Raw genomic sequence first — 113,654 nt, forward strand, 5'->3', positions numbered from 1 at the left:
CACCGCGGTCGAGCAGACCGTCGCCCGGTTCGGCGCGCTCCACCACGCGGTCAACAATGCCGGCGTCGCCAGCGAGAACGCCGATTTGCCCGACCTGCCGATCAGCCTCTGGACAGACACCATCGCCGTCAACCTGACGTCGCTGTTTCTCGCCATGCGGGTCGAGATCCCGGCGATCGTCGCCGCCGGCGGTGGCTCGGTCGTCAACGTGAGCAGTGTCTTCGCCGATCGAGGTCTGCCGATGCGCGCTGCTTACTCGGCCAGCAAGCACGGAGTCCGGGGATTGACCCGGTCGGCGGCACGCGACTGGGCGCACCGCGGTGTGCGCATCAACGAACTGCAGCCGGGAGTCATCGCGACCCCGATGCTCGACGCCGGAGCCGGTGGCGGCGAAGCCGCCGGGATCGCCGAGAGCATCCCCGCCGGTCGCATCGGAGACCCCCGGGAAATCGCGACGGCCGTCGCGTTCCTGCTCTCCGACGAGGCCTCCTACATCACCGGCGCCCACCTCGCGGTGGACGGCGGATTCCTCGCCTGACCTCGGAAAGGACATGACCATGACCAAGAAGACATGGCTGATCACCGGCTCGTCGCGTGGACTCGGGCGCAGCATCGCGGACGCCGTCCTGGCGCAGGGCGACTACGTGGTCGCCACCGCTCGCCGAACCGCCGACCTCGAGGATCTGGTCGGCACGCATGGCGACCGGGTGTTGCCGGTGCCGCTCGACGTGACCGATCCGACCGCCGCAGCCGCTGCCGTGCAGTCCGCCGTCGACCGGTTCGGACGGCTCGACGTTGTGGTGAACAACGCTGGGTACGGCACGCTGGGCTCCATCGAAGAGACCCCGGTGGACGTTTTCCGGGCGCAGATCGAGACGAACCTGTTCGGGGTCGTCAACGTCACGCGAGCGGCTCTTCCGGTCCTCCGGAAGCAGCGATCGGGACATTTCCTGCAGATCTCGACGATCGGCGGCCGGCGAGCCCCCGGATACGGGTTGGCGGCGTACGGCACGGCGAAGTTCGGGGTCGAAGGCTTCTCGGAGGCCTTGGCGGCCGAGGTGAAGCCTTTCGGGGTGAAGGTCACCATCATCGAACCCGGTGGTTTCCGGACCGACTGGGCCGGCTCCTCGATGGCGGTGATCGAACCGGGTGAGGACTATCGGGCCACCGTCGGCTACATGATCGGCCATCTGAAGGATGGCGACCTGAATGGTGACCCCGAGAAGGCCGGCCAGGTCATCGCCGGCGTGCCGTACCTCGATGAGCCACCCCTGCGGCTCCCGCTCGGCTCGGACGCGGTCAGCTTGATTCGGGCGGCCGACGAAGCCAAGATCGCCGAAATCGACGCCTGGCAGGAGCTGAGCCGGTCCACGGATGCCGACGATGCACGGCCGCGTGATCTGAGTGGCCTCAACAACTAACTTGAGTTTGGAGTGGTTGAGGGCTTCTGTCTGGTTGTGCTGCTGGGCCGATCGGTCCTGGTGACGCGGCGTTCCCAGGGCCGGCGCAGATCGGCAACCAGTGTCCGGGCCAGGCGTAGCTGAGTGTAGGCGGCCCACGACTTTCACCGGCAGATCCCGCCAGTAATGCCAGCCGGGGTCCGTCATGAGATCAAGCGTCGCACGACATCACGCAGCTGATCGGCGGTCACCGTCGCGGCGTCGTCACCAGGTTGCAGCCGGTGGACGTCCAGCGGTGCGGTCCACGAATGCCGTCCCGTTTCGAGGGCGGCCACCACCGAATACGGCCAGCCAGAGACACCGATGTGGGTGTCCCTGGCTCGGCCCGTAGGTGTGACACACCCGATCCGGACTGGTGTGGGCTTCCGGGCGCAACCAGCACGTCACGTCCACCGCGAGTACGACCCGGCCGTCGGCGGCTCGCGGTACCGGCGCTGCGGCCAGCGCGGTGCGTAGCCGGTCAATATCGATCCGGCCTTAAAACTCAAGCTAACGCGTGTTTCGTAGGTCCCGCCGAGGTCTTGAAGTCACGGCGCGGCTGTGGTCGACAACTGAAGAGGTCTCCGGTATCTGGTTCTGCGACCCAGCCGGAAGTTCATACCGGAGACCTCGTGGCCACCTTGCGGTGACGAGGCGGCATGACGTGACGACAGGCAGTGGGCGGTCCTGATCCCGCTGCCGCCTTATGAAAACGCCTTAGGCGGCCCGACTCCGCACCGAGCGGGCCAGGTCGTCGCGGAGGCGGTCGAAGTCGACGTGCTTCTCGCTCAGGATCAGCATGGCCAGGCCCTCGCCCTCGCGGATCAGGCCGAGCGCGATGTGCTCGGGGGCGATGAATTTCTGGTTGAGCCGGATCGCCTCGCGCAGCGAGAGCTCCAGCACCTTCTTGTTGCGCTTGGTGAACGGGATGTGACCGCTGGAGAAGCGGCCGAACAGCCCGCGCTTCTTCGGCTCGGGGCGGGGAAGCTGCAGGGCGCCGGCTCCGAAGTTCTGCTCGATGGCCGCCCGTACGGCGTCGAGGTCGATGCCGATCGCTTTCAGGGCCGCCCTGTCCTCGGCGTCGGAGTCGACCGGCGAGAGGGGCGGGGTGCGCTCGACTTTTCGGCGCGCCTCGTCGCGTACGTAATCGGCAGTGACGCCGTTGTCCTTGAGAGCCGTGGCGACGGGGCCGTCCGGATCGGCGACCAGCGCGATCAGCACGTGTTCGGTGCCGATGTGGCCGTGGCCGAGCGCGCGGGCCTCCGTCTGGGCCCGGGTGACGACCTCGCGGGCCGGGGTGGTGAATCGCTCGAACATGTCAGTCCTCCGGCATCGTGCGCGCGTGCTTCTTGTGTACGCCCTGGCGGGTCACCTCGAGCGCGTCGGCGATCTCCTGCCAGGACCAGCCCTTACGGCGGGCGTTGGCCACCTGGAGGTGCTCGAGCCCCTCGAGCAGGCGGCGCAGGGCCACAACGGCGCGGAGTCCGACCCGGGGGTCGGCACTGCTCGCCGCCGCGGCGAGATCGGTTGCTTCGGTCATGCTGTCAACTTACGTTGACAGCCGCCGTCGTGTCAACTTCGGTTGACGTCTTCGACACGAAAAAGCCGGCCCTGTTCACACAGGGCCGGCCCTCGAGTGGATCTACCGGCCGCGGCCGGTCTTCTCCTGCAGTTCGTCGATCTTCTCCGACGCCTCGGCCTTGGTCAGGCCGTCCGGCACCTCTTCCCGCGCCTCGGTGGCGAGAGTGTGCAGGTAAGACTCCTGGGCGCCGGTCGCCGGCTCGTCACCGGTGGTCCAGTCCGACGGGTCCTTCTCGGCGTTCGTCGTCGTCATCAGCTCTCCTCCTTCGAACGCCTGTTCTCTTACCCGCCGTACGTCAACTCCATGCCGATGATGTCGTTGTAGGCGACGTCGAGCCGCACCTCACGGGCGACCGGCGAGGTCACCGCGAACGAGCCGCCGAACGGGTCGACGATCTCGGCGTAGCAGCCCAGGCCCAGCTCGGCCGGCCCGGTGAGCACGCGGCCGCCCAGCCCGGCCACCCGGTCGATGGCGTCCGAGCAGTCGGCGACCTGGAACGACGGCTGCCAGCGGGCCCCGTAGCGGCCGGTGATCAGGCCGGCCACCGAGTCGTGGGCCTCGGTCAGCCACTCGCCGCTGCCGAACTCGTGGGTCAGGGTCCAGCCGAAGACCCGCGCGTAGAACGACGTCGCCGTGGCCACGTCGTCGGTGAGCAGGTCGGCCCAGGCCATCGTGCCCGGCACGCCGCGTTCCTGCATACCGGCGAAGCCCGCCGCCTGCCACAGGCCGAAGACCGCGCCGGCCCCGTCGGCCACGATCGCGCTGCGGGCGCCGTCGCGCTCCTCGGGCCAGGTCAAGGCCCTTCCGTACGCCTGCGCGACGCGCTCGGCCGTGCCCTCGAGATCGGGGGCGGCCAGGTAGGTCAGCCAGCCCTCGGGCCGATCCGACCGGCTCCGGCTGAGTCCGGCCACCGCACGGCCGTCGAGCGTGAATCGATCACCGTCGAGCCGCCAGCCGAAGAGCCCGCCGTAGAAACCGGCGGCTTCCTCCGGGTTCGACGTGGTGAGCTCCACCCAGCAGGGGGTCGACGGCGCAAAGCCTCTGATCCGCATATACCGCTCCAACGTGGACGTCCCCGATTTGCGAATGACTCTACGGCAATGAATACGCGCCGTCACTACCCCGGGGTTCAATGTCCGCTTTAGAGCGGCTTTCCGCTACTGAAGGTAACCGTCCGTACGTCACATGTAACGTGATCGTTAATCTGCTGACAAGTCGCCGGCCGTGGGAGCGCTCCTGCCCGGCACGAGCATCTCGAACCACACAGTGGACCCCCGCACCGACGGGTCGGTGCCCCACGAATCGCTCAACTCCTCAATCAGACCGAGACCACGGCCGCGACTGCTCATCGTGTCGGTGTGCGCGCGGATGACCGTGCCGCGGGTGCCCGTGTCGGCCACCGAGACCAGCAGCCGCTCGGCGTTCAGGTCGATGTGCACCTGGGCCGGCGTGCCGGCGTGCAACAGGGCGTTCGTCGTCAGCTCGCTCGTGCAGAGAATGGCGGCGCCGATCACCGACTCGGGCAGGCTCCACTCGCGCAGGCGGGTGGTCATCCACTGGCGTACCCGGGAAGGCCCGGTCGGCTCGGCCGGCACCAGCATGGTCGCCGACCGGCTCATCGCCACCGCGTGCTCCACCGCCAGCACGGCCACGTCGTCGTCGGTCGACCCCGGCACCGCCGTCGTCGCCAGCGCACACAAGTTCCGCGGATCGCCACTGGGGGCGGCCGCCGTCACCGCGACCAGCGCGTCGAGGCCGTCGTTGAGCGCGCGGCCGCGGCGCTCCACCACACCATCGCTGAACAGCAGGATCGAGTCGCCCGGCTCCAGTCGCACCTGACCGGTCTGCCAGCGGCCGCCCAGCCCGAGCGGCGCGCCCGGCGGCACCTTGACCAGCTCGGCGGTGGGCGCCTCGCCGGCCACCCCGGCCCGCCGCAGCACCGGCGGCGGATGACCCGCGCTCGACATGGTGATCGTGCCGTCGGCCGGGTCGAGCACCCCGTACACGACGGTCACGAAGATCTCCTCGTTACGCGACTCGGCACCGAGCGAGCCGACCAGCCGGTCGAGTCCGGCCAGGACACTCGGCGGGGCGGGGTCGGTCAGCGCCATCGCCCGCAGGGCGGCCCGCACCTGCCCCATCACGGCCGCGGCCCGCACGTCGTGGCCCGCGACGTCACCGAGCACCATGGCCAGCCGGCCGTCGAGCAGGGTGAACGCGTCATAGAAGTCGCCGCCGGCGGCGTTGCCGTCCACACCGACGTCGTAGCGGGCCGCTATGCGGAAGGTGTCCAACTCGGGCAGATGCTCCGGCAGCATGCTTCGCTGCAGCAGCTGGGCCGTGCCGTGCTGCGCCTCGAACCGGCGGGCCCGCTCGGCCGCCTGCCCGACCAGCTGGGCGGCCGCGTTGAGCAGGGCCCGCTCGGCCGGCAGCCAGGTGTGGGCGTGGCGGTAGCCGATGGTGAGCGCGCCGGTCAGCGAGGCGGTCCGCAGGGGCAGCGAGGCCAGCGAGCGGACCCGCTGCTCGTGGCGGTCGGTGGCGACCGCGCGCAACGGCTCACCGTCGGTCACGAACGACGGCTGCCCGCTGGTCGCGGCGGCCACCAGCGGGGCCCGCGGATCGTTCGGCGCCCGTTTCCACACCGGGGGCAGGCGCTCGTCGGCCTCGTCGAGCATCTCGCCGCGGATACGGCGCACATACCGGTAGGCCCCGCCGTCGTCGACGGCGAAGACGCAGTGGTCGACGTCGAAGGAGGTCGACGCGTAGCCGAGAACCACCCGGGCCACGTCGTCGACGGTGAGCGCGCCGGCCAGCCGGGCGGTCAGATCGCCGAGGCTCTGCAGCCGGCGGGTGACCTGGGTCGTCTCGGCGGCCACGGTGAGCACACCGGTGATCTCGCCGCGCCGGTCCCGGACCACCGAGTGGCCGCGGGTGAAGAAGGCCTGCTCGGGTCGGCCGCCCGGGCCACGCACCACGGTCAGCTGGGTCTCGGCCTCGAGGAACGGCCGGCCGCTGCGGTACGCCTCCTGGATGGCGCCGCCCAGGCCGGGCGCGCGCCACAGGTCACCGAAAGCCTCGGCGGCCGGGCGCCCCAGCGCGGCCGGATGCAGGGAGCCGATCAGGTCCGCGTACGCGTCGTTGTAGATCAGCAGGAATTCGTCGCCGTGGCTGTAGGCCATCGGCATCGGCGAGCCGAGCACCAGCTCTATAGTGGCGGCGACAGCCGGATCCCAGCCGTCGCGGGCGCCGAGCGCCGTCGCGGACCAGTCGGCCTCATGCACGAGACGGGTCGCCGAGGGCCGCGCGGGCATAACTGAAGGGCTCACCCCACCCGTGCTGCCGGCCATGCTCGAAAGCGTATCCCGACTCCGCCATTCGGACGATGCCGCACCGGCCAACCGTCCGATTCTTGACGGTACGACCAGTCCGCACTATCCGGAGCGTCCCCAGCCCACCCCGCGCGAAGTCACTGAGGGTAGCTGATTGCTGCTTCGGAGAGCGTCGCCGTCCTTAACTCGCTCACTTATAGTCGCGGCCGTGACCGAGGACCGCCGCCCCCGCCATGGCGCACCGGACTACCGCGCCGACGTGCGGCAGACCCCGCCCGCCTCCTTCTCCGCCTTCGAGCCCGCTCCCCCGTCGGACGCGGAGACGACGCGGTTCGAGGCGCCCCGGCCCTCGTTCGACCCGTCGTGGCCGCCGCGCCGCGACACCTCATGGCCAGAGCCGGTTCCCGGTACGCCCGAGCAGGCACCCGACCGCTGGCCGGCCGACATCCCCCACCAGCGATCCGGCGACGAGTGGCCCGGCGCGGAGGAGACTTGGCCCGAGCCGAACGGCTACGCGTACGCGCCCGAGGGCCACGCCTACAGCCGGACCGATTCGGCCGAATATAACGGATATGCCCAGAGCGGCGCGCCTTCGGAGGGGCCCAACGGCACCCACGACGCCTTCGCCGGCCACGACGCCTTCGCCGGGAACGACGCTTCCACCGGCGTCAGCATCTCCACCGGCTACGACGCTTTCCACGGCCGTGACGTCTCCACCGGCCAAGGCACCTTCGACGGTCACGACGCCTCCACTGGTCACGACACCTTCAACGGTCAGGGCGCCCTCGCGGGCCGCGATGCCTCCGCGGCGAACGGCACCTTTGCGGGGCCCGACGCCTTCAACGAGAACGGCACCTTCGCGGGGCACGACGCCTTTGTCGGGAGCCACGCCGACTCTGAGGGGCGGAGCGACGACGACGGCTACGATCAGAAACAGTCAGACGGATATAACGGATATGTCCGGGATGGGATTCACGCCGACGAGGCCGACTTCGAGGGGCGGAGCGACAACGACGGCTACTACCAGAACCAGCCAGACGGATATAACAGATATGTCCGGGATGGGGTCCGTGCCGAAGAGGCCGACTTCGGCGATCGGAACGAGGGCTACCCCGCCTACACCGACGGGCCGGGTGGCGAGGGGCACGAACGGGACGTCGATCCGTACGGGCAAGGCGTTTATGGGCCGGAAGCCGAGGCCTATCCGCGGGACGGCGCCGGGCTGGGGACAAGCGCCGAATCGCACGGGCACGAGGGTTCCGCTTCCGGGCCGGGCGGCGCTTTCGAGGCCGATCCGTACGGCCGCGAGGGCTTCGCCCCGCCCGAGGACATGTACAGCCGCGAAGGCTCGGGGCGCGATGACGCGTACGGCCGTGGGGGGAACGCGGCCGGGGTGGGCGTCGAGGCGTACCACCAAGAAGCCGGCGGCATGACGCCGGAGATCGACCCCCGTGTGGGACGGCCGGCTGAGGCCGAGACCACGATGTTCGCCGAGCCGTGGAGTGAGAGCGGGGCGGTGGCGGGTGAGACCGCCATGATCGACCTGTCGGCGCCGCGGGCCGAGCCTCGTAGTCACCGGGAAGGGAACCGGCGGCGGGCGGGGATCGTGGCTCTGGCGGCGGCCGGCGTGTTCCTGGCCGGGGGTGCCGGATACATCGTGCTGCGGCCGAGTTCGGAGCCGGGGCCGACCACCGCGGCCGTGGCCACCACGGCGCCGGTGGAGACGGCCGATCCGACGGTGGACGCGCCCACTCCACAGGCGACCGCGGCCGCGACCTCGGCCTCGCCGACCCGGACCAGCGCGTCGCCGACCAGCGCCGCGCCGACCACCGAACCGGCCGCCACCACCAAGCCGGCCGCGCCCGTCGCGCCGGTCACGACCCGGCCGGCCACGACCGCGCCGACGGCCCGGCCGACCACCGCCGCTCCGGCACCGACCAAGACGCTCGTGCCAGTGCCGACCAAGCCGGCCGCCGCGCCGCTGACCGCCGTCTACGGGTTCGACGAGAACGGTGACGTGGGTACGGTCACCGTGAACAACCCCGGTTCGGCGGCCGTCACGGACTGGCAGGTCAGGTTGACCATCCCCAGCGGCGCCACGATCACCGTCCTCAGTGGCGGCGTCTCGGCCTCGACGAGCGGCACCCGGGTCACCTTCGGCGGGGCGGCCATCGGCGCGCGGAACTCGGCGACATTCACCTTCGAGATGCAGTCCGACGGCGACGGCGCGCCCAGCGGCTGCACGATCAACGGAAACGCCTGCTCCTGAACGTCCCCGTGCCGACTCGGTCGTTGCGTCCTATGGTCGCGATAGGAACGAGGAGGCGCGATGGAAGACGTCTGGCACCCGGTGCTGCGGTCGGTTCCCACGGCGCTGGCGTTCGCCGCCGTCGTCCTGATCGGATGGCTGGTGGCCCGCCTGCTCCGCACCGCCGTCACCAAGGGCCTGGCCCGGGCCGGCCTCGACCGGGCGACCCCGTTCCGGGTCGTACCGAGTGTTCTGTGCGGAAAGATCGTCTTCTACGGGGTTCTGCTGTTCGCCCTGCAACTGGCCTTCGGCCTGTGGGGCCCGAACCCGGTCAGTGACCTGCTCACCGCCATCATCGCCTGGCTGCCCCGCGCGTTCGTCGCCATCGTCATCGTCGTCGTGGCGCTGGCGATCGGCCGGGCGGCGGCCGACCTGATCGTGAATGCTTTGGGCGCTTTGCCGTACGCCCGAGCCCTGGCCCGAGCCGTCTCCATCATCATCGCGACGCTCGGCGTCATAGCCGCCCTGGACGAGGTAGGCATCGCCACATCGGTGACCAGGCCCGTACTGATAGCCATCCTGGCCACCATCGCCGGCGTCATCATCGTCGGCGTGGGCGGTGGCCTGATCCGCCCCATGCAGGCCCGCTGGGAGTACTGGCTCACCCGCGCCGCCGCCGAGTCCACCACCATCCGCGACCAGGCCCGCGCCTACGCCGCCGAGCGCCAGGCAGCCCCCACCACCGAGCCGGCACCCGCACCCGCACCCGCCACCGAGCCGGCCGCCGCCCCCGCCGCGCAGCCGGCCGCACCCGCCGCGCAGCCGGCCGCACCCGCCGCGCAGCCGGCCGCCGCCCCCGCCGCCAGTTCCGCGGACGAGACGCAGGTGATCCCGCCGCCCCGCTCAGCGCCCGCGCCGTCCGAGCCGGCCCCCGACGGCGAGACCACCAGCGTGATCACCTCGCGGACCGACGACACCACGGTCGTCAATCCGGGCCGGGACGACACGGTCGTCATCGGCGCCGACGAAACCCAGATGATCCCGCCGCCCGACACCACCACGACCCGCCCGCTGCCCACCGACCCGGACAAGCGGTAGCGCCCAGCCCGAACGGAGATCCGAACCGCCCGGGCCGGCGCGCCACGGTGACGGAATTGGCTTTCGACGGGGCCGGGATCCGGCGCCTACCGTGTTGATCATGCGGATCAGGGTCATCGACGCGTTCACCGACCGGGCGTTCGCCGGCAATCCCGCGGGCGTCTGCCTGCTGGACGGCGCCGGCTGGGCGGACGAGGGCTGGATGCGGCGGGTAGCGGCCGAGCTGAACCTTTCGGAGACCGCCTTCGCCCACCGTCTCGGCGGCGACCGGTGGGCGCTGCGCTGGTTCACTCCCACCGTCGAGGTCAAGCTCTGCGGGCACGCCACTCTGGCCACGGCCCATGCGCTCGCCGCCGACGCCGGCGCGCCGGGTACGTATCGGTTCGACACGCTCAGTGGTGAGCTCACCGCTCGCGTCGCCGCCGATGGGCTGATCACGCTGGACTTTCCGGCGGCCCCTCCGGTCGAGGCGGCCGCGCCCGCCGGGTTCGTCGCCGCCTTCGGAGTGGAGCCGCTCCTCGTTCTCCGGGCGGATCGGCTCGGCGACCTGCTGGCGGTTCTGCCCGACGAGGACGCGGTCCGGGCCCTTCGGCCCGATCTTCCGGCTCTGGCGGGCTTGCGCGCGACGACCGGTTTGCGCGGCTTCATCGCTACGGCGCCGGCCGCACCGGGAAAGCACTACGACTTCGTGTCGCGCTTCTTCGCGCCGGCCGACGGCATTCCCGAGGATCCCGTGACCGGCGGAGCGCACACCGTTCTGGCCCCGTACTGGTCGGCGCGCCTGGGCCGCCCCGAGCTGACCGGCCTTCAGGCCTCGGCCCGCACCGGCATCGTCCGTACGGCTCTGCGAGGCGACCGGGTCGAGCTGAGCGGCCGCGCGGTCACCGTCCTCGACGGAAGCCTGCTATCAAGGGCTCATGATGCTGCTGGTGCCTCGTGACGTTGTGAATCCGCGCCGGGTCGATGAGCACTTTGCTGAGGAGGCGGCCGCGGCGCGGGCCGCTGGGCACACGGTGGCGATGGTTGACCACGACGCGGTGGCTGCGGGGCGGGCCGTGCGTGTCGACGGGGATGAGCCGGTCGTCTACCGCGGGTGGATGCTCGGCAGCGCCGCCTACGCCGGGCTGGCCGACGCCTGTGGTGGGCGGCTTCGGACCAGCGCCGCGCAGTACCGCCGGGGGCACGAGCTTCCCGGCTGGTACGAGGCGCTCGCGCCCTTCACTCCCGAGTCGGCCTGGGGTGATTTCGAGGAGGCTCGGGCCGGGTTGGGCAACCGGGGGGCCGCGGTTCTGCGGGACTACACCAAATCGATGAAGCATTACTGGTACGAGGCCGCGTACATTCCCGATCTGGCCGACGCCGGCAAGGCGTGGGCCGTCGCCCGGCGATTCCGGGAGTTGCGGGGGGACGACTTCACGGGTGGGTACGTGCTGCGGCGGTTCGAGGATTTCACCGGGGCCGAGGCGCGGACATGGTGGGTGGATGGCGAATGCCGGCTGGTCACGGCGCATCCGGACACGGCCGGCCAGCTTCCGCCCGACATCGACGTGTCGTTCCTGCGCGACGCGGTCAAGGGGCTGCCCTTCGTCACCGTCGACCTCGCCTTGCGGAGCGACGGGCAGTGGCGGGTGGTCGAGCTCGGTGACGGGCAGGTCAGTGACCGTCCGACGTCGACGCCGGCGGCGGAGCTGATCGCGGCGATCCTGTGACCGACAAGCAGCGGCGGGTGTGGGACCGGTCGGCGGCGCGCTACGACGGGCAGATCGCGTTCCTGGAACGCCACTGGTTCGCCGGTGGGCGTGAGTGGCTGGGGGCGCGGGCGAGTGGGCGGGTCCTCGAGGTCGCCGTGGGCACCGGTCGGCAGCTGCCCTACTACCGGGCCGGTGTCACGGTGACGGGGGTCGACCTGAGCAGCGGGATGCTGGCGGTCGCGCCGCGAGCCGGGCTGACCAAGGCGATCGGCGACGCCGAGCACCTGCCCTTCGCCGACGGCGCCTTCGACACCGTGGTGTGCGCGCTCGGGCTGTGCACGATTCCCGACCCGGTCGCGGCGATCGCCGAGATGCGGCGCGTGCTCGCCTCCGGGGGCCGGCTGCTGCTGCTCGACCACGTGGTCAGCAGTTCGGTTCCGGTGCGGGCGGCGCAGTGGTTGCTGGAACGAGTCACGATTCCCACGGCCGGCGAGCATTTCACCCGGCGGCCGCTCACCGCCGTACAGCAAGCGGGTTTTGAGATCGTCGAATCCCAGCGCCTCAAGGCGGGGACGGTCGAGCGGGTGCACGGAAGGAAACCATGAAGCAGGTGAGCAGTCGCGTCGTCTACCGCAACCCGTGGATGACCGTGCGGGAGGACCGGGTCCAGCGGCCGGACGGCAGTCCCGGCATCTACGGCGTGGTGGAGAAACCCGACTTCGCGCTCGTGCTGCCGCGCTGGTCGCGGGGGTTCTGGATGGTCGAGCAGTTCCGCTATCCGGTTGGGCGGCGCGCCTGGGAGTTCCCGCAGGGCAGCTGGGGCGCCGGCCATGAGGGGGACCAGACGGCGCTGGCCCGGCGGGAGCTGGCCGAGGAGACCGGGTTACGGGCCGGGACGCTGACGCATCTGGGGCATCTGTACGAGGCGTACGGCTACTCGACACAGGGATTCGACGTCTATCTCGCGACCGACCTGGCCGAGGGCGAACCGGATCGGGAGGTGACCGAGCTCGACATGGTCCATCGGGCGTTCACCGACGACGAGATCGTGGCCATGCTGCGGAGCGGTGGGATCGTGGACGCGCCCTCGCTGGCCGCCCTGACGTTGTTTCGGTTGTCCTAAGCTCGGGCGCATGAGCGTGGTCGAGCGGTTCGCGGATCTGGTGGTCCGGGTGGGTGTCAACGTGCAGCCCGGGCAGGGTGTGGTGATCAGGAGCGACACGGCGCATCGGGAGATCGCGCGGGCGGTGGTCGCGGCGGCCTACCGGGCCGGGGCGGGCTGGGCCGAGGTCGAGTGGGAGGACGGGCCGATCCGGCGGCTGGCCGTGGACCATCAGTCGCTGGAGCGGCTGACCGCGAGCCGGCCCTGGGCTCTCGAGCGCACCGAGTGGTACCACAAGGAAGGCGTCGCTTTCATCAGGCTTCTCGGTGACGCCGACCCTCATCTGCTCGACGGGGCCGATCCGGCCCGGGCCGCGGCCGTGCCGGTGGAGGAGTCGCAGGCCATGCGGCGGGCGCTGTTCGACGGTGTCCGGTGGACCGCTGTGGGTGCGCCCAATCCGGGGTGGGCGCGGCAGATCTTCGGCGAGCCCGACACCGACCGGCTGTGGGAGGCCGTGGGCACGGCCATGCGGCTCGACGCGGACGATCCGGTCGCGGCGTGGCGGGAGCGGTCGGCGACGCTCGGTGAGCGGGCGCGGCGGCTCGACGAGCTGGAGCTGACCGAGGTCCGGTACGTGGGTGAGGGCACCGACCTGACCGTGGGGCTGCTGCCGGGGACGCGCTGGACCGGTGGTGGGCTGGTCGACCCGGCCGGTGTGCCGTACATGCCGAACATCCCGACCGAGGAGGTCTTCACCAGCCCGGACAAGACGCGCGCGGACGGCGTCATCCGGCTGACGAAGCCCCTGGTGCTGGGCGGGGTTCTGGTCACCGGGCTGCGGGTCACCTTCGTGGGCGGGCGGATCACCGACGTCGCGGCGGATTCCGGGGCCGAGGTCGTACGGGCTCAGCTCGACTCCGACGCGGGGGCGCGCTCCCTGGGTGAGGTGTCGCTGGTCGACCGGGACAGCCGCATCGCCCGGGCCGGCATCGTCTTCCACAACACGCTGTTCGACGAGAACGCCGGCTGCCACGTCGCCTGGGGGCAGAGCTTCCCGTTCGCCGTCGAGGGCGGCACGGCGCTGACCGAGGGGCAGCGCGCCGAGGCCGGCCTGAACATGTCGAGCGTGCACACCGACGTCGTCATCGGCGGCGACGGCATCACCGTCACCGGCCGCGGGCCGCGGGGTGTGGTAGAGATCATCAAGGACGACGCATGGGTGCTTGACTAGGCCATGAACAGCATGGCTCCGACACCGAGCAGAACGATCAGGAGAACCGCGATGAGCAGGCCTTTCTCGGCCGCCTGGGCGGCGTCGGCCGGGGCGGCGGTGGTGGTGGTCAGCGGCTCGCTGCTCATGATTGGTCCCTCCGGTCGGGGTGCGCCTGGTGGCGTGCGGGCTTAGGTTGGTTGTCGTGCCGTTGCCTGACTGGTTTCTCAGTGCGCGGGAGCGCGACAACCCGGACTCCTCCATACCCACGTGGGTCACCGGAAACGCGGCTGAACCGCTAATTCACGGTAAAGCCTATTTTGACCGTCTGGTGACGGAGGTTGAAAGCCTCCAAGAGGGTGACCACCTGTTCTTCACCGACTGGCGGGGTGACCCGGACGAGCGGATGCGCGACGACGGGCCGACGATCGCCGAGCTCTTCAGCGCGGCGGCCAAGCGGGGCGTGGTGGTCAAGGGGCTGCTCTGGCGCTCCCACGTGGACAAGCTCGCCTACAGCGAAGAGGAGAACCGCAACCTCGGCGACGAGATCGAGGCCGCGGGCGGGGAGGTGCTGCTCGACCAGCGGGTCCGGCGCGGCGGCTCCCACCACCAGAAACTGGTGATCCTGCGCCACCCCGGCGACCCGTCGCGTGACATCGCCTTCGCCGGTGGCATCGACCTGTGCCACAGCCGGCGGGACGACGAGAACCACCTGGGTGACCCGCAGGCGGTCGCGATGGCGAAGGCGTACGGGAAGACCCCGCCCTGGCACGACGTGCAGCTCGCGCTGCGCGGACCGGTGGTGGGCGCGCTCGACCTGACGTTCCGCGAGCGGTGGAACGATCCGACGCCGCTCGACCAGAACGGCCCCATCTCCACCGTCACCGACAAGCTCAAGGGCGCCGACCTGCGGGCCGACCGCCTGCCCGAGCAGCCGCCGGACCCGCCCGAGTGCGGGCCGCTCGCCATCCAGGTCCTGCGGACGTACCCGGCCATGCGGCCGCCGTACAAGTTCGCGTCGAACGGCGAGCAGACCATCGCGCGCGGCTACACCAAGGCGATCAAGCGGGCCCGGAAGCTGATCTACATCGAGGACCAGTACCTGTGGTCGGCCGAGGTGGCCCAGCTGTTCGCCGACGCGCTGAACGCCAACCCGGAACTGCACCTGATCGCCGTCGTCCCCCGGCACCCGGACGTGGACGGGCGGTTCGCGCTGCCGCCCAACGAGGTCGGCCGCGAGCAGGCGATCCAGCTGTGCCGGATGGCCGCGCCCGACCGGGTGCACGTGTTCGACCTGGAGAACCGGGAGAGCACCCCGATCTACGTGCACGCCAAGGTGTGCGTGGTCGACGACGTGTGGTGCAGCGTGGGCAGCGACAACTTCAACCGGCGCTCGTGGACGCACGACAGCGAGCTCTCCAACGCCATCTTCGACGACACGCTCGACGAGCGGGAACCGCGCGACCCGGCCGGCCTCGGTGACGGCGCCCGCCGCTTCCCCCGCGATCTGCGGCTCGCGCTGACCCGCGAGCATGTCGACCGGGAGTCCGACGAGGACCTGGTGGATCCGGTTTCGGTGGTACGGGTGATGAACAGCACCGCCGAGCGCCTGAAGAAGTGGCACGACGAGGGCGAGAAGGGCCCGCGGCCGCCGGGGCAGATCATGCCGCACGAGACGTCGAAGCTGCCGTGGTACCAGCGGATCTGGGCGGTGCCGGCCTACCGGCTCATGTACGACCCGGACGGCCGCTCGATCAGCGACCGCCGGGCGGGCCGATGGTGAGCGTGCGCCGGCAGTCGGCCATCACGGCGGGCGACGCCAGGGGCGCCCATGATCCGAAGACCGACCGGAAGTAGTCGCCGGCCTTGGCCGCGATCTCCGGCGACCGCTCGTAGACGTCCAGCTCGTTGACGATGCTCAGGTCGGCGAAGGCGCGCAGCCGCTCCGGGGTCGGCGACTCGGCGTGCCCGGTGAAGCGGCTCCACACCGTGCACGTCGACGGCAGCGCCCGCCAGGTGCGCCCGCGGTCGCATCCGCCGTACCGGTAGACCATCGCCTCGGCCTCCCGCCCGATCAGCGCCCGCAACTGCTGCCGCTCGGCCACGTCGAGCAGGACGACCGGAAAACCGTCGGTCCCGTACGCGGCGTGGGTGAGCCCGGCCAGCTGCTCGTCCTCGCCGAGGCCGTGCCCTTCGAGGCGTTCCCGCACCCGGTGGAGATGTTCGTAGAGGGAACCGCCGGCGTGCGGGATCGCCTCGGCGCCCCGGTCACGCAGCCAGGCCCGGACCACGTCAGTACGGCTCATCGCTGCTCCCCCGCGTGAGTTTCCAGGTGGACGGGATCAGGATCGGCGCGGCCGGGTCGCCGGCCGGGGCCAGCCCGACCCGCCAGGCGCGCATCGGAGGCCGACCGGCGCCGGCCCAGCGGTCGCGCAGGGCGGCGGCCTCGGCGGCCCAGGCGGCGGCCTCCGGCCCACCGGCGAGCACGCTGCCGTCGGGCAGGACGACGGCGCCGCCGGTGCGCGGCCGGTCGAGGATGATCAGGGCGTTCTGCTCGCGGCCGGGAACGGCGGTCAGGGTGGCGCGGCGGTTCCAGACGCCGGCCGCGTACCACAGGTCGCGGTACGCGAGCGGTTCCAGGGGCGGGTCGAAGGCCGGCCCCTCGTGGCCGGCGAACTCGGTCAGCGTGCCCGGGGCGGCCGGGGCGGGGAACGGGTGGGCGGCGGTGAGCGGGCCGGCCGCGGTCATGAAACCGGCCGGGGTGACCACCGCACCCACCTGGTCCTGCACGGCCAGGACGGGATGGGTGCCGGCGTGTTCGACCGGGGCGACCACGATCTCGGCTCGCCACCGCGGTGACAGGCCGGAGACGCCGACGGTCACGATGACCCGGTCGAAGCGGCCGCCCGTCGATCCGGCGTAGCCGTCGCCGTGCTCCACCCGTACACCAGCGATGTCCGCCGCTTTCAAAGCCGCCCGGGCCTTGAGCGCGACGTCGGGCTGGACGTCGACGCTGACCACCTCGGCACCGAGCGAAGCGAGAAGGGCGGCGTTGTAGCCGGTGCCGGCCCCGATCTCGAGAACGCGGTGACCCGGGCGAACGTCCAGGGCCTCGATCATCATGGCCATCAGCGACGGCTGGCTGGACGAGCTGACCGGCACCCGCCCGTCGACCTTGGTGACCAGCACGTCGTCGCTGTAGATCAGCTCGAGGAAGTCGGCGTCGGACGGCATGGCCCAGGTGCCGTCGCGGCGCTGAAATCCGTCCGGCACGAACGCCTCACGGGGCACGGCGGCGAAGGCGGCGGCCAGCTCCGGGCTCAGGGACACGCCGCCCTGCCGGATCTGCTCGAGGAACCCGCGCCGGCTCACTCCCCCACGATAGAGGCGGCAGCGGCGAGCGCGGCCGGAACGTCTTCCGCGTGATAGGGAAATTCAGACGGTTCGATGTTGTCGAGGAAGCCGGCGTAGACGACGGCACTGCGCAGAGGAGCCAGCGGCCGCAGCAGCTCGATGGCCCGCTCCGGGTCGGCGCCACCACCCCGCCAGCGCCGGCACCAGGCGCGGATGACGGCGGGGTCGTCGGTCAGCCGCAGAATGTCGAAGCCGGGATGCCCGAAGAAGCAGTCACCCCAGTCCATGATGGTCAGCCGCCCGGCGTCGTCGGTGCGCACGTTGCCCGGGTGCAGATCCCCATGCACGAGCGTGTCGGGCAGCCCGCACTCCTCGATGGCCGCGATGCGCTCAGGAAGCCCTTCGATCAACTTCCCAAGGCCGGAGACGCTTGCGAGGTACGGTGCGGCCACGCGCTCGAACGGCCCAGGCGCCAGCCGCGCATCCGGCACACCGCTCAGAAGCGCCGGATTTTTCGCGAAGTGCTCCTGAAGGGGATGAAAAGCGGCGGCGATGTCAGCGCAGAGCTCAGGCCCGGCGCCGTAGCGGTCCTCCCCCGGCGCGTGCGCGAGAAGCATCCGCCCGTGCTCGCCCGCCGCGATCAGTTCGGGCGCGAGCCCCGGAGCGACCTCCCCGAGAAGCCGGATGACATGCGCTTCATGACCGAAGAAACGGGGCACCTGCTTGAGCCAGGCCACGGCCCGCCCGGCACCGTCATCGAGCCGCCAGATAGCCGAAAGATTCCAGGTCCGCTGCTGCCGAGCCGTGGCCCCGGGCAGTATTCCACCGGCCCAGGCCAGAGTCTCAGCGGGCCCGTTGACCTCCGCGTAGGCGGCCCGCTTGGCATGCGAGGCAACACCGAAGCCCCCCTCACCCACCGCACCACCCACGCCCACCGCGCCGCCAACGCCCGCCGCGCCGCCAGCGCCGCCCACGCCCGCCGCGCCACCCACGTCGGCCACGCTGCCCGCGCCTGCCGCGCCTGCCGCGCCTGCCGCGCCACCAGCGTCGGCCCCGCCACCAGCGCCCGCCGCGCCACCCACGTCGGCCCCGCCACCAGCGCCCGCCGCGCCACCCACCTCGGCCGCGCCGCCCACGCCCGCCGCGCCACCACCGGCCGCCGCGCCACCACCGGCCGCCGCACCTCCAACGCCCGCAGCGCCACTCACGCTCGCTGCGCCACCCGCCGCTCCGTCAGCGCCCGTGGCGCCAAGATCGTGGGGCTGCCCGATTTTTCGGATATTTGTGGGCTTGTCGGCGACTTGGACGAGATAAGTGACGTGGCCGCCCGGTGGGGTGGGGCGGTCGCCGTGCAGGAGGCGCAGCACCTGGGCGTCGGGGGTCAGGCCGGCCAAGGTGGTGAAGTCGCCTACCTCCTGCCACCACGGTACTGGGGTCTCGAACGGCGGCAACTCGCCCAGCAGCGCGCCATCCGCATTGATCAGGAGCAGTGTCACGGTTCGGGTCACAACTGAGAACCGTACGATGCATCGATGTTCGGACGTCGCGCGCGCCCCCTTCCCGATCTCTGCACCGAGCTGGCCGAAGCCGTGATCCGGCTTGACGAGCGGGCCTCGACCAAGAGTTTCCGTGCCGTCGTCGAGCGGGCACAGCAGTCCTCCACCGAGGATCTGAGCGCCGGGCTGGTCCGGCTCACGCCGGCCCTCGAGCAGGTCGCGCTCGGCAACGGGGGTCAGCTGGCCTCGCTCACCGCGGCCCTGATCGAGATCGGGGCCGATCCGGTGCCGGTTCTCGGTGTGCTGGCCGACCGGGTGGCCGGTGGCCTCGAATTGGCCGCGCAGTTCGGGGCGGTCGCCGGCGAGCTCGGTGAGGTTGCCGCGCCGTCCGGCGCGGCCGAGTACCGGGAGCTGCGTGAACGGGTCGCCCGGGTGTCGGGGCTGGCCGTCGAGGAGGCCGGGGAGATCACGCAGGCGTGGTTCACCGTGAACGCGTGGATTCCCGCCCTGCTGCTGCCGCTGCAGCAGAAGAACGCACGGCTGTCGCTGCCGCACCGGGATCGGCTGACCGCCGCCACCACCGCCATCGGCGGCCGGGTCGAGGACGCGCCCTGGCTGCATGGTCTGCTGCTGGTTCTCGACGACGAGCCGTTGCTGGTGCTGCATCGGGAGACCGGCCGGGCGTACGACCTGAAGATCAGCGGCATCGGCGACAACTTCCAGCTGCACACTCTGCTGGCCGCCACGCTGATCGGGCCGGAACGGCTGCCCGGCACCGCGCCCCAGCCGGCCTGGGTGGCCGCCGCCACGAACGGCGAGATGATGCCCGAGGGCGGCATTCGGGGCCAGTTCAACCTGGCCGACGCCACCGGCGCCTGGATCTGGAACGAGGGCCGCCCGGCCGACATCCCGCTGCTGGGCGATCACCGTGTGGTGGTGCTCGATCCTCCGCCGTACGCCCGAAGCTGGAACCTGGGCCGCGCCTACCCGCTCATGCCCCCGGAGATGGTCGTGACCCGCACCCTGCCCACCGACGAGGCCGCCGAGTGGGCCCGCCGCGTCGCCCCACCCGCCCACTTCGGCGGCAGCAACCCGGCCTGAACCGCACACCGCACCCGCTCACTCCGGCGACAGCGACAGCGAACCGGCGACAGCGACAGCGAACCGGCGATTAGCGCGCCGTTCGCTCACTTGGGCGGGAGCGCTCCCGCGTAATCGCGCGCCTCGGCCAGCCAAGCGTCGAGTTCCGGGTCGTCGAGGTGGTCGCCGGCGACCAGGATCCAGCCCTTCATCGAGCGCCCGCCCACCTCGAACGGCCGCACGCCGGGGCGGGTCAAAGCGGCCGCGATGCCGTCCGGGCCGAGGCGCACGATCAGCTCGTCGGCGTGCACGCCGACCGTCATGTTGCCGTTCGTGAAGAAGGCCAGCCCGCCGAACATCTTGCGCTCGGTCAGGGCGGGATCGGTGAGGCGGGTGCGGAGGCGCTGGGCCAGGGTTTCGTCGTACGCCATCAGCGGGACCTCTCGAAGTTGTCCTCGAGATGGCCGGGTGTGGGGCGTCCGTGCAGGCGCAGGCGGGCCATGCCGCCGTCGGGGTAGATGTCGAGCCGTACGTGGGTGACCGCCGGCGACGGCTCGACGCGGAAGCGATGCGGGGTGTCCGGCGTCAAGGCGACCCTCGGCAGGATCTCCCGCCACTCCGACTCGCCCGACCGGCCGTGCACGGCGGCCCAGCCGGGCGAGTTGCCCTTGAAGTGGGTGGTGTCCAGGTCGGCGAACGAGATCGTCGCCGGTGCGGCCAGGCGGATCTCCACCCAGTCGTTGCCGTCGTCGCGGCGCCGCGATGTCTCCCAGCCGTCGCCCATGTGCAGGGCCGGGCCGGGCATGAGCATCTTCTCGGGGTGGCCGTAGAACGTGTTGCTGCAGTCAGTCACCGCCGCCCCGTAGGCGATCGCGGCCACGTCGAATTCCGGTGGCAGCAGCGACGGGTCGGGAACGGGCGTGCCGTGCACTCGGAGCCGCGCCACTCCCCCGTCCGGATGGATGGTCAGCCGTACGTGGGTGAAGCGCCGTTCGTCCGCCACCGCGAACAGGTTTCGGCTGTCCCCGGTCAGCGGTGATTTGGCAACCAGCGGAATCCATCCCGCTTCCGCCAGCGCGGACGGCGCCGGGTAGCCGTCGACCGCCACACCATCGATTGAGGCGTACGGCGGGAAATTGCCCGTGAAGAACGCGGTGTCCACATCGACGCCGCGAACGACGCCGGGCGCGCCCAGCCGCACGATGGCCACGTCGGACCCGGGCTGACGCCGCCGGCGGGTCTCCCACCCATCGTACACCTGGCCCTTGTGGTCGAAGGTCCGCGGGACGAAGACCGGCGGGGTGGGCAGCACCAGATGGTCGGCCGCGGCGAAGAATTCGTCGTTCGCGTAGACGACGCCCCCGCCGAACGCCCTCGACGCCAGGTCGGGAAGCGCGATGAAATCGTCCATCAAGCGTCCTCTCGGCTCAGGAACATGCCGGCCGGCGCCGACCCGGTGACCGCGTGCCCGCGCAACCACGTCGTGCGGACCACACCTCGCAACGTCTTTCCGGCGTACGGCGTCACCGGGTTTTTGTGGTGCAGCCGGTGGGGCTCGACCACGAACGTCTCCTCGGCGTCGAAGGCCACCAGATCGGCGTCCGCCCCGACCGCTATCCGCCCTTTGTTCCGCAGGCCGACGAGGTCGGCCGGCCGCCGCGCCATCCACTCGGCGACGTCACCGAGCGTGTGACCGCGGGCCTGGGCCTCGGTCCAGATCACCGGCAGCCCGAGCTGCACCGAGGCGATGCCGCCCCAGGCCGCCGCGAAGTCGCCGGTGTCGCGCCGTTTCAGCTCGGGTGTGCACGGCGAGTGGTCGCTGACCACGCAGGTGATCAGCCCGTCGGCCAGGGCCCGCCACAGCAGGCCGGCGTTCGCCGCGTCCCGGATCGGCGGGCAGCACTTGAACTCGGTGGCCCCGTCGGCGATCGCGTCCGCGTCGAGCGTCAGGTAGTGCGGGCAGGTCTCGGCCGTCACCCGTACGCCGTCGGCCTGGGCGGCCGCGATGAGCGGGAGCGCCCCGGCCGCGGAGAGATGCAGGATGTGCACCCGCCCGCCGGTCCGCCGTGCCGCCTCGATCGCCGTCGCCACCGCCGCGTGCTCGGCCTCGGCCGGCCGCGAGCGCAGGAAGTCCCGATACGAGGCGGACGGCGCGAGGGCGGTCAGATGCGCCGGGTCCTCGGCGTGCACCACGAAGAGGGCGTCCGTCGCGGTCAGGGCCTCGGCCAGTTCCTCCCCCGACACCGGCGGGAACTCCGGCACCCCCGAGTCGGCCAGGAAGGCCTTGAACCCGAACACCCCGGCCGCGTGCAGCCCGGGCAGGTCATGCGTGTTGCCGGGGATCTTGCCGCCCCAGAACCCCACGTCGACGTGGGTCTGCCCGCGGGCCGCCTCCTGCTTGACGGCCAGGGCGCCGGCGCTGACCGTCGGAGGCAGGCTGTTCAGCGGCATGTCGACGATGACGGTGACACCGCCGGCGGCCGCCGCCCGGGTGGCCGTGGCGAACCCCTCCCAGGCCGTCCGCCCCGGCTCGTTGACGTGCACGTGCGTGTCGACCAGCCCCGGCAGCAGCGCCGTCTCGCCCAGGTCGGTGTCGATCGCCGTGTCGTACACCTGGTCGTAGTCGTCGACCCCGACGATCCGGCCGCCCTCGACCGCCACCGCCGCCGGCCGCACCCCATGGCTGGTCACGGCCTGCCGGGACCGGAGCACCAGATCGACCATCCGCCGAGCCTACTGGCTCGGTGTCAGGGGATGTAGTCCTCCAGCCGGGCCGGGGTCAGGCCGGCCTTGTGGATGGCGTTGAGGACGGCCAGGTAGTCGTCGACGAAGCGCGGGCGGAAGTGCATCAGGATGATGTCGCCGGGCTGGACCGTCTTGCCCTCCTGGTAGAAGACGACGCCGTGGTCGGTGGTCTCCTTCCAGTAGAAGGCGGCCTTCATGCCGCAGTCCTTGACCACCCGCAGCGTGGTGGCGTCGTGGGTGCCGCCGGGCGGGCGGAACAGGACGGGCCGGCGGCCGTAGTACTCGGCCAGCTGGTCGGCGCCGCCGCAGATCTCGCGCTTCTGGAACGCGTACGACCTGCCCCGGAGGTTGGGGTGGCTGATCGTGTGGTCCTCGATGGTGGCGCCGGCCGCCTGCAGCGGCTTGAAGTAGCCGGGATTGTCCTTGATCGCGTTGACCTCGAGGAAGAGCGTGATCGGCACGTTCGACGCCTGGAAGAGCTTCAGGGCGAGGGGATGTTTCACCCAGCCGTCGTCGATGGTGATGAAAGCGACCTTCTGGTTCGTCGGGATCCGGCTGAACCAGCCGGCCGCGTCGCCCGGCGGCAGGGTCACCTTGGTCGCGGCGGGCGCGGGCGGGAACCGGGGGATCCGCGCGCGCAGATTCGCCGGCAGGGAGGCCAGGGCGGCTTGATGGACGTCGGGCGCGCTCTCCACCGGAGCGCTCTCGACCGGGGCGCTCTCCACCGGGGCGCTCTCCACCGGGGCGCTGGGGCTCGGGGCGCCGCCCGGCGGGGTCGCGGCCGGGCCGCTGCACCCGGCGACGACCGCCAGCATCGTGCCCACGGCGACCGCCCTGACTGCCTTGCTCATTCGCATGCGTACGTCCTAACCCGCTTCCACTGTCCCGAGCCATGATCGACCCCGCGCGCAACCCTGGAGCACCAGATGCTCGTTATTGCAGCTCATTGGCTCCTACCGCGTTGTCGCGTGCCTAGTCCGCGGCCTAGGGTCGAGGCATGTGACCGCGGGCTGGGTGGCGGTCCCCGTGCCTGGCAAGTCCTGGCGGAAGACGCGGACGAGGCGGGTGCCGGGCGGCGCGAACTCGGGGCCGGGGCGCAGGCTGTCGCCGATCAAACGTCCGGTCGCCGGCCTACCGTCGAGGTCAGGACGATGAGCGTTCTCGATGCCGTCGGCGACACGCCGGCGTGGGGGGAACGCTTGTCACGCTGACGCCGGGTTCACCAGTTTCGGGTGGGTGGCCGGCGCCGGCGCCGGGACGGCCAGCTCGGCCAGCCGGCGAGGACGCTCGTCCAGCGCCGTACGCGCCGCGCGGAGCAGACGGTCTGCCGGCTCGGGCGGGGTCGCGTCACGATACGCGGTTGCACCGTACTCCTCCGGGAATCGCGGCCCGACAGTCCCATGTGGAGACATCGATCGGCGTCCGCACCAGAGCCAACGTAGCGGATCACCGACCCGCCCCGAAGGGAAGCCTGCCCTAACCGCCCGAACGAGCAACAACGCCGTGGCGCGAGAGTCGCGCTACGGCCCCGAGCGGCAGAAGGCCGCGCCCGACAGGCGGGTTCCCGCTCGTGCGGTTGGCCCGCCTGTCGCCGCGTACCTCTAGATCGTGGCCTGGAGGGTGTAGATCTGCGTGCCCGCCACTTCCTCGCCGTTGTCGGGGGCGGCCCACATCGTGATGGTGGAGCCGGTGGCGGCGAGTTTGACGGGATTGCGGGTCAGGACATGGCCGGCGGCGGACCACTGCTGGAACGGGAACTCGTTGACGATGGCGCGGCGGTGCAGGTCGATCAGCGTGATGCCGCCGAGCTCGTAGCCGCCGGTGGCGCCGGGCGCCGCCGGGAGCCCGGTGATGCCGGCGCAGGCCAGCTTGCCGGCGGGGACGTACTGGCAGTCCTGGAAGTCGATCAGGTTGGTCGGGTTGAGCCACGTGGTCAGCTGCCGGCCCTCGCGCGTCCACTCGTAGAACTTGCGCGAGCCCCAGTTGTTGCCGACGTAGCGGCCGGTGGTGGGGTCGTAGACGATGCCTCCGATGTGGTCGCGGACCGTGAACAGGCGGGTGGCCCTCAGGGTCCGGGTGCTGACCTTGTAGATGTCGGCCGAGCTGTTCGGGCGGTACTGCGCGACCGGGACGAGGATGTCGTCGCCGGCGATGTCGATGCCGCCGGGGTGGTAGACGATGTCGTGGCCGAGGATCACATCCTTGATCAGCTTGCCGGCGCGGTCGATCACGAACAGGTGGCCGACGCCCTTGCCGGGAGTGCGGTCGTACCCGTCGACGGGCTCCGGGTACTTCACGGTGGGCTCGATGATCTCGACCGAGCTCAGGTAGAAGCGGTCCTTCGTGACGACCAGGCCCTCGGGGTGGAACGTCGGGAAGTTCAGCTTCAGCGCGGACAGCTGGGTCCACGCGGTGGAACGCGTCACGGCGGCGAGGTCCTTGGCCAGCGCGCTGTCGCCGCGGCCGGGGGTCGCCTGGGCCGAGGCGCCGGCGGAGACCAGGGCGAGGGTCGCGCCGAGAATCAGGGCGAGTTTCTTCATTCGGTCACTATGGATCGCCTCCTTGAACGAGGCTCGTCGATCACGTTAGAGAAAAGAGATCAACTCGGGTCGGGAGAAGCCGGCGTCGGTCAGGGCGCCGCAGTCGAGACCCCGCAGGAGGTACGCGGCCAGGGCGCGCGCGGTCGCGGGCTCGTCGGCGATGCCGCTGTCCTGCCGGTCGACGTAGCGGTGCAACCGGGTGACCGCGGCGTCGCGGCCGTCGCGGAAGAACGCGTACGTGGCGGCGTACCGGGTGGGCAGCTGGGCCGGATGGAGATCCCAGCCCTGGTAGAAGCCGCGTTCGAGGGAACGGCGCACCAGCCGGTGGTGCAGCTCCCAGGCGTGGTGGACCTGGTCGCGGCTGCCCACCGGCAGGACGTTCGTCGAGCCGTCGGAGAGCCGGACGCCGGTCTGCGCGGCCGCGACCTGCATGACGGCCTTGGCGTAGTCGGCCGCCGGATGGTCCATCGCCTGGTAGGCGGCGGCCACCCCGGCGGCCGCGCTGTAGTCGTACGTGCCGTAGTGCAGTCCCGTGCAGCGGCCCTCGGCGGCGGTGATCAGCTGCGCGACAGTGGCCACGCCGTCGGCCGACAGGATGGCGCTGGGCAGCTCGACCTGGATCTCGAAGCCGATCGGCGCCCCGAGCTTGTCGAGCAGTGCCACCATGGCCGCGACCTGGGCCGGGCCGCTCACCTTGGGCAGGGTGACGACGAAGTCGGTGTCCTGATAGGAGTCGAGGAACACCTCGAGCGTGCGCAGCGCCCGGTGGCGGGTCGGCGCCTCGAGCGACTTGATCCGCAGGCCGAGGAAGGGCGGCCGTGGCCCGTCCCGCAAGATCTTGACGGCCCGCCGGACCTCGGCGTCCTCCTGCTCGTCGTCGCGGACGCCGTAGCCGTCCTCGAAGTCGACGCGCAGGTCCTCGATCGGCTCCGTGCGCAGCTTGTCCTCGATCTGCTCCTCGCGCCACGGGAAGCCGAACTCGTCCATGGCCTTCAGCGCGCTCGGGCCCCAGTCGCGGAACCCGTCGAGCCGGTCGGCGGGCACGTAGACGGTGTGCACCGGCTGGCGACCGGCGCGCTCGCCCGGATAGCGGCGCGCCAGGTGGGCGTCGTGGTCTTTCAGCCGGGCGTCGAGCTCGGCGTAGTCGTCGCCGGTGAGTCGCATCTCAGTCGATCGAGTCGTAGGCGGCGGTGGTCAGGAAGTCGGCGAAGTCGTCGGCCAGCGCCACCCGCTCGAACAGCTTGCGCGCGTCGTCGAAGCGGCTCGCGGCCCACGCCTCGTCGCCGATCTTCTCGCGGATCGCCGCCAGTTCCTCGTCCTCGACACGGCCCACGAGGTCGGCGGTGATCTCGGTGCCGTCGGGCAGGCGCACGCCGTTGTGGATCCACTGCCACACCTGCGACCGGGAGATCTCGGCGGTGGCCGCGTCCTCCATCAGGTTGTTGATCGCCACCGCGCCGTTGCCGCGCAGCCACGCCTCCAGGTATTGCAGGGCGACCGAGACGTTCGAGCGCAGGCCGGTCTCGGTGACCTGACCCGGGGTGCTCGCGACGTCGAGCAGCTGCTCGGCGGTGACCTGGACGTCGGGACGCTGCTTGGCCAGCTGGTTGGGCCCGTCGCCGAGCACCCGGTCGAAGATCTCCTGGCAGACCGGCACGAGGTCGGGGTGGGCGACCCAGGAGCCGTCGAAGCCGTCGCCGGCCTCACGCTCCTTGTCCTCGCGCACCTTGGCCAGCGCCACCTCGTTGACCTCGGGATCGCGGCGGCTGGGGATGAAGGCCGCCATGCCGCCCATGGCGAAGGCGCCGCGCCGGTGGCACGTGCTGACCAGCAGCTCGGTGTAGGCCCGCATGAACGGCGCGGTCATCGTCACCGAGGCCCGGTCGGGCAGGATCATCGACGGGTCGTCGCGGAAGTACTTGATGATGCTGAACAGGTAGTCCCACCGGCCGGCGTTGAGGCCCGAGATGTGCGGGCGCAACGCGTACAGAATCTCCTCCATCTCGAACGCGGCCGGGATGGTCTCGATCAGCACGGTGGCGCGGATGGTGCCGACCGGGATGCCGAGCGTCTCCTGCGCATACGTGAAGACGTCGTTCCAGAGAGCGGCTTCGGAATGGGACTCCATCTTCGGAAGGTAGAAATACGGCCCGCTGCCGCGCTCGATCAGTTCCTTGGCGTTGTGGAAGAAGTAGAGGCCGAAGTCGACCAGCGCGCCGACCGCCGGCTCGCCGTCGACCGGCAGGTGACGCTCGTCGAGATGCCAGCCCCGGGGCCGCATGACGATCGTCGGGTAGGGGCCGCCGTTCAGCTCGTACGTCTTGGCCTCGGTCTTCAGGGTGATCGTGCGCCGGATCGCGTCGTGCAGGTTCTGCTGGCCGTCGACGACGTTCTGCCAGTGCGGGGTGTTCGCGTCCTCGAGGTCGGCCAGCCAGACCTTGGCCCCGGAGTTGAGCGCGTTGATGGTCATCTTGCGCTCGGTCGGGCCGGTGATCTCGACGCGGCGGTCGCGCAGGTCGGCCGGCGCGGGCGGGGCGCTCCACTCGGCGGCGCGGATGTCGGCCGTCTCCGGAAGAAAACCGAAGCGGCGCTTCTTACGGGCCTCGAGCAGCTCGTTACGACGGGGACGGAACCGCCGGTTCAGATCGGCGACGAACGCCACTGCTTCGTCGGACAGGATCTCGGTCATCGTCGACGGCTCCTCTCGCGGTGCTGGCTTCCTCCGTACGGTAATGGAGAAAAAGGGGCTGTGCCCGGTTGTCCACAGCCCCTTTTGTCCGCCGGTTATGTCAGAAATTGCCGTCCGTGTTGCACTTGGCCTTCTGCACGATGCAGTCCTTGACCCGGTGGCCGAGGGCCGCGTCGTCCCAGGCGAAGAACGCGTCGCCGTGCATCGAGCTGGCGTTGCCGGAGGAGAGCTTGAAGCCGGCGCTGGTGCCCGAGGTCGGGTATCCGATCACGAACGACAGCGACGGGATCGCCACCGGGAACTTGCCGCTGCACTTGCCCTGGCCGTCGGCCGGGCCGACGTGCGACTTGTGGTCGGGGCTGTCCAGGTGCACGCCGTCCCAGCAGTCCGGGAAGGTGAGCTGGAAGGTGAGCTCGGCCGTCTTGGCACAGACCGGCCAGTTGCCGTCGGCGCTGCGGCCGGTCTCGCCGCCGGCGCCGGCGCACCAGAACTGGCCCGGGGCGCCCTTGGGCGTGGCGACCTGGCGCTTCGCGTCGCCCACGATCATCCGGAAGCCCTGCGGGAACGGCACGGTCTTGGTCGGGTCGGGCAGCCGCGAGCCGTAGTAGACGGTGACGCCGTGCGGCTCGATCGCCTTGCCGTTCTCGTACAGGCTCGGGATCCAGTACGCGGACCGGTCCTGCAGCGGCTTGCAGCTGGAGCCGGCGTTCTTGAGCAGCGTGTCGGTGGTGGTGAAGGCGTCGGTCGAGTCGTTGCCCAGGAACGAGTGCATGTGCGAGCCCTTGGGCAGGCCGGGCAGCACGATCGGGTCGTCGGCCAGCGAGTGGCTGACCGTGCAGGAGGCGTTGAACTCCGACACGCGTACCGGGTTGTTGGTGATGGCCTTGGGGGTCATCGCGTTGAAGGCGGCCAGCTGAGCCTTCCACTTGGCCTGGTCCATGGTCACCCAGCCCGCCGTCTGAGCGGGCGGGGTGGTCGCGGGAGCCGTGGTGGGGGCCGTGGTCGGCGTACTCGAAGCCGGGGTGGCTCCGAGGGTGAACCAGTTGATGTTCACGAAGTCGCCGGACTGCTGGCTCTTCATGACCGCGACGAGCTTCTGCTTGCCGGCCGGCGCCTTCACCGTGGCCGTGCGCGTGGCCCACTTCTGCCAGCCGCCGGTCTTGCCGACCGGGATGGTGGTGAGCAGGGTGCCCGTGGCCGAGCCGAGCCGCAGCTCGATCGAGCCGCCGGCCGCGTTGTCGGAGGCGATGCGCGCGGTGATCGTCGAGCCGATGGTGACGTTGTCGTAGCGCAGCCAGTCGCCGTTCGCGAGCCAGCCGACGTTCTTGCCGCCGTCCTTGTCGTCGGTGTTCTGGGTCTGCGCGCCCGACTGGGCCGAGAAGGCCTCGGCCTGGAGGCGGCCGGGCACGACGGTCTCGGCCGCGTTGGCGTTGGCGATGTAGACGCCACTGGCGCCCAGGGTGGCGACGACGGCCGCGCCGAGGACGGTGCGGGTCACGCGGCGCCGGGTACGTGGATTGGGCGGTGCGACGTGCTGGGATTCAGTCCGCATTCTTCGTTCTGCCGTTCCAGGTGATCGTGGGGGGGGGACCGCTTCACCAGGGATTATGCAGATCGAAGGCGCCTATTTCAAACCATGGAGAAAGACTTCAGAATTGCTATTTCCAACGCCGCAGGTGGCCGCGATATCCATTCTCGATAACATTTTTGCCGGCGAACTTCCTTAAGTCTTTCTTAAGTCTGTACGAGGCGGCGATGCGCTCGGCGAGCCTCCCGCGCCAGGGTCTCCGCGTCACCGTGAACGAGCTCCCCGCGCTCGACGATCGGCCGGCCGCCGACCAGTGACAGCTCGACCGGGGCGGCCGGCCCGAAGACCAGGGCGGCCAGCTTGTCGTCGATGCCGTCGTGCCCGAGACCGTCCAGGCGCCACACGACCAGGTCGGCCAGCTTGCCCACCTCGATCGAGCCGAGATCGTCCTGCCGGCCCAGACACCGGGCGCCGCCCATCGTGCCCAGCCGCAGGGCCTCGCGGGCGTTCAGCGCGCCCGGCCCGCCGCGCAGGCGCGCCGTGTAGAGCGCCTGCCGCAGCTCCTCCCCCAGATGGCCCGCCTCCTGCGAGGCCGAGCCGTCGACGCCCAGGCCGACCGGAACCCGGTGATCGAGCAGTTCGCGCACGCGGGCCGCGCCGGCGCCGAGCCGCGCGTTGGAGCTCGGGCAGTGGGCCACCCCCGTACCCGTACCAGCAAGCCTGGTTATCGCCTTGTCGTCGAGATGCACCCCGTGGGCCAGCCACACGTCGTCGCCGAGCCAGCCGAGGCGTTCCGCGTACTCCACCGGGGTGCAGCCGAACCGCTCGCGGCAGAACTCCTCCTCGTCGTCGGTCTCGGCGAGATGCGTGTGCAGCCGTACGCCCTTGCGGCGGGCCAGCTGCGCCGCCTCGCTCATCAGGCGCTCGGTGACCGAGAACGGCGAGCACGGCGCCACCGCGATCCGCAGCATCGCGTCCGGGGAGGGGTCGTGCCACCGGTCGATCGCCGCCTCGGTGGCGGCCAGCGCCTCGTCGGTCTTCTCGACGACGTTGTCGGGCGGCAGCCCGCCGTCCTTCTGGCTGAGGTCCATCGAGCCGCGGGTCGGGTGGAACCGCACGCCCAGGCGCCGGGCCGCCTCGATCTCGGCCTCGAGCACGTCGCCGCCGTCGCGCGGGAAGACGTAGTGGTGGTCCATCGAGGTGGTGCAGCCGGACAGCGCCAGCCAGCCGAGCCCGGCCCCGGCGGCCGCGCCGACGATGTCGGCGTCGAGCCGGCCCCAGATCGGGTAGAGCGTCCGCAGCCAGCCGAACAGCGTCTCGTCGAGGGCCAGCCCCCGGGTCGCCCATTGGTAGAGGTGGTGATGGGTGTTCACCAGGCCCGGGGTGACCAGGCAGCCCGTGCCGTCGACCCGCGGCAGATCTCCGGCGAAACGGCCGGCGCCGACCGCGGCGATCCGCCCGTCGTCGCCGACCAGGACGTGGCCGTCGGCGTGGTACGTGTCGTGGTCGTCGACCGTGGCGACCGCGACGTTCTCGATGAGGATCACTGGTACCACGCCGTCAGCGCCTCGGGCACGTCGTCGCGCGTCACGGTTCCCTCGATCACCCCGTACGGCCGGTCGCCGGCGATGAAGACCTCGTTGTCGTTCGCCAGGCCGAACGGCGACAGGTCGACCAGGTAGTGATGCTTGTTCGGCAGCACGAGCCGGATCTCGGCGATCTCGTCACGGGTGCGCAGCACGTGACTGCCCATCGAGAAGAGCGTCTGCTGCAGTGAATGGCTGTACGTGTCGACGAAGCCCTTGATCAGCGCGTCCAGCGCGCCGTCGAACGATTTCGCCCAGTCGGCGCCGTCGGACAGATGCCGCCAGCGAGCGTCGACCGCGGTGGCGAGAATACGGTCGGTGGTCTCGGGCAGCGTGGTGTATTTGTCGCGGACGAAGCCGTGGAACTCCGACGCGGTCGAGTTGAGCAGCGTCAGCCCGGTCACCCCGGAGATCACCTCGGTCTGTTCGACGGTCACGGTCACCACGGCCGTACGGACGTGGTCGCCGCCGCGCCGGAACGAGTGGGGGCCGAGCCGCTCCCAGCCGAACGCCTCCACGTTGACCCGGGCCGCGCGCACCGCCGGCTGCGACGTGACGAAGTGGCGGGCCAGCAGCAGCGCGAACTCCTCCGGCTCGCCGACGCCGTGCTCCTTCGCGAAGGCGTACACCGTGTTCTTCATCGTGTCGGTCGGCAGCACGCCGGAGTTGTCGCCGCTCAGATGGGTCGCGGCGAGATCACCGGAGAGCGCCACGCCGACCGTGAAGTCGATCAGCGAATGCGTCCCGCCGTCACGGGAGACACGGACGAGCCGCGTCTCGGCCTTTCCGTAACGGTTTTCCCCGAGCACGATCGACACGCCCGTCAGCTCCCTCGATAGGTGGTGTAGCCGTAGCGGCTGAGCAGCAGCGGCACGTGGTAGTGCCGCTCCGGGTCACGAACGTGGAAGGCGACCGTGACCTCGGGAAAGAAGCAGTCGTCGCCCAGGTAGGGCTCGACGTAGAAGAAGAGGCGGAAGCCGCCGGCCTGCCACTGGTGCATCGGCACCCGGAACCGGAACCGGCCGTCGTCGTCGGTGCGCCCGTCGGCCAGCTGCTGCCAGCCCTCGGAGTCGCGCCGCTCCAGCCGCACGTAGACGTCGCGGGCCGGCTCGCCGCTCACCGTGTCGAGGATGTGCGTGGAGATCTTGGCGTGGAACTCCGGCTCGGTGCCGTCATGCGAGGGCATCGATCACCCGCTCCAGCCGCAGCAACGCGATCTTGCGAAGCTCGTCGGACACGATCTCCCGCTCGGTCTGCTCGTCGTTGCCGAGCCGCTCCCGGGCCGCGGCCAGGATCTCCGCCTGCGAACGCCCGCTGGCGAAGATCAAGAACACATGACCGAATTTCTCCTCGTACGCCTGGTTGACCCTCGCCAACTCGGCCCGGTCATTGCCCTCGGCGGCGGTGGACTGCTCGATCCGCGACCAGGCGGCCTCCGCCGAATCGCCGGCCGCCCGCTCACCGATGCGCGGATGGGCGGCCAGGCTCGTCAGCACACCCTCCCAGCTCAGGGCGCGCGAGGCGGCGTCGGCCTCGGCCAGGATGGCGGCGCGGTCGCGATAGGGCCGCCGCGCGACGACGGTGGCGCCCCAGGTGGGTGCCGCGCAGCAGGCTGTGAGGCTTTCACCGAGGTGTACGGCCGGCATCGAGTTGAACACCTCGACCGCGTCCATCCGGGCAACCCCTTCCTCTAGATCAGTCAAGCAGCCATCTCGTACGGGTGCAGTCCTTTCCGGTTTCAGGACACCTTGCCAGAGCGGTACGACATTCGGCGAACATGTCGTACCCCTGCGCGAGGATTGGCGGGTGCTGATCGCTGACGACGCCCTGCCCGCCCTGCCGATCCGCCCGGTCCTGCCCCGGGTGCGAGAGTCGCTGTCCGGCGCCGGCGCGGCGGTGCTGGTGTCGCCGCCCGGCACGGGCAAGACGACGCTGGTGCCGCTCGCTCTCGCCGGCGGCGACGGCCGCGTCGTGGTCGCCGAGCCCCGCCGCCTGGCCGCCCGGGCCGCCGCCCGCCGCATGGCGTCCCTGCTCGGCGAGCGCGTCGGCGACCGGGTGGGTTACACGGTCAGAGGCGACAGACAGGTTTCCCGTCGTACGGAGATAGAGGTCGTGACCACGGGAGTCCTGGTGCGCCGCCTCCAGCGCGACCCCGAGCTGGCCGGCACGGCGGCCGTGATCCTCGACGAGTGCCACGAACGCCACCTCGACACCGACCTGGCCCTGGCCTTCCTGATCGAGGTACGGGCGGCTCTCCGCCCCGACCTGGCGGTCCTGGCCACCTCGGCCACCGCCGACGCCCGGCGCCTGTCCGAGATCCTGGGCTCCGAGAGCCTGGGCGGCGCCCCGGTCGTCGAGGCCGAGTCCCCGCTCTACCCGGTCGAGGTCAGCTGGAGCCCACCGGCCACCCCGATCGCGCCCCCGCTGGGCCTGCGCGTCGACCCGCGCCTGCTCGACCACGTGGCGGCCACGGTCCGCCGCGCCCTGACCGAGGCTCCCGGCGACGTGCTCGTCTTCCTCCCCGGCGCCCGCGAGATCGACCAGGTCGCCACCAAGCTCGCCGGCGTCGAAACCGGGGTCGATGTGATCGCTCTGCACGGACGCCAGCCCGGCGCGGTGCAGGACGCCGCGCTGCGGCCTGGTCCCCGCCGCCGGATCGTCCTGTCCACGGCCGTCGCCGAGAGCAGCCTGACGGTGCCCGGCGTCCGGGTGGTGGTCGACGCCGGCCTGAGCCGGGTGCCCCGCATGGACCACGCACGCGGCCTCGGCGCCCTGGCCACCGTGCCGGTGTCCCGGGCCGCCGCCGTCCAGCGCGCCGGCCGCGCGGGCCGCGAGGCCCCCGGCCGCGTCTACCGCTGCTGGTCCGAGGCACAGCACGACCGCCTGCCACCCCAGCCCGAACCCGAGATCGCCGCCGCCGACCTGACCGGCTTCGCCCTCGACCTGGCCCTGTGGGGCCACCCCGACGGCACCGGCCTGTCCCTGCCCGACCCACCACCCGCGGGCGCCTTCCAGGCGGCCACGGCAACCCTGCGCGACCTGGGCGCCGTCGACGAGACCGGCCGCATAACGCCGCGAGGCCGCGCCCTGGCCGACGCCGGCCTCCACCCGCGCCTGGCCCGAGCCCTGCTCGACGGCGCCCCCATGGTCGGCCCCCGCCGGGCCGCCGAGATCGTCGCCCTCCTCGACGACGACCGCACCACCACCGACGACCTGGTCGCCGCCTGGCGCCGAGCCCGCAACGCCGCCGACCCCACATGGCGCAACGAGGTACGCCGTCTGACGGCCGCCCTGACCCGCACCCCCACCGACGACACGGTCCCCGACGTAACCGACGCCGCCGCCCACACCGACACCGACCTCACCTTCACCAACGCCCACACCGACGCCCACGCCACCCTCACCACCGCCGCCGACCCCGACGCCCACGCCCACGCCGACTTCAACTCCACCTTCACCGCCGCCGACGCCCACGCCGACTCCGACTTCACCGCCGCCGACCCCGACTCGGACCCCGACTCCGACGCCTCCGTCAACGCCGCCGAACCCGACTCCGACGCCGACGCCGACGCCACCTTCACCGCCGCCGACGACCCCGCCTTCGTCAACGCCCATACCGACTCCGACACGACCGACGCCGCCTTCTTCGAGCCCGGCAAGGCCGGCTCCGCTGCCCTCACCAAGCCCGAGACGACCGACGCCACCCGCCCTCATTCCCACGAAACCGACACAGCTCTTCCGCACCCCGGCGAAAGCGGCACCGGCCTTCCCCACCTCGACGGAACCGATGCCGCCGTTCCCCGATCCAGCGACACGGCACGCGGAGGCAGTTCGCCAATGGAACGCGCCTCGTGGGCGGACGGCGCCTCGCGAACGGAGGACGGCTCGCGGGCGGAAGGGGGCGCGCAGACCAAAAGCGGCCCGCGCGCGGGAAGCGGTTCGCGGGCGGGAAGCGGTTCGCGGGCGGAAAGCAGCCCGCACGCGGAAAGCAGCCCGCACGCGGAAAGCAGCCCGCACGCGGAAAGCAGCTCGCGGGCGGAAAGCGGCCCGGCGGAAGAGCGTCCCGATCGGGCCGGTGTGCCGGTGGGTGCCGAGGGTTCTCGGGAGAGGGCACATGTCGCGGAGGCGGGTAGGCCGATTTGGGTCAGCGAGCCGGAGGGGCGGGTTCGCGGCGGCCGGCGCGCGGGAGGAAGGCAGCCGGGGGCCGGCAGCAAGACCGGGGCCGGCAGCAAGACCGGGGCCGACAGCAAGACCGGGGCCGACAGCAAGGCCGAGGGCGGCGGGCGAGATGGGTGGCTGCCCGATGATCTGGCTGCGGGGCTCGTGGTGGGGCTGGCCTATCCGGAGCGGGTCGCGCGGGTTCGGGAAGCGGGTGGGCGGGCCTATCTGATGGCCGGTGGGACCGCTGCCGAGCTGAACCAGGGCACCGGGCTGGCGGGGGTCACCTGGCTGGCCGTGGCGGCGGCCGATCGGGCGCCGGGGGCTCCTACCGCGCGGATCCGGTCGGCGGCGCCGCTCGACGAGGCGACCGCGGTCGAGGCGGCCGGGACTCTTGCGGCCGAGGCCGTCGAGATCGGGTGGGTCGACGGTGATGTCGTGGCGCGGCGGGTGCGGCGGCTCGGGGCGATCACGCTCGTGGAGCGGCGGCTGGCCGATCCCGATCCGGCGCTGGTGCGGGCGGCGCTCGTGGAAGGGCTGCATCGTGCCGGTCTGGGGCTGCTGAGCTGGAGCCGGGCCGCCACTGAACTTCGGGAGAGGCTGGCTTTCGCGTACGCGGCGATGGGCGATCCCTGGCCGGACGTGTCCGATGAGGCTCTTCTCGCGCGGGCCGAGGACTGGCTCGACCTCGGGTCGGCCCGGCGCCGCGCCGATCTCGCCAAGGTCGATGTGGCCGCCGGGCTGCGCCGGCTGCTGCCCTGGTCCGTCGCGGGACGCCTCGACGAGGTGGCACCCGAGCGGCTTCCCGTTCCGAGCGGGTCGCGGGTGCGGATCGACTACTCCGATGTCGAAGCGCCGGTGCTCGCCGTCAAGGTGCAGGAGGCCTTCGGCTGGCGGGACGCTCCCCGCCTGGCCGACGGGCGCGTTCCGGTCCTGCTGCACCTGCTGTCACCGGCCGGCCGGCCGGTTGCCGTCACCCGCGACCTGGCGTCCTTCTGGCAGCAGGGCTATCCCCAGGTGCGGGCCGAGCTCCGCGGCCGCTACCCCCGGCACCCCTGGCCCGAGGACCCGACCACCGCCACGCCGACCCGGCGGGCCAACCCCCGTTCCCGCTGACCGGTTCGATCAAGGCCGGGTGGGCGCTGGTCCGGCTCGAGCGGCTGGCCGGGCACAGAAAAGGAGGTTCCGTGAGTTTCGTCGTCGAGGTGGAGCATCGCTTCCGGGCGGTGCAGGGTCTGGTCTCTCCGGTGCGGGCGCGGCACGGTCTGCCGCTTCTGCCGGCCGGAGGCGGGGTGGAGGTCGTGGTCACGGCCGGAGTGGCGTTCGATGATGAGCAACTGACCGAGCGCGGCTGGTTCTTCGACACCGATGCCGCGGCGATCACCCTCCGAGGACACTGCGCCGAGCTCGAGGCTCGACCGTGGACGGAACTCTTCGCCTTCCGGCCGACCTTCGAATTGGTCGCCCGCCATCTCCACGCCGCTTTGGCCCGGAAGCTCCCGCAGCTGTCTTTCGTGGAGATCCGCGACGTCACCTTCGGTGTGACGACGAGGTACCACCGGCCCCGCGACTGAGGGCCGGTCAGGCGAGCTGGGCGGGGATCGCCGGCGGCTGGAGGCGGTGCAGCGGGCCGGGCTGGCCGAACAGGTAGCCCTGGCCCATCGAGCAGCCCAGCGAGGCGAGGGCCGCCGCTCGGGAGTGCGTTTCGATACCCTCCGCCACCACCGCGATGTTCAGGCCGTCGCAGAGGGTCACCACCGAGCGGCACAGCGCGCCCGCCTGGTCGGGGGCTATGTCGACGTCGGTGAGGGTCGAGTCGAGCTTCACGATGTCCACCGGCAGGGAGTGGAGCTGGGCCAGGGCGTTGAAGCCGCTGCCGAAGTCGTCCAGCGCCACCCGGATGCCGTGCGACCGCAGGCGGGTCACCACCGCGGCCGCGGCCGGCAGGTCGGAGATGCGGCGGGTTTCGGTGATCTCGACGACCAGGCGGGACGCGGGAACGCCGTGCTGGGACAGGGCCGCCACCACCACGTCCTCCAGGCCGGGGGCCAGGCGGGCCGCGGAGACGTTCACGTGCAGGTCGACCGGGCGGCCGAAGACGACGGCCAGGGCGGCCGCGTCGGCGCAGGCCTGGTTCAGGACGAAGTCGTCGATCGCGGCCACCAGGCCGGTGCGTTCGGCGACCGAGACGAAGACGTCGGGGTGTACCGGGCCGACCACCGGTGAGGTCCAGCGGGCCAGGGCCTCCACCGCGACCGTGGCGCCGTCGGTGAAGCGGACGATCGGCTGGTAGAAGACTTCGAAGCCGGCGTCGCCGGGATGGTCCTCGAGGGCTTGGGCCAGCAGGTGGGGCAGGTCGGCGTGGGGGCCGCCGTCCTGGGCGCCGGCGTAGCGGGCCATGGTGCCTTTGCCTCGCCGCTTGCTCGCGTACATCGCCGCGTCGGCCCGGCGCAGCAGGGCGTCGGCCGTCAGGGGCTCGCCCGGTGTGGGCGCCACCAGGCCGATGCTGGCGCCGACGCTGATGGTGTGGCCGTCGATCACGAACGGCTCGCGCAGCGCGGCCAGGATGCGGTGGCCGGCCGCCTCGGCGCCGTCGGGGCGGTGGTCGAGCAGCACCGCGAACTCGTCGCCGCCGAGCCGGGCCACCAGCTCGTCCGGGCCGGCGCAGCGCTGCAGGCGGCCGGCGATGGCGTGCAGGACGCGGTCGCCGATGGCGTGGCCGAAGCTGTCGTTTATCAGTTTGAAGTCGTCGAGGTCGGCGAAGAGCACGGCCACCGGCCGGCCTTCGGCCCGGGCCAGGCGGTCGTGAAACAGCGCCCGGTTCGCCACCCCGGTCAGCGGGTCGTGGTAGGCCTGGTGGTGCAGCCGCTGCCGGCCCTCGGAGACCCGGTCGAGCAGCACGGTGTTGTCGACGATGGTGAACATCTGCCGGGCCACGACCAGGCCGAGGCCGAGCCAGCCGAGGTACGCCTCGAACGGCGACAGCGGCTTGCCGGTGCCGGTGTTGATCGCGATCATGACGCCGGTGGCGGTGACCGGGATGTACGGCAGCAGCAGGTGCAGCCAGTCGTGGCGGTCGGTGAACGGCGCGCGGCCGTCGGCGACCACCACCGGGCTCAGCGCCGCCATCGCCAGCAGCAGCGGGCCGGCCAGGTAGCCGGCCGACTGCAGCGGCGTCAGCCGGCCGTCGCTCAGCTCGATCAGCCGGAACGTGTCGGAGACGCCGAAGGCCAGCAGGGCCAGGGCGCCCCAGATCAGCGGCTGCCGCCCGGCCCGCGAGCCGGGCTGGGTCAGCAACAGCAGCACGGCCATGGTGAGCAGGAACAGGTCGGCCACGGGGTACGCGGCGGCGACCACGATCATCGCGGTGGTGCGGCCACCCCAGTCGAACGGCACGGCCGACCAGAGCAGGGCCAGGATGGACCCGGAGATCAGCACGCTGTCGATCAGCAGCGCGATCTGGTCACGCCGGACCGACGTCGGCACCGGCCGGGGCCGGGTGTACGGCGCGTACAGCAGCGCCACCAGCAGGCACGCGGGCAGCACGAAGAAGCCGACGTCGGAGACGCCGTCGGCCGGCCGCCCCGGAACCGTCAGCTCCTGGACCAGCCACCAGAGCCGGAACAGCGCCCATCCGGACAGCCCGATGCCGGCGAAGAGCCGCCAGCGCCGGTGCAGGCCCGCGAGGCCGCGCGCCGTCGCGAAACACACCCAGGCCGCGGCCGCTCCCGCGGCCAACTGCGCGCCGTCCTCGAAGAGCCGCCACCCCCGCGGCCCGGTGAGCTCTCCGGTCGCGACGGCACCGAGGACGAGCGCCAGCGTGACGAAGAGTCGCGCCGTCATCATCACCACCCGATACGAGCCGCGGGCCCCCTGATCCGCGACCGGAGTAAGGTACCGCAGTCGTGACGGTCAGTCGCCGGCTGTCAGATCGGCGACAATCACCGTGACGTTGTCCGGGCCGCCGCCGCGCAGGGCCAGGTCGAGCAGCCGCTCGCAGCACGACTTCGGATCCTCGGCCGCGAGCATCTCCTGCTCGATCGTGTCGTTGCTGACCACGGCGGTCAGGCCGTCGCTGCACAGCAGCCAGCGGTCGCCCGCCTCGGGCTCGACGATCACGTACGACGGGCTGACCGGCTCGCCCTGCAGGACCCGGGTCACCACCGAGCGCCGCGGGTGCCCGGCCGCCTCCTCGGGCCGGATCAGGCCCTGGTCGACCAGCATCTGGACGTACGTGTCGTCCTTGGTCAGCTGGTTGAGCCGGCTGTCGCGCAGCAGGTAGGCCCGGGAGTCGCCGACGTGGGCCATCGCGGCCCGGGAGCCGGAGAAGATGACCGCGGTGAGCGTGGTGCCCATGCCCTGCAACGAGTTGTCCGCCTCGACCTGCTCCGCGATCCGGCCGTTGGCGACCTCCAGAGCATGGTGCAGCGCGTCCATCTGCTGATCGTCGTCGATCGGGATGTCGAGCGGGCTGAGGGCTTCGATCGCGAGGCGGCTGGCGAGGTCGCCGGCGGCCATGCCGCCCATGCCGTCGGCCACGACGAGGAGCCGGTCACCGGCGTAGTAACAGTCCTCGTTGTTGCTCCGGACATGTCCTTGATCGGTGACGGCCGCCCACCGCAGGTGCAAGGTCATGGCGTGCAGCTTCCCAGATCATTGCAACCGTGTCTGCACGTGGTCGGCGGCATGTCGCCCGAAAACGCGCCTAGCTGGGATTCGTGGGGCGGCCGAGGCATCGCGGGTCGACTTCGGTGACGCGGCGTGTCGGGGCGATCCACGAGAGCACGGAGGCCGAGAGGGGCCATCCGCGCACGGCGACGCTGCTTTCCGGTGGGCGTACCGGCTCGGGGCACAGGGTCTTGGAGCGCACCTGGTCGTTGGGGATGAAGGTGACCTCGCCGGTCGTCCGCAACACCGTGGTCGACGTGTCGTCGACGCTGATCAGCTGACCGCGTACGACCTCGATCGCTCCGTTCGGAGGGCCGACCTCGACGGCGCTGTTGGGCAGAACGGGCGCGCGCAGGAAGACGATGCCGATGAGCAGCGGGGCGATCAGGGCGGCGCCGACCGCCGGCCAGTGGGTGAACAGGCGGGCCGCCGACGCCGGCACGGGTCCGGTGAGGAACGGGCCGAGCAGCGGCGGCACCCCGAGCAGGATGGCCGTCGACATCTCGCCGGTACGCAGGGCGGCCATGATGCCGGGCCAGACGAACATCAGGACAAGGGCGCCGACGAGGACCGGTACGCCCAGGGTGATCCACAGCATCAGCGGGCGCACGCCCCGGAAGCGCTGGGCCGCGGTGAGGCCGAGGATGGCCACGATCAGCATGCAGAGGGTGGGCAGCAGGCGCAGCTGCCAGGTGAAGGCGGCCAGCATCGCGGCCAGCAGTACCACCCAGTCGGGCATCCGCAGCGCGGTTACGGCCAGCATCGACCGGCCGGTGTCGTCGGGCTTGCTGACCAGCAGGATGCCGCCGAGCAGGCGCAGCACCAGGATGACCGCGGGCACGGTCCAGATCAGCGTGATGATCAGGGCGCTGATCATGCCGAGCGGGCTGATGTACTGCACCAGCAGCAGCATCGTGGGCAGGTCCTGCCGGCTCAGGTACCACAACCGCAGGACGAGCAGCACCAGCGGGAAGGCCGGCAGGACGGTCAGCAGCCAGTTGAGCTGGGCCCGGCGCCGGCGCGGGACGAAGGTGGCGGTCATCCGAAGACGTCCTCCCACGGCAGTTCGCGGATGTCGGGCCGGGTGATGCGCGGCTGCTGGGCGACGGCGATCGGGGTGGTCCCGTTGGCGTCGGTCTCGGACTGCAGGTTGCGCTTGTAGGCGTCCTCCCAGCGGTCGTCGGCGGGGTCGGTGTAGGAGCGGTACAGCGTCAGGTCGACGAGTTTTTTCAGGGCCACGCTGTCGCCGACGTTCACGCCGTACGCCTCGGTCTTCTCCAGGCCCAGATCCCAGTGCTGGAACTCGGACGGGAACCGGTCCTTGAAGCCGGCCAGGATGGCGGCGTCGGTGGAGACCGCGTCGACGTCGCCGTTGCGCAGGTCGGTGATGCACTCGCGCATCCGGTTGCGGCTGATCACGTCGATGTCGTAGCCCTGGAATGCCTTGACGCTGGTCGCTGTGGACAGCGAGCAGACCCGGTCGCCCTTGAGGTCGCGCAGCGTGGAGACCGCGCGGTGTTTGGACTTGGTCAGCGTCAGCACCGACTGCTCGGTGAACAGGTAGGGCTGCGAGAACGTCACGCCGGGCTCGGCCTCGCGTTCCGGGGTGATGCTGAAGCTGGCGATGACCATCTTGACCGGGACGCGCTTACCGGCCAGGTCGACCGCCTGCATGCGCAGCCGGTCCTCGCTCTCCATCCCGTAGAACCGCACGTCGTCGCGGCGGAAACCGAGATCTTCGGCGACCATGTACGCGACGTCGATGTCGAAGCCGCTCCAGACACCGTTCTTGTCGCGGAAGGCCACGCCCGGCTGGTCGTCCTTGACCCCGATGGGCAGGACGGTCCAGCTGTCCACGCCGGACTCGGCGCGCAGCTCGGCGACCGAGGGTGGCCCGCCCACGAAGACGCGGACGACGGCCAGGGCCAGCGCCAGCACGAGCGCGAGCCCGAGCGCGGCCAGCCGGAACATGGCCAGGTTGAAGCGCGGCGGCGGGTCGACCAGCGGCTCCGGATCGGGCGGCGGCAGCCGCCGGTCGGCCGCCTCACGTTCCGCGACGTCCTGCACCGCGATGTCCTCGGCGCTTCCGTCGGGCCCCGGCATGCGCCGGCGCAGCGGCCACGCGAACCGGCTCGAGCTCTCGGGCACAGCCACCTCCCATTCATGGCGGCCCCATCGTGCCGCACGAATGCTACGGCCAGGAATCTTGGACGGGGATTCACCCACGCCGCGCCGGGTAGTCCAGGTTCATGAGAGCCGTACGCGTCGTAGCGATCACCGCCGTGGCCGCGGCTCTGGCGGTCCGGGTGGTCAAGTCGCGGCATCAGCGCTTCCTGCACCCGAAGGGGCGCACGTTCGACGGCGAGCTGGAGATCTGGGGAGGCGGGAACACCGGGGCGGCTCTGCTCGACCGCCCGGGCCGCCACCGGATCACCGTACGGATCTCCAAGGGTCTCGGCACGGACGGCGACCGCCTCGACGTGCGCGGCATCGCGATCCGGGTGCACGGCGACGCCCCGATCGACCTGCTCGTGTCGACCTGCGGGAAAGGCCGGTTCACGCGCCATCTGCCGGTACCCCGCCGCGACTACGACACCGTGTACGGCTCGATCCTGGCCTACCGGACCGGCGGTGACCGCAAGGTCTACCTCGGAGCGAGGATGAAGCACGGCGTCATCGCGCTGTACGTCGACGAGCGGGCGGTCGGCCGGGTCACCTTGGGGGCCGAAGTGGACGACCCGCCCGCGTACAACCCGATGCGCCACACCGCCCCTGATCTGCACCCGACCGGCGCGATCCACGGCGCCCGCGGCCTGGCCTATCCGCTCAGCCAGAAATGGCGTGGCGTGAAGGTTTAGTGGTCATGGGCGCCGGGAACCCCGCGCGCCAAGGAAGCCCTGGACGACAACCGGACGCGTCCGTGCCCCCATGGATGCTGCTGTCCCGTCGACCGGTTGATCGGAGCTTCCCGCACCCGGACGGTCGCTGCTCCGCCCCGGGAGGCCGAGGTTCCGGCGCCTCGGCATCCCGGACGGTGTCGAGCACGACCGTCCGGGATGCCACTCGCGTCAGCGGAAGGCGACCACCACGGCGGTCTCGGCCGGCAGTTCGACCCGGTCGCGCTGCAGGACGACGCCGTCGGACGAGGCCAGCAGGACCTTGCGGGGTACGTCGCGCAGGCTCACCGTCTGCGGGGTGGAGGCCAGGTTGACCGCCACCGCGCAGTTGCCGCGCTTCATCACCAGGTGGTTGTCGCCGTGCCAGACCTCGACCCGGTCGAGCCGCGGGTCGGACAGGTCGGTGCGCTCGCGGCGCAGCGCGATCAGCCGGCGGTAGTAGTCGAGGATCTCGGCGTGGCCGGGCTTGCCGAGCTCGTCCCAGTCGAGTTTCGAGCGCTGGAAGGTCGCCGGATCCTGCGGATCGGGCACCTCGGCCTCGGCCCAGCCGTGGGTGGCGAACTCGCGGCGCCGGCCGTTCTGGACCGCCGCCGCCAGCTCGGGCTCGGGGTGGCTGGTGAAGAACTGCCACGGGCTGCTGGCCGCCCACTCCTCGCCCATGAACAGCATCGGCGTGAAGGGGGAGGTGAACAGCAGCGTCGCGCCGATCTTGAGCAGGCCGGGCGACAGCGTGGCCGAGATCCGGTCACCGATGGCCCGGTTACCGATCTGGTCGTGGTTCTGCAGGTACGTGACGAAGCGGTGACCAGGGATCAGCGCCCGGTTCACCGGGCGCCCGTGGTGGCGCTGACGGAAGCTCGACCACGTGTTGGCGTGAAAGAACGCCCCCTCCAGGACCGTCTGGAGACAGTCCAGTGACCCGAAGTCGGCGTAGTAGCCCTGCCGTTCTCCGGTGAGCAGAGTGTGCAGCGCGTGGTGCACGTCGTCGGCCCACTGGCCCTGCAGGCCGAAGCCGCCGGCCTCACGCGGCGTGATCAGCTTGGCGTCGTTGAGGTCGGACTCGGCGATCAGCGACAGCGGTTTGTTCAGGTGGGTGGAGAGCGACTCCACCTCGACCGCGAGCTGTTCGAGCAGGTTGACCGCGGAGTGGTCGACGAGAGCGTGCACGGCGTCGAGCCGCAGCGCGTCGACGTGGTAGTCGCGCAGCCACATCAGGGCGCTGTCGATGATGTAGCGGCGGACCTCGTCGGCGTGCGGGCCGTCCAGGTTGACCGAGTCGCCCCACGGGTTGGAGCCGGCCGCGCTGAGGTAGGGGGCGAACATCGGCGCGTACGCACCCGAGGGCCCGAAATGGTTGTAGACCACGTCGAGCACGACACCGAGGCCGCGGCGGTGGGCCGCGTCGACGAACCGCTTGAGCCCGTCGGGACCGCCGTAGACCTCGTGCGGCGCGTACCAGCAGACGCCGTCGTAGCCCCAGTTGTACTCGCCGTTGAACGAGTTCACCGGCAGCAGCTCGACCAGGTCGACGCCGAGCTCGACCAGGTGGTCAAGGCGCTCGATGGCGGCGTCGAAGGTGCCCTCGGGCGTGTACGTGCCGATGTGCAGCTCGTACAGGATCGAACCGGGCAGCTGACGGCCCGTCCAGGCCTCGTCGCTCCAGGCGAAGGCCGACTGGTCGTAGACCCGGCTCGGCCCGTGCACGCCCTCGGGCTGCCACGGCGAGCGGGGATCCGGCAGCGGCGTCTCCTGACCGGACAGGACGTACGCGTAGTCGGCGCCGGGCCCGGCCGACGGCACGTCGAGCCGCCACCACCCGTCGTCGCCGCGTTCCATCGCCAGCTCGTCCCCACCGATGCGCAGCCGGACAGTCTTCTCCGGCGCCCAAACCTCAAATGTCGTCATGTCTCTTTCACCAGCAAAGCGACGGGGTACGTACGCAGCAGTTCGGAAACTTGCAGCTTGTTCCCGCCGTAGCTCGTATTCGTGAATACTTCCAGCCAGCTGTGACCATCGAGTGACAAGGTGGTGTCACCCCAGCCGCCGTGACGTGACAAGCCCACCGGCAACCGGGTGGCCACGGCCACCGCGCCACCGCGGTCGAAGGCGAGCGCGTGCTCGCCGACCCGGCCCTCGGCGAACAGGGGACGGTAGGAGGCGAACAGCTCCGGCCGCTGCCGGCGCAGCCGCATCGTCCGGCTGGTCACCAGCAGCTTGGCCGCGCCGGTGTCGTCGACCGGCGGCAGCCAGCCGTCGTCGATGCGGGCCAGCAGCTCGCGCCGCTGGGAGAAATCGACCGGCCGGCGGTTGTCCGGGTCGACCAGCGAGTAGTCCCACAGCTCGGTGCCCTGGTAGACGTCGGGCACGCCCGGCATGGTCAGCTGCACGAGCTTCTGGCCGAGCGAGTTCGACCAGCCCGGCGGCGTGATCGACGCCGCGAAATCGGTCAGCTCCCGGTTCAGCGCCGGGTCGTCGTACATCTTGTCGACCATCGCGCGCAGCGCGGCCTCGAAGGTCTCGTCGGGGTGCTGCCAGGAGGTTCCGGTGGCGGCTTCCCGGGCGGCTTTGAGGGCGTACGCCTGCAGGCGCTCCCGTTCGATCGGCCAGGCTCCGACGGCGGCCTGCCAGACGAGGTGGGCCAGGGCGGGGTCGGGCAGCGGCGCCACCCGGACCCACCGGCGTACGACCTCGGTCCAGTCCCCCGGCACCTCGGCCAGCACGGCCAGCCGGGCCCGCACGTCCTCGCTGCGCTTGGTGTCGTGGGTCGACAGGGTGGTCATCGACGTCGGCCACTTGCGGTGCCGCTCGTCGCTGGCCTCGTGGAACTCGTCGGGGCTGACCCCGAACTTGGCCGGGTCGTTGCCGACCTCGTTGCGCGCGGTGAACCGGGTCCAGCGGTAGAACGCGGTGTCCTCCACGCCCTTGGCCATGACGGCGCCGGTGAACTGCTGGAACCGGACGGCCAGCTCGTCGGCCGGGTTGCGCAGCCGCCCGGTGAGCTGGTCGAGGACCGGGATCAGCTGGGGGCGCCGGCGGCCGGCCTCGGACCGGGCCTTGGCCAGGTGCCGGGAGCCGAACGGCAGGTAGGAGCGGTAGACCGGGAAGCAGGCGGCCAGCTCGGCCAGGGCCTGCGGCGCGGCCTCGATCTCGGGCACGAGCCGGGCCATCCGGGCCAGCTCGGCCGCGAGCAGGGTGGTGGCCACCGTGCGCTTGGCCTCGTGGACCAGGTCGGGCCAGGAGCGCTCGCTGCCGGTCAGGTGCCGGTCGAGGGTGTCGAAGAAGGCCTCGGTGCTGGTGTCGACGAAGACGCCGCCGACCTCGGCCAGGGCGTCGTAGCCGGTGGTGCCGGCGACCGGCCACGCCGGCATCTCCTCGCCCGGCTCGAGGATCTTCTCGATGACGAGCCAGGCGCCGGGGGCGGCTTCGTGCAGGCGGTCGAGGTACTGGCCGGGGTCGCGCAGGCCGTCGGGGTGGTCGACGCGGATGCCGTCGACGATGCCCTCGCGGTGCCAGCGCAGGATCTCGGCGTGGGTGGCCTCGAAGACGCGGGGGTCCTCGACGCGCAGGCCGGCCAGGTCGACGATGGCGAAGAACCGGCGGTAGTTGAGCTCGGAGTCGCCGCGGGTCCAGTTGACCAGCTCGTAGTGCTGCCGGTCGTGCACCTCCCGCGGCGTGCCCTCGCCGGTCCCGTCGGCGATCGGGAAGCGCTTGTCGTAGTAGCGCAGCTCCCCGTCCTCGACGCGCAGCTCGTCGAGCGCGTCGGGGTCGTCGGCCAGCACCGGGATCAGCAACCGCCCGCGTGACCAGTCGATGTCGTAAAAATCGGCGAATTCGGACTCGCGCCCGCGTCGCAGGACGTCCCACCACGTCGGGTTGGCGTAGGGAACCGCCACTCCGGCGTGGTTGGGCACGATGTCGACGACGAGGTTCAGGCCCGCGTTCTTCAAGGCCTGCGACAAAGCGCGCAAACCGTCCCAGCCACCCAGCGCCGGGTTCACCTTGGAGTGGTCGACCACGTCGTAGCCGTGCTCGGAACCGGGAGTCGAGGTCAGCAGCGGAGCGGTGTACAGGTGCGACACACCGAGATCGGCCAGGTAGTCGGCGAGCTCGGCGGTGGCGGACAGCGGGAAGTCGGGGCGGACCTGGACTCGGTAGGTTCCGGAAGGAGCCATTTAAACCGTCCTGTCGAGCACGATGAGGGACCTGTCGGGGACCCAGATCTTGTTGCCGGCCTCGACGACCGACGGCTGATCCGGGGACGGCTCGGCCGTCTCGATGACCTTTTCCCACTTTTCGCCGTACTCAGCCGGCGGAGTGGCGAATTCGATGGGCGCGTCGTGCGCGTTGAAGAACAGCAGGAACGAGCTGTCCACGTGCCGCTGCCCGTACTGGCCGCGCTCGCGGATGCCCTCGCCGTTGACGAACAGCGCCACCGCCCGGCCGAAGTCGTTGCCCCAGTCGTCGCCGGCCATCGGCCGCCCGTCCGGGGTGAACCACTCCAGGTCGGGCAGCGGGTCGCCGCCGCCGCGGGCGGTCACCGGCAGGCCGGTGAAGAAGCGGCGGCGCTGGAACACCTGGTGCCGGTGGCGGAACGCGGTCAGCTTGCGGGTGAACTCGAGCAGCGTCTCGTCGGCGTTGCCCCAGTCGATCCAGGAGAGCTCGTTGTCCTGGCAGTACGCGTTGTTGTTGCCCTGCTGAGTACGGCCGAGCTCGTCGCCGTGCGAGATCATCGGCACGCCCTGGCTGAGCATCAGCGTGGCCAGGAAGTTGCGCCGCTGCTTGGCCCGCAGCTGGAGCACCTGCTTGTCCTCGGTCGGGCCCTCGACGCCGCAGTTCCACGACCGGTTGTGGCTCTCGCCGTCCCGGTTCTCCTCGCCGTTGGCCTCGTTGTGCTTGTCGTTGTAGGCGACCAGGTCGTTGAGCGTGAACCCGTCGTGCGCGGTCACGAAGTTGATCGAGTGGAAGGGCTTGCGGCCGTCGTCCTGGTAGAGGTCGGCCGAGCCGGTGATCCGGGACGCGAACTCGGCCAGGGTGGCCGGCTCGCCGCGCCAGAAGTCGCGGACCGTGTCACGGTACTTGCCGTTCCACTCGGTCCAGTTCGGCGGGAAGTTGCCGACCTGGTAGCCGCCGGGCCCGACGTCCCACGGCTCGGCGATCAGCTTCACCTGGCCGACCACCGGGTCCTGCTGCACGACCTCGAAGAAGGTGGAGAGCCGGTCGACGTCGTAGAACTCGCGGGCCAGGGTCGAGGCCAGGTCGAAGCGGAAGCCGTCGACGTGCATCTCGGTCACCCAGTAGCGCAGCGAATCCATGATCAGCTGAAGGCTCTGCGGGCTGCGCACGTTCAGGCTGTTACCCGTGCCGGTGTAGTCCATGTAGAACTGCGGCTGGTCGTCGACCAGCCGGTAGTACGTCCGGTTGTCGATGCCCTTGAGCGACAGCGTGGGGCCCAGGTGGTTGCCCTCGGCCGTGTGGTTGTAGACGACGTCGAGGATGACCTCCATGCCCGCCTTGTGCAGGGCCTTGACCATCCCGCGGAACTCCTGGGTCTGCTGCCCGAGCGTCCCGGTCGACGAGTAGCCGTGGTAGGGCGCGAAGAACCCGAGCGTGTTGTAGCCCCAGTAGTTGCGCAGCCCGAGATCGTGCAGCCGGTTGTCGTGGACGAACTGGTGCACGGGCATCAGCTCGACGGCCGTCACGCCGAGGCTCTTCAGGTGCTCGATGATCGCCGGGTGCCCGATCGCGGAGTAGCTGCCGCGCATGTCCTTGGGGACCTCGGGGTGCCGCTCGGTCAGACCCTTCACGTGGGTCTCATAGATGACCGAGTGGTGGTACGGGATGTCCGGCCGCCGGTCGTTGCCCCAGTCGAAGTAGGGGTTCACCACGACGCCCTTGGACATGTACGGGGCGGAGTCGAGATCCGACATCTGGTCGGGGTTCTCGAAGTCGTACGCGTAGAGCGACGGATGCCACTCGATGTCCGCGTCGACCGCCCGCGCGTACGGGTCGAGCAACAGCTTGTGCGGGTTGTACCGCAGACCACGCGACGGGTCGTACGGACCGTACATCCGGTAGCCGTACCTCTGCCCCGGCTCGACGCCGGGCAGGTAGGCGTGCCAGACGAACGCGTCCTGCTCGTGCAGCTGGACCTTCCGCTCGTTTCCGGACGGGTCGAACAGGCACAGCTCGACCGCCTCGGCCCCCTCGGCGAAGATCGCGAAGTTCGTGCCCGTCCCGTCGTACGTGGCACCCAACGGGTACCGGTGACCAGGCCAAACCTGCATTTCTTGCTCCCACCCCTCGACCGTCGGTGCGCTGCGACCACAGCTGATGGCGTGCCGGCGGCGGGGCTGGTTTGCCCCGCGATCCGGTGGCGTAATCATCTGAGGTCACGTCAGCGTCATTGTGGCCGATGGCCGGTACGGCGTCTGCGCGACCGCCCGGTTACCCGCCGAACAGGTAAGGGCGACATGGTTTGCCACCGCCGAAACTGAGCATAGATGCGTCGTGCCGATCATTTTCGGACCGCACGACTGCGGCTCCACCACCCGGGAATGGCTTGTCACGGACGGCACGGGTGGGTTCGCCACCGGCACCGTTCCGGGCTTGCGGACCCGCCGATACCATTCGCTGCTCACCGTGGCCGACCCCGCCACCGCGATCCGGCACACCGCGCTGGCCGCGCTCGACCTGACGGTGACGCTGCCCTCCGGCACGAAGGTGCCGCTCTACACCCACGAGTGGGCCTCCGGCGCCGTCGCGCCCGCGGGGCACCGCTACCTGGAGACGTTCGCGCTGGTGGACGGGGTTCCGCGGTGGCGCTGGCGTATCGGCGACGTGGTGATCGAGCGGGAGCTGGCCCTGCGGCACGGCCACCCGTCGGTGGGGGTGACCCACCGGGTGGTGTCGGCGCCCGGGCCGGTCGGCCTGGCCGTGGCGGCCATGTGCACGTGGCGCGACGCGCACGGCGAACGGCACGCCTCCGGGCCCGGACTGCGGGCCGAGCAGGTGGCCGACGGGGTGGTCGTCGAGGACGCGTACCGGATCGCCGGCCCCGGCTGGCAGCCCGCCGGCGAGTGGCATCTCGGCGCTTTCGCCCGCGAGGAGGAGGCGCGTGGCCTGCCGGCCGTCGAGGACCTGTGGCACGCGGGCACGTACTTCGACCGGGTGAATCCGGGCGCGACCCTGGAGATCTCGGCCTGGGCGGGCGACCTCGGGCGGCGGCCGCCGCCGGCCACGGCGGTGATCACCGAGGCGCGGGTACGGGCGCGGAAGCTGATCGCCGGGGCCAAGGCCGACGAGACGCTGGTGCTGGCGGCCGACGCTTTCGTGGTGCGCACGCCCCAGGGGCCGGACGTGGTGGCCGGGTACCCGTGGTTCGGCAGCTATCTCGGCGACACGATGACCGCGTACGAGGGGCTGTTCCTGGACACGAACCGGGCCGACGAGGGCCGGGAGCTGCTGACCGCCCGTACCGGAAACGCGTCTTCGACCTGGACAGAACCCGAAGGATCATGGGCGCCGAAGGACTCGCCGGACGCGCCGCTGTGGCTGGTGCACGCCGTCGACCGGCATGTGCGGCGCACCGGCGACAGCGACCTGGCCGCCGAGCTGATCGGACCGCTCGGCCGGCTGCTCGGCGAACGGCTCGGCGGTGGCGGCCCCCTCGATCTCGACCCGGCCGACGGCCTGCTGCGGCTCGGGCACGCGGGCACCTGGATGAACGGCTTCACCGAGGACGGCCCGGTCACGCCCCGCGTCGGCAAACCGGTCGAGATCAACGCGCTGTGGGTGAACGCGCTGGCGGCCATGGCCGACCTGCACGTCGAGGCCGGACTGGACGACTCCTCGCTACGCGACCGGCACGCCCGGGCCCAGCACGCGTTCCGCGACCGCTTCCCGGCGCCCGAGGGCTGGCTCTACGACGTGATCGAGGGGCCGGCGGCGACCTACCCGCTGGGCGCCGGCGCCCACCACGACGATCCGACGCTGCGGCCGAACCAGCTGCTCGCGTGGTCACTGCCGCACGGCCCGATGCGCGGAACCTCCCTCTTCGCGATGGGCGAGGCACTGCTGACGCCGCTCGGGCTGCGGACCCTCGCCCCGAGCGAGTACGGATATCAGGGCGTGCACCGTGGCGACCGCGACGAACGCGACATCGCCTACCACCAGGGCACGGTCTGGCCATGGCTGATCGGCCCGTACGCCGACGCCTGCGCCGCCACCGGCCTGCCCACCGACGGCCTGCTCACCGGCCTGAAGGCCCATCTGTCCGAGTGGGGCGTGGGATCGGTCAGCGAAACCGCCGACGGCGACCCCCCACACCGCGCCACGGGCAGCCCGTTCTCCGCCCGCTCCGTCGCCGAACTACTCCGCACAGAACTGAACCTCTGAAAGCGGCTTCGCCGCACTGCAAGATCAAATCATCGTGGAGGTACGAGCCGTGACCAGCATCCTCATGCTCTCCTGGGAGTACCCGCCGCTGCTGGTCGGCGGCCTGGGCCGGCACGTGCACGCGCTCGCCACCACCCTGGCCGCCGCCGGCCACGAGGTCACGGTGGTCACCCGGCACACGCCGGGCACGCTGCGGGAGGAGTACGCGGAAGGCGTCCGGATCATCCGGGCCCCCGACGACGCGCCCCGCTTCGAGGTTCGCGACGGCGACCTGCTGGCCTGGGCGATGGCCTTCAACCACACGCTGACCCGGGCCGCCCTGCGCGCCGCCCGCACCGGCACCTACGACGTCGTGCACGCCCACGACTGGCTGGTCGCCCACGCCGCCGTGACGGTCCGCGACCACCTGGACATCCCGCTGGTGGCGACCATCCACGCCACCGAGTCGGGCCGCCACCAAGGCTGGCTGCCGCACCCGCACAACCGCACGATCGACGACATCGAGCGCTGGCTGGCCCACGAGGCGGTCCGCACGATCGTCTGCTCCGACTACATGCGCGACGAGGTGCAGCGGCTCTTCGACGTCCCGGCCGCCCGGGTCGACGTGGTCTACAACGGCGTCGACGAGCTCCGCTGGTTCGCCCGCCCCCGCGCGGTCGCCGCGGCCCGCCGCCGCTTCGCCGGCTCGGACGGTCCGCTGATCAGCTTCGCCGGCCGCCTGGTCTACGAGAAGGGCGTGCAGCACCTGCTGGCCGCGGTCCCGGCGCTCAGGGAGAGGCACCCGGGCCTGCGCGTGGTGATCGCCGGTGACGGGCCCTACCGCGCGGAGCTGGAGGCGCTGGCCACCGAGGGGGTGACGTTCGCCGGCTTCCTGACCGGCCACCACCTGACCGCCCTGATGGGCGCCTCGGACTGCTACGTCGTGCCGAGCATCTACGAGCCGTTCGGCATGGTCGCCCTGGAGGCGGCCGCCGCCGGAACCCCCATCGCGGTCGCCGACACCGGCGGCCTGGCCGAGATCGTCGACGACGGCGTGACCGGCGTGAAGTTCACCCCCGGCTCCCCCGATGCCCTGGCCGAGGCGGTCGACACCGTCCTGACCGACCGCGACCTGGCCCGCCGCATGGCCCGCCGGGGCCGCCGCAAGGTCCGCGAGGACTTCGCCTGGCCCGGCATCGCCGCCGCCACCCTCGACACCTACGACCGGGCCCGCCACCACGACGCCGACCGCGTCACCCGCGAGGCCGAGAGCGTCCTGGCTCAGCTAACCCCGCTGAGCTGAGTAGATGGCGAGGTTGGTGTAGGCGGCGGACAGGGCCGGCACCGGGACGCCGTGCTTGTCGGCCTCGGCGACGAAGTCGCCCAGGATGGCGTCGGCCTCGACCGGGAGGCCGGCCATCATGTCGCGGTACATCGACGAGGTCATGGGCTGGTCGGTGGAGAGGCCGTTCTGCAGGACGGACACGGCGGCCGGGCGCGGGGTGTGGCCGGCCGCGGTGGCGATCGCCATGGCCTCGGCGGCGATGCGGGCGCCGAAGGCGTTGCCGCCGGGGGCGCGGTTGATGTCGCCGACCGTGGCCCGCATCAGGGTCGTGGCGGCGCCCAGGCTGGCCAGGAAGACCCACTTCTCCCACATGTCCTGGACGATCGTGGGTGAGGCGAAGGCGTCGAACTCGGTGCCGCTCAGTGCCGCCTCGACCTCGGGGCGCTCCGTGCCGTCGAGCGAGCCGAAGCTCAGCTTGTGCAGGCCGGTCATCTGGACCACGTCGCCGTCGGCGTTCAAGCTGGCGTGGATCAGGCAGACGCCGCCCCAGGCGCGGGACGGGCCGAACGCGCCCACCAGCTCCTCGACGTGCCGCATGCCGTTGAGCAGGGGGATGACGACCGTCCCGGTGCCCACCGCGGGCGCCAGGTCGATCATCGCCTGTTCGAGGCCGTAGCTTTTCACGGCGATGACCACGATGTCGTACGGGCCGTCGATCTGCCCCGCCACGACCGTGCGCGGCCGTACCGAAGTCGTCCCGTCCGGTCCGATGATCTTCAGGCCACGATCGCTCAGGGACGCCGCGCGCGGCGGCCGGACCAGGAACGTGACGTCCCGGCCGGCCGCGGCGAGGCGGCCACCGAAGTAGCCGCCGGTCGCGCCCGCTCCGACGAAGAGGATGCGCACGTCAGTAGCCCAGGAGCTCGTCGTCGAAGCACCACTTCCAGTTCTCGCCCGGCTCGAACGATTTCATCACCGGGTGACCGGCCTCCTGATGGTGCGCGGACATGTGCCTCCGCGGCGACGAATCGCAGCAGGCCACCTTTCCGCAGGTGAGGCATTTACGCAGGTGGACCCAGTCGTGATGGCCGTCGGCCACGCACTCGGGGCAGCCGTCGGAATACGCCGACTGGGGTGCCGGGTCGCCGGACTCCTTGAGATGCAGGCAGGTCAATCTTCACTCCGTGTCAGCTGGGACTCTTCCAGGTCGAGATCGCGCTGGGCGCGGGTGAGCACTTCCTCGGGGATACGGCCCTCGTTGCGGGCCACCTTGAAGACGCGCCGCTCCGCACCGATCATCTCGCGCCGCAGCCGACCGTACGCCGCCGACGGCGTCTCCTGCTGCTGATTGCCCAGCCGCTCCCACGCGTTGTTGGAGCGGCTGTCGACCAGGGCGCGCAGCCGGTCGACGACCGAGGCGGGCGCGCCGTCGGCGTGTTTCTCCAGCGCCTCGAGCGCGGCCCGGCTCGCCTGATGCTGCACTCCGGCCTCGGCCAGGGCGTCCTCGGTCGTGGTGTCCTCGCGGACCTTCAGCACCCGGGCCAGCCACGGCAGGGTCGTGCCCTGAAGCAGCAGGGTGACCACGATCACCACGAACGCCACGAAGATGAACAGGTCGCGGGGATAGTCGGGCACCCCGTTCTCCCCGGGCACCGGCAGCGTCTGGGCGGCGGCCAGCGTCACCACGCCGCGCATGCCGGCCCACGAGATGACGGTCGGCACCGCGACCGGCGGCCGTTCCTCGCGGTTGCGGACCTTCGGCAGCAGCCGGGCCAGGTAGGTCGCCGGGTACATCCAGACGAACCGCGTCAGGATCACCACCAGCACGGCGGCCACGGACACCTGGATGGTCGTGGCGACCGGCGTCTCGATGCTCTCGCCGATGCTGCGCAGTTGCAGGCCGACCATGAGGAAGACCACGCCCTCGAGCAGGAAGTTGATCATCCGCCAGATGGCGTCCATCTGCAGGCGCGAGGTGGCCGACAGCAGGTACGGGCGGCGGTGGCCCAGGTACAGGCCGGCGATCACCACGGCCACGACGCTGGAGCTGTGCACCTCCTCGGCGATGATCACCACGACGAACGGCGTGAGCAACGACACGGCGTCGTCGAGCAGCGAGTCCTCGATCTTGCGGTGCAGCTTGGCCGCCAGGAACGCCGCCACGAACCCGATCACCAGACCGCCGCCGGCCTTGAGCGCCACCTCGCCGGCGATCGGCCAGAAGCCGACCGCGGCGCCGGCCAGCGCGCCGACCGAGATGCGGACCATCACCAGGGCGGTCGCGTCGTTGAGCAGACTCTCGCCCTCGAGGATCGTGACCACCCGGCGCGGCAGGCCGACCCGGCGCGCGATGGCCGTCGCGGACACCGCGTCGGGCGGGGCCACGACCGCGCCCAGGGCAACGCACGCGGCGTACGGAATCTCGGGAATCAGCAGGTGAACGGCGGTGCCGACGGCGAACGCGGTGACCAGCACCAGGCCGACCGCGAGCAGCAGAATGGGCCGCAGGGCCCGGCGGAACGCGGGCACCGAGGTCTCCAGCGCGGCCACGTACAGCAGCGGCGGCAGAATGCCGATCAGCACCATCTCGGGCTCGAGATGAGCGTCCGGGAAACCCGGCACGTACGACAGCGCGAGGCCGGCCACCAACAGCACGAGGGGGGCGACGAAACCCAGGCGGCGGGCCAGAGCGGCGCCGATCACCGAGATCGCCACCAACACGACCACGTCGACGATGCTCTCCATGGCGGGAAGCTTATAAGTACTCGTGCTCACGACCGGATCACGTTCGTACGGCAGGCTGTCGCCCATGAATGTGGGAATAACCGGGATCGCGTACGCCCTGCCGGCCCGCGAGGTCACGACCGCGGAACTCCAGCGGCGGGTCGCGCCGAAGCTGCCCCCGCGGATGTTCGAGCAGGCGACCGGGATCACCCGGCGCCGGGTGGCGGCCGACGACGAGTACGCCTCGGATCTGGCCGTCGACGCCGCGACCAAGGTGCTGGCCGACGCCGGCCGCGATCCGCTCGACATCGACCTGCTGCTGTTCGCCAGCGCCACCCGGGACATGGCCGAGCCGGCGACCGCGCACGTGGTGCAGGCCGCGCTGGGCAGCCGGGCGCACGCGCTGGACGTCACGAACGCCTGCAACAGCTTCCTCAACGGCATCGACCTGGCCCGCTCGATGATTCTCACCGGGCGGGCGCGCACCGCGCTGGTGGTCACCGGTGAGACGCCGACCCGGGCCATGCGGCCCTCTCTCACCAGCCTTGCCCAGGCCCGTACCGCGCTGGCGGGTTACACGTTCGGTGACGCCGGGGCGGCCGTGCTGGTCGAGCCGGTGGCCACCGGCGGAATCCTGGACGTGGACGCGGAGACCCACTCCGAACACTGGACCGTGGGCGGCATCTTCGGCGGCGGGTCCCGGCACCCCCGGGGTGACGAGCACACGTACTTCTCCGGCGACGGCCGCCGTCTCCGGGCCGTCTTCGAGGAGATCGGCCCCGGACTGATCGCACGCGTGATGAAGCGCTTCGACCACTCCTGGAGCGATTACGCCCGCGTGCTGGTCCATCAGGTGACCTTGCCGTATCTGTCGCGCTTCGTCGAGGTCACCGGCGTTCCCGAGGACAAGCTCGTGATCACGGTCGACGAGCTGGGCAACATGGCCTCGGCCACGCTGGGCGTCCAGCTCGCTCGGGCATATCCGGACTTGAACCCGGGAGATCGGGTGCTGATGGTCGGACTCGGCGGCGGCGTCAGCCTGATGACCATGGTGTGGGAGGTGTCATGAGCGCGCCGCTCTGGGTGGTCGTGCCCGCGTACAACGAGGAAAGCCGGATCGCGGCGACCCTCGATGCTTTGGCGGCGCAGACCGACACCGACTTCACGCTGCTGGTCGTCGACAACAACTCGACCGACGGCACGGCGTCCGTGGTCCGTCGTTTCCGAGCCCCGTTCCCGGTCCAGTTGCTCATCGAGACCGACAAGGGCGTGGGCTGCGCGGTCGACACCGGCTTCCGGCACGCCATCGCGGCGGGCGCTGTCTTTCTGGCCCGTACGGACGCCGACTGCCTTCCCGCCCCCGGCTGGGTCGCCGCCGCTCGCGAGGCCCTGACCAGAAGCAACGGCATGGCCTGCGGCAAGATCACCGCCCGGGCGGACGAGCACGGTCCCCTCGGCCGCGGCTTCTTCCGGGTGCTGGTCGGTCTGGCCGCCTTCTTCGGCCGCATCCGCCCCGCGCACCGCAAGCCCGAGTTCAAGGCCCCGTACCGCATGCACGCCGGCAACAACATGGCCATCACCGCCGAGCTCTACCAGGTGTGCGGCGGCATGCCCCGGCGCCCCTCCCCCACCGACCGCACCTTCCTCAACCGCGTGCGGCGCACGACCGCCGCCATCGTCCACAGCCGCGAGATGGTGGTCGCCAACTCCACCAGGCGGATTCGGGCGTACGGCGTACTCGGCACCGCCAAGTGGTACCTGGACCGCGGCAGCGGCCTCCGGACGGCGGACCCGCGCTGATGCTCACCGAACTCCTCGACTCCCTGCACGCGGGCGACGGCCGCCCCGCCCTGCCCGGCGCCACCCGAGGCGAACTGGCCGAGCTCGTCCGCGGCTACGCCGTGGCGCTCGCCGACCTCGATCCGGGCGACACCATCGCGTTGGCCGTACGCCCGGGACCGCGCTCGCTGGCCACCCTGCTCGCCGCGTACCACCTGGGCCTGCGCGTCGCCGTGCTGGACCCGACCGCCGGCCCGGACGTCCTGCGGGCCCGCCTGGCCCTGGCCGCGCCCAAGCTCGTGCTGGCCGACGCCGCCGCCCAGGCCGTGGCCGGCTGGGCCGCCCGCCTGGCCCGCCGCGCCCACCTCGCCCTGCCCGAACTCGGCGCGATAGCGCCGGTGCGCACCGTCGGCCGCCGGCTGCCCGGCTCGCCGCCCGCGCTGCGTCCCCGGCCGGGCCGTCTCCCCCGGCGGTACGAGGGTGAGGGCGACGCCGTCATCGTCTTCACCTCGGGCACGACAAGCCGCCCCCGGGCCGTGGTGCACACCCGCCGTTCCCTCACGGCCGGCATGACAGCCGTCCACGACCTGGTCCGCCCGGTGCCCGGCGCGCCGGTGCTCGGCGGCACGTTCTTCGTGCTGGTGCCGTCCCTGGCCGGGGGCGCCCCGGTGGCCTTCCCGTCGCGGCGGGCCCTGCCCCGCCAGATCCGCGAGCTGAACCCGCAGGCGACCTACCTGACCCCGCCGCAGATCCGCGCCGGCCTGGCCGCGGGCGCCCGCTTCACCGGCCGCGTCTACAGCGGCTCGGCCCCGGTCAGCGCCGCCCTGCTCTCGGCCGTACGCCGCTCCGGCGCGGCCGAGGCGTGGGGCGTCTACGCCTTGACCGAGGTCTTCCCGGCCGCGGCCGTCGAAGAGTCGGAGAAAGCGGCCTTCACCGGCGACGGCGACCTGGCCGGCCGGCTGCTGCCGGGTGTCACCGCCCAGGTCGCCCCCGACGGCGAGCTGCTGCTGTCCGGCCCGACCGCCGCCGACCGCTACCTGGGCGACGATCCCTTCGAGTGGGTCGCCACCGGCGACATCGGCCGGGTCACGGAGGACCGGAAGGTCGTCCTGGGCGGCCGCGCCAAGGACATGATCCTGCGCCGGGCGGAGAACATCTATCCCGGCCTGTACGAGCCGTCGCTGCACGTCCCCGGCGTCGAACTGGCCCTGCTCGTGGGCGTCCCCGCCGGCGACGGCGACGAACACGTGGTGGCGGTGGTCCAGACCACGGCCGGCGCGGACGAGCGCACGGTGCGGTCGGCTCTCCGCGAGCCGCTGGCCCGGATGGGCTCGGCCCGCCCCGACCGGCTCGTCTTCGCCCGGATCCCCCTGGCCGGCCGCTCCCGCAAACCCGACCGCCAAGCCACCGCGGCCCTGGCGGCCCGCCGGTGAACGCCCGCGGTCGTGATCGGCGCGTGTACCTGGCCAGCCATCCGGTCCTCTTCGCGCTGCTGGCCGTCACCCGCCGCCGGCCGGCGCTGCGGATCGGCCGCAATGTGCTGGTGCACGACCGGGAGGCATACCGGAAGGCCCTGACCAAGGTCCCCCTGGACCGTACGGCCGAGGGCACGACCGGCGGCGCCGCGGGCGCGCTCGCGGGCCGCGGCGCCCTGTTCGACCAGCACGGCGACGAGCACCGCGACACCCGCCGCGGCACCGCCGACCTGCTGGGCGCGGCCGGGGTGGCCCGCCTGCGCCCGATCTGGACCGCCCTGCTCGCCGACCGCCTTCAGTCGCTGGAGAAAGGAGAGGACGTCGACCTGGTCCCCCTCACGGCCGAGATCGCCGGAGCAACCGCCGCGGCCCTCCTGAAGGTCGACGTAGACCCCCTGACGCTGGCCGCGGCCGCCCGGAAGGCCGCCGCCGCCGCGGCCCGAGCCCACTTGCCCGGCCCGGCCCGCCACCGCGCCGAGAAGTCGGCCGAAGCAGCCGCCGCCCACCTTCTCACCCTCCTGACCCCCACCGCCCCACCCGCGATTCCCGACCCCACCCGAAGCGCCGCAGCCCTCTCGCCCGCCGACGAAGACGCAGCCCTCCACCCTGCCCAACGGGCGGAAACGCTCGACTCCGCCCGGCGCGACCCAACCGCCGACCCCGACCGGCGGGGCGCAGCGCTCGACTCTGGGCGGCAGGGTGTGGCCTTTGATGGCGGACGAGAGGATGCGGCGCTGGCGGCGATGCTGGCCGTGGCGGCGATCAACACCACCGTGGCGGCCATTCCCCGGGCGGTGGCCTGGGCCTGCGACGCCGGGCTGTGGGAGCACGCCGCGTCGCCGGCGCTGGCCGAGGAGCTGTTGCGGGTCACCGCGCCCACTCCGCTGCTGCCGCGGGTGGCGGCGGCCGAGGCCGAGGTCGGTGGCTGCCCGGTCCGGGGCGGTGACCGTATGTTGCTGATCGCCCGGCACGCCGCCGAGGCGCACCGCCGCGACCCGTGTCCCGAGGATCCGGCGCCGGCCCAGATCTCGCAGTTGGTCTTCGGCGCCGGCCCGCACGCCTGCCCCGGCGCCCGCCTCGCCCGCACCCAGCTGGAGGACGTTCTGGCCGCCCTGGCCCCCTCCCGCCCGACGGTCGTACGGGCCCGGGCCGACCGCCGCTCCGCGTTGCCGGGCTGGCGCTCCTTGACCGTGCGAGCCACGATGCGCGCCCCGCATGGTGCCCCTTTCGCCGGCGCATCTCGCGTCCCGCATGGTGCCCCTTCCGCCGGCGCATCTCGCGTCCCGCATGAGGCCCCTTCCGCCGGCGCATCTCGCGTCCCCGGGCAACGCACCGGTTGCCCGGAGGCGTTCCCCGGCACCGCGTCTGCCATGCCGGCGGCGCATCGCACCGATGAGAGTCGCGAAGGCCACCGACCGCGCCCGGGCAACGGAGGCTGTGCGGATGAGCCGCGATGACGGAAGCCCGCGGACCCCACTACGACGACGGACAAGCGCGCGGCGAAAGTTGCTGCGCCGATGACGGTGGCGGTGAAGGTGTGGCGCGGTGACGGATGCCAGTGGGTTCTGCGGGAGCGAAGAGGCTCGGTGAAGGTCGCGGTGACGGGTGCCAGTGGGTTTTGCGGGAGCGAAGAGGCTCAGTGAAGGTCGCGGTGACGGGTGCCAGTGGGTTTTGCGGGAGGGAAGAGGCTCGGTGAAGGTCGCGGTGACGGGAGCCAGTGGGTTCTGCGGGGCGGAAGTGGCTCGGCGAGCGGCGGCGGACGGGCACGACGTGACCTGCCACGGGCGGCGGCCGGGGCCGGTCGGGCGGCACCGGCCGTGGGACGCCGCGCGGGAGGTGCCCGACTTTTCCGGTGCTGATGTGGTGCTGCATCTGGCGGCGGCCGTCGGGGACTCGCGGCATGGGGACTTCGAGCGGGTGAACGTCGACGGCACCCGGCGGCTTCTCGCGGCCGCCGGGGATCGGCCCGTGGTGTGGGTCAGCAGTGCCAGCGTCTACCGGCCGGGGCCCTATGACCGGGCCGTCGGCGAGGACCATCCCACCGACGGGCAGCGGACCGCCTACGGGCGTACCAAAGCGGCCGGGGAACGCCTCGCCCTCGACGCCGGGAAGGTCGTGCTGCGGCCGCGCGCCGTCTACGGTGACGGCGATCCCCACCTGCTGCCCCGGCTGCGGCGGACCGTTCGGGGTGGGCGCGCCTGGCTGCCCGGGCCCGACGTTCCGCTGAGTCTGACCGCGGTCGGCAACCTCGCCCAGGCCTGCCTGGCCGCCCCTCGGTGGCCGGCCGGGGCGTACAACATCGCCGACGATGTCGTGTACCGGCGGGACTCGGCCGTGGCGGCGGTGCTCGGTGTGCCCGTACGGCATGTGCCTGTCGCCGTCGCTCGGGCCGTTGCCGTGGTGAGCTCGTGGCGGCGGGAGCCGATGCTCACGCCGTACTCCATCGATCAAGTCACCGACGGCCTGGTGCTGGACATCGGGCGGGCGCTGGCGTGCGGGTACGCCCCCGTCACGCGGTTGTGCTGACCACCTGTGAACGGGCCACCGTCTTGGCGAGCGTGCCGTCGCTGCCGAGGCGGGTCGTGACCGCGTCGACCGAGAACTCGTAGCGGGTGTCGCGGTCGAGGCCGGTCACCGTGGCGCTCATCATCGCGCAGGCGGGGCCGGGGGTGACGACCGTCCAGCCGATGTCGCGCTGCTCGCCGAGCAGGGCGTCGTGGCTGATCGCGGTGACCCGGTAGTCGACCAGGTTGTCGCCGCCGGGGTTGTACCAGGTGACGGTGGCCGAGGTGGCGCCGGTGACCGCGGTGGCGCCGTTGATCGGGTTCCGCTTGTTCGGCGGGCACGAGGCCGAGCCCGTGGGGGTGGGCGCCGGCGTCGTGCTCGGCAGCGGCAGGAAGCCCGTCGGGAACGGGGTCGCGGTCGACTTGGCGCCGGTCACCACCGGGGACGGTGTCGCGCTGCCGTTGGCCACGCGGACCCAGGTGGTGCCGGGGGTGACCGGCGCGTTCGGCGTGCTGCCGCCGCTGCCGCACGCGGCCAGCAACGGCACCAGCGCGAGCGTGCCCAGTCCCATGGTGCCCAGCCAACGACGACGCACTCGCAGCCTCCGTCCGTTCGGTTCCCGTCAGGGGTTCCGTTCGGCCGGAGACGGCGGCAACTTAGTCGCGTCGGTAGAGCTCGCGGGTGCGTACCGCCAAATTTCTCGTCGCGGCCGAGTTGGCCCAGGTGCCCAGGACCACGGCCGCGCCCGGAATCATCTTGGCGAAGATCTTCTTGGCGGTCTGTACGCCGGCCATGCCGGCCAGCTTGACGCCGAGCCGGACCATCGTGCCGCTCAGCGGCCGGGCGGTCGCCTCGCCGAGCAGACGGCTGGCCCGCTCCCGGCCCGCGGCGACGCCGAGGGCGAGACGGGCGGTCTGCGCGACCTTGTGCACGCGCTGGAGGACCAGCAGGTCGGTGGCGCGTTCGGAGGCGGTCGGATCGTGGTCGTACGCGGCGGCGACGTGCAGCACCATGCGGGCTTGATTCCAGGCGAGGACGCCGACGTCGAGGACCGCGCCGGGCAGGCCGGTGGCGCCGGCGGCGGCGCCGGAGATGCGGGCGAGGGTGGTGAACCTCTTGATCGCCAGGTCGGCGAGCTGGTGGGGGGTCAGCTCGGGGTGGTCGGCGCGGGTCAGGCGCACCCACTCGGTGGCTTCGGGGCCGAGGCGGCGAACGGCTTCGAGGGCGAGGTGCTCCGGCGCGTACGTCGGGTCGGCCTTCATGCGCGACCAGAGGGAGCCGGGGGGTTCGGCGGTTTCGGCGAGTACGGGACGTTGCGGGGCTTCGGTCACAGATCGCTCCGAGGGGGGAAGGGAACGTTCCCGTGCCATTGTGCCGTGCGGATGCACGTGCACGCGAGACCCGATCTTCGGTTGTGCCTTCTCCGAGATCTTCGCTGCCCGAACGTCAGGGCCACATCACCGATTCGGTACGTTTTTCATGTGTCGACGGGCACAAGCCGGTCGCACGGAATGAAAGCCGGGGCAGGCTTGTTCGCACCGGGTACCCCGTTTTGGACCACAACAGGAGGCGTTCGACGTGCTCGACCCACACGAGCTGTACGAGCTGGCCGACGACCTGCCCGAGCTCGACGAGCCGGTCCTCGTCCAGGCGCTCACCGGGTTCGTCGACGCGGGCAGCGCGATCCAGCTGGCCCGGGAAAGTCTGCTCGACAGCCTGGAGAGCCGCGTGATCGCGACCTTCGACGTCGACCAGCTCCTCGACTACCGGTCCCGCCGCCCTCCGATGATCTTCGTTGAGGACCACTGGGAGAGCTACGAGGAGCCGGCCCTGGCCCTTCACCTGGTCCGCGACCAGCTCGGCACCGAGTTCCTCCTGCTCACCGGGCCCGAGCCCGACCTGCAGTGGGAGCGCTTCATCAGCGCCATGGTGGCCCTGACCGAGCGCTTCGGCGTCCGGGTGACCGTCGGGCTCAACGCGATCCCGATGGCCGTGCCGCACACCCGCCCCGGCAGCGTCACCGCCCACGCCACCGACAAGTCGCTGCTCGGTGACCGCGAGCCGTGGCTCCAGCGGGTGCAGGTGCCGGGCAGCGTCGGCAACCTGCTCGAGTTCCGGCTCGGCCAGGCCGGGCGCAGCGCCATGGGCTATGCGGCGCACGTGCCGCACTACCTGGCCCAGACCACGTACCCGGCCGCCGCCGAGCTGCTGCTCGACTCGCTCTCCTCGGGCACCGGTCTGGCCCTGCCCACCGGCGACCTGCGCGAGGCGGCCCGGGCCGTCCGCGACGACGTCGACAAGCAGATCGCCGACGACGAGCAGGCGACCCGCCTGGTGGCCTCGCTGGAGGCGCAGTACGACGCCTTCCTGCGCGGCCGCGAGACCAACCTGCTCGCCGACACCGACCGTCCGCTGCCTACGGCCGAGGAGCTGGGGGCCGAGCTGGAGCGCTTCCTGGCCGAACAGGGCCGCGAGGATTCGTGAAGAAGTCCAGGACCTGCTGAATCTCCCGGTCCCAGTACGCCCAGTCGTGATCGCCGGGAGTGAACGCCGAATCCAGCGTCACTCCCGCCTCGGCGCACACCCCGGCGAAGCGCTGGTTGATCTCGGCCAGGTAGTCCTCGGTGCCGCAGCGCAGCATCAACGGCGGTAGCTGGTCCACGCGCGCCCGGCGGACCAGATGCAGCAGGTCGTCGTCGGTGCCCCCGGCCTTACGGCCGGCGAAGACCCGGTCCATGAGGGCGCGGATGTGCGGCCGGTCGTCGTGTTCCTGCAGGTACGCCAGGTCGAGCGCCCCGGACAGGCTGGCCGCGGCGGCGAACCGGTGGGGTTCGCGCAACGCCCACTTGAAGGCGCCGTAGCCACCCATGGACAACCCGGCCACGTACGTCCGCCGGGGTTGATCGGAGACCTTGAAGAACCGGTGGACGAGCCGCGGGAGCTCGTCGCTGAGGAAGGTCCAGAACTTCATCCCGTACGCCTCGTCGGCGTAGAAACTGCGGTGCACCTGCGGCATGACCACGGCGAGCCCGCGCTCGGTGGCGTACCGCTCGATCGAGGTGAACCGCGTCCAGGCGGTGTCGTCGTCGGTGAGCCCGTGCAGCAGGTAGAGCAGCGGCGGCGGCTCCACCCCGTCCTGCGGCAGCACGACCGTCATCGAGGTGTCCAGCTCCAGCGCCTCAGAGGCGAAATCAACACGGATCAAGGCCATTGAGCGACCGTACGCCTGGCGTCACGCGCCCTTCGCTCCCACGGCGACGCGATCTTCCGCCCCCGCCGCCGCACCCTCAGCCGCCCGCGCAGCCCGCCCGCGCAGCTCGTCGCCGAAGTTCTCCGAAGCCGACACTCACATATCGACCATTGTGCCCACGCCCCGGTTGGGAATGTCGTACCCGTCGATTAGAATGTATGTACGAAAGATGCCCTCTGACCTGCTGATCTTCAGCGTGTTTCGGGTGTTTGAGTTAGGAGATCGACGTGAACTCGTCCGTGCTGAGTGTTCCCTCGACCAACCCCGTGCCCGTCATCCCGCCGTACGCGACCATGCTCGGTTTCACCCGGTATGTGACGCGGACCGGCCCGGCCAAGGCCACCTTCGTCGGCGGCCTGCGCCGCGCCCGCGAGCGCCGGTCCGGCTTCAACCCGCACGGCCAGCTCGTCAAGGCACTGAAGGCCGACATCGCCTTCCGCACCGGCGGCAGCTACCTGTCCGGCGTGGTCGATCTGGTCAAGGAGCGCTGGAAGCCGCTGTACGAGTCGGTCAGCGCCGGCGCCAAGACCTACCTGGCCTCCCTGGGCGACCCCGAGCAGGTAGGCCTGGCACAGACCCGCGACGCCCTGGCCACCGTCGGCCCCCTGGCCGTGAAGATCAACCCCCACTTCGGCCTGCGCTACGAGGACGGCCGCCGCGAGGCCGTCCGCCTGCACTTCGACGAGAACCCGCCCACCCCCGAGGCCGTGACGGCAACACTGCACCTGATGGCCCGCCACATGGACCAGATCCTGCCGAACGCCGAGCCCGTCCTGGTCGACCTGCGCCGCGGCACCACCCACCGCATGGACCCGTCCGCCAAGCCCAACGACATCGAGGCCTGGCTCTCCGGCGAGGCCGCCGCCTTCACCGCCATGTGGGGCGCCCCCGCCTGACCCACCCACCGTCCCGCGGCCGCCCCGGTTCCCGACCGCCCAAGTCCTCCGGGGCGGCCGCGCCCTACCCACCGCCCAGCCGGCGACCATTGCGCTACCAGCCCCCACCCGGGCCTGCGCCGCAACCCCGGCTCGCAGCATCCCCACTGCCACCCAGGCCGTCGCCGCAAACCCGGCCCGCACCATCCGCACTGCCACACAGGCCGTCGCCGCAAGCCCGGGCCGCAGCATCCGCGCTGGCGTCGCCGCAAACCCGGGCCGCACCATCCGCACTGGCGTCGCCGCAAACCCGGGCCGCAGCATCCGCGAGGGCCGCCCGACGCACCGTCGTTGCGGCGGATCATCGCCTCGCGGGCGTCTCGCATGCCCTTAGCTCGCATCCCCTGGTCAGCCGCGACCCTGCACACTCCGTGGTAGTTCGGCCGTGGGCCAACGCAGCGCCACCCACTGTTGCCGTCAGGCCCCTCCGGAGTGGCGTCGACGGTTCGCGACCACTTCGAGACGCCGCACGGACAGCCAAAACACCTTCCTGGCCCTCCGCGGCGCCGAGCCGGCCAACGGTCGGCTAGCGTCCGCGCGGTCCCAGGGCGGGCAGTCCCAGGACGGGAAATCCCAAGACGGACAGCCCCAGGACGGACAGCCCCACGACGAGCCAACCTTGGACGGGCGGTCCCACCACGAGCCAACCTTGGACGGGCGGTCCCACCACGAGCCAACCTTGGACGGGCGGTCCCACCACGAGCCAACCTTGGACGGGCGGTCCCAGCTTTGAAGCGGGACCAACGAGACGGCGGGACGGGACGGCCGGCACAGGGCAAGCGTCCCGGTGCGGGGGACGGAGGGCCTGACGCGGCACAGGGCAAGCGTCCTGGCGCGGAGCGAGAACGCTCGGCGCGGGGCGAGAAGGCTCGGCGCGGGGCGAGAAGGCTCGGCGCGGAGCGAGAAGGCTCGGCGCGGAGCGAGAAGGCTCGGCGCGGAGCGATAAGGCTCGGCGCGGAGCGATAAGGCTCGGCGCGGAGCGATAAGGCTCGGCGCGGAGCGATAAGGCTCGCGGGCTAGAAGGCTCGCGGGGCGAGAAGGCGCGGCGCGAGGTGCGGGGTGGGGCGCGTAGTGGGTGTTCGGGTGGCGGGCGCTAGCTCTGATTACCGCCGTGTGGGGGAAATTCGGGGTTTCGGGTGGGGAATGCCTTAGGTGCAGAACGGTTGCGACGATGCTCTCGGTGTACAGCACGGCACCGGCGCGTCGGGGGGCGTTCGTCATGGGAGCATTTGGTCGAGTTGTGGGCCTGGCGGTGGCGGGGGTCGCGGCGGGCACCCTCGTGCAACCGGTGGCGGCGCAGGCCGCGGGCAAGCTGCCTGGGCTGGTGGCCTATGTGCGCGGTGGGGATGTCTACGTCAGCGACGGCGGGGCGGAGAAGCGGCTCACCTCCGGCGGTAACCAGGCTCGGCCCCGGTGGGCGCCGGACGGGAAGCAGATCGCCTTTCTCAAGGGTGGGCTGCTCTGGGTCATGCGGGCCGACGGGAGTGGGCAGCGGCGGCTGACCACCCGGCCCGCGGCGGGGCCCTCGTGGTCGCCGGACGGGAAGTGGATCGCGTTCTCGTCTTTGTCGTGTTCGGGTGGGCCCGGGGTGTACCGGATCGCCGTCAAAGGGCAGGCGCAGCCGGAAGTTCTGTTTCCCCGGGACTGCCGTGGGGAGGAACTTCCCGCCGAGCCGGCGCCGGTGACGTCGCGGGCCGGGTCGCTCAGTGAGCGGCTGGCCGGGGACGACGCGGTGGCCTGGTCGCCTGACGGGAAGCAGGTCGCGTTCCGGGGTGGCAGCTGCGAGTCGGTCTACGACGCCTGCCTCAGTGTGGGGACCGTGGCCACCGGCGGGGAGCAGACCGTGGCCGCGTACGGGGGTGGCTCGCTGCAGAACCGCGGGTTCGCCGTGGTGCCCAGCTGGCGGCCGGACGGGCGGAAGCTGGCCTGGACCGCCTACCAGGAAGGGGAGACCGCGGCGCAGAACGAGCCGGTGCATCTCGTCGAGTACGACACCACCACGCGGGCCAAGCGGACCGTCGGCGGGGCCGGTGACCGCGAGCTGGCCTACGTCGACAAGGCGCGCGCCGTGGCGACCGGGCAGAACGCCGGTGGCTCCTGGGTGATGGTGGTCGGGCTGGCCGACGGGACCCGCAAGCCGTTCCGGTCCGGGTCGCAGCCCAGCGTGCAGCCGGTGGGCTAAGCAGAGTCGCCGGAGGTGCCGATGAGGGTGTTGACCGGTGGCGACGAGGTTGCCACCGGCCGGCTCTCTGATGGAGGTACTGCATGAGCGTCTCCGGTCTCGGTACCGCGCGAACCCCTCACCCCCCGGTGACCCCGCTGCATCGGGCCTCCCGGGCGGACAAGCCCGCGCCGGCGCGCACCGACTTCGACTCGCTGACCGGCAGTGACCGGGAGCTGATCTTTCAGGTCACGGGGCAGCGGGTGGGGCCGGGGTTCGATCCGGCCAAGGACCACCCCACCGCCTTCGCCGCGATCATCGCGGCCGAGCGGGCCAGCGGTCGGCTCGCGCCGGGGCAGGACGCTTCGGCGCTCTACGTCAAGGACCTCAACCGGCGGTACGAGCGGACCGGCGGCCCCAACCCGGTGGCCCCGTACATGGCCAAGGCCCTGGCCTATCTCGCGCAGACGACGGCCGCTCGCCGGATCGACGTCAGCGCCTGAAAAACTGGGGTGGTGCAGGAACATCCACCCATCCGGACCTTTCATCCGCGCCGCGGTCGCATGAGCGCGCGGCACGCCGACGCGCACGCCGAACTGTGGCCGCGTCTCGGGCTGACCGTCGAGGACGGCGACCGTACGCCGCTGAGCCTGCCCGAGTTGTTCGGGCGGGACGCCCCGGTCGTGCTGGAGATCGGCTTCGGGATGGGTGACACCACCGCGGCGATGGCGGCGGCCGACCCCGGCCGGGACTATCTGGGCATCGAGGTGCACACGCCGGGCATCGGGAACCTTCTCGCGCTGGCCGGGGAGCTCGGCCTGGACAACCTGCGGGTGGCTCGGGGCGACGCCATGGAACTCGTCCATCGGCTGTCGCCGGGGTCGATCGCCGCCGTGCACATTTTCTTCCCGGATCCGTGGCCGAAAGCCAGGCATCACAAGCGGCGTCTCGTACGGCCGGGCAACGTGGCCCTGCTGCGGGAACGGCTCCGCCCGGGCGGGGTGCTGCACTGCGCCACCGACTGGCCGCACTACGCCGAGGCGATGGCCGAGACACTGGACGCCGATCCGGGGCTGGAACGGCTCGACACCGACCGGGCCGACCGGCCGGAGACCAAGTTCGAGCGGCGCGGCTCCCTGGCCGGCCGGCCGATCGCCGATCTTCGCTACCGGCGCCGCGACTGACCCGGCCGGCCCCGCCGCCGAAGACGGCCGGCGGCCTCGCGTGACCACGCCGCTCGTCCGGTGGTGGTCCCCGTGCTTGTGTGTGGGTACGCGCCAACCCCGTACAACCGAATTTGGGTCTTTTTGGTTATTGGCACCTTATAGGGTGAAGGTAACGGAGGCGGGCCGGAAGGTAGGCGATGCGGCGAGACGACCCAGGCCTGAGCGGCGGAGAGACGGCGCGTGAGCCGGCCGCCGGGCCCGGGGGTGGACTGCCGTGGCGGCCCGAGGGGCTGATGCAGGTGGCCGAACTTCATCGCGGCGTGCTGACCAGTGGGGCCGCCGATCAACTGGCGGCGCTCGTGGCGCGGGCCGCGCACGCTCCGGTCGGGCTCATCCATTTCGTCCAGGGCGGCAAGCTTCGGCTGTACGGGGGTTACGGGCTCCGGATCCCCTGGCAGGACGTCGCCGACACGCCCCTCGAGGACTCGCTGGCCGGTCTCGTGGTGCGCGGTGACGCCCCGCTGGTGATCGACGACGTGCACGCCGACGATCGGGTGCCGGCCGACAACCTGGAGTCGAGCGGGGCCTACCTGGGGCATCCGATCCGCGACCAGAGCGGCGCCGTGCTCGGCATCTGCTGCGCGGTCGACGAGAAGCCCCGGCAGTGGTCGGCCGCCGACATCGCCTCGGTGGCCGAGGCCGCGCAGGTCAGCACCCTGCTCATCACCGAACAGCTGAACCGGTACGAGATCGACCGGCAGCGGCGCTTCCTCGACGCGGTCCTGGACAGCCTGCATGACGGGGTCACCGCGTGCGACGAGCAGGGGCAGATCGTCTTCGTCAACGAGCGGATGCGCAAGCTGTGGGGTGAGAGCGGGCTGTCCGACGACACGCTCGACCAGCTCACCGACGCCGGCGGCAAGCCGATCCGGCGGGCCGACCTCGGACTGTTCCGGGCGCTGCGCGGCGACCACGTGGCCGACGCCGAGGTGGTGCTGCACGGGCAGCACGGGCGTTCCCGGCACTACCTGGTCGACGCGCACCCGATCGTCGGGCCGGACGGGCGTACGGTCGGCGCGGTCCAGGCCGTGCAGGACGTGACCCGGCGCAAGCGGGTGGAGCGGTTCCGCACGTGCGAACTGGCGGTGATCACCGCGCTGGCCGAGGCGCCCAGCATCGAGGCGGCCGGCCCGCGCGTGCTCGAGTCGGTGGTGAGCACGCTCGACTGGGTGCACGCCGAGCTGTGGCTGGTCGACAAGGCGGCCGCGGTCGTACGCTCGGCGGCCCGGTGGAGCGCGCCCGGCTGGCGGGAGGACATCGAGACGCCGGTCGACCTGCCGTACGGCACCGGCCTGGCCGGGCGGTCCTGGCAGGTCGGCAAGCCGCTGTGGATCCGCGACGTGGGCCAGCCGCAGAGCCTGATCTCGGAGGAGACGGCGGCGACGTCGCGGCTGCACACGGCGCTGGCCATCCCGGTACGGGAGGGCTTCGAGACACTGGGCGTGCTCACCGTCTTCGCCGACACGGTGGAGGATCCGGAGGACGAGCTGCTGGCCCTGATGTCCGGCATCGCCGCGCACATCGGCCAGTTCGTCGAGAAGAGGCTCGTCGAGGATCTGCAAAGACAACTGATCCGTACGAAGAACGAGTACCTGGCGCTGGTCGGGCACGAACTGCGCACGCCGCTGACCTCGATCAGCGCCTACACGGAGCTGCTACGGGAGGCGGACGAGAAGTCCCTGGTCGCGGACGGTCCCCGCCTGCTGGAAGTGATCGAGCGGAACACGAACTCGCTGCGCGACATCATCAACGAGCTGATGGAGCTGAACGCGCTCGACACCGGCCACGCCGACGTGCAGCTGATGCCGATGGACCTGGCCGAGGTGGTACGCGACTCGGTGGCCAAGGCGCGGGCGGCCATCGACGGCGCCCCGCTGGTGATCGAGGACGAGCTGCCGGACCAGCTGATGCTGCCGGGCGACCGCAAGCGCCTGCGGCAGGTGGTGGACAACCTGCTGGGCAACGCGGTCAAGTACAGCCCCGACGGCGGCCGCATCGGGGTGACCCTGCGGGCGACCGGGCACGCGGCCGAGCTGGCCGTCTCGGACGCCGGCCTGGGCGTCTCGGACGACGAGCGGGACAAGATGTTCACCGGGCTGTACCGGACGGCGCGGACCAGGGACAAAGCCATTCCCGGTACGGGGCTGGGGCTGACCCTGAGCCGCGCGGTCGTCAGCAAGCACCACGGCAGCATCGAACTAGTCGACCACGACGGCCCGGGGTCGACGGTGCTCGTACGGCTTCCGCTGGTGGCCCGCTAGTCGGGCGCTTCCTCCTGCGCGTTGGCGCTCGTCTCGTTGATGCCGGCGTTCGTGCTGCCGTCGGCCGGGGTGGTGTCGGTGGGCGGCTTGTCGGTGGTGAACTCTCCGGTCTCCTCCACTCCCGTGACGTGCTGATCGGTGCTGGCGCCCTCGGCGGTGTCGTCGCTCATGACTGGGACATACCCGCTTTCCGGGGTTCCATCATACCTTCGCAGCCGATATATTCCGGGACGTGGAAACACCGCTGCGGGAGCCGACCTTCCTGATTCTGACCGCGCTGGCCGGCGAGCCCCTACACGGCTATGGGCTGATCACCGAGGTGAGCCGGCTGTCCGGCGGGCGGGTGACGCTGCGGCCGGGCACGCTGTACGGCGCGCTCGACCGCCTCGTCGACGCCGCCTTGGTCGAGGTCGACCACGAGGAGGTGGTCGACAGCCGGCTGCGCCGGTACTACCGGCTGTCGGCCCAGGGCGGCGCGACCCTGGCGGAAGAGACCGAACGCATGCGCCGCAACGTCGAGGCGGCCACCGAACGCCTGCGCAACATCCCCCGGCTCAACGAAGGATGGGCATGAGCACCCTGGAACGCCGCTACCAGCTCCTGATCCGCCTGTTCTACCCGGCCCGCTACCGGCACGAGCGAGAGTCGGAGATCGTCGGTACGTACCTCGAACTCGCGCCGCCCGGCAAGCGACGACCATCGTGGCGCGAGGTGGCCGACCTGGCCACGGGCGGCGCCCGCCAACACCTGCGGGCCACCGAGGTCACCGAGCTGCGCCCCGGCCTGCGCCTGGCCGGCCTGCTGGCCATGGCGACGGCCACGGCCCTGGCGGCGCTGTGGGCGGTCCTCGAGTCCTCGCCGATACCGCCGGACATCCCCTGGCGGGCTGTTCCCCGGATCGGCCCGATCACCTCGCTCGGCGCCGTCGTGTGGGCGCTGTGGTTGCTGGCCGCGTTCTTGTTCGCCGTTCGCCCACAGTGGTCGCGGGCGGCGATCGGGGTCGCGTTGCTGGGGACGGTGGCCGTGGTTCCGCTGTCGGCCGCCACGGACGTGTGGCGGCCGCCGGTCTACGTGCTGCTGGCCCAGTTCGCGCTCGGAATCGTGGCGCTCGGCGCCGGCCGGCTCCCCGTGATCGAGCGACTGCTCCCACTGGCGGCCGGTGCGGCGGCGGCCGCCCTCAGCCGGCCCATCATCGAGAACAACATGATCTACATGGGCGAGGCCGCCACATACATGATGACGGCGATCGGCCTCACCCTGCTGGCCGTGGCGATCGCGGTCGCCGTGGGCCTCGGCGTGACCGGCCAGCCCCGGGGCGGCTGGGCCTTGCTGATCCTGCTGGGCCCGATCGGCCTGGTCACGTTGCGGTCGCTGACCGAAGCACTGACCAACAGCCTCTACGGCCGGACAAACGCCGAATACTCCGACTTGGCCGCAACAGCCATGCTGGTCGCCGCCACCGCGACCGCGCTACTGCTCCTGGCGCTGTCCCTCCACCGCCGCCTGACCGTCCACGACCGCTGCGAGTCCTGCGGCGGCCCGCTCCGAAGCACCCAGCGCTACGACAAGACCCCACGCGCCCACACCTGACAGCCACCACCCGCCGCCACCGCCGACCGCTCGCCGCCACCGCCCACCACAGCCGCCCGCTCGCCGCTACCACCCACGACCACCGCCCACCGCGGGCTCAACGCTCGCCGCCGCCGCTCATCCGCCACCCACCGCGGGCTCAACGCTGGCCGCCGCTCACCCGCCACCCACCGCAGCCGGCCGCTCGCCGCTGCCGCCCGCCGCCGCCGCGGGCTCAATGCTCGCCGCTGCCGCTCTCCGCCGCCCTCCGGCCGCCGCTCGCCGCCGCCCACCCCACACCGCTGCTGCAACCGCCCGCTCACCGCTACCGCCCGCCGCTCTCCGCTGCCGCCCACGTCACCCCGCCGACGCTCCCGCTCCAGCCACCGCCCACCGCCCACCGCAACCCTCGCCGTTGCCGCTACCGCTTGACGATCCCTGCGGCCTGCCACCCCACAGCCCGCGCCCGCAGCCGAAGCGGCCGGCGGCTCCTGCCGGACCGCGCGGCACACTCCGGCCTTCAGACCCGTGACACCCAGGCGGCAGCCGTCAGACTCCCGACGTGCGGGCCACGGCCGTCAGACTCCGGCGTGCGGACCGTAGCCGCCAGACCCCGGCGTGCGGGCCGCGACCGTCAGACCCCGGCGTGCGCACCGTAGCCGCCAGACCCCGGCGTGCGGGCCACGACCGTCAGAACCCGGCGTGCGGACCGCGGCCGTCAGAACCCGGCGTGCGGACCGCGGCCGTCAGACCTCCGAGGGGCAGGCGGCGGGAGAGTTCAGTGCTTCGACGAGGTGGGTGGCGGAGGAGGTGTGCTTGGCGTAGGCGTTCGGGTAGGCCGAGATCTGGACGGCCTGGGCGGCTTCGGTGAGGCGCATCTTCTGCCAGCCGTCGATGGTGAGCAGCTTGTCGTAGAACTTTCGGGTCTGGTAGGCCGGGTCGGAAAGCTGCTTGGGGGTGCCCCAGCCCTGGCTCGGGCGCTGCTGGAACAGGCCGATCGAGTCGCGGTCGCCGCCGCGCAGGTTGCGGAGGCCGGACTCCTGCAAGGCGGTGGCGACGGCGATCACCACGCCGGGGTTCGGCACCCGGCGCTCGTTGCCGATGCTGACGATGAGGCGGGCGTTGGCGACCTGCTCGTCGCTCCACTTGGTCAGGACCACTGAGGACGTCGAGGCCGCGGGGCTCGGCGTGCAGGCGGCGTTGGCACGAAGCAGAGGGCTGATGATGAAGCCGGCCAGGACGGCGACGGCGATCACGAAAAGCGGGCGCACGACGGCAGAGAGTACCGGTTGTTGATCTCACAAATCGAGGGGTATCGCCGGCCTCCCGCAAGATGCCGCGAGGCCCAGCGGCTGTTGTTCAGCGCGCTGGGCCTCGGTGGTGGGGATCAGTGGGTGGGGTGGACCACCGCGGCGGCGCCGCCGCCTCGGCGGGTGGGTTCGGCTGTGGCTATGAAGGTGCCCCGGGGGGTCAGCTCGATAGCCGTGGCGGCGCCCAGTTCGGGGACGTCGGGGCCGAAGGTGTGGCCCAGGGCGGTCAGGGCCGGGCCGTACGTGGTGTGGAACGCGGGTTCGGCCTGGATGCCGGCCGAGTTGCGCTGGGAGGCGCGTGGGGCGGCCATCGCGGCCGGCAGGGACTGGCCCAGGACCAGGCGGTTGACCAGGATCTGCAGGACCGTGGTGATGATGGTGGCGCCGCCGGGTGAGCCCAGGGCCAGGAACGGCTTGCCGTCCTTCAGGACGATCGTCGGGGACATCGAGCTGCGCGGGCGCTTGTTCGGGCCGGGCAGGTTCGGGTCGGCGGCGGGGGCCTGGGTGTTGGTGAAGTTGAAGTCGGTCAGCTCGTTGTTCAGCAGGAAGCCACGGCCGGGAACGACCATGGCGTTGCCGCCGGTCTGCTCGATGGTGAACGTGTACTCGACGATGTTGCCCCACTTGTCGGCCACGGTCAGGTTCGTGGTGCTCATGCCCTGCTCGGTGGGGCCACCCACGGTGGCCGGGGTGCAGCCGGAGGCGGTGATGTCGCCGGGCGGGACGGGCTTCGTGAGGGCGCGGGCCGGGGAGATCTGGCAGGCGCGCTGGCCGGCCCACCGGTCGGAGACCAGCTTCCTCAGGACGTCCGGGGAGGTGTACGCGCCGACGTACCGGTTGCGGTCGGCGAACGACAGGGCCGACGCCTCCAGGTAGTAGTGCAGCGCGTTCTGCCGGGTGACCTTCTTCTGCTCGAGGATGTTGAGGGCTTCGCTGACCGCCACGCCGCCGCTGGACGGGGTCGACATGCCGTAGACGGTCAGGCCGCGGAAGTCGGAACGGGTCGGGGCGGGCGTCCGCACCCGGTAGTTGCGCAGGTCGGCCGTGGTCAGTGTGCCGGGGCGGATCGGGTACGCCCACGAGCCGATCGGGGTGGCGTCGACCGGCGGATGCTGCACCGTGCGGACGATGTCGGCGCCGACCGGGCCGTTGTAGAGCACACCGATGCCCTTGCGGGCGATCAGGCGGTACGTGTCGGCCAGATCCGGGTTGCGCAGCGTGGAACCCACGGCCGGGGGTGCGCCGCCGGGCAGGTAGATGTCGCTGGTCGAGGTGAACTGGCCGAAGGCGGCGGCGTTGTCGGCCACCTGCTGGCGGAAGGTGGCGTCGACGGTGAAGCCGCGGTCGGCGACCCGCGCGGCCGGTTGCAGGAGGCTGGCCAGGGAGCGGGTCCCCCACTTGCGGGCGGCCGTGTCCCAGGTGGCGAGCGTGCCGGGCGTACCCACGGAAAGACCCGAGACCCGCGCCTCCGGGAAGTCGTAGGGCAGGCCGTCGGCCGGGTCGATGAAGTGGGTCTCCCTCATCGTGGCGGGGCCGGACTCGCGGCCGTCGATGGTGGAGACGGAGCGTTTGCGGGCGTCGTAGTAGACGAAGAAGCCGCCACCGCCGATGCCGGCCGAGAACGGCTCGGTCACGCCGAGGGTGGCCGCGGCGGCCAGGGCGGCGTCGACGGCGTTGCCGCCACGGCGCAGCACGTCGAGGCCGACGGCGGTCGCGGTCGGGTCGACGGTGGCGACGGCACCGCCGTACCCGGTGGCCGTGGGCCCCGAAGAAACGGCCGGGCCGAGAGTGGGAGCGCCGGCCAGAGCCGGTGTCGGCGCCGCGAGCGCCGTCGCCGACAGGGAAAGCGCAGCTAGTACCGGCAAGATCCGCATCGATCCTCCGAAGTAGGCAGAGCTGACGGTCTATTCCTGCCTACCAGACTCACCGCGATTGCGCCGCACAACCGCGGCCGGCTTACCGCGAATGGGCCGCCCAGGTCTCGAACATCGCGGCGTAGGCGCCGCCGGCGGCGACCAACTCGGCGTGCGAGCCGGACTCGATGATGCGATGGTCGTCGACCACGATGATGCGGTCGGCGCGCATGGCCGTGGAGAGGCGGTGCGCGACCAGGATCGCGGTGCGGCCCTCCAGCAGGGCGTCCAGGGCGGCCTCCACCCGCAGCTCGGAGCGCAGGTCGAGGCTCGATGTGGCTTCGTCGAGGACGACCACGCGCGGGGAGGCCAGGAACGCGCGGGCCAGCGCCAGCAGCTGGCGTTCGCCGGACGAGACCGACTGGCCGCGCTCGTGCAGCGGGGTGTCCAGGCCGTCGGGGGAACGTTCGACCAGGTCGCGCAGGCCGACCGCGTCCACGGCGGCCCAGACCTCCTCGTCCGTGGCGGACGGGCTGGCGAAGGCGATGTTGTCGCGGAGGGTGCCGGCGAACAGGAACGGCTCCTGCGGGACGACGCCGATCTGGCGACGCAGGGACTCCAGGGTCACGTCGCGGAGATCGTACCCATCAATCGTGATTTTGCCTGACGAAGGATCGTAGAAGCGGGTCACCAGTTTGGCCAGGGTGGACTTGCCGGCGCCGGTGGGGCCGACGCAGGCGATGGTCTCGCCGGGGGCGATGCGCAGATTCACGCCTTGGAGAACGGGGCGGTCGGGCAGGTAGCCGAACGTCACGTCGTCGAAGACGATCTCGCCCTCGACCGGGGGGAGGGTACGCCGTCCGGGCACCACCGAGGGCTCCGACGAGAGCAGGCCGCGGATCTTGCCGATGGCCGCCTTGCCCTGCTGGTACTGCGTGTAGAGCTGAACCAGCTGCTGCACCGGCTGGAAGAACGAGTTGATGTAGAGGACGAACGCGGTCAGCTCGCCCACCGTCAGCTCGCCGCGCAGCACCATCCGGCCGCCGAGCAGCAGCATCACCGCCATCGCGATCAGGCCGATCACCGACGTGCCGGGGCCGTAGATGGCGTTGATCCGGCCGGTCCAGTCGTTGGCGTCCCGGTACGAGCCGACCACCTCGCGGTGCGCGACGACGTTGCGCTCCTGACGGTTGTGGGCGGTGACCACGCGGACACCGTTGAGCGACTCGGCCAGGTCGGCGAACATGGCGGCGATGGTGTCGCGCTGGCGGTTGTAGCCGCGGTCGGCGGCGTGCCGGAACCACAGTGAGGCGATCGTGAGCGGCGGCACGACCAGGACCAGGGTGATGATGGCGAGTTCGGCGTTGTAGTGGAACAGCACCCCGGTGACCACGACCATGGTCAGGCCCTGGATGAGGAACTGGGCGAAGCCGTCCTGGAGCAGGTTCTGCAGCGACTCCACGTCGGAGGTCATCCGGGTCAGGGTGACGCCGGCCTTCTCCCGCGTGTAGTAGTCGAGCGACATGCGCTGCAGGTGGGCGAAGATCCGGATCCGCAGGTCGCGGGTGGCGGCGGCGGCGAGAAGGCCGCTCTTGCGCATGCGTACGGCGGTGGCCAGGCCGGTGAGCAGGATGGCCGCCACGAAGCAGGCGGTCGCGATGATCAGCACGCGGACGTCGCGGCCGGTGATGCCGTGGTCGATGCCGACCTGCACCAGGTAGGGCCCGGCCTGCAGCAGCAGCGTCTCGACGAGGATGGCCAGGGACGCGGCGATCAGCAGGCCCGGGCGGCCGATCAGGAGCCGCCCGATCGAGATACGGGCGCCCTCGTCGCGGTGCGGGTCGTAGCGGACGCCGGGGTCGCCGTGCTCGGGCTCGCGGGATTCGAGCTTGGCCACACCCTCGGCCAGGTCGTCCGGGATGCCGGCGAACGGCAGCCCGCTTCCTTTGCGGCCGGCCGCGCCCATGGCCGGCCGTCCGCCGACGTTGAAGCCGCCGAAACCTCCACCGAACATGCTCATGCTGAGCCTCCTCGGGCATGCCCTCCTGGCCCTGCGCCCGCTCCGCTCGCTCCGGTGCAGTCGGTCATGCCGTCACCTGCGCTGCGAGAACTTCCGCGTATCGGGGTTCTGTGGCCAGCAAAGACTCGTGCGTCCCGTCGGCGATCACGTGGCCGTCGGCCATCAGGACCACACGCTCGGCCAGGCTGATCGTGGAGAGGCGGTGCGCGACGATCAACGTCGTACGGCCGCGCATCTTGTCGCGCAGCGACGAGTGGATCATCTGCTCGACCGTCACGTCGATGGCACTGGTGGCGTCGTCCAGCACCAGGATCGGCGGGTTGACCAGCAGCGCCCGCGCGATCGCCACGCGCTGCCGCTGACCGCCGGAGAGTGTGTAGCCGCGTTCACCGACCACAGTGTCGTACCCCTCCGGTAGGTTCCGGACGAACTCGTCGGCGCCGGCTGCCACGGCCGCGGCGACGACGTCGTCGCGGGAGGCGTGCGGTTTGCCGTACGCGATGTTGTCGTGGATCGAGAGGGAGAACAGGAACGGTTCGTCGGGCACGATGCCCACCTGCTCGCGCAGTGACGCGAGGCTCAGGTCACGGACGTCGTGCCCGTCGATGGTCACCCGCCCGGACGTGACGTCGTAGAACCGCGCGGCCAGCCGTCCCAGAGTCGACTTCCCGCTTCCGGTGCCGCCGACCACCGCCACGGTCTCCCCCGGCCTGATGCGCAGGTTGAGACCTTCAAGGGCGACGGTCCCATTGGGGTACGCGAACACGACGCCTTCGAACGCGAGGTCACCGCGCAGCGGTACGACGACCGGGTTCGGCCCGTCCACGACGTCCGACGGCGTATCCAGGATCTCGTAGATGCGGCGCGCCGACGCCGAGGCCCGCTGACCCATCATGATCATCATGCCGAGCATCCGGAACGGCGGTTGCAGCATCAGGATGTAGGAGTTGAAGGCGACGATCGTGCCCACTGTGGTGTGCCCGTCGATCACCATGAGCCCGCCCACGAGCAGCACCAGGGCGAGCCCGAGGCGGGGCAGGTTGTCCAGCAGCGGGTTCCAGCGGCTGCGGATCCGCGCGTCCTGGCGGTACGCCCAGCGGATCCGGTCGGCGCTCTCGGCCAGCGACCGCAGCTGGCGCCCCTCCGCCGCGAACGCCTTCACGATGCGTACACCCTGAACGTTCTCGTCGACGACCGTGGCCAGCTGGGCCAGGCGGGCCTGGATCAGCCAGGACACCGGGAAGATCGCCTTGCGCATGCTGACGCCGAGGACGCCGATGACCGGCATGGTCACCATGGCGACGACGGCCAGCGGCACGTTGATCGAGAGCATGAGCCCGAACGCGACGACCGCGATCAGGCACTGCACGAGGATCGAGGGGCCGAAGGCCAGATACATCTGCACCGCGCGGATGTCGGAGCCGGAGCGCGACATCAGCTCGCCGGTCTGCACCCGGTCGTAGAAGCCGAACGGCATCCGCACCAGATGCGAGTACACGATGTTGCGCAGGTCGTACTCCATCTCGTACGCCGTGCGCAGCAGGTAGAGCCGGGCCAGATAGTTGATCACGCCCTGGACCAGGGCGAGCCCGACGATCCACCACACGTACGTGGCGAGGTCGCCGGTGCGATCGACCACCGCGTCGTCGATGCCGATGCGGACCAGGTTGGGGATCTGCACCTGCACGACGAGACCCGCGAACGACAGCGTCAGCGAGGTGATCAGCAGGACTTTGTGGGCCTTGACCAGCGGCAGCGCCCGGCGCAGCCAGGTCTTGCGAACATCCGGATCGATGGACGCCCGGGGCGCGCGACGACTCAACGGCGCCTCCAATCTAGTTAGCCTGGCTAACAATACTCGCGATCGGCCGCGCGGCCCGGGTGACCCGCGGTACCACGACGACGGCCAGGGCCCCGAGCACCTGACAGACCGCGATCCCGGCGAGCAAAGCGACAATTCCGGCGGGCGCGGCGAGCCCGGCCAGGGCGGCCCCGGCGGCGGCCGCGGTGACTTTCACCCCGGCCCCGAGGGTGAAGACCTGGGTGCGGATCTCCGGCGGCGCCTCCTGATCCCGTACGGCGAAGACCGCCACCGAAACCGGCACACCCAGCGCCCCGGCGACCGCGAAGAGCGGCAGCCCGGCCCACCCGACCGGCAACAGGATCAACAGAAGGAACGGCACCGAGGTGGCGGCCAGCGAGACCGCGACCACCCACTCGGGCGGCCGCCGCCGAATGGGCCACTTGGTGAGCACCAGCGAGGTGAGCAGCCCACCGGCCGCCCCGGCGGAAAGCACCAGCCCGGTCAGCTCGTCGCGCCCCGCCTCGTCGGCCAGCAGCGCCGCGACCAGGGGAAGGGCGCCCACCCCGAGCATGCTGAAAATCGTTCCGAGCGTGACCGCCCCCAGCCGAGGCCGCCGCACCATGACCGTGACCGCCGCCAGCGGCGACTGAATCCGCCGCCGCCCAGCACCCCCAGCCTTTTCGACCACCGCCTCTCCACCCGCGACTTCTCCGCCCGAACTATCCAGCGCCGCCACCGGCCGGGGAATGCCGCCCGAAATATCCGACTCGGCCACCGACCGGCGAGGGCCGCCCGAAAGATCCGACTCGGCCCACGGCGAAGCGCCGCCCGAAAGATCCGACTCCGCTGACGGCGAAGCGCCGCCTGAAACGCCCGCCCCGGCGGTGGCTCGCAAACCGTCGCTCAAAATGCCCGGCGCGGGGGCCACTCGCGACCCGTCGCTCGAAATGCCCGGCGCGGGGGCCGCTCGCGACCCGTCGCCCGAAATGCCCGGCGCGGGGGCCGCTTGCGACCCGTCGCCCGAATTACCCGATGCGGGGGCCGCTCGGAAATCGTCGCCCGAAATGTCCGATGGGGGATCCGAGGGAAGACGGCCGCCCGAGAAGTGCGGCCGGGAAGTTCGCCCGGAACGGTCGTCAGGAATATCCGGGGAGATCGACGTGGAATCACTGCCGGAAATGTCCGGCGCGGAGACCGGCACGGGACGGCCGCCCGAGGTGTGAGGGCGAGATTCCGGCTGGGGGCGGCCGCTCAAGGTGTCGGGGCGGGATGCGGGCCGGAAGCGGTCGCTCGAGGTGTAAGGGCGGGATTCCGGCAGGGAGCCGCCGCTCGAGGTGCCGGGGCGAGATGCCGGCAGGGAGCGGTCGCTCGAGGTGCCGGGGCGAGATGCCGGCCGGGAGCGGTCGCTCGAGGTGTGCGGGCTGGCGGGTCGCGGGGCGGTGCCGAGTGGGAGCGAAGCGACCAGGACGGCGCCGGCCACGACCAAGGTGACCAGGCCTACCACCGACCAGGAGGCGCCCGCGAGGTCGGCCAGTACCGCGGCCAGGGCGGGGCCCGCGATTCCGGCGATGCTGTACGACATCACGTCGAAGCCGAAGGCCCGTTCCAAGCGGGCCGGCACCAGGTCGGGGAGCAGGCTGCTCAGGCCGCCGATCAGCAGCGGGGCGCAGCAGCCGGCCAGGATCAGGAACGCCGCCGCGGCCCACGTCGAGTGGGCGATCAGTTCGGCTCCCGTGAGCAGGGCTCCGGCGTACCCCAGGAAAGCCAGGACATAGAACAGCCGGCGGCGGTGGACCGCGTCGGCCAGGGCGCCCGTGATCGGCGCCGCCACCACGTGCGGGACCATCAGGGCCGCGATCAACAGGCCGCCCAGGGCCTCGTCGCCTGTCTGGTCGAGCGCCAGCAGCAGGATCGCCACCCGGGCGCCCTCGTCGGCGAGGCGGGCGCACACGGCCGCACCCACGTAGCGGGTCAAGGTCATTGCGGCGGCCCCCGTGCGCTCGGTCCCGACGGCCTCTGTACCCCGGTTCAGCCCACCCCGAACGGCTGCGGCGCCACCGACGGGCATGTTGTTCCGGCCGCGGGCAGGGTCAGGGCCGTCAGGTATTTGTCCACCGCGCCGGCCACGCACGGGCTCCGGTTGTAGATGACGTGGCCCCAGCCGTCGTACGTCAGCAATCGCGCTTTCGGGCCCAGCCGGGCCGTCACCCGTTGCGCCCAGGTGTACGCCGTGGCCGGGTCGTGGCGGGAGTTCACCAGCAGGATCGGGGCCGTGCCGGGCGGGGGCGTGACCGGTCGCTGCGGATTGTCCGGTGCGGACGGCCAGCCCAGGCAGCCGGTCATCGCCGACAGGGCCAGCGGCGAGACCAGCATGTGCGGGGAGCGCTTGGCCAGGGTCTGCAGGTGACGTCGCAGTTCGGGGAAGCCGCTGACCGGCAGGCGCCAGTCCTCGCAGATCACGGCGGGGAAGCTGTGGTCGATCAGGTCGACCGGCGGGGCGGGCGCCTTGCGGGCCGCGGGTTTGGCGGCCAGCGCGTCGCGCAGGTAGTAGGCGAACGAGTACCACTGCGGTTCGTAGAACGCCGCGAAGGCGGCACCGATCAGCTCGGCCAGGGTCAACGGCTGAGGCGGGTCGTACGGGTTCTGCAGCGTCCCGGCGCGGGCCCGCGCGACCGCGCCGGCCCAGACCTGGGCCAGGTCCTGGCCGCGCAGAACGCACTGGGTGTCGCGGGCGCACCAGGCCGTGAACTGGTGGAACGCGTCCTCGGCGGCGTCGGTCTCCTCGGTCAGGAAGCGGGTCAGGCCCGCGCTGTGGTCCATCACGCTGTCCAGGACCAGGGCGCGCAGGCGGGACGGGTAGAGCTCGGCGTACTGCTGGCCCATCAGGGTGCCGTACGAGGCGCCGTAGAAACTGATCTTCTGCTCGCCCAGGGCGGCCCGGACGGCGTCCAGGTCGCGGACCACGCTGGCCGTGTCGACGTGGGGGAAGACCGGGCCGGTGCGGGCGGCGCAGTCGGCGGCCAGCTTGCGGTTGTACGCGATGGTGGCGTCGTACGCCCGCGGGGAATCGATCAGGGGGTCGGGCTGGGCGTCGACCAGGTCGCGCGAGCAGAGGACGGGGGTGCTGCGGCCGACGCCGCGCGGGTCCATGCCGACGATGTCGAAGCGGGCCCGGACCTCCTCGCCGAAGAACTGGGTGGCGCCGAGCGTGAAGTCGACCGCCGAGCCGCCGGGGCCGCCCGGGTTCACCAGCAGTGCGCCGAGGCGCCGGGCCGGGTCGGCGGCCGGGCGCCGGGCGATCGTCAGCATCGCCGTGGGGCCGGACGGGTCGGCCCAGTCGGCCGGGACGCGCATGGTTCCGCATTGGACCGCCGCGTTCTCCGGGCAGGTCTTCCACGTGATGACGTAGGTGGCGGCCGCGGCCCGGGTGGGCGTCACCGCGTACGTCAGCAGGGTGATGACCGTGAGAATCGCGGCCCGGAAGGGCCGCGCCGTAGCTCGCACCGCGCTGTATCTCCGCCCTGCACGGCCGTCGGACCGCGCGGCCCCATCTTCGGACGAACGCCGATCGCGAGTCTGGCGAATGGGTGAAGTTCGCCGGGGCGTGGCACCGTGGGGCGATGAACCGAACCCGTCTCGCCTTCGCCGCCGCGGGAACAGCACTGCTCGTCGGCTGCTCGGACGCGGAAAGCACGCCGAAAGGCCAGGCCACGTATTCCGCCGTGCCCGCGCCCTCCGCCTCAGCCGCGGCCTCTACCTCCGGATCGGCGCCGGGATCGGCCGGAGGCGCGCGACTGGGACAGCCGCAGACCATCGCCACCGGCATCGAGGTCCCCTGGGGCCTTGCCTTTCTCCCGGACGGCAGCGCCCTGGTCAGCGAGCGGGAGAGCGGCGACATCCTTCAGATCCCGGCCGGTGGCGGCGATCCCCGCAAGGTCCATCACCTCGACGGCGTCTCACCGGCCGGCGAAGGCGGGCTCCTCGGTATCGCGGTCGATCCCGACTATGCGACCAACAAGTTTTTGTATGCCTATTTCACCAGTGAGTCGGATAACCGAATTATCCGATTTGTCGGCGAAGGGGGTGGTGGCACGGACGGGGCGGCGGGCAAGGTCATCCTGGACGGGATCGGCAAGGCCGGGATCCACAACGGCGGGCGGATCGCGTTCGGGCCCGACGGATTCCTGTACGTGGGCACCGGTGACGCCGGAGACGGCAGCGCCTCGCAGGATCGCGGCGACCTGAACGGCAAGATTCTGCGGATCACCCGGGACGGTGCCGCCGCGCCCGGCAACCCTACCGCCGGTTCGCCGGTCTGGTCGATGGGCCACCGCAACGTGCAGGGTCTGGCCTGGGGCGCCGACAAGACGATGTACGGCATCGAGTTCGGCCAGAACACCTGGGACGAGGTCAACGTCATCGAGCCCGGGAAGAACTACGGCTGGCCCGAGGCCGAGGGCAAGGCCGGCGACAGCCGGTACGTGGATCCGATCGTGCAGTGGTCCACCGACGAGGCCTCACCGTCGGGGGCCGCCGTCGCCGGCGGCAACCTCTACGTGGCCGGCCTGCGCGGCGAACGACTTTGGGTGGTTCCGCTCGGCGGCGGGGAGCCGCGGGCCGAGTTCACCGGGACGTACGGGCGGCTGCGCACGGTGGCGACCGCACCGGACGGCGCGCTCTGGCTGACCACCTCGAATCGAGACGGCCGCGGGGACCCGCAGGACGGCGACGACCGGATCCTGCGGTTCCCCGCGGCCTGACGATCTACTTGTTGTTGGGGGGCAGTTCCGGAAGGGCCGAGATCGCGGCGGCGTACACCGCGATCTGGCGGCCGTTGGGCACCACGCCGACGGCGCGGAGCTGGTCATGGATGGCCTGCGCGACCGAATCCTCGGCTCGTCCTCGGTGGGTCTGCATGACCTTGTTGACCACGTAGTCGACTCTGACCTGTTGTTGCCACCCGGCGGAGCGAGAGCTTCCGCCGGTGGCGTAGCTGATGGGGGCGACGCGTTCCATGCCGTGTCTATCGGACGCCGGATGCCCCCGGTCCACGATTTGGGGAGGTGGTGCAACCCGACCGCAACCGGGTCGCACCACCCCGGCCATCAGTGGGTCTCGGGCCCCTCGGTCTCGTCGGTGTTCGGCTGGGGCGGCTCGGGCGGGCTGAGCCGCAGCCAGAGCAGGAACAGCAGGCCCAGGACCAGCATCCCGAGTCCCATCCACAGGTTGATCCGTACGCCCTCGGCTTTGTCGATCTCCGACTGGTTGTCGAAGATCCCGAGCAGCGTGACGATCACGCCGTACACGACGAAGAGACCGCCGATCACGCGCCGGACGTCGAACAGACGCGCGGCCGCGGACACCTTCTTCTGGTCTTCCTCCATGACGGGCTCTCCTTACCAGACCGGGATGTACAGGACGAAGGCGAGGACGACGGCGATGACGCCGAGCAGGACCGGGTTACGCCACCACACCTTGTCTCCCGAGATGATCACTTCGCCGCTGGTGCTGGAGCCACCCAGGCCGTAGACGAGGCCGCGCAGCTCCTCCTCCGGCTTCGGCGGGGTGAACTGCGTGACGATGACCGCCACCACGACCGCGGTCACGAAGGCCGCGCCGGCGCCCCAGAAGCTCTCCTCCAGGTCGGAGTTGAAGTGCAGGGCGTCGGTCAGGTGCCCGATGTACAGCGCGAGGGAGGCCAGGAAGCCGAGCACCAGCGACCAGAAACCGGCCCAGGCCGACATCCGCTTCCAGAACATGCCGACGATGAAGGTCGCGAACAACGGGGCGTTGAACAGCGAGAACAGCGCCTGGATGTAGTTCATGATGTTGTCGTAGCCGGCCGCGATGAACGCGGTGCCGATGCCGATGACCACGCCGCCGAGCGTCGCCCAGCGGCCGACCTTCAGGTAGTAGCTGTCGCTGCGGCCCTTGCGGATGTAGGGCTGCCAGATGTCGTACGTGAAAACGGTGTTGAAGCCGCTCACGTTGGCCGCCATGCCGGCCATGAACGAGGCCAGCAGACCGGTCACCGCGACACCGAGCACGCCATTCGGCAGCAGGTCGCGCATGAGCAGCGGGATGGCGTTGTTGTACGTGAGGTCACCCTCGGAGGCGCCCAGGCCCTTGACCGTGACCAGCGCGATCAGGCCGGGGATGACGGTGACGACCGGGATCACCAGCTTCGGGAAGGCGCCGATGATCGGGGTACGCCGGGCCGCGCTCATGTCCTTGGCCGACAGGGCGCGCTGCACCTCGGCGAAGTTGGTCGTCCAGTAGCCGAACGAGAGCACGAAGCCGAGACCGAAGATGATCCCGATCCAGTTCGCGCCGAGCGGGTTGTTACTGGTGGCCGTGTCGGCCCAGGTGTGCAGGCCGGCCTCACCGAGCGGGGTCTGCCGCACCTTCTCGAACAGACCGTCGATGCCACCGACCTTGACCAGGCCGACGATCGTGATCGGGAGCAGGCCGGCCAGGATCACGAAGAACTGCAGCACCTCGTTGTAGATGGCCGAGGACAGGCCGCCGATGCCGATGTAGATCAGCACGATCGCGGCGCCCAGGCCGATCGAGACGAACAGGGGCCAGCCGAGCAGCGCCTGCAAGATCAAGGCTAAGGCGAACAGGTTGACGCCGGCGATCAGCACCTGGGCCACCGCGAAGCTGACCGCGTTGAACAGGTGGGCCGAGTTGTTGAAGCGCCGCCGCAGGAACTCGGGAACGCTGTGCACCTTGGAGCCGTAGTAGAACGGCATCATCACGATGCCCAGGAACACCATGGCGGGCACGGCGCCGATCCAGTAATAGTGCAGGGTCATCAGACCGTACTGGGCGCCGTTGGCGGCCATACCCAGGATCTCCAGCGCGCCCAGGTTCGCCGAGACGAACGCGAGGCCGGTGACCCAGGCGGGCATCGAGCGCCCGGACAGGAAGAAGTCCGCGCTCGTTTTGATCGCTCTCCGCGCCGCGAAGCCCACACCGAGCACCGTGCCGAAGTAGAGGATCAGGATCAGGTAATCGAAGATGTCGAGGTCGAGCCGTAGGCCGCTCGCCGCAAGTACCTCCACAGGCCACCTCCATGGCGAAAGTCGCCATGGGCTACCCAAGCCGAAGATCTTTCACACCTGAATGTGTCCTTCGCGTTACCGGCGTTGGATAAGGACCTCCAGCCCGTCCAAGATCCGCTCCAGCCCGAAGCGGAAGGCCTGGTCCTGGCCGCCGCGCGTGGCCGTGTCACTGACCGCCGCCGCGAGCGCGGGAAATCGATCGGCGTGCTCGCGCAGCACGAGCCCGATGGTCGCGGTGAGCTCGCTCTCCGTGGTGGCGGCCTGGCCGGCGATCATGCGGACCTGCCCGGCGACGGCGGCGACCGCGTCCATCCGCTCGGCGCCGGTGAGGCCGCCCGGCAGGACGGCGAGCGCGCTCTCCATCCAGCTCAGCTCGTTCGGCCCGATGGGGCGGCCACCGGCGGTGGCCTCGATCGCCCACGGATGCGGCGCATAGCGGCCGAGCAGCGCCTCGGCCCAGGCGCTGAGCGCGGTTCGCCAGTCCCCGGCGCCTCCCACCGGCGGCTCGCCGATCGCGCGCTCCAGCATGACCGCCACCAGTTCCGTCTTGCCGGGCACGTAGCGGTAGAGCGACATCTTCGTGTAGCCGACATCGGCCGCCACCCGCTGCATGGTGACCGCGGCCAGCCCTTCGGCGTCGGCCACCGCTATCGCGGCGTCGGCGATCCGGTCCAGGGTCAACGCCGGTTTCGGGCCACGGGTCCGCGGCCGCTCCTCCCAGAAAAACATCTTGCCCTCCTCGGAAACAGTGTCTACTGTACACAGAAATAACCGAGTCCGACGGACACAGTTTCTACGGGGAGACGGCATGAAGGTTCTGATCTCGGGCGCGAGCATCGCCGGACCGGCCCTGGCCTATTGGCTGGGCCGCTTCGGCATCGAGCCGACGATCGTCGAGATCGCGCCGGAGCTGCGCACGGGCGGCAACGCGGTCGACTTCCGCGGGCCGCTGCACATGGGCCTGCTCGAGCGGATGGGCGTGCTCGACGAGCTGCGCGCGGTGCAGACCGGCGGCACGGCGATGCGGTTCGTCGACGCGAGCGGCGCCAAGCAGATGGAATGGCCGGCCGGGCTGGCCGGAGGCGATCTGGAGGTACGGCGGGGTGACCTGGCCCGGGTCCTGGCCGGCGCCGGCGCCCGGCACACCGAGTACCTGTTCGGCGACAGCATCGCCGCGCTCGACGAGCACGAGGGCGGCGTCGACGTCACCTTCGCCGGCGGCAAGCAGCGCACCTTCGACCTCGTGGTCGGCGCGGACGGGGTGCACTCACGGGTGCGGCGGTTGACGTTCGGGCCCGAGGAACGCTTCGTGAAGCACCTGGGCTACTACGTGGCCACCTGGAGCACACCCACGGCCGAGGAGGACTTCGTCCTCTACAACGAGCCGGGCCGGATGATCAGTACGGGCCGGGACGGCGCCTTCGCCGCCTTCGCGTCGCCGCGGATCGACTACGACCGGCACGACCCGGCCGCGCCGAGGCGGATCCTGCGCGAGCGGTACGAGGGCATGGGCTGGCACGCGCCCGAACTGCTGGCCGCGATCGGCGACGACCTGTACTTCGACCAGATCTGCCGGGTCGACGCGCCCGAGTGGACCCGGGGCCGGGTCGCGCTGGTCGGCGACGCGGCCAGCGGGGCCACGATCGGCGGGCAGGGCACCGGGACGGCGCTGGTCTGCGCGTACGTGCTCGCGGCCGAACTGGCGGCGGCGCGCGGCGACCATCGGGTGGCGTTTGCGGCGTACGAGAAGAGAATCGGCCGGTTCGCGCGCGGCACCCAGAAGGGCGGCGACACCACCGGCCGATTCCTCGCCCCCAAGTCGGACCGGGGCATCCGGCTGCGGAACTACCTCAACAACAAGAAGTGGTTCCTCGACCTCACCTTCAAGATCGCGGCCGACCGGGCCACGAACCTGGAGCTCACCGCAGAGCCGCTACCGCTTCGGCCGTCAGATCCGACAGGCGGTCGATGACCAGGGCGGCCCCGGCCAGCGCGTCCGCGGCCGGCGGGTAGACGCCGTGCGGGACGGCGATCACCGCCATCCCCGCGGCGTCCGCCGAGCGCAGGCCGTTGCTGGAGTCCTCGATGGCCGCGCAGTCCCCGGGTGCACAGCCCAGCGCCGAGGCGGCGGCCAGATAGACGTCCGGCGCCGGCTTCCCCCGGGGCACCTCCTCGGTCGAGAAGGTCACCTTGAAGGCGTCGGTCAACCCGGCCGTGGCCAGCACCTGGTCGATCAGGACGCGGGCCGACGAGCTGGCCAGCCCGAGCGTGAAGCGCTCCCCCAGCCGCCGCACGGTTTCCACCGCACCCGGAATGAGCGGCAGATCGGATTTGTACCGGAGGGCCATCTGGCCGAGCACATCGTCGGCGACCTGAGCGGGCGTACGGGGAACGCCCACCTCCTCGGCGAGATGGGCCGACCACTCCCCCGTACTCATGCCCATCATGCGATCTTGAGAGTCGGGGAGGAAGGACTTGCCGTACGACGCCACGTACGACCGCCGCACGTCCTCCCACACCTCCTCCGTGTCGATGATGACGCCGTCGAGGTCGAAGATCACCGCGGAGATGGTCACAGCGCCTCCGCCGCCGGCACGATCTCCTTGGCGAAGATCTCGAACTGCCTGGTGTCCCACACGTTGCGCAGGCCACCGTGCCCGACCTGAAAGCCCATCCCGGCCAGCCGGGTCAGCGTCTCGATGATCTCGCCGGCCCGCTCACCCTTCTCGCCCAGGTCGAACGGGACCATCACCGTCTTCTGGATCTCGTCGTAGTCGCGGCCCACATCCTCGCAGTGCTGCTTGAGCACATCGAGCTTGTGCTGAAGCTCCGGCCCGGGGAACAGGTTGCAGGCGTCCGCGTACTGGGCGACCAGCCGCAGCGTCTTCTTCTCCCCGCCGCCACCGATCAGGATCGGCGGGCGCGGCCGGCTCAACGGCTGCGGCGAGTTCAGCAGCCGGCCCAGCCGGTAGTGGGTGCCCTCGAACGCGGTCTCGTCGCCGGCGAACATCTGCCGGCAGATCTTCAGCGCCTCCTCGAGCCGCTCGAACCGCTGTTTCGTCGGCGGGAACGGCAGGCCGAGCCCGATCGACTCCTCCTCGTTCCAGGCGGCGCCGATACCGAGGATGGCCCGCCCGCCGGACAGCACGTCGAGCGTGGTCACCGCCTTGGCCAGCAGGCCCGGCTCGCGGTAGACGACGCCCGTCACCAGCGTCAGCAGCTTGGCCCGCTTGGTGTGCGCGGCCAGGAAGCCCAGCGCGGTGTACGCCTCGAGCATGTCCCACTCGGGCGGCCCGATGGGGCCGATCTGCCACAGGTGGTCCATCACGCTGATCCGCTCGAAGCCGGCCTCGTCGGCCGCCGAGGCGACCTCGCCCAGCACCGCGCCCAGCCTCGGCACCCCCTCGGGCCAGGTGAAGTTCGAGATGTGCAAACCAAGTTTCACAGCGGTTTCCCTCCGACGTTCCGACAAGACCTAATCATGCTTTTGTACGTGGGGTGTCCGCTCAACGGCCGGTTCGAGCCACGGGAACGATCTTCCTCGGCCGAATCGGCGAGTTGCCGAACGGTTGCCGGCCGGTAGCTTCGAAGATCAGAAACAAGCTTGAGGAGCACCGCCATGTCTCCTTCGCCGCTTCACCCAGCGACGAACCGCGCCTCGCCACCTTCCGTGAGCGTGATCCTTCCCGTCCGGGACCCCGCCGGCCTGCCGCTGCTGCTGCGCGGCCTGCCCCCGGTCGACGAGGTCGTGGTGGTGGCCGAGGCGGGCACGGCGGCCGCGGTGGCGGCGCGAACCCTGCGACCCGGCGCCGTCGTGGTGTCTCCTACCCGCCTCGGCCCCGGTAACGCCCTCGCGTGCGGAATAGCCGCGGCCCGGGGCGACGTGGTGGTGACCCTGAACGGCGACGGCTCGACCGACCCGGCCGAGATCCCGCGCTTCGTCGAGGCCCTGCGCGCCGGAGCCGACATGGCGGTGGGCTCCCGCTACACACCGGGCGGCCGCGACCTGACCGCCGGCCGTTTCCGCCGCTGGGCCGACCTGCTCCTGATCTGGTGCCTGAACGCCCTGCTGGGCACCCGCCGCACCGACCCCGGCTTCGGTTACACCGCCCTCTGGCGCGACGCGGCAAGCCGGCTGAACCTCCCCGACCCCGCCCTCCGAGCCGGCGCCTCCTGGGGCGAGGGCCCCGAGATCACCCCCTTGCTGGCCATCCGCCCGTCCCGCCGCGGTCTCCGCGTCGTGGAGGTACCCAGCGTCGCCTTCCCACCGATCCGCCGCACCCGGCGCGCGGACCGCCCCCACCTGCACCACTGGCTACGCACCGCCCTCCGCGAGCGCAACCACACTGCCCTGCCCAAGCCCACCGCCGACCGCCGTCACACCTCACCCACGACCGTCGGGCCGGCGGCTTTCTCCTCAGCCTCAGGCTCGACCCCTCCCCCAGCCTCAGGCCCGTTCCCAAGCTCGGCCCCTTCCTCCACCGCCGGCCCGTTCCCAAGCGGTACCCCCTCCTCCACCGCCGGCCCGTTCCCAAGCGGCCCCTCCTCCACCGCGGGCCCGTTCCCAAGCGGCACCCCCTCCTCCACCGCCGGCCCGTTCCCAAGCGGCCCCTCCTCCACCGCGGGCCCGTTCCCGGGCGGCGATTCGTTCCCGACCATCCCTCCCGTTCAGCGCGGACCGGGCTTCCGGCTCGAACAGGACGGGCCGGGCTATCGGATCACCCCCGAACCTCGCTCCGCCGACCATCCGCCCCGCCGGACAAATCGGGAAAGTCGGGAATCGGCGAGGAGCTGGATCCGCCGAGAGCCCTCGAAGGGCCGAGAGCGCGGATCGTGGAGAGGCGCCGAAGGGACGGCGAACCAGGACGGCCTCACGAACCAAGACCGCCTCACGAGCCAAGACGGGCTCACGAGCCAAGACGGCTCGGCGGGACGCGGGTTGCGCGAAGGGGCGACCGCTGAGGTGTGGCGGCAGGCCGATCGGCGGGCGCCTGGGGAGCCGATCTGGAGTCCGCCGCCGCGTACCGCGCCGCCTTCCGGGGATCTGTGGCGGGAGCGGCGTGTTCGCAATCAGCCGGCGCCGCCCTATCCGGCGGGGCATCCGGAGCCGCTTTTCGGGCCGGATGTGCAGGGGCGGATGGGTGAACAGGCGTGGCTGCCGCTTCCCCGGGCGCCCAAGCAGAGTGGGGAAGTCGGTGCCCGGCGGCGGCGGATCGCCGGCCGCCAGTCTCAGCCCGACCTGCGCGTCATCAACGGCGAGGGTGCGGGCCCGACCGGCGGCCGCCGGGGCCGGCTGCGGTCGGTCAAGAAACCCTAGAGCGCAGCTGCGGCAGGATCTTCTCGCTGTACAGGCGCAGGAAGCGCTCCTGGTCGGGGCCGGGGGCGTGGAAGACCAGGTGCTTGAAGCCCATGTCGAGGTATTCGGCGATCTTGGCGACGTGCTCGTCGTGGTCGGACGAGACGATCCAGCGGGAGGCCGTGCGCTCGACCGGGAGCTCGTCGGCCAGGCGCTGCATCTCGATCGGGTCCTCGACGCCGGTCTTCTCGTCCGGGGTCAGCGCCAGCGCGCCCCAGTGCCGGGTGTCCTGGCGGGCCTTCTCGTGGTCGTCGTCGAAGGAGACCTTGACCTCGATCAGCAGGTCCAGGTCGTCGATTTTGCGGCCGGCCTTCTCCGCGCCCTCGCGCACCGCCGGCAGCAGCGTGTCCGTGTAGAGCTCGCGGCCCTTGCCGCTGGTGGTGATGAAGCCGTCGGCGATGCGGCCGGCGAGCCGGGTCGCGGACGGGCCGGAGGCGCCGATGTAGATCGGCACCGGGATCTCCGGCTTGTCGTAGATCGTCGCGTTCTCGGTTTGGTAGAACTGCCCGTCGAACGTCACCCGGTCCTCGCGCCACAGCTTCTGGATGAGCTGCACCGCCTCCTTCAGGCGGGCGAAGCGCTCCTTGCCGTCGGGCCACGGAATGCCCAGCGGCACCTCGTTGAGCGACTCGCCGGAACCCACGCCGAGCACGACCCGCTCCGGGGCCAGGCAGCCCAGCGTGGCGAACGCCTGGGCCACCACGGCCGGGTGGTAGCGGAAGGACGGCGTGAGCACGCTCGTGCCGATCAGGATCCGCTCGGTGCGGGCGGCGAGCGCGCCCAGCCACGGCAGCGCCGCCGGCGCGTGACCGCCGTCGTGCCGCCACGGCTGGAGGTGGTCGCTGACGAAGACGGAGTCGAAGCCGAGCTCCTCGGCCAGGACGCTGTAGTTGAGGAGTTCCGTCGGCGGGAACTGCTCCGCCGAGGCCTTGTAGCCGAACCGAATCATGTTCACGACATTAGCCCGCGGCCTTGTACGCCTTTCCGGCCTCGGTCGGACTGTCGCCGTCCTTGTACAGCCCGAAGTCGACGCTGTCGCCGACCGCGGGCAGGCCGAACCACGCGTAGCGCTCGAGCCAGGACCGGTTCTCCAGACCCTTGGTGGCGCCCTTGATGAAGGTCACCAACTGCGCCTGGGTCGGGTATTTCGGCGTACCGGAGAAATTCATCAGACCGAACTCGGTGACCCAGATCGGCTTTTTGTACCTCTTGTGCACCGCGTCCACGTACCCCAGGAACTGGTTGACCGCGGCCGCGCTGAAGTCGGAGCCGTACCAGTGCAGGGTGATGAAGTCGACGCGGTAGCCCTTGCTCTCGGCGCCGCTCATGAACCGGTCGAGCCAGCCGCCGGGGGTGTCACCGCCGTACGCGACCGAAGGGCTTCCCAAGCGCATGCCGGTCGCCTGGAGCTTGGGCCACGCGGCCAGGGCGTCCTCGACGGTCATGTCGGCCTGGCCGCCCATGTCGGGCTCGTTGAAGCCGAGCAGGACGTCGCCCTCCTTCTTGACCTCGGACAGGGTGGCGTCGGTGACGTTGGCCTTGCCCCAGACCATGGGAACGTACTCGACGCCGGACGGGCCGGGCACGTCGTTGTTGTTCGGGCCCCAGTTGTAGTACCAGCCGGCGCCGACGTCGGCCAGCGCCGCCTTGGATCCGCTGAACTTCCAGACCCCGACGCCCTTCTTCGTGCTCTCCTTGGCCGGGATCACGATCGGGGCCGCGCTGGTCGGTTTGGCCGACGGCGTCTTCGACGGTGTGGGTGACGGCTTGGCCGTGGCCCGCGCCGAGGTTCGCACGGGGGTGGGCGCCGGGCGCGCCGTCGTCGGGGTGGGCGCGGGGGCGGCCACCGCGGCCGTGGCCACCTTGGGCGGGTCGGGCTGCCGGGTGACCACGACGGCGACGCCGCCGCCGACGACCGCGGTGGTGGCCAGGGCCGCGGTCAGCACCTTCTGGGAGAGGCCCAGGCCGGCCTTGGCCGCGATGTGGGTTCCCACGCCGGCCTTGGTCGCGGCGGCGCCACCGGCGGTGAGGCCCTTGCCGAGCAGCGTGGCCGGCAGCGGCACGAGGGCCATGCCGGCCAGCAGACGCTCGGCCGCGACCAGGCCGTTCCACGACGGCGAGCAGTACCGGCAGTCGCGGGTGTGCCGGGCGATGCGCTTGCGCCACAGGGCGCTGGGCCGGCCGTCCCACTCGGCGGTGACCGCCTGGAGGTCGGGGCACGGCGGCGTGGCGGCGAGGGCGCGTACCACCACCCGGGCCGTCTCCAACTGGCCCTTCATGCGCTGGACGCGGACGGCGGCGTGCTGGCGGGTGACCTCGGTGGCGGCGACGATCTCGTCGCGGGTGAGCTCGCCGGAGGCCTCGAGCCACCACAGGGACAGCAGCTCGCGGTTGTCCTCGTCGAGCCAGCGGGTCGCCTCGGCGGTCTCGCGGCGCTGGCCGGAGAGCTCGAGCCGGGTGATCGCCAGGTCGGTGAAGTCGGCGCCGGGGTCACGCAGGTCCTCGTGCAGCAGCGCCTCGGGGGCGCCGCGGCGGGCCCGGAAACGCTCGCGGACCTGCCGCACGGTGATCGCGACCAGCCAGGACCGGAACGCCTCGGGCTCGCGCAGGTCACCGAGGTTGCGCAGCACGCGCAGCATCACGTCCTGCACCACGTCGTCGACGTCGGCGTGACCCTCCAGGGCCCGCCCGACGATCGTGTAGACCAGCGGCAGGTAGCCGGCCACCAGCCGGTCGACGGCCACCGGGTCGCCGGCCCGCGCGGCGATAACGGTGGCGATGTCGGGTTGGTCGGCCATGGTCCTGCCTTTCCTCGGGGCGTCGGTCAGAAGGGAGACGCCCCCGCCTGCCTCGGATAACACGTTTTTCCCGGCCGGTCGGATGAAGCCCGCGCGATTAGCGAGAGCCCGCACCGGGAAACAAAAGCACATGCGTATGACAGTCCGGCTGGCCCTTCCCCGTGAGGCGGACAGCGTTCCCGCCGTCCGTCGGCTGCTGCGCTCCGCGCTCGACGTCCTGCACGTGAACCGGCGTGTCTCCGACGACCTGGAGATCGCGATCACCGAGGCGTGCTCGAACGTGGTGCGGCACGCCAGCGGCACCGACACCTTCGAGGTCCGCCTCGACGTGGCCGACGACCGGTGCTCGATCGATGTGAGCGACGACGGTCCCGGTTTCGACCCCGATTCCCCGGGTACGCCGCCGGCCTCGTCCAGCGAGCACGGGCGGGGCCTGATGCTGATCAAGGCGCTGGGCGAGAACGTACGCATGCACTCGGTTCCCCGCCGCGGCAGCCTGATCCATTTCGAGAAGTCGTTCGCCTGACACCTAGTGTCACCCCACCGCGGGCAAGCCCCTATGATTCTTGCTCTGCGGCAACTATTGCCACGGGCCGCCACACGCACACTCACCGAAAGGACGATCGCGTGACCACCCGCCCGGCACACGTCGGTTCGCTTCTGCGTGCGGCTCCGCCCGATCGCCTGCCCGAGGTGGCCGCCGAGCACCTGCGCACGTGCGTTCCCCCGGTGACGGGGATCGAGATCTTCCTCAGTGACCTCACCCTGACCTCGCTCTGGCCGGTGATCGATCCCGACGGCGCCCCCGGCGGCCGTCTCGAACAGCGCGTCTTCGGCAGTCAGCTGCCGCTGGCCGACACCGCCCCGGCCCGGGTCCTGCTCCCGCTGACGGTGTGGGGCGACCGGCTCGGTGTGCTCCGGGTCGACCTGGCCGAAGCGGCCGGGCCCGACCTGGTCGAGCAGCTGGGTGCCGTGGCCGACGAGCTGGCGGTCGCCCTGCGAGCCGCCGAGAAGGACACCGACCGCTACCACCAGGTGTCGCGCCGGCAACGTCTCACCATGGCCGCGGAACTCCAGTGGGCCCTGCTGCCCGGGCGCTCGCTCGGCGGCGAGCGATTCAAGCTGGCCGGCCAGCTCGAGCCGGCGTACGCCATGTACGGCGACCACTACGACTGGGCCGTCACCGGCGACCGGCTGACCCTGACCGTGCTCAACGGTCACGGCGACGGCATCGAGGCGGCCCTGCTCACCACGGTCGCGGTCAACGCGATGCGCAACGCCCGCCGCTCCGGCGCCAACATCGTCGAGCAGGCCGAGCTCGCCTCCGACGCCGTCTACTCCCGCTACGGCGGCGCGTCGCACGTGGCCACCCTGCTGCTGGAGATCGACCTGACCGACGGCGCGGTCGAGGCCGTCGACGCCGGCTCGCCGCGCGCGCTCATCGCCCATGAGGGCGACATCCGTACGGTCAGCCTCGAACAGCAGCTGCCGCTCGGCATGTTCGGCGACAGCCGGTACGAGACCCAGAAGTTCCAGCTCGAACCGGGCGACCGACTGCTCGTGGTGAGCGACGGGGTGCACGCCGCCACCCCGGCCGGCCGTCCCGAATACGGGGCTTCCGCACTGTTGAGCGCATTGCGGCGGACGCGGTTGCAGCCACCGGCCGAGGCAGTGGGTACCGTCATGAGAGCGCTCCGCGACTACCATGCCGACGTCGAGCCGGACGACGACGCGGTCATCGTCTGCCTGGATTGGCTGCGATAGCCGCCCTGAGACGGCATGAACTTCCCGTCCGCCGGGTAGGGGCATCCGAGCGTACCGCCGAGCAAGTCTGCAGAACGAGGAAGTTCCGACATGGACCGGCACACCGACGTCGCCGCGGCTGTCGAGTCGACGGTCGACTCGCTGGTGTCCGTCCTCGAGGCGGCCCGGCTGGCCCAGTCACCGGCGGTCCCACCGGCCCAGCTGCGTGTGCTCACCATCGTGGCCGCCAACCGGCAGACCAACATGAGCCGCCTCGCCGAGACGCTCGAGGTGGTGCCCTCCTCGGCCAGCCGCCTGTGCGACCGGCTCGAGGCGACCGGCCTGCTGCGCCGGGTGCCCGACCCCCGCGATCGCCGCGAGGTGCGGCTGATGATCACCCCGTCCGCCCGCCGGCTCCTCGACCAGCTGCGGGAAAGCCGCCGGCGGGCGCTGGGCGACGTGCTCGGCAAGATGGAACCGGCGGCCCGTCAGGAACTGGTACGGGCTCTGGAGGCGTTCGCCGAGGCGGCGCGCCGCGCTCCGGGTGAGGGAGCGGATCAGGACCGCCGTACGGCGTGAGATAGCGTCGTCCGATGCGCATCGGCATCGTCATCCTCCCCGACCAGCGGTGGTCCGTCGCCGGACGGCGCTGGCAGCGCGCCGAGGAGTACGGCTTCGACCACGCCTGGACCTACGACCACCTCGGGTGGCGTGATCTCGTCGACGGCCCGTGGTTCGACGCCGTGCCGACGCTGACCGCCGCCGCCATGGTGACCCGGCGGATCCGCCTCGGCACGTACGTGGCCTCGCCCAACTTCCGGCACCCGGTGCACTTCGCCCGCGAGGTGACGGCGGTCGACGACATCTCGCAGGGCCGGCTGATGCTCGGGCTGGGTGCGGGCGGCGTCGGCTTCGACGCCGAGGTTCTGGGTACGCCCGAGCTCACCCCCGGCCAGCGGGTCGACCGCTTCGCCGAGTTCCTCGACGTCCTCAACCGGGTGGTGCTCGGCGACGAGCCGGTCAACCATCAGGGCGGCTATTACACGGCCGTCGACGCCCGCGGCAACCCTGGCCCGGTGCAGCGGCCGCGGCCGCCCTTCGTGGTGGCGGCCGGCGGCAAGCGGGCGCTGCGGCTAGCCGCCCGGCTCGGCGACGGCTGGGTCACCACCGGCGTGGCCGGGGTGGCCGGCGGCGCCAACTTCAGCGTGCCCGACAGCGCGGCGCAGTGGTGGGATTCGGTGGCCCGGCTCTCGGCCGGTTTCGACGAGGCGCTCGACGAGGCGGGCCGCGCCCGCGACGCGGTCCCGCGCTATCTGAACCTCGACTCGTCGCCGGTCTATTCGATGAGCAGCGTGGAAGCCTTCACCGACGCGGTCGGCCGCGCGGGCGAGCTCGGCTTCACCGACGTCATCACGCATTGGCCCCGCGAGCGGAGTTGGTACGCCGGCGACGAAAAGGTCCTGGAATCGGTCGCTTCCCGGCTGCCGCGGCTCCGCGCCGGCGGCGCCTAATCCATATCAGCGGCCGTTGGCGGCGCGGTAGGCGTCGGTGACGCCCTGCGGAATGCGACCGCGCTCGGAAATCTGGTGTCCGTTGGCGACGGCCCACTCGCGGATCAGCCGGTTTTCGTCGCGGGAGCTGGCGGTACGGCCGCCGGGGCCCCGACGAGCCGGGATGCGGCCGGTCGACGCGCGGCCGAGACGCGTGCCCGCGTTGATGTACGGGTCGAGGGCCTTGCGGAGCTTACCCGCATTGGCCTCGGAAAGGTCGATCGTGTAGTTAATACCGTCCAGACTGAACTCGACCGTGCGATCGGCCTTCTTTCCGTCCAGATCGTCGATCAGAGTGGTGATTACCTGCCGCGCCATGACGACTCCCGAGTAGTAATCCGACCAACCGCGGTGCAAGTGTTGCTCGCCGCGGGTTCGCGCGCAACTGTTTCTCTGGAAGAATTCGCCATTCTTTTGACGAGGACACCTCACCGGTATTCAAATGGCGGGCCGTCATTACCGGAAAATCGGTGGCGGATAGCTCGGTTGGCCCCGCGGCGGCGCATCACTTAGGGTCACTGGCATGAGCGCGCGCGACGACGACTGGCGGGAAAAGCGCCGGCAGGCCGTCGCCGGCCACGCCGCCGCGATGGAGGAAAGTCGCGCGGCCGAGGCCCGGGAGGCGGCGGCGCTGCTGGCCGACTTCGTCCGACACGCCGCCGAGCGTGATATTCATCCACAAACCTTGATGGCTCGAACCTTCGACGGCCGATCCACGTACCGGACTCATGTGCGCGGGTGGTACCTGAAATCGAATCGTTCGGTCGCCGTCGGCGAGGACGGCGAGTACTACGTGCTGACCGTGCCGGCCTCGTGGCGGGCCCGTTTCACCGGCGCCGACCTGTCCCCGAGCGTCCCCCGCCTGATCGTCGGCGCCGGCGGCGGCGACGGCGAGACGCTGCCCCTCGCCCAGTTGCTCACCAAGCGACTCGAAGCTGGAGTTTCCTGGCCTTGATCCGCTCCATCCTGGCGTCCCTCTCGGCCGTCGCCGTGCTGTCCCCGATCGCGGCCTCCCCCGCCCTGGCCGCCGCCCCGATCGCGGTTACCCCCGCCATCGCCGCCGCCCCTGCCATCGGCGCCCCCGCCATCGCCGCCGTCCCTGCCATCGGCGCCCCCGCCGTCGCCGCCGCTGCCCCCGGCCGAGCTGCCGCGCCGGTCGCCGCTGCCCCCGCCGGCAAGGCCGCGCCTGTCATCCCCTGCCCCAAGCCGAAGATCGCGCCGCCGGCCGGGGTGCCGGCGCGGCCGGTGCCGCCGGCCGACGACCCGGTCGGCTTCGCGATCGGCGGGGACGCGCTGGCCACCCACGGCCTGGTCGTCCCGGCCGGGGTGAAGGCGCCGCCGGCGGTCACCGCGACCACCTGGATGGTCGCCGACCTCGACACCGGCGAAGTGCTCGGCGGCTGCGGGCCGCACGTCTACCAGACCCCGGCCAGCGTGCAGAAGACCCTGCTGGCGGCCACCGCGATCGACAAGCTCGACCCGAAGAGGACGATCACCGTCACGGCCGACGACCTGAAGATCGAACCGGGCAGTTCGGCCGTCGGACTGGTGGTCGGCGGCAAGTACACGATCTCGACTCTCTGGCTGGGCCTGCTGCTCAACTCGGGCAACGACGCCGCCAACGCGCTGGCCCGGCTGGCCGGTGGCGGCGGCAAGGACGGCGTGGCCAAGACGGTCGCCGCCATGAACGACACCGCGAAGCGCCTCGGCGCCTACCAGACCCACGCCGTGACCCCCTCGGGTCTCGACGGCCAGGGGCAGTTCACCAGCGCGTACGACCTGGCCCTGATCGCCCGCGTCTGTTTCGCCAACGCCGACTTCCGCAAGTACGCGCTGACGAAGATCGCCCAGATGCCGGCGCAGCCGGCGCTGAAGAAGGGCGGCTTCCAGTTCCAGAACGAGAACAAGCTGATCTACAAGTACCCGGGCGCGCTGGGCGGCAAGACCGGCTTCACCAAGCTGGCACGGCACAGCTACGTCGGCGCGGCCCAGCGCAACGGCCGGCGGCTCGTGGTCACCCTGCTCGGCGCCGAGGCGCGGCCACAGCGCGGGTACGACCAGGGCGCCGCGCTGCTCGACTGGGGCTTCTCGCTGCCGGCCGACGCCTCGGTCGGCAAGCTGGTGACGCCGGAGGAGACGGCCGCCAAGAACGCCACCCCGGCACCGGCCCCCGAGCCCAGCGCCACAGGCAACCAGGCCGCGGCGGCCGCCGACACCCGCCCCACGTCGCCCCAACTATTGTCCGTTGCCGCAGCGGCCTCAGTGGCCCTTCTCCTGGCGGCCACACCCTTGCTGCTCCTGCTCACCCAACGCAGGCGTACCCAAAGGGCCCGTAAATCACGTCAGTAGGAGCCCGAAGACCCAGATCACGCCGACGGCCAGGGCGGTGGTGAACTCGATCAGCATGGCCATGCCGGCGGCGGCCAGGGCGTGCCTGGTCGACGGCCAGGCGCGTTCGTGGCCGAGGCGCTGGAGCTCGACCAGGTAGACGCCGAGCACGAAGCCGATCACGATGCCGATCACCGGGATCACGAAGAAGCCGATCACGCCGAGGACGCCGCCGGCCAGCAGCGCGGAATTGGGCACGCCCACGCTCTTGAGCCGCTTGCCCGGCACCAGATATTTGACAGCGGCCCCGCCCAGCGCCACCAGCGTCGCCACCGCCAGCACCACCCAGCGGCCGGCGCTGTCCGAGCCCAGCAGCGCCCACAGCAGCACCCCGGCCCAGCTCAGCAGCAGCCCGGGCAGCACCGGGATCACCACGCCGACGATACCCACCGCGATCGCCAGGCCGGCGATGAGCGTGATCACCCCGTGCGAGTCGGTCAAATCCATGCCCCCACGGTGCCAGCCCCCCACAACCCTCAAGCGGGCGGCCTCCCCGCCCGATAGTGAGGCAGCCGGCACGCGGATCGGCTTTGAGAAACCGGTCCCGCGATCGCCGCCGGTGAGATGGCAGGCGGTTTTTCGACGCCCGCGGGGTTTGCGGGTGGCGGAAAACCGCCTGCCATCTCACCGGTTACAAGGCGATCGCCCGCGAAGCGAAGCGGAGCCAGTAGCACAGCGATCGCCGCCGGTGAGATGGCAGTCGGTTTTTCGACGCCCGCGGGGTTTGCGGGTGGCGGAAAACCGCCTGCCATCTCACCGGTTACAAGGCGATCGCCCGCGAAGCGAAGCGGAGCCCAGTAGTACAGCAACCACCCTGCACCTCTTTACGACTGCACCGGGAACCGGGGGCGGTCGAACTTCCCCATGTACGCCGGAGAGCCCGATGGACCGGGCCGCCGACACACATGGGGGAAACGCACATGACCAGCATCGCGACGAACGCTGCCGACATCAACGCCGACAACGCGCCCGCCATCACGGTGCTGTCCGCCGCCGAGCAGGAGGAGCTCATCCGCGCTCACATGCCGCTCGTCGGCCACCTGGTGCGGGACATGCTCAGCCGGATCCCCAACCACATCCACCGCGACGACCTGACCAGCGCCGGCCTGCACGCCCTGGTCACCGCCGCCCGGGGCTGGGACCCGCAGCGCGGCATCCCGTTCCACCGCTTCGCCAGCACCCGCATCCGCGGCGCCATCCTCGACGAGCTGCGCTCGCTCGACTGGGCCACCCGCTCGGTGCGTACCAAGGCCCGCGCCACCGACACCACCCGCCAGGCCCTGACCACCGCCCTCGGCCGCACGCCGACCACCGACGAGCTGGCCCAGGCGCTCGGCACCACCGCCACCGACCTCAAGCAGACCGACACCGACGTGCAGCGCGCCACCGTGCTGTCGTTGCAGGGCTTCACCACCAGCTCGGCCGACGACCTGGTCACCGAGAAGAACCCGGGGCCGGAGGACATGCTGATCCGCCGCGAGCAGATCGGCTACCTGCACCACGCGATCGGCTCGCTGCCGGAGCGCCTGCAGGTCGTCATCACCGAGTACTTCCTGCACGAGCGGCCGATGGCAGACATCGCGGCCGACCTGGGCGTCACCGAGTCGCGGGTGTCGCAGCTGCGGGCCGAGGCCCTGTCGCTGCTCAAGGACGGCCTCAACACCCACCTCGACCCGGAGCTGGCCCCGGTGCCGGACAACCCGGAGAGCATCGTCGCCCGCCGCCGCGCCAACTACTACGCCAACATCGCCAGCAGCACGTCGGTCCGCTCGCGCCTGGAGCTGACCAACGCGCACGGACACACCAAGTACGGCAACGGCCTTCTGCGTACGCCCGCAACCGCCGCCTGACCTGGAAAAAGGGGCCCCATGACGGGGCCCCTTTTCTCATGCCAGCGAGCTCAGCACCTTCGGCAGGTCGGCTGTGTGCAGGACGCCCAGCCGGCGGGTGGCCCGGGTCACCGCCACGTACAGATCCGACAGGCCGCGCGGGCTCTCGGCGATGATCTCGTCGGGCTCGACCACGATCACCGCGTCGAACTCCAGGCCCTTGGCCTGCCGCACGGTCATCAGGGCGACCTGGTTGAGCAGGTCGGGCTGCTCCCCCACGGCCGCGCCGGGCACGGCCTCGACCAGGGCCCGGCCCAGGTCGGCCTCGCGGCCCTCCGGCACGAGGACACCGACACGGCCCTCGCCGGCTTCGGCGGCCTCCACCCGTACGGCCGCAATGACCTCAGCCGCCAGCGCTACCGGCGGCACCCGCAGCGACCACGGCTCGACGCCGGCCGACCGCACCGAGCGGGGCGGCTCCAGCGCCGGGTCGACAGCGGCCAGCACGTCGGCCGCCACCGCCATCACCTCCGACGGCGTCCGGTAGTTGACGGTCAGCTCGACCAGGTTCCAGCGCTGGCCCACGTACGGCTCGAAGACCTGCTCCCAGGTCGTCGTGCCGGCCAGCTCGGAGGTCTGCGCCACGTCACCGACCACGGTCATCGACCGGCTCGGGCAGCGGCGCATCAGCAGCCGCCACGCCATCGGCGACAGCTCCTGGGCCTCGTCGACGATGACGTGACCGAAGACCCACGTGCGGTCGGCCGCGGCCCGCTCGGCCGCCGTACGGGTGTCGAGCACCTCGTGCCGCTCGACGAAGGCGCCCGCCTCGACCACGTCCAGCGCGGAGAGGATCTCCTCCTCCTGGTCCTCGAAGTCGAGCGAGCGGGAACCGGCCAGGATCTCGAGCACACCTTCGGCGTAGTCGACGGCCTCGCGCCGCTGACGGGCCGCTTCCCGGGCCCGCAGCGTGTCGTCGACGCCGAGCAGTTCGGCCAGCTCGTCGAGCAGCGGCACGTCGGCCGGGGTCCACTTGGCGTCGCGGTCGCGCAGCAGCAGCGCCCGCTCGTCGGCGGTCAGCCCGGCACCGGCCGACTCCAGCCGGCCGGCGTCGGAGAGCAGGTCGCGCAGCACCTGGCGCGGGGTCAGCACCGGCCAGAACTCGAACAGCGCCCGCTGCACGTCGACGTCCTCGCGCAGCTCGCGGCGGGTCTCGGCCAGGTCGGCCTCGGACAGCAGGTTCTCGCCGCCGAGCGGGTCGGTGCCGATGCGCTCGGCGATCTGCAGCGACAGCGCGTGGATGGCCTCGGTCACGAACATGGCGCGGGCCACGTTGTGCGGGCGGCCGGAGCGGCGGGCGGCGGCCCGCGCGTCCTCCAGGACGGCCCGCTCGATGCGCAGCGGGTAGCCGTCGTGGTCGACCTCGGCGAAGGTCTCGGGCACGGTCTGCCGGTCGGCGACCGCCTGAGCCAGCACGTCGAGCATGGCCAGGCGGCCCTTGACCGCGGCCGCGGCCGACGGCTCGGCGCCGCGGGCGCGCACGCCGGGGAACATGTCGCCCAGCGTGGCCAGCAGCACACCGGTCTCGGCCAGCGACGGCAGCACCTGCGAGATGTAGCGCAGGAACGTCGGGTTGGGGCCGAGGATCAGCACACCCTGCTTGGTGAGCTGCTGCCGGTACGTATAGAGCAGGTAGGCGGCACGGTGCAGCGCGACCGCCGTCTTGCCGGTGCCCGGCCCGCCCTGCACGACCATGACACCGGCCAGCCCGGCCCGGATCACCTCGTCCTGCTCGGCCTGGATGGTCTCGACGATGTCCCGCATCCGGCCGGTGCGGTTCGCGGTCAGGGCGGCCAGCAGCGCGGCCTCACCCGTCACGTCCTCGCGGCCGCCGGCGGCGGCGCCGTCCTGCAGGTCGAGCACCTCGTCGTCGATGCCGGTCAGCACCCGGCCCTTGGTGCGCAGGTGCCGGCGGCGGGTCACCCCGTCGGGGGAGACCGCGGTGGCCAGGTAGAAGGGCCGGGAGGCGGGAGCGCGCCAGTCGACCAGCAGCGGGTCACGGTCGTGTTCCTCGGCCGAGAGACCGAGGCGGCCGATGTAGAGCGGCGCCTCGGCGCCGGCGAAGTCGAGCCGGCCGAAGCACAGGCCGTTCTCCACCGCGTTCATCTGGGCGAGCTGCTCGGCGTAGTGGGCGCGCTGGGCCTCACGCTGGGTACGGCCCTGCGGCGTGCCGCCGGACTCGAGCAGGATGCCCCGGAGCCGATCGTCGGCCTGGGCGCGCAGGCTGTCCAGCCGGCCGTAGAGGGTGGTGAGGTACGCCTGCTCGGAACGGAGGTCGTCCGATGCGGAGCTTGACAATGCCACTCCCCTTAGTGGTATCATTCCCGGGTCAGCGACCCTATGTGGTCGCTTTTTTCGTTTCCAGCAAACGGTCAGGATAGCGCAGGTTACGGTCGCTCCGGAAAGTGTCAGCTATCGGTCACTGTTAACGGCGAGCCGTTACTGAGAACGGCCGATCTGGATTAACCCGGTCATGAACCGCAACCACCCGTTCCGACGTCTCGGCGCGCTGACCCTCGTCGCCGCCGCCTCCCTCACCCTCACCACCGCCTGCACCGGCGACGACGAGGCCCCCGCCGGCAACGCCGCCCAGGCCGCTCAGGGCGGCCCCGAGGCCAAGACCATCGACGGCGCCCGCGCCGCCGCGCAGACCGTGTTCGACCGCTTCTCCGGCGGTGACTTCGCCGGCGCCTGGGAGATGTACACCGCCGCCGGCAAGCAGGCGATCAGCAAGGACGACTACGTCAAGCTGAACGTGGCCTGCTCCCGCAAGGGCCTGGCGATCCAGCTGACCAGCGCCCGGATGGAGGGCACGGACCGCGCGATCGTCATCGCCAAGCAGCTCGTGGCCGCCCAGTCGTACACCATGGTGTACGAGGACGGCTCCTGGAAGCTGGAGCCCGCCAAGGAGGGCCTGGCCCTCTACAAGCAGGGCGCGGCCAAGGCGATCGCGGCCCAGAAGAAGGCCGGCACCTGCGCCAACCAGTAACCGCTGTCTAGGCCGCCACCGGTACCGGCAGTCCGTCCGGTCCGGTGACGGCCAGGCGCGTCTTCAGCGTCCCCCGGCTGGCGATCTGGTCGTAGTAGGCCGTCCGCCGGCGGGCCACGCAGCCGTCCTTGGCCGGAGCGGCCAGGGCCGGGTCGAGATGGGTGTTGAGGCCGTCGCGCAGCAGCAACAGCGCCTCCGCCCGCAGCTGTGACACGCGTGACTCGGTGACGCCCAGTTCCTCGGCGATCCGGGCCATCGGCCGCTCCTCGAAGAAGTAGCCCTGCACCACCGCCCGCAGCCGGTCCGGCAGCGCCTCGACCGCGTGGCGCAGGTAGCCGAGGCGCTCGCGGCGGATCAGCATCTCCTCCGGGCCGGCGCTCGGCTCGGTCACCATGTCGTCGGCGCCGGCCGTGGTGAAGCCCTGCAGGCTGAAGACCACGGCCCGCTGGACGTCGTCGTCGGCCGACTCGATGTCCTCGACCGAGCAGCCCAGCCGGTCCGCCACCTCCGGCGCGGTGGGGTTGCGGCCCAGCTCGGCGGTGAGCTCCTGGCGGGCGGCGTCGGTGCGCCGGGCCCGCTGGCGCACCGAACGGCTGGCCCAGTCGAGGCCGCGCAGCTCGTCCAGCAGGGCGCCACGCACCCGGGCCGCGGCGAACCGGGCGAACGGCACACCGCGTGAGTCGTCGAAACCGCGGGCCGCGTGCACCAGCGCGGCGTACCCGGCGGACATCAGGTCGTCCCGGTTGACGTGGGCCGGAACCCTCGCGAGCATCTCGCGGACCAGGTGGCCGACGAGCGGCATGTGCTCCTGGACGATGTCGGCGCGACGGCGATCGTCTCCGCTCATCATGGGGGGTCTCCTCGCGTACCGGCCGGTGGGGGGAGTTCCGGCGCTGAGGAGAAAGGTGATCCGCGCGGAGTGCTATTCGGGTCCCGTTCGGGTGCAGGGCGGTTGCATCCACCGGGGGAGTACACTTGATCTCGCGGTCCGCACTGTCTTGCCTCGGGCCGCCTTTGGACGAGTGCCACCAGGTGCTTCGGCACAGCCGCACCGTCCGCCGGATCGGCCACCACGCGCCGCGACTGAGAACAAGGTCTGCGCCGGGCAGGACGACCCCTCGACCCATCTGGAGCAACCGCTACATGACCACCTTCACCGAGTTCGGCGTGCCCGCCGTGCTGACCGCGGCCCTCGCCGACCTCGGCATCACCACCCCCTTCCCGATCCAGGCCGCCACGCTGCCCGACTCGCTCGCCGGCCGTGACGTGCTGGGCCGGGGCCGCACCGGCTCCGGCAAGACGTACGCGTTCGTCCTGCCCGTCCTGGCCCGCCTGGCCGCCTCGAAGTCGCCCCGCAAGCCGGGCCGCCCGCGCGCGCTGATCCTGGCGCCCACCCGCGAGCTGGCCACCCAGATCGAGGCGACGATGGCCCCGCTGGCCGCCAAGCTCGGCCTGCGCACCCTCACCGTCTTCGGCGGGGTCGGCGCGAACCCGCAGATCAAGGGCCTCAAGGCCGGCGTCGACGTGCTCGTGGCGTGCCCCGGCCGCCTCGACGACCACCTGCGCAACGGGCACGCGTCGCTCGACTCGATCGAGATCACCGTGCTCGACGAGGCCGACCACATGGCCGACCTGGGCTTCCTGCCGGTGGTCCGCCGCCTGATGGACCAGACGCCGCGCGAGGGCCAGCGGATGCTGTTCTCGGCGACCCTCGACAACGGCGTGGACGTGCTGGTCAAGCGCTTCCTGCACAAGCCGGTCACGCACTCGGTCGACTCGGCCACCGAGACCCCGGTCCAGATGGACCACCACGTCCTTCACGTACGGGGTGACGACCGCTTCCCGGTCCTGGTGGACCTGCTGGCGGCGCCCGGCCGTACGGTCGTGTTCACCCGCACCAAGCGCCGGGCCAAGGTGCTGACCCGCCAGCTCAACCAGGCCGGCGTGCCGGCGGTCGAGCTGCACGGCAACCTCGCCCAGAACGCCCGCAACCGCAACCTGGCGGCGTTCTCCGACGGTACGGCGGAGACCCTGGTGGCGACCGACATCGCGGCCCGTGGCATCCACGTCGACGACGTCGGCCTGGTCATCCACGCCGACCCGCCGGTCGAGCACAAGGCGTACCTGCACCGGTCGGGCCGTACGGCCCGCGCCGGCGCCCGCGGCACGGTCATCACCCTGATGACCGACGACCAGCAGTCGGAGGTGCGCGACCTGACCCGCAAGGCCGGCGTCCGCCCGACGACCAGCCGCACCCGGCCCGGCGACCCGCTGCTGGCCGAGCTGGCCCCGGGCGAGCGCGTGTTCGTCGCCCCGCGCCAGGCGGCGGTCGAGGCGCCCGCCGCGACCGCGCCCGGCACCGACGCCGGCGCTCCGGCCGGTGCGGGCCGCAGCCGCCGTGGCCGGGGCCGTGGACGGGGCGCGGGACGTCCGGCCGAGTCCCGCCCGGAGCAGACGGCGAGCACGACCCGCCACGGTGAGGGGCGCGCCCAGCGTCCCCGCACCGAGCAGGGCGCGGGCGGCCGTCAGCCGCAGGGCACCGGCGGCGGCCGCGGCCGTCGTGGTGGCACCGGCTCGACACCGGTGCACACCAGCCAGTCCCGTGGCGCCGGCTCGTCCGCACAGGGCCGCCCCGCCTCGTCGGGCGGCGCCGCCGCGTTCAGTGCCGGCACCCGCGTCGGCGGCCGCCGCTCAAGCCGCTGAGGCACCGGCGCCCGTTGACGCCACCGGCACCCGGTTGACGGCCACCCGCGCGGGCTTGACGGCACCGGCACCCGGTTGACGGCCGCCGCTCAAGCCGCTGAGGCGGCGGCGTACAGGTCAAGAGTGATCCGAACCGGCCGGGCGATGATCGCCCGGCCGGTTTTCACGCCGGCCGCGACGCGGTCGACGACACCGGTGGCGATGAAGTGGCATCCGCCGGCGGACGGCTCGGCCGTCTCCACGGTCAGCGTCACCTGGCTGTCGTGGCCGCGGACCCTCAGGACCCCCGTCAGCAGCCAGCCCGAGGCGTCGCGGTGGACGCGGGTGCTGCGGAAGCCGATCACCGGATGGCGCTCGGCGTCCAGGAACCGCTTGCCCGTGATGTCGGCGTTACGGCGTACATCATCGGACGTGAAGGTTTTCGCCTCCAGCATCGCCGAGGCGGTGGACGCGGCCGGATCGGTGGCGACCGTGACGGTGCCGCCGCGCAGGGCCATGGTCGCCGCGACCGGCTTGAGGCCGAAGACATGCGTCGCGGTCAGCCGGCACGCCGAGCGCGCCGGGTCGATGGTGTAGGTGCCAGGGACGAGTTCGGTGTGTACGTCGGTTGTCATGCCCCCGAGCCTCGCCCCCCGCGCGCCGTGGGACCTCAGTGCCGGTACTGAGATGCGGCACGTAGGTCGGTGCGCCGGGTCAGCCCGAGCTTGCCCAGGACGTTGCGGACGTGCGTCTCGACCGTCCGCTCGGACAGGAACAGCCGCTCGGCGACGGCCCGGTTGGACAGTCCCTCCGCGACCAGCCCCGCGATCTCCCGCTCCCGGGGCGTCAGATCGTCGCGGGCCAGCTCCGCCGCGCCCTTCAGCTGCGGCGCCTCCGCCGCCAGTCTCCGGCTGAGGCGCGGGTCGCTCTCCCGCACCTGCTTGGCGTACGCGAGACGCGCGAGCGCCGCGAACGACGGCGCGCCGATCCTCTCCTCCATCGCGACCGCCGCCGCCAGGTGCTTCTCCGCCTCGCCGGCCGCGCCGAGCGCCCCCGCCATGATCCCGAGCGACCGGTCGACGGCGCCCTGACAACTCGACATCGAGTTCAGATACCGGCCCGCGTACGGCAATGCCCGCTCATAGCAGTCCCGGACCAGTTCCCGATCGCCCGTCCACGCCGCGAGCTCACCGGTCATCACCACCACGAAGGGCCGGCGCGGGTCGGCCGGGAGCCGGTCGAGGGCGACCCGGAGCCGGCGCGTGCACTCGGTAGCGACGTCCCGGTCCCCCGTCCCCCGCGCCATGATGCCCACCTGGGCCACCGCGATCGGCATGTCGTCGTGGGCGAAGGCCGCCGGATCCGCCCACGACCAGTCCTCGGTGTGCTCCGAAAGTCCACATCGGAAAGCCAGGTAGAGGTGGTACGCCGTACTGTCCCGTTCCCCCGCTTCCCGGGCCTGCTCGGCCAGCTCACGAGCCTCGGCGAGGCGGCCGCCGATCAGCGCCCGGGCCGCCCGCGCCCGCAGCAGATGCCAGCGGGCCACCGGCCACCCGAGACGGTCGGCCAGCCCCGCCAGCCGGGCCGTCTCCGCGTCGAACTCGGTCAGCTCGCCCCGGATCAGCCGCGCGTCGAGCAGCCAGACCCGCCCCCACAACTCGGCGTCCGGCCGCCCGCTGGGCCCGGCCAGCGCGCAGCTGCGCTCGGCCAGCTCGATCACCTCGTCGCCGTCGGCCGCCGGATCGAGCACCTGATGCCGCGCGTGGACGGCCGCCACCAGGGCGTCCGCCCGCCCCGAGTCCTCGGCCAGCCGCATCGCCTCCGCACTGATCCGCCGCGCCGCCGCCGGATCCCGCTCGTCGGCCAGCAGAAACGCGTACTGGGCGAGCAATTCGGCCCGTCGCGGCCCGGCCGGATCCCGCTCGAGCGCCCGCTCACACAGCCGCATCAGGGCCGGCGCAAGCGGACCGGCCACGCCCCGGATCACCAGCGCCGCCGGCGCACCCACCTCGTCCACAATCGCCGCACAGTCGGCGAGGGCGACTTCGAGACTGCCTTCCCGGTACGCCGCCTCGGCCCGCTCCAACCGCAGCGCGGCGTCACCCGGATTGTTCTCGAGCGCCCGCCCGAACCAGTGCACGGCCTCCCGATAGTCGAGCCCCCGCACGGCTTCCCGGGCCGCCGCCACACAGGCCGCCACCGCCCGTTCCCGCGACGCGGCGTCGACCGCCGCCCGCACCCGATGCCGGGCGATCTCGGCTTTGGTGCCGTCGAGGGCGCCGGCGATCGCTTCGTGCGCCCGGATCCGCTCATCGCGGCCGAGCTCTTCATAGAGCGCCTCCCGTACGAGCTCATGCACGAACCGCACCCGCGACGGCGCCCAGGGATCGTCGACCAGCACGCCCGCCGCGACCGCTTCGGCCAGAACTTCGCCACCGCCCCCTTCGACGGCCCGGTCGAGCACCACCACGTCAAGCTCGGACCCGTACGCGGCGGCCACACCGAGCATCCCCCGGCAGGCGGCGCTCAGAGGCGCGGTCCGCCGCGCCACGAGCCGCCGCAGCCCCGCCGGCAGTTCAAGGTCGCCCACGGGCCGGCCGAGGCGCCCTTCGCGAACCAGAAGCCGGGCCAGTTCCCTGGTGTAGAGCGGATTCCCCCCACCGAGCCGATGAATCTCGGCCGCCCAGCTGCCGTGCGCACGGTGCCCCAGCCCGTCAAGGTAGGCGCCGACCGAGCCGACATCCCACGGTCGAAGGGCGAACACTTCGGCCCCGTCCAGATCGACGTCCGTCCGGCTGGTGCCGATCAGCAGCAGACGCGTCCGCCCGATCTCACGCCCCAGCGCCCGAATGAGCGCCAGCGACCCTTCGTCGGCCCAGTGCAGATCCTCGATCACCAAGAGCGCCGGCCGCACCTCAGCCGCTTCCCGAAGCGCCACAACGGTCCGCTGAACAGCCCGAAACCGCGCCGCCGCAACAGATTCCCCTTCCCCCGACAGCACCAACAGCTCCGGCGACAGCCCCCTCACATCGGCCGGCGATAGCTGCATCGCCTCGGCCGATGAGAGCAGCCGCGTCCACGGCCAGAAGGCGGGCGCGCCCTCGTCCGGATCGGCCCGGCCGGCCAATATCGCCATCCCCGCGGCCGAAGCCCGCGCGGCGGCCTCCTCGACCAGCGCCGTCTTGCCCGCCCCGGCCTCACCGGTCACCAGGACCACGGCGCCTTCGCCCCGCTCGGCACCGGCCCGCAGCCGGTCGAGCGCGACCACCTCAGCCACCCGGCCGACCAGCGCGGCGCCCACGCCGTCCACCCTCCCCCGCGACAGCCGCGATGTCGACCCCCGGAAAGACTGGCCGTTCCTCATTCGGGTCCCGGTCCCAGTCGCAGGCCTGACCCGACCCCCACCCCAGCCCCGAACCCCAGTCCCAGGCCCGGATCCCGGCGCCCGCTCCGTTCCCAGTTACAGTCCCCAGCCACGACCCAGCCACGACCCAGCCACGACCCAGCCAAGTTCCAGCCACGACTCAGTCCGGTCGTGCCCGCTGAGGTGGTGTATGACTCGGCCATCGCTGATCCGTGTGGGTTGATGCTAGGCGGCGATCTCTGTGGTCTGGTCGGCTTCGGTGTCTTGGCTGGTCTTGACTGGTGTGAGGCGGGCTTTGCGGATGAGGTCCAGGCCCATGTAGCGGCGTCCTTCGACCCATTCATCGGTTTGTTCGGCGAGCACGGCGCCGACGAGGCGGATGATCGCGGCTCGGTTCGGGAAGATCCCGACGACATCGGTGCGCCGGCGGATCTCTTTGTTCAAGCGTTCCTGGGGGTTGTTCGACCAGATCTGACGCCAGAGCTCACGCGGGAACGCGGTGAACGCCAACAGGTCGGCGCGGGCGTCGTCGAGGTGTTCGGCGGCGTCACCGAACTTCTCGCCGATCATCTCCAAGACCCGGGCGTATTGGGCTTCGACCGCGGCGGTGTCGGGTTGGTCGAAGACCGTGCGGACCAGGGTGGCGACCCACGGCTGCGCGGATTTGGGGACTTTGGCGAGCAGGTTGCGCAGATAGTGGGTGCGGCAACGCTGCCAGGACGCGCCCGGCAGCGCAGCCCCGATCGCGTTGACCAGCCCGGCGTGGGCATCGGAGACGACCAGGCGGACCCCGGACAGGCCGCGGGCGGTCAACGAGCGCAGGAAGGCCAGCCAGCCGGCCCCGTCCTCATCGCTGCTGATGTCCAGGCCGAGGACTTCCCTGCCGCCGTCGGCGTTGACCCCGACCGCGACCAGGCCATGGACGTTGATGATCCGGCCGTGTTCGCGGACCTTGATGACCAGGGCGTCGAGCCAGACGAACACATACGGCCCGGCGTCCAAGGGCCGGTTGCGGAACGCTTCGACCTGGGCATCCAAATGCCGGGCCATCTCCGAAACCTGCGACTTGGACAGCGACTTGATGCCGAGTTGCTCGACCAGCTTTTCCACCCGCCGGGTCGAGACGCCGAGCAGATACGACGTCGCGACCACGCTGACCAGGGCCTGCTCGGCGCGGCGGCGGTGCTGCAGCAGCCAGTCCGGAAAGTAGGAGCCGTGCCGCAGTTTCGGGATCGCCAGTTCGACGGTGCCGGCCCGGGTGTCCCAGTCGCGCTGCCGGTAGCCGTTACGCGAGTTCGTGCGCTCGTCGCTGCGTTCGCCGTACTCAGCACCGCAGACCGCGTCGACCTCGGCGGACATCAGCGTTTCGGCGAAGGTTTGCACCATCGCCCGCAGTAGATCAGGGCTCGCCGATTCAAGATGCTCGCGCAACAGACTGGCGACGTTCAGACTCGGTTCTGCGGCCATCGCAGGTCTCCTTCTTGATCTAGACAATCCGAAGGATCTGCGATGGCCGCTTCTGTCTGCTGGAAAAGACCAGGTCATACACCACTTCGGTGGACGCAACCCTCAGTCCCGGTCAGGCCGCGTTCCCCACCTCGGATCCGGTCCTGACCGCCATCGGCACCGCTGCCGACCGCCAGCCCTTCGAAATGCGGCCGGCGAAGTCACAACCAGGCGGACCGACCCTGCGCGGGGGTGGCTCCACGCGAAAATGGCCTCGCCAATAGTGGCCCCACGCAAAAGTGGCCTCACGCAAAGTGGCCCCACACGAAGGCGGCCTCGCGCAAAAGTGGCCTAGCGCAAAAGTGGCCCCACATGAAGGCGGCCCCACGCGAAGGCGGCCCCACGCGAAGGCGGCCCCGCGGGAAGGCAGCCCCGCAGGAAGGCAGCCCCGGCGGGAAGGCAGCCCCGCGGGAAGGCAGCGTCACGCAAAGGCGGCCTCGCGCGAAGGCGCCCCTCACGAAGATGGCTCGGCTGGTGGTGGATGGGGTCGAAGGCCGTCAGGAGGGAACAGGGGCGACGTCGCCTGTGGAGGCCCGCCATCAAAGGTCCAGACGCGACACCAAGAGCGCCAGCGCCCCGCGGCGGCTGGGGGATCGTGAGGGTGTGCGGTGTCTCTACGCCTCTGGCGTGATCGACAAAGTGAAGCTCGCCATCGTCGGGGTCGGGAACAACACTTCGGCGCTGGTTCAAGGCATCAACTTCTATCGGAACACCGGCAGCCTGGTGGGCATTCGCCGGGCCGACATCGGTGGGCTGGGGGTCGGCGACCTCGAGGTTGTCGCGGCGTTCGCGCTCGATCTGATCCGGCTGGCCGCGATCGCCCGGCGGGAGCACCGGGGCGGCTACCTGAGCGAGGCCGCCGAGCACCTCAAGTCGCCGCCCGGAACCGCCGTCTAGGAGGAGGATGAGGAGGAGGGCACCGACACCTGGATCTCGTCGGAGAGGTTGAAGCCGGCGCACATCTCCAGTTCGTCGCCGCTCCAGAAGCGGCCCGGGTCGTACCAGTTGGGCTGGCGGCCCTTGGGGAGCAGACCCATGTCCTCGTACGTCACCGCGACCACCTCGGCGCAGTAGGCGGTCTCGAGGGCGGCGTCGTCGGCCGGGCCGTGGCCGCCGCGCAGGCGCCAGCGGGGGCGGACCTGGGGGACCCGGCCGCGTACCCAGCGCCAGGCGAGCTGGGCCGAGGACGGGAACGGGGTGCCGTCGAGACGGGCCACCGTCTTCAGGGCCTTGTCCTCCATGGCCGGCGTGACGCCGGGTTCCAGTTGGCGCAGCCAGCCGCGCTGGCCGTAGCGCTGGGCCCACACCGTGACCGCGTCGCGCAGGTCGTGCAGCTGGACGCCGCGCTGGAA

100 protein-coding genes and 1 pseudogene (2 of these 101 running past the window's edge) are annotated in these 113,654 nt (G+C 71.5%); 43 read left to right on the forward strand and 58 right to left on the reverse strand.

Annotated elements, in window-relative coordinates; translation table 11 throughout:
* Both ACGFJ7_RS15805 and ACGFJ7_RS15810 read left to right on the forward strand, forming a co-directional pair.
* Positions 1-538 carry the 3' portion of an SDR family NAD(P)-dependent oxidoreductase gene (locus ACGFJ7_RS15805; protein WP_392642546.1) on the forward strand. It extends 209 nt beyond the left edge of the window, so only the last 538 of its 747 coding nucleotides appear in the window; the start codon falls outside the window, past its left edge; the stop codon is at positions 536-538.
* A gap of 19 nt (positions 539-557) precedes the next feature.
* Positions 558-1,421, forward strand: a complete 864-nt coding sequence (locus tag ACGFJ7_RS15810) for an oxidoreductase (protein WP_392642547.1) — start codon at positions 558-560, stop codon at positions 1,419-1,421.
* A gap of 185 nt (positions 1,422-1,606) precedes the next feature.
* On the opposite strand, the pseudogene ACGFJ7_RS15815 reads toward ACGFJ7_RS15810, so the two are convergent.
* The 6 genes and pseudogenes from ACGFJ7_RS15815 to ACGFJ7_RS15840 form a co-directional block, all read right to left on the reverse strand.
* Positions 1,607-1,937, reverse strand: a pseudogene (locus tag ACGFJ7_RS15815) (transposase); the annotation flags it as partial.
* A 219-nt stretch (positions 1,938-2,156) separates the two neighbouring features.
* Positions 2,157-2,756, reverse strand: coding sequence for a Clp protease N-terminal domain-containing protein (locus ACGFJ7_RS15820; RefSeq protein WP_392642548.1), 600 nt, complete (start codon positions 2,754-2,756; stop codon positions 2,157-2,159).
* Between the two features lies 1 nt (position 2,757).
* On the reverse strand, positions 2,758-2,979 hold the full coding sequence (locus tag ACGFJ7_RS15825) for a helix-turn-helix domain-containing protein (RefSeq protein ID WP_360239734.1): 222 nt from the start codon (positions 2,977-2,979) through the stop codon (positions 2,758-2,760).
* A 102-nt stretch (positions 2,980-3,081) separates the two neighbouring features.
* Complete coding sequence (locus ACGFJ7_RS15830; protein WP_360239737.1) at positions 3,082-3,273, reverse strand: DUF3072 domain-containing protein; 192 nt, start codon at positions 3,271-3,273, stop codon at positions 3,082-3,084.
* Positions 3,274-3,302: 29 nt separating this feature from the next.
* Positions 3,303-4,073 carry a VOC family protein gene (locus ACGFJ7_RS15835; RefSeq protein WP_392642549.1) on the reverse strand — a complete coding sequence of 257 codons (771 nt, stop codon included), beginning with the start codon at positions 4,071-4,073 and terminating at the stop codon, positions 3,303-3,305.
* 147 nt (positions 4,074-4,220) lie between these two features.
* Positions 4,221-6,368, reverse strand: coding sequence for a SpoIIE family protein phosphatase (locus tag ACGFJ7_RS15840; protein ID WP_392642550.1), 2,148 nt, complete (start codon positions 6,366-6,368; stop codon positions 4,221-4,223).
* Between the two features lie 190 nt (positions 6,369-6,558).
* On the opposite strand from ACGFJ7_RS15840, the gene ACGFJ7_RS15845 reads away from it, so the two are divergent.
* From ACGFJ7_RS15845 to ACGFJ7_RS15875, 7 genes are all read left to right on the forward strand, one after another.
* Complete coding sequence (locus ACGFJ7_RS15845; RefSeq protein ID WP_392642551.1) at positions 6,559-8,619, forward strand: cellulose binding domain-containing protein; 2,061 nt, start codon at positions 6,559-6,561, stop codon at positions 8,617-8,619.
* Between the two features lie 60 nt (positions 8,620-8,679).
* Positions 8,680-9,696, forward strand: a complete 1,017-nt coding sequence (locus tag ACGFJ7_RS15850; RefSeq protein WP_392642552.1) for a hypothetical protein — start codon at positions 8,680-8,682, stop codon at positions 9,694-9,696.
* A gap of 100 nt (positions 9,697-9,796) precedes the next feature.
* The gene (locus ACGFJ7_RS15855; protein ID WP_360239749.1) at positions 9,797-10,636 is read left to right on the forward strand and encodes a PhzF family phenazine biosynthesis protein; all 840 of its coding nucleotides are present in this window, start codon (positions 9,797-9,799) and stop codon (positions 10,634-10,636) included.
* Positions 10,617-11,405: an ATP-grasp domain-containing protein gene (locus ACGFJ7_RS15860; RefSeq protein ID WP_392642734.1), complete on the forward strand. Its 789-nt coding sequence runs from the start codon at positions 10,617-10,619 to the stop codon at positions 11,403-11,405. The genes ACGFJ7_RS15855 and ACGFJ7_RS15860 overlap by 20 nt, the downstream gene beginning before the upstream one ends.
* Positions 11,402-11,992 (forward strand): methyltransferase domain-containing protein, encoded by a 591-nt coding sequence (locus tag ACGFJ7_RS15865; protein ID WP_360239752.1) that lies wholly within the window; start codon positions 11,402-11,404, stop codon positions 11,990-11,992. The genes ACGFJ7_RS15860 and ACGFJ7_RS15865 overlap by 4 nt, the downstream gene beginning before the upstream one ends.
* Complete coding sequence (locus ACGFJ7_RS15870; RefSeq protein ID WP_360239755.1) at positions 11,989-12,510, forward strand: NUDIX hydrolase; 522 nt, start codon at positions 11,989-11,991, stop codon at positions 12,508-12,510. Before ACGFJ7_RS15865 ends, ACGFJ7_RS15870 begins: the two co-directional genes overlap by 4 nt.
* A 10-nt stretch (positions 12,511-12,520) precedes the next feature.
* Positions 12,521-13,720: an aminopeptidase gene (locus ACGFJ7_RS15875; RefSeq protein WP_360239758.1), complete on the forward strand. Its 1,200-nt coding sequence runs from the start codon at positions 12,521-12,523 to the stop codon at positions 13,718-13,720.
* On the opposite strand, the gene ACGFJ7_RS15880 is transcribed toward ACGFJ7_RS15875, so the two are convergent.
* A complete protein-coding gene (locus ACGFJ7_RS15880) occupies positions 13,717-13,848 on the reverse strand; it encodes a hypothetical protein (protein WP_360239761.1) in 132 nt (43 codons plus the stop codon). The two genes, ACGFJ7_RS15875 and ACGFJ7_RS15880, sit on opposite strands and share 4 nt — an antisense overlap.
* A 56-nt stretch (positions 13,849-13,904) precedes the next feature.
* Here ACGFJ7_RS15880 and ACGFJ7_RS15885 point away from each other — a divergent pair, with 56 nt between their 5' ends.
* Positions 13,905-15,482, forward strand: coding sequence for a phospholipase D family protein (locus tag ACGFJ7_RS15885; RefSeq protein WP_360239764.1), 1,578 nt, complete (start codon positions 13,905-13,907; stop codon positions 15,480-15,482).
* Here ACGFJ7_RS15885 and ACGFJ7_RS15890 read toward each other — a convergent pair.
* From ACGFJ7_RS15890 to ACGFJ7_RS15900, 3 genes are read right to left on the reverse strand one after another with little or no spacing between them, the layout of a single operon-like run.
* Positions 15,454-16,005 (reverse strand): DUF6817 domain-containing protein, encoded by a 552-nt coding sequence (locus ACGFJ7_RS15890; protein WP_360239767.1) that lies wholly within the window; start codon positions 16,003-16,005, stop codon positions 15,454-15,456. The genes ACGFJ7_RS15885 and ACGFJ7_RS15890 overlap by 29 nt on opposite strands.
* Positions 15,992-17,071 carry a methyltransferase domain-containing protein gene (locus ACGFJ7_RS15895; protein WP_360239770.1) on the reverse strand — a complete coding sequence of 360 codons (1,080 nt, stop codon included), beginning with the start codon at positions 17,069-17,071 and terminating at the stop codon, positions 15,992-15,994. Before ACGFJ7_RS15895 ends, ACGFJ7_RS15890 begins: the two co-directional genes overlap by 14 nt.
* Complete coding sequence (locus ACGFJ7_RS15900; RefSeq protein ID WP_392642553.1) at positions 17,068-17,790, reverse strand: phosphotransferase; 723 nt, start codon at positions 17,788-17,790, stop codon at positions 17,068-17,070. The genes ACGFJ7_RS15895 and ACGFJ7_RS15900 overlap by 4 nt, the downstream gene beginning before the upstream one ends.
* Before the next feature lie 147 nt (positions 17,791-17,937).
* Between ACGFJ7_RS15900 and ACGFJ7_RS15905 the strand changes: the two genes are divergently transcribed.
* Both ACGFJ7_RS15905 and ACGFJ7_RS15910 read left to right on the forward strand, forming a co-directional pair.
* Positions 17,938-18,567: a hypothetical protein gene (locus tag ACGFJ7_RS15905; protein ID WP_392642554.1), complete on the forward strand. Its 630-nt coding sequence runs from the start codon at positions 17,938-17,940 to the stop codon at positions 18,565-18,567.
* A gap of 18 nt (positions 18,568-18,585) precedes the next feature.
* Entirely contained in the window at positions 18,586-19,650 is a 1,065-nt protein-coding gene (locus ACGFJ7_RS15910) for a hypothetical protein (RefSeq protein WP_360239779.1), read from the forward strand.
* Positions 19,651-19,736: 86 nt separating this feature from the next.
* Here the strand turns inward: ACGFJ7_RS15910 and ACGFJ7_RS15915 are convergent, their stop codons facing one another.
* The 12 genes from ACGFJ7_RS15915 to uraD all read right to left on the reverse strand — a co-directional run bounded on the left by ACGFJ7_RS15915 (position 19,737) and on the right by uraD (position 32,420).
* Complete coding sequence (locus tag ACGFJ7_RS15915; protein WP_392642555.1) at positions 19,737-20,060, reverse strand: TfoX/Sxy family protein; 324 nt, start codon at positions 20,058-20,060, stop codon at positions 19,737-19,739.
* Positions 20,060-21,040, reverse strand: coding sequence for an allantoicase (alc, locus tag ACGFJ7_RS15920; RefSeq protein ID WP_392642556.1), 981 nt, complete (start codon positions 21,038-21,040; stop codon positions 20,060-20,062). Before alc ends, ACGFJ7_RS15915 begins: the two co-directional genes overlap by 1 nt.
* On the reverse strand, positions 21,040-22,353 hold the full coding sequence (gene allB, locus ACGFJ7_RS15925) for an allantoinase AllB (RefSeq protein WP_360239788.1): 1,314 nt from the start codon (positions 22,351-22,353) through the stop codon (positions 21,040-21,042). The genes alc and allB overlap by 1 nt, the downstream gene beginning before the upstream one ends.
* A gap of 23 nt (positions 22,354-22,376) precedes the next feature.
* Entirely contained in the window at positions 22,377-23,231 is an 855-nt protein-coding gene (locus tag ACGFJ7_RS15930) for a polysaccharide deacetylase family protein (protein ID WP_360239791.1), read from the reverse strand.
* Positions 23,232-23,975: 744 nt separating this feature from the next.
* A complete protein-coding gene (locus ACGFJ7_RS15935) occupies positions 23,976-24,914 on the reverse strand; it encodes a DUF6454 family protein (protein ID WP_360239794.1) in 939 nt (312 codons plus the stop codon).
* 45 nt (positions 24,915-24,959) lie between these two features.
* A complete protein-coding gene (locus ACGFJ7_RS15940; RefSeq protein ID WP_360239797.1) occupies positions 24,960-26,078 on the reverse strand; it encodes a DUF6986 family protein in 1,119 nt (372 codons plus the stop codon).
* A gap of 1 nt (position 26,079) precedes the next feature.
* Entirely contained in the window at positions 26,080-27,648 is a 1,569-nt protein-coding gene (gene aceB / locus ACGFJ7_RS15945; RefSeq protein WP_392642735.1) for a malate synthase A, read from the reverse strand.
* A 55-nt stretch (positions 27,649-27,703) separates the two neighbouring features.
* Entirely contained in the window at positions 27,704-29,101 is a 1,398-nt protein-coding gene (locus tag ACGFJ7_RS15950; protein WP_360239800.1) for a DUF1996 domain-containing protein, read from the reverse strand.
* 236 nt (positions 29,102-29,337) lie between these two features.
* Complete coding sequence (locus ACGFJ7_RS15955; protein ID WP_360239803.1) at positions 29,338-30,678, reverse strand: 8-oxoguanine deaminase; 1,341 nt, start codon at positions 30,676-30,678, stop codon at positions 29,338-29,340.
* Positions 30,675-31,535 carry a factor-independent urate hydroxylase gene (gene pucL / locus ACGFJ7_RS15960; protein ID WP_392642557.1) on the reverse strand — a complete coding sequence of 287 codons (861 nt, stop codon included), beginning with the start codon at positions 31,533-31,535 and terminating at the stop codon, positions 30,675-30,677. The genes ACGFJ7_RS15955 and pucL overlap by 4 nt, the downstream gene beginning before the upstream one ends.
* A gap of 5 nt (positions 31,536-31,540) precedes the next feature.
* Entirely contained in the window at positions 31,541-31,903 is a 363-nt protein-coding gene (uraH, locus tag ACGFJ7_RS15965; protein ID WP_360239809.1) for a hydroxyisourate hydrolase, read from the reverse strand.
* Positions 31,890-32,420 (reverse strand): 2-oxo-4-hydroxy-4-carboxy-5-ureidoimidazoline decarboxylase, encoded by a 531-nt coding sequence (uraD, locus tag ACGFJ7_RS15970; RefSeq protein WP_392642558.1) that lies wholly within the window; start codon positions 32,418-32,420, stop codon positions 31,890-31,892. The genes uraH and uraD overlap by 14 nt, the downstream gene beginning before the upstream one ends.
* 103 nt (positions 32,421-32,523) lie before the next feature.
* Here uraD and ACGFJ7_RS15975 point away from each other — a divergent pair, with 103 nt between their 5' ends.
* Positions 32,524-35,991 carry an ATP-dependent helicase C-terminal domain-containing protein gene (locus tag ACGFJ7_RS15975; RefSeq protein WP_392642559.1) on the forward strand — a complete coding sequence of 1,156 codons (3,468 nt, stop codon included), beginning with the start codon at positions 32,524-32,526 and terminating at the stop codon, positions 35,989-35,991.
* A 71-nt stretch (positions 35,992-36,062) separates the two neighbouring features.
* On the forward strand, positions 36,063-36,449 hold the full coding sequence (locus ACGFJ7_RS15980) for a hypothetical protein (protein ID WP_392642560.1): 387 nt from the start codon (positions 36,063-36,065) through the stop codon (positions 36,447-36,449).
* Positions 36,450-36,456: 7 nt separating this feature from the next.
* On the opposite strand, the gene ACGFJ7_RS15985 is transcribed toward ACGFJ7_RS15980, so the two are convergent.
* The 4 genes from ACGFJ7_RS15985 to ACGFJ7_RS16000 all read right to left on the reverse strand — a co-directional run bounded on the left by ACGFJ7_RS15985 (position 36,457) and on the right by ACGFJ7_RS16000 (position 41,697).
* The gene (locus ACGFJ7_RS15985; RefSeq protein ID WP_360239821.1) at positions 36,457-38,718 is read right to left on the reverse strand and encodes an EAL domain-containing protein; all 2,262 of its coding nucleotides are present in this window, start codon (positions 38,716-38,718) and stop codon (positions 36,457-36,459) included.
* 69 nt (positions 38,719-38,787) lie between these two features.
* Entirely contained in the window at positions 38,788-39,510 is a 723-nt protein-coding gene (locus ACGFJ7_RS15990; RefSeq protein WP_360239824.1) for a protein phosphatase 2C domain-containing protein, read from the reverse strand.
* A 70-nt stretch (positions 39,511-39,580) separates the two neighbouring features.
* Complete coding sequence (locus tag ACGFJ7_RS15995; protein ID WP_360239827.1) at positions 39,581-40,585, reverse strand: hypothetical protein; 1,005 nt, start codon at positions 40,583-40,585, stop codon at positions 39,581-39,583.
* Positions 40,582-41,697, reverse strand: a complete 1,116-nt coding sequence (locus ACGFJ7_RS16000) for a transporter substrate-binding domain-containing protein (protein WP_360239830.1) — start codon at positions 41,695-41,697, stop codon at positions 40,582-40,584. Before ACGFJ7_RS16000 ends, ACGFJ7_RS15995 begins: the two co-directional genes overlap by 4 nt.
* A gap of 95 nt (positions 41,698-41,792) precedes the next feature.
* Between ACGFJ7_RS16000 and ACGFJ7_RS16005 the strand changes: the two genes are divergently transcribed.
* Entirely contained in the window at positions 41,793-42,401 is a 609-nt protein-coding gene (locus ACGFJ7_RS16005) for a hypothetical protein (protein WP_392642561.1), read from the forward strand.
* A gap of 210 nt (positions 42,402-42,611) precedes the next feature.
* Here the strand turns inward: ACGFJ7_RS16005 and treZ are convergent, their stop codons facing one another.
* Genes treZ through glgX form a run of 3 tightly spaced genes read right to left on the reverse strand, consistent with a single transcriptional unit; the run spans position 42,612 to position 48,724 of the window.
* Positions 42,612-44,345 carry a malto-oligosyltrehalose trehalohydrolase gene (gene treZ / locus ACGFJ7_RS16010; protein WP_360239836.1) on the reverse strand — a complete coding sequence of 578 codons (1,734 nt, stop codon included), beginning with the start codon at positions 44,343-44,345 and terminating at the stop codon, positions 42,612-42,614.
* On the reverse strand, positions 44,342-46,612 hold the full coding sequence (treY, locus tag ACGFJ7_RS16015; RefSeq protein ID WP_392642562.1) for a malto-oligosyltrehalose synthase: 2,271 nt from the start codon (positions 46,610-46,612) through the stop codon (positions 44,342-44,344). The genes treZ and treY overlap by 4 nt, the downstream gene beginning before the upstream one ends.
* On the reverse strand, positions 46,613-48,724 hold the full coding sequence (gene glgX, locus ACGFJ7_RS16020; protein WP_360239842.1) for a glycogen debranching protein GlgX: 2,112 nt from the start codon (positions 48,722-48,724) through the stop codon (positions 46,613-46,615).
* A 223-nt stretch (positions 48,725-48,947) separates the two neighbouring features.
* On the opposite strand from glgX, the gene ACGFJ7_RS16025 reads away from it, so the two are divergent.
* Both ACGFJ7_RS16025 and ACGFJ7_RS16030 read left to right on the forward strand, forming a co-directional pair.
* Complete coding sequence (locus tag ACGFJ7_RS16025; RefSeq protein ID WP_392642563.1) at positions 48,948-50,834, forward strand: amylo-alpha-1,6-glucosidase; 1,887 nt, start codon at positions 48,948-48,950, stop codon at positions 50,832-50,834.
* A 64-nt stretch (positions 50,835-50,898) separates the two neighbouring features.
* Positions 50,899-52,116 (forward strand): glycosyltransferase family 4 protein, encoded by a 1,218-nt coding sequence (locus ACGFJ7_RS16030; protein ID WP_360243448.1) that lies wholly within the window; start codon positions 50,899-50,901, stop codon positions 52,114-52,116.
* Here the strand turns inward: ACGFJ7_RS16030 and ACGFJ7_RS16035 are convergent.
* Genes ACGFJ7_RS16035 through ACGFJ7_RS16045 form a run of 3 tightly spaced genes read right to left on the reverse strand, consistent with a single transcriptional unit; the run spans position 52,099 to position 54,843 of the window.
* Positions 52,099-53,004 carry a ketopantoate reductase family protein gene (locus tag ACGFJ7_RS16035; RefSeq protein WP_392642564.1) on the reverse strand — a complete coding sequence of 302 codons (906 nt, stop codon included), beginning with the start codon at positions 53,002-53,004 and terminating at the stop codon, positions 52,099-52,101. The two genes, ACGFJ7_RS16030 and ACGFJ7_RS16035, sit on opposite strands and share 18 nt — an antisense overlap.
* Before the next feature lies 1 nt (position 53,005).
* Positions 53,006-53,272, reverse strand: a complete 267-nt coding sequence (locus tag ACGFJ7_RS16040; RefSeq protein WP_360239851.1) for a UBP-type zinc finger domain-containing protein — start codon at positions 53,270-53,272, stop codon at positions 53,006-53,008.
* Entirely contained in the window at positions 53,269-54,843 is a 1,575-nt protein-coding gene (locus ACGFJ7_RS16045; protein ID WP_360239854.1) for a Na+/H+ antiporter, read from the reverse strand. The genes ACGFJ7_RS16040 and ACGFJ7_RS16045 overlap by 4 nt, the downstream gene beginning before the upstream one ends.
* Positions 54,844-54,907: 64 nt before the next feature.
* Between ACGFJ7_RS16045 and ACGFJ7_RS16050 the strand changes: the two genes are divergently transcribed.
* From ACGFJ7_RS16050 to ACGFJ7_RS16070, 5 genes are all read left to right on the forward strand, one after another.
* Positions 54,908-55,891, forward strand: coding sequence for a ketoacyl-ACP synthase III (locus tag ACGFJ7_RS16050; protein WP_360239857.1), 984 nt, complete (start codon positions 54,908-54,910; stop codon positions 55,889-55,891).
* A complete protein-coding gene (locus ACGFJ7_RS16055; RefSeq protein WP_392642565.1) occupies positions 55,888-56,622 on the forward strand; it encodes a glycosyltransferase family A protein in 735 nt (244 codons plus the stop codon). Before ACGFJ7_RS16050 ends, ACGFJ7_RS16055 begins: the two co-directional genes overlap by 4 nt.
* The gene (locus ACGFJ7_RS16060) at positions 56,622-58,034 is read left to right on the forward strand and encodes a class I adenylate-forming enzyme family protein (RefSeq protein WP_392642566.1); all 1,413 of its coding nucleotides are present in this window, start codon (positions 56,622-56,624) and stop codon (positions 58,032-58,034) included. The genes ACGFJ7_RS16055 and ACGFJ7_RS16060 overlap by 1 nt, the downstream gene beginning before the upstream one ends.
* 23 nt (positions 58,035-58,057) lie before the next feature.
* Positions 58,058-59,533, forward strand: a complete 1,476-nt coding sequence (locus tag ACGFJ7_RS16065; RefSeq protein ID WP_392642567.1) for a cytochrome P450 — start codon at positions 58,058-58,060, stop codon at positions 59,531-59,533.
* Positions 59,534-59,768: 235 nt separating this feature from the next.
* Complete coding sequence (locus ACGFJ7_RS16070; protein WP_392642568.1) at positions 59,769-60,602, forward strand: NAD-dependent epimerase/dehydratase family protein; 834 nt, start codon at positions 59,769-59,771, stop codon at positions 60,600-60,602.
* Here ACGFJ7_RS16070 and ACGFJ7_RS16075 read toward each other — a convergent pair.
* Entirely contained in the window at positions 60,586-61,176 is a 591-nt protein-coding gene (locus ACGFJ7_RS16075; protein ID WP_360239869.1) for a fibronectin type III domain-containing protein, read from the reverse strand. The two genes, ACGFJ7_RS16070 and ACGFJ7_RS16075, sit on opposite strands and share 17 nt — an antisense overlap.
* 61 nt (positions 61,177-61,237) lie before the next feature.
* Positions 61,238-61,951: an EcsC family protein gene (locus ACGFJ7_RS16080; protein ID WP_360239872.1), complete on the reverse strand. Its 714-nt coding sequence runs from the start codon at positions 61,949-61,951 to the stop codon at positions 61,238-61,240.
* 208 nt (positions 61,952-62,159) lie between these two features.
* Here ACGFJ7_RS16080 and ACGFJ7_RS16085 point away from each other — a divergent pair, with 208 nt between their 5' ends.
* The gene (locus tag ACGFJ7_RS16085; protein WP_392642569.1) at positions 62,160-63,065 is read left to right on the forward strand and encodes a proteasome assembly chaperone family protein; all 906 of its coding nucleotides are present in this window, start codon (positions 62,160-62,162) and stop codon (positions 63,063-63,065) included.
* Here the strand turns inward: ACGFJ7_RS16085 and ACGFJ7_RS16090 are convergent.
* Positions 62,998-63,792, reverse strand: a complete 795-nt coding sequence (locus tag ACGFJ7_RS16090; protein ID WP_392642570.1) for an alpha/beta hydrolase — start codon at positions 63,790-63,792, stop codon at positions 62,998-63,000. The two genes, ACGFJ7_RS16085 and ACGFJ7_RS16090, sit on opposite strands and share 68 nt — an antisense overlap.
* Before the next feature lie 332 nt (positions 63,793-64,124).
* On the opposite strand from ACGFJ7_RS16090, the gene ACGFJ7_RS16095 reads away from it, so the two are divergent.
* From ACGFJ7_RS16095 to ACGFJ7_RS16115, 5 genes are all read left to right on the forward strand, one after another.
* The gene (locus ACGFJ7_RS16095) at positions 64,125-64,727 is read left to right on the forward strand and encodes a hypothetical protein (RefSeq protein WP_360243454.1); all 603 of its coding nucleotides are present in this window, start codon (positions 64,125-64,127) and stop codon (positions 64,725-64,727) included.
* A gap of 1,279 nt (positions 64,728-66,006) precedes the next feature.
* Positions 66,007-66,948, forward strand: a complete 942-nt coding sequence (locus tag ACGFJ7_RS16100) for a hypothetical protein (RefSeq protein ID WP_360239881.1) — start codon at positions 66,007-66,009, stop codon at positions 66,946-66,948.
* Between the two features lie 83 nt (positions 66,949-67,031).
* Complete coding sequence (locus ACGFJ7_RS16105; protein WP_360239884.1) at positions 67,032-67,430, forward strand: hypothetical protein; 399 nt, start codon at positions 67,032-67,034, stop codon at positions 67,428-67,430.
* A 60-nt stretch (positions 67,431-67,490) separates the two neighbouring features.
* Positions 67,491-68,111 (forward strand): tRNA (guanosine(46)-N7)-methyltransferase TrmB, encoded by a 621-nt coding sequence (gene trmB / locus ACGFJ7_RS16110; protein ID WP_360239887.1) that lies wholly within the window; start codon positions 67,491-67,493, stop codon positions 68,109-68,111.
* Positions 68,112-68,290: 179 nt separating this feature from the next.
* Positions 68,291-70,414 (forward strand): ATP-binding protein, encoded by a 2,124-nt coding sequence (locus ACGFJ7_RS16115; RefSeq protein WP_392642571.1) that lies wholly within the window; start codon positions 68,291-68,293, stop codon positions 70,412-70,414.
* Here ACGFJ7_RS16115 and ACGFJ7_RS16120 read toward each other — a convergent pair.
* Positions 70,411-70,584: a hypothetical protein gene (locus ACGFJ7_RS16120; RefSeq protein ID WP_360239893.1), complete on the reverse strand. Its 174-nt coding sequence runs from the start codon at positions 70,582-70,584 to the stop codon at positions 70,411-70,413. The two genes, ACGFJ7_RS16115 and ACGFJ7_RS16120, sit on opposite strands and share 4 nt — an antisense overlap.
* A gap of 62 nt (positions 70,585-70,646) precedes the next feature.
* Here ACGFJ7_RS16120 and ACGFJ7_RS16125 point away from each other — a divergent pair, with 62 nt between their 5' ends.
* Both ACGFJ7_RS16125 and ACGFJ7_RS16130 read left to right on the forward strand, forming a co-directional pair.
* Positions 70,647-70,988 carry a helix-turn-helix transcriptional regulator gene (locus ACGFJ7_RS16125; RefSeq protein ID WP_360239896.1) on the forward strand — a complete coding sequence of 114 codons (342 nt, stop codon included), beginning with the start codon at positions 70,647-70,649 and terminating at the stop codon, positions 70,986-70,988.
* Positions 70,985-72,004: a hypothetical protein gene (locus ACGFJ7_RS16130; RefSeq protein ID WP_392642572.1), complete on the forward strand. Its 1,020-nt coding sequence runs from the start codon at positions 70,985-70,987 to the stop codon at positions 72,002-72,004. Before ACGFJ7_RS16125 ends, ACGFJ7_RS16130 begins: the two co-directional genes overlap by 4 nt.
* Before the next feature lie 725 nt (positions 72,005-72,729).
* On the opposite strand, the gene ACGFJ7_RS16135 is transcribed toward ACGFJ7_RS16130, so the two are convergent.
* The 6 genes from ACGFJ7_RS16135 to ACGFJ7_RS16160 all read right to left on the reverse strand — a co-directional run bounded on the left by ACGFJ7_RS16135 (position 72,730) and on the right by ACGFJ7_RS16160 (position 82,474).
* Positions 72,730-73,254, reverse strand: coding sequence for a peptidase M23 (locus ACGFJ7_RS16135; protein ID WP_360239902.1), 525 nt, complete (start codon positions 73,252-73,254; stop codon positions 72,730-72,732).
* Positions 73,255-73,370: 116 nt separating this feature from the next.
* The gene (locus ACGFJ7_RS16140; RefSeq protein ID WP_360239905.1) at positions 73,371-75,167 is read right to left on the reverse strand and encodes a gamma-glutamyltransferase; all 1,797 of its coding nucleotides are present in this window, start codon (positions 75,165-75,167) and stop codon (positions 73,371-73,373) included.
* An 82-nt stretch (positions 75,168-75,249) separates the two neighbouring features.
* Positions 75,250-77,166: an ABC transporter ATP-binding protein gene (locus tag ACGFJ7_RS16145; RefSeq protein ID WP_360239907.1), complete on the reverse strand. Its 1,917-nt coding sequence runs from the start codon at positions 77,164-77,166 to the stop codon at positions 75,250-75,252.
* 64 nt (positions 77,167-77,230) lie between these two features.
* A complete protein-coding gene (locus ACGFJ7_RS16150) occupies positions 77,231-78,988 on the reverse strand; it encodes an ABC transporter ATP-binding protein (protein ID WP_360239910.1) in 1,758 nt (585 codons plus the stop codon).
* A 13-nt stretch (positions 78,989-79,001) separates the two neighbouring features.
* Positions 79,002-80,951 (reverse strand): MFS transporter, encoded by a 1,950-nt coding sequence (locus tag ACGFJ7_RS16155; protein ID WP_392642573.1) that lies wholly within the window; start codon positions 80,949-80,951, stop codon positions 79,002-79,004.
* Positions 80,952-80,998: 47 nt separating this feature from the next.
* Positions 80,999-82,474, reverse strand: coding sequence for an alpha/beta hydrolase (locus tag ACGFJ7_RS16160; protein ID WP_392642574.1), 1,476 nt, complete (start codon positions 82,472-82,474; stop codon positions 80,999-81,001).
* A gap of 116 nt (positions 82,475-82,590) precedes the next feature.
* On the opposite strand from ACGFJ7_RS16160, the gene ACGFJ7_RS16165 reads away from it, so the two are divergent.
* Complete coding sequence (locus tag ACGFJ7_RS16165) at positions 82,591-83,730, forward strand: PQQ-dependent sugar dehydrogenase (RefSeq protein ID WP_392642575.1); 1,140 nt, start codon at positions 82,591-82,593, stop codon at positions 83,728-83,730.
* A gap of 4 nt (positions 83,731-83,734) precedes the next feature.
* Here the strand turns inward: ACGFJ7_RS16165 and ACGFJ7_RS16170 are convergent, their stop codons facing one another.
* The 4 genes from ACGFJ7_RS16170 to ACGFJ7_RS16185 all read right to left on the reverse strand — a co-directional run bounded on the left by ACGFJ7_RS16170 (position 83,735) and on the right by ACGFJ7_RS16185 (position 86,766).
* Positions 83,735-83,986, reverse strand: coding sequence for a hypothetical protein (locus ACGFJ7_RS16170; protein ID WP_360239922.1), 252 nt, complete (start codon positions 83,984-83,986; stop codon positions 83,735-83,737).
* Between the two features lie 89 nt (positions 83,987-84,075).
* Entirely contained in the window at positions 84,076-84,354 is a 279-nt protein-coding gene (locus ACGFJ7_RS16175; protein ID WP_392642576.1) for a hypothetical protein, read from the reverse strand.
* Positions 84,355-84,366: 12 nt separating this feature from the next.
* Positions 84,367-86,037, reverse strand: coding sequence for a sodium:solute symporter family protein (locus ACGFJ7_RS16180; protein ID WP_360239927.1), 1,671 nt, complete (start codon positions 86,035-86,037; stop codon positions 84,367-84,369).
* 75 nt (positions 86,038-86,112) lie between these two features.
* Complete coding sequence (locus ACGFJ7_RS16185) at positions 86,113-86,766, reverse strand: TetR/AcrR family transcriptional regulator (RefSeq protein WP_392642577.1); 654 nt, start codon at positions 86,764-86,766, stop codon at positions 86,113-86,115.
* Between the two features lie 79 nt (positions 86,767-86,845).
* Here ACGFJ7_RS16185 and ACGFJ7_RS16190 point away from each other — a divergent pair, with 79 nt between their 5' ends.
* Positions 86,846-88,009 (forward strand): FAD-dependent monooxygenase, encoded by a 1,164-nt coding sequence (locus ACGFJ7_RS16190; protein WP_392642578.1) that lies wholly within the window; start codon positions 86,846-86,848, stop codon positions 88,007-88,009.
* On the opposite strand, the gene ACGFJ7_RS16195 is transcribed toward ACGFJ7_RS16190, so the two are convergent.
* Positions 87,957-88,613 (reverse strand): HAD family hydrolase, encoded by a 657-nt coding sequence (locus tag ACGFJ7_RS16195; protein ID WP_392642579.1) that lies wholly within the window; start codon positions 88,611-88,613, stop codon positions 87,957-87,959. The two genes, ACGFJ7_RS16190 and ACGFJ7_RS16195, sit on opposite strands and share 53 nt — an antisense overlap.
* Positions 88,610-89,482 carry an LLM class F420-dependent oxidoreductase gene (locus tag ACGFJ7_RS16200; RefSeq protein ID WP_392642580.1) on the reverse strand — a complete coding sequence of 291 codons (873 nt, stop codon included), beginning with the start codon at positions 89,480-89,482 and terminating at the stop codon, positions 88,610-88,612. Before ACGFJ7_RS16200 ends, ACGFJ7_RS16195 begins: the two co-directional genes overlap by 4 nt.
* Positions 89,483-89,713: 231 nt before the next feature.
* On the opposite strand from ACGFJ7_RS16200, the gene ACGFJ7_RS16205 reads away from it, so the two are divergent.
* Entirely contained in the window at positions 89,714-91,354 is a 1,641-nt protein-coding gene (locus tag ACGFJ7_RS16205) for a glycosyltransferase (RefSeq protein WP_392642581.1), read from the forward strand.
* Here ACGFJ7_RS16205 and fgd read toward each other — a convergent pair.
* Both fgd and ACGFJ7_RS16215 read right to left on the reverse strand, forming a co-directional pair.
* Entirely contained in the window at positions 91,341-92,342 is a 1,002-nt protein-coding gene (gene fgd / locus ACGFJ7_RS16210) for a glucose-6-phosphate dehydrogenase (coenzyme-F420) (RefSeq protein WP_360239945.1), read from the reverse strand. The two genes, ACGFJ7_RS16205 and fgd, sit on opposite strands and share 14 nt — an antisense overlap.
* A 10-nt stretch (positions 92,343-92,352) precedes the next feature.
* Positions 92,353-94,191, reverse strand: a complete 1,839-nt coding sequence (locus tag ACGFJ7_RS16215) for a sigma-70 family RNA polymerase sigma factor (RefSeq protein WP_360239948.1) — start codon at positions 94,189-94,191, stop codon at positions 92,353-92,355.
* A gap of 130 nt (positions 94,192-94,321) precedes the next feature.
* On the opposite strand from ACGFJ7_RS16215, the gene ACGFJ7_RS16220 reads away from it, so the two are divergent.
* The 4 genes from ACGFJ7_RS16220 to ACGFJ7_RS16235 all read left to right on the forward strand — a co-directional run bounded on the left by ACGFJ7_RS16220 (position 94,322) and on the right by ACGFJ7_RS16235 (position 97,445).
* Positions 94,322-94,717 (forward strand): ATP-binding protein, encoded by a 396-nt coding sequence (locus tag ACGFJ7_RS16220; RefSeq protein ID WP_392642582.1) that lies wholly within the window; start codon positions 94,322-94,324, stop codon positions 94,715-94,717.
* Between the two features lie 101 nt (positions 94,718-94,818).
* Positions 94,819-95,955, forward strand: coding sequence for a PP2C family protein-serine/threonine phosphatase (locus tag ACGFJ7_RS16225; protein WP_360239954.1), 1,137 nt, complete (start codon positions 94,819-94,821; stop codon positions 95,953-95,955).
* A 90-nt stretch (positions 95,956-96,045) separates the two neighbouring features.
* Positions 96,046-96,513, forward strand: coding sequence for a MarR family transcriptional regulator (locus ACGFJ7_RS16230; protein ID WP_360239957.1), 468 nt, complete (start codon positions 96,046-96,048; stop codon positions 96,511-96,513).
* A gap of 14 nt (positions 96,514-96,527) precedes the next feature.
* A complete protein-coding gene (locus ACGFJ7_RS16235; protein ID WP_360239960.1) occupies positions 96,528-97,445 on the forward strand; it encodes an LLM class flavin-dependent oxidoreductase in 918 nt (305 codons plus the stop codon).
* 6 nt (positions 97,446-97,451) lie between these two features.
* Here the strand turns inward: ACGFJ7_RS16235 and ACGFJ7_RS16240 are convergent, their stop codons facing one another.
* Entirely contained in the window at positions 97,452-97,802 is a 351-nt protein-coding gene (locus ACGFJ7_RS16240; RefSeq protein ID WP_360239963.1) for an Lsr2 family protein, read from the reverse strand.
* A gap of 205 nt (positions 97,803-98,007) precedes the next feature.
* Between ACGFJ7_RS16240 and ACGFJ7_RS16245 the strand changes: the two genes are divergently transcribed.
* Both ACGFJ7_RS16245 and ACGFJ7_RS16250 read left to right on the forward strand, forming a co-directional pair.
* A complete protein-coding gene (locus ACGFJ7_RS16245; protein ID WP_360239966.1) occupies positions 98,008-98,439 on the forward strand; it encodes a hypothetical protein in 432 nt (143 codons plus the stop codon).
* A 149-nt stretch (positions 98,440-98,588) separates the two neighbouring features.
* Positions 98,589-99,833, forward strand: a complete 1,245-nt coding sequence (locus ACGFJ7_RS16250; protein WP_392642736.1) for a D-alanyl-D-alanine carboxypeptidase family protein — start codon at positions 98,589-98,591, stop codon at positions 99,831-99,833.
* Here the strand turns inward: ACGFJ7_RS16250 and ACGFJ7_RS16255 are convergent.
* A complete protein-coding gene (locus tag ACGFJ7_RS16255; protein WP_360239969.1) occupies positions 99,822-100,319 on the reverse strand; it encodes a DUF456 domain-containing protein in 498 nt (165 codons plus the stop codon). The two genes, ACGFJ7_RS16250 and ACGFJ7_RS16255, sit on opposite strands and share 12 nt — an antisense overlap.
* Before the next feature lie 473 nt (positions 100,320-100,792).
* Here ACGFJ7_RS16255 and ACGFJ7_RS16260 point away from each other — a divergent pair, with 473 nt between their 5' ends.
* The gene (locus ACGFJ7_RS16260; protein ID WP_360239972.1) at positions 100,793-101,722 is read left to right on the forward strand and encodes a sigma-70 family RNA polymerase sigma factor; all 930 of its coding nucleotides are present in this window, start codon (positions 100,793-100,795) and stop codon (positions 101,720-101,722) included.
* A 36-nt stretch (positions 101,723-101,758) separates the two neighbouring features.
* Here the strand turns inward: ACGFJ7_RS16260 and ACGFJ7_RS16265 are convergent, their stop codons facing one another.
* The gene (locus ACGFJ7_RS16265; protein WP_392642583.1) at positions 101,759-104,083 is read right to left on the reverse strand and encodes a HelD family protein; all 2,325 of its coding nucleotides are present in this window, start codon (positions 104,081-104,083) and stop codon (positions 101,759-101,761) included.
* A 151-nt stretch (positions 104,084-104,234) separates the two neighbouring features.
* Here ACGFJ7_RS16265 and ACGFJ7_RS16270 point away from each other — a divergent pair, with 151 nt between their 5' ends.
* Positions 104,235-104,750, forward strand: coding sequence for a hypothetical protein (locus ACGFJ7_RS16270; RefSeq protein ID WP_360239978.1), 516 nt, complete (start codon positions 104,235-104,237; stop codon positions 104,748-104,750).
* 7 nt (positions 104,751-104,757) lie between these two features.
* Here the strand turns inward: ACGFJ7_RS16270 and ACGFJ7_RS16275 are convergent, their stop codons facing one another.
* Positions 104,758-105,600 carry a sigma-70 family RNA polymerase sigma factor gene (locus ACGFJ7_RS16275; RefSeq protein WP_392642584.1) on the reverse strand — a complete coding sequence of 281 codons (843 nt, stop codon included), beginning with the start codon at positions 105,598-105,600 and terminating at the stop codon, positions 104,758-104,760.
* Positions 105,601-105,893: 293 nt separating this feature from the next.
* Here ACGFJ7_RS16275 and ACGFJ7_RS16280 point away from each other — a divergent pair, with 293 nt between their 5' ends.
* The gene (locus ACGFJ7_RS16280; RefSeq protein WP_392642585.1) at positions 105,894-107,453 is read left to right on the forward strand and encodes a DEAD/DEAH box helicase; all 1,560 of its coding nucleotides are present in this window, start codon (positions 105,894-105,896) and stop codon (positions 107,451-107,453) included.
* Positions 107,454-107,542: 89 nt separating this feature from the next.
* On the opposite strand, the gene ACGFJ7_RS16285 is transcribed toward ACGFJ7_RS16280, so the two are convergent.
* The 3 genes from ACGFJ7_RS16285 to ACGFJ7_RS16295 all read right to left on the reverse strand — a co-directional run bounded on the left by ACGFJ7_RS16285 (position 107,543) and on the right by ACGFJ7_RS16295 (position 112,263).
* Positions 107,543-108,067 (reverse strand): YceI family protein, encoded by a 525-nt coding sequence (locus ACGFJ7_RS16285; protein WP_360239987.1) that lies wholly within the window; start codon positions 108,065-108,067, stop codon positions 107,543-107,545.
* Between the two features lie 35 nt (positions 108,068-108,102).
* On the reverse strand, positions 108,103-110,733 hold the full coding sequence (locus ACGFJ7_RS16290) for an ATP-binding protein (RefSeq protein ID WP_392642586.1): 2,631 nt from the start codon (positions 110,731-110,733) through the stop codon (positions 108,103-108,105).
* Between the two features lie 288 nt (positions 110,734-111,021).
* A complete protein-coding gene (locus tag ACGFJ7_RS16295; protein ID WP_392642587.1) occupies positions 111,022-112,263 on the reverse strand; it encodes an IS256 family transposase in 1,242 nt (413 codons plus the stop codon).
* Positions 112,264-112,929: 666 nt separating this feature from the next.
* Between ACGFJ7_RS16295 and ACGFJ7_RS16300 the strand changes: the two genes are divergently transcribed.
* Entirely contained in the window at positions 112,930-113,199 is a 270-nt protein-coding gene (locus ACGFJ7_RS16300) for a hypothetical protein (protein WP_392642588.1), read from the forward strand.
* On the opposite strand, the gene ACGFJ7_RS16305 is transcribed toward ACGFJ7_RS16300, so the two are convergent.
* On the reverse strand, positions 113,196-113,654 hold the 3' portion of the coding sequence (locus ACGFJ7_RS16305; protein ID WP_360239996.1) for a hypothetical protein. 216 nt of this gene lie beyond the right edge of the window; the window shows 459 of its 675 coding nt (coding positions 217-675); its start codon lies off the right edge, out of view; it ends in the stop codon at positions 113,196-113,198. The two genes, ACGFJ7_RS16300 and ACGFJ7_RS16305, sit on opposite strands and share 4 nt — an antisense overlap.

It is taken from the genome of Actinoplanes sp. NPDC048988, assembly GCF_043197815.1.
Classification (GTDB): Bacteria; Actinomycetota; Actinomycetes; order Mycobacteriales; family Micromonosporaceae; genus Actinoplanes.

What these genes read in the sequence shown, in the direction of transcription:
- glgX (WP_360239842.1), bottom strand. Translation starts at nt 48,724, where the DNA reads ATGCAGGTTTGGCCTGGTCACCGGTACCCGTTGGGTGCCACGTACGAC.
- ACGFJ7_RS15990 (WP_360239824.1), bottom strand. Translation starts at nt 39,510, where the DNA reads ATGACCTTGCACCTGCGGTGGGCGGCCGTCACCGATCAAGGACATGTC.
- ACGFJ7_RS16295 (WP_392642587.1), bottom strand. Translation starts at nt 112,263, where the DNA reads ATGGCCGCAGAACCGAGTCTGAACGTCGCCAGTCTGTTGCGCGAGCAT.
- ACGFJ7_RS15825 (WP_360239734.1), bottom strand. Translation starts at nt 2,979, where the DNA reads ATGACCGAAGCAACCGATCTCGCCGCGGCGGCGAGCAGTGCCGACCCC.
- ACGFJ7_RS16140 (WP_360239905.1), bottom strand. Translation starts at nt 75,167, where the DNA reads ATGCGGATCTTGCCGGTACTAGCTGCGCTTTCCCTGTCGGCGACGGCG.
- ACGFJ7_RS15810 (WP_392642547.1), top strand. Translation starts at nt 558, where the DNA reads ATGACCAAGAAGACATGGCTGATCACCGGCTCGTCGCGTGGACTCGGG.
- ACGFJ7_RS16165 (WP_392642575.1), top strand. Translation starts at nt 82,591, where the DNA reads ATGAACCGAACCCGTCTCGCCTTCGCCGCCGCGGGAACAGCACTGCTC.
- ACGFJ7_RS16255 (WP_360239969.1), bottom strand. Translation starts at nt 100,319, where the DNA reads ATGGATTTGACCGACTCGCACGGGGTGATCACGCTCATCGCCGGCCTG.
- ACGFJ7_RS16030 (WP_360243448.1), top strand. Translation starts at nt 50,899, where the DNA reads ATGCTCTCCTGGGAGTACCCGCCGCTGCTGGTCGGCGGCCTGGGCCGG.
- ACGFJ7_RS15830 (WP_360239737.1), bottom strand. Translation starts at nt 3,273, where the DNA reads ATGACGACGACGAACGCCGAGAAGGACCCGTCGGACTGGACCACCGGT.
- ACGFJ7_RS15880 (WP_360239761.1), bottom strand. Translation starts at nt 13,848, where the DNA reads ATGAGCAGCGAGCCGCTGACCACCACCACCGCCGCCCCGGCCGACGCC.
- treY (WP_392642562.1), bottom strand. Translation starts at nt 46,612, where the DNA reads ATGGCTCCTTCCGGAACCTACCGAGTCCAGGTCCGCCCCGACTTCCCG.
- ACGFJ7_RS16220 (WP_392642582.1), top strand. Translation starts at nt 94,322, where the DNA reads ATGCGTATGACAGTCCGGCTGGCCCTTCCCCGTGAGGCGGACAGCGTT.
- treZ (WP_360239836.1), bottom strand. Translation starts at nt 44,345, where the DNA reads ATGACGACATTTGAGGTTTGGGCGCCGGAGAAGACTGTCCGGCTGCGC.
- ACGFJ7_RS15875 (WP_360239758.1), top strand. Translation starts at nt 12,521, where the DNA reads ATGAGCGTGGTCGAGCGGTTCGCGGATCTGGTGGTCCGGGTGGGTGTC.
- ACGFJ7_RS16170 (WP_360239922.1), bottom strand. Translation starts at nt 83,986, where the DNA reads ATGGAACGCGTCGCCCCCATCAGCTACGCCACCGGCGGAAGCTCTCGC.
- ACGFJ7_RS16155 (WP_392642573.1), bottom strand. Translation starts at nt 80,951, where the DNA reads ATGACCTTGACCCGCTACGTGGGTGCGGCCGTGTGCGCCCGCCTCGCC.
- ACGFJ7_RS16185 (WP_392642577.1), bottom strand. Translation starts at nt 86,766, where the DNA reads ATGTTTTTCTGGGAGGAGCGGCCGCGGACCCGTGGCCCGAAACCGGCG.
- ACGFJ7_RS16130 (WP_392642572.1), top strand. Translation starts at nt 70,985, where the DNA reads ATGAGCACCCTGGAACGCCGCTACCAGCTCCTGATCCGCCTGTTCTAC.
- ACGFJ7_RS16115 (WP_392642571.1), top strand. Translation starts at nt 68,291, where the DNA reads ATGCGGCGAGACGACCCAGGCCTGAGCGGCGGAGAGACGGCGCGTGAG.
- ACGFJ7_RS16240 (WP_360239963.1), bottom strand. Translation starts at nt 97,802, where the DNA reads ATGGCGCGGCAGGTAATCACCACTCTGATCGACGATCTGGACGGAAAG.
- ACGFJ7_RS16005 (WP_392642561.1), top strand. Translation starts at nt 41,793, where the DNA reads ATGAGAGCCGTACGCGTCGTAGCGATCACCGCCGTGGCCGCGGCTCTG.
- ACGFJ7_RS16105 (WP_360239884.1), top strand. Translation starts at nt 67,032, where the DNA reads ATGAGCGTCTCCGGTCTCGGTACCGCGCGAACCCCTCACCCCCCGGTG.
- ACGFJ7_RS16265 (WP_392642583.1), bottom strand. Translation starts at nt 104,083, where the DNA reads ATGATACCACTAAGGGGAGTGGCATTGTCAAGCTCCGCATCGGACGAC.
- ACGFJ7_RS16055 (WP_392642565.1), top strand. Translation starts at nt 55,888, where the DNA reads ATGAGCGCGCCGCTCTGGGTGGTCGTGCCCGCGTACAACGAGGAAAGC.
- allB (WP_360239788.1), bottom strand. Translation starts at nt 22,353, where the DNA reads ATGGTCGATCTGGTGCTCCGGTCCCGGCAGGCCGTGACCAGCCATGGG.
- ACGFJ7_RS15850 (WP_392642552.1), top strand. Translation starts at nt 8,680, where the DNA reads ATGGAAGACGTCTGGCACCCGGTGCTGCGGTCGGTTCCCACGGCGCTG.
- ACGFJ7_RS16060 (WP_392642566.1), top strand. Translation starts at nt 56,622, where the DNA reads ATGCTCACCGAACTCCTCGACTCCCTGCACGCGGGCGACGGCCGCCCC.
- ACGFJ7_RS16280 (WP_392642585.1), top strand. Translation starts at nt 105,894, where the DNA reads ATGACCACCTTCACCGAGTTCGGCGTGCCCGCCGTGCTGACCGCGGCC.
- ACGFJ7_RS15890 (WP_360239767.1), bottom strand. Translation starts at nt 16,005, where the DNA reads ATGAGCCGTACTGACGTGGTCCGGGCCTGGCTGCGTGACCGGGGCGCC.
- ACGFJ7_RS16270 (WP_360239978.1), top strand. Translation starts at nt 104,235, where the DNA reads ATGAACCGCAACCACCCGTTCCGACGTCTCGGCGCGCTGACCCTCGTC.
- ACGFJ7_RS16045 (WP_360239854.1), bottom strand. Translation starts at nt 54,843, where the DNA reads ATGGAGAGCATCGTCGACGTGGTCGTGTTGGTGGCGATCTCGGTGATC.
- ACGFJ7_RS15930 (WP_360239791.1), bottom strand. Translation starts at nt 23,231, where the DNA reads ATGCGAATGAGCAAGGCAGTCAGGGCGGTCGCCGTGGGCACGATGCTG.
- ACGFJ7_RS16120 (WP_360239893.1), bottom strand. Translation starts at nt 70,584, where the DNA reads ATGAGCGACGACACCGCCGAGGGCGCCAGCACCGATCAGCACGTCACG.
- trmB (WP_360239887.1), top strand. Translation starts at nt 67,491, where the DNA reads ATGAGCGCGCGGCACGCCGACGCGCACGCCGAACTGTGGCCGCGTCTC.
- alc (WP_392642556.1), bottom strand. Translation starts at nt 21,040, where the DNA reads ATGGACGATTTCATCGCGCTTCCCGACCTGGCGTCGAGGGCGTTCGGC.
- ACGFJ7_RS15840 (WP_392642550.1), bottom strand. Translation starts at nt 6,368, where the DNA reads ATGGCCGGCAGCACGGGTGGGGTGAGCCCTTCAGTTATGCCCGCGCGG.
- ACGFJ7_RS15910 (WP_360239779.1), top strand. Translation starts at nt 18,586, where the DNA reads ATGTTCGGACGTCGCGCGCGCCCCCTTCCCGATCTCTGCACCGAGCTG.
- uraH (WP_360239809.1), bottom strand. Translation starts at nt 31,903, where the DNA reads ATGCCCTCGCATGACGGCACCGAGCCGGAGTTCCACGCCAAGATCTCC.
- ACGFJ7_RS16260 (WP_360239972.1), top strand. Translation starts at nt 100,793, where the DNA reads ATGACCAGCATCGCGACGAACGCTGCCGACATCAACGCCGACAACGCG.
- ACGFJ7_RS15985 (WP_360239821.1), bottom strand. Translation starts at nt 38,718, where the DNA reads ATGACGGCGCGACTCTTCGTCACGCTGGCGCTCGTCCTCGGTGCCGTC.
- ACGFJ7_RS16145 (WP_360239907.1), bottom strand. Translation starts at nt 77,166, where the DNA reads ATGAGCATGTTCGGTGGAGGTTTCGGCGGCTTCAACGTCGGCGGACGG.
- ACGFJ7_RS16215 (WP_360239948.1), bottom strand. Translation starts at nt 94,191, where the DNA reads ATGGCCGACCAACCCGACATCGCCACCGTTATCGCCGCGCGGGCCGGC.
- ACGFJ7_RS15870 (WP_360239755.1), top strand. Translation starts at nt 11,989, where the DNA reads ATGAAGCAGGTGAGCAGTCGCGTCGTCTACCGCAACCCGTGGATGACC.
- ACGFJ7_RS16275 (WP_392642584.1), bottom strand. Translation starts at nt 105,600, where the DNA reads ATGATGAGCGGAGACGATCGCCGTCGCGCCGACATCGTCCAGGAGCAC.
- ACGFJ7_RS16090 (WP_392642570.1), bottom strand. Translation starts at nt 63,792, where the DNA reads ATGGCCTTGATCCGTGTTGATTTCGCCTCTGAGGCGCTGGAGCTGGAC.
- ACGFJ7_RS16095 (WP_360243454.1), top strand. Translation starts at nt 64,125, where the DNA reads ATGCTCGGTTTCACCCGGTATGTGACGCGGACCGGCCCGGCCAAGGCC.
- ACGFJ7_RS16175 (WP_392642576.1), bottom strand. Translation starts at nt 84,354, where the DNA reads ATGGAGGAAGACCAGAAGAAGGTGTCCGCGGCCGCGCGTCTGTTCGAC.
- ACGFJ7_RS15855 (WP_360239749.1), top strand. Translation starts at nt 9,797, where the DNA reads ATGCGGATCAGGGTCATCGACGCGTTCACCGACCGGGCGTTCGCCGGC.
- ACGFJ7_RS16235 (WP_360239960.1), top strand. Translation starts at nt 96,528, where the DNA reads ATGCGCATCGGCATCGTCATCCTCCCCGACCAGCGGTGGTCCGTCGCC.
- ACGFJ7_RS15860 (WP_392642734.1), top strand. Translation starts at nt 10,617, where the DNA reads ATGCTGCTGGTGCCTCGTGACGTTGTGAATCCGCGCCGGGTCGATGAG.
- ACGFJ7_RS16230 (WP_360239957.1), top strand. Translation starts at nt 96,046, where the DNA reads ATGGACCGGCACACCGACGTCGCCGCGGCTGTCGAGTCGACGGTCGAC.
- ACGFJ7_RS15905 (WP_392642554.1), top strand. Translation starts at nt 17,938, where the DNA reads ATGCGAGGCAACACCGAAGCCCCCCTCACCCACCGCACCACCCACGCC.
- ACGFJ7_RS16285 (WP_360239987.1), bottom strand. Translation starts at nt 108,067, where the DNA reads ATGACAACCGACGTACACACCGAACTCGTCCCTGGCACCTACACCATC.
- ACGFJ7_RS15915 (WP_392642555.1), bottom strand. Translation starts at nt 20,060, where the DNA reads ATGGCGTACGACGAAACCCTGGCCCAGCGCCTCCGCACCCGCCTCACC.
- ACGFJ7_RS16245 (WP_360239966.1), top strand. Translation starts at nt 98,008, where the DNA reads ATGAGCGCGCGCGACGACGACTGGCGGGAAAAGCGCCGGCAGGCCGTC.
- fgd (WP_360239945.1), bottom strand. Translation starts at nt 92,342, where the DNA reads ATGATTCGGTTCGGCTACAAGGCCTCGGCGGAGCAGTTCCCGCCGACG.
- ACGFJ7_RS15995 (WP_360239827.1), bottom strand. Translation starts at nt 40,585, where the DNA reads ATGACCGCCACCTTCGTCCCGCGCCGGCGCCGGGCCCAGCTCAACTGG.
- ACGFJ7_RS16080 (WP_360239872.1), bottom strand. Translation starts at nt 61,951, where the DNA reads ATGGCACGGGAACGTTCCCTTCCCCCCTCGGAGCGATCTGTGACCGAA.
- ACGFJ7_RS15940 (WP_360239797.1), bottom strand. Translation starts at nt 26,078, where the DNA reads ATGCGACTCACCGGCGACGACTACGCCGAGCTCGACGCCCGGCTGAAA.
- ACGFJ7_RS15820 (WP_392642548.1), bottom strand. Translation starts at nt 2,756, where the DNA reads ATGTTCGAGCGATTCACCACCCCGGCCCGCGAGGTCGTCACCCGGGCC.
- ACGFJ7_RS16050 (WP_360239857.1), top strand. Translation starts at nt 54,908, where the DNA reads ATGAATGTGGGAATAACCGGGATCGCGTACGCCCTGCCGGCCCGCGAG.
- ACGFJ7_RS16190 (WP_392642578.1), top strand. Translation starts at nt 86,846, where the DNA reads ATGAAGGTTCTGATCTCGGGCGCGAGCATCGCCGGACCGGCCCTGGCC.
- ACGFJ7_RS15935 (WP_360239794.1), bottom strand. Translation starts at nt 24,914, where the DNA reads ATGAAGAAACTCGCCCTGATTCTCGGCGCGACCCTCGCCCTGGTCTCC.
- ACGFJ7_RS15835 (WP_392642549.1), bottom strand. Translation starts at nt 4,073, where the DNA reads ATGCGGATCAGAGGCTTTGCGCCGTCGACCCCCTGCTGGGTGGAGCTC.